Annotated in this window: 91 protein-coding genes and 1 pseudogene (1 of these 92 running past the window's edge); 40 read left to right on the forward strand and 52 right to left on the reverse strand. The window is 58.4% G+C overall.

Features of this window, described 5'->3' with window-relative positions; translation table 11 throughout:
- Positions 1-82 precede the first annotated feature (82 nt).
- Positions 83-1,261, reverse strand: a complete 1,179-nt coding sequence (locus AC30D7_RS19765) for a vWA domain-containing protein (protein ID WP_007934103.1) — start codon at positions 1,259-1,261, stop codon at positions 83-85.
- Positions 1,262-1,272: 11 nt separating this feature from the next.
- A complete protein-coding gene (locus AC30D7_RS19770) occupies positions 1,273-2,118 on the reverse strand; it encodes an AAA family ATPase (protein WP_018926745.1) in 846 nt (281 codons plus the stop codon).
- A 203-nt stretch (positions 2,119-2,321) separates the two neighbouring features.
- Between AC30D7_RS19770 and AC30D7_RS19775 the strand changes: the two genes are divergently transcribed.
- Positions 2,322-2,552: a DUF4160 domain-containing protein gene (locus AC30D7_RS19775; RefSeq protein WP_490135171.1), complete on the forward strand. Its 231-nt coding sequence runs from the start codon at positions 2,322-2,324 to the stop codon at positions 2,550-2,552.
- Positions 2,540-3,043 carry a DUF2442 domain-containing protein gene (locus AC30D7_RS19780; protein ID WP_490135172.1) on the forward strand — a complete coding sequence of 168 codons (504 nt, stop codon included), beginning with the start codon at positions 2,540-2,542 and terminating at the stop codon, positions 3,041-3,043. The genes AC30D7_RS19775 and AC30D7_RS19780 overlap by 13 nt, the downstream gene beginning before the upstream one ends.
- Here AC30D7_RS19780 and AC30D7_RS19785 read toward each other — a convergent pair.
- Entirely contained in the window at positions 3,040-4,116 is a 1,077-nt protein-coding gene (locus AC30D7_RS19785; protein WP_490135173.1) for a DUF748 domain-containing protein, read from the reverse strand. The two genes, AC30D7_RS19780 and AC30D7_RS19785, sit on opposite strands and share 4 nt — an antisense overlap.
- 126 nt (positions 4,117-4,242) lie before the next feature.
- Here AC30D7_RS19785 and cysK point away from each other — a divergent pair, with 126 nt between their 5' ends.
- The 3 genes from cysK (at position 4,243) to AC30D7_RS19800 (ending at position 7,012) form a co-directional block, all read left to right on the forward strand.
- Complete coding sequence (cysK, locus tag AC30D7_RS19790) at positions 4,243-5,217, forward strand: cysteine synthase A (RefSeq protein WP_490135174.1); 975 nt, start codon at positions 4,243-4,245, stop codon at positions 5,215-5,217.
- 211 nt (positions 5,218-5,428) lie between these two features.
- Positions 5,429-6,367: an aspartyl/asparaginyl beta-hydroxylase domain-containing protein gene (locus tag AC30D7_RS19795; RefSeq protein WP_019648017.1), complete on the forward strand. Its 939-nt coding sequence runs from the start codon at positions 5,429-5,431 to the stop codon at positions 6,365-6,367.
- A gap of 264 nt (positions 6,368-6,631) precedes the next feature.
- The gene (locus tag AC30D7_RS19800; RefSeq protein WP_490135175.1) at positions 6,632-7,012 is read left to right on the forward strand and encodes a type 1 fimbrial protein; all 381 of its coding nucleotides are present in this window, start codon (positions 6,632-6,634) and stop codon (positions 7,010-7,012) included.
- 59 nt (positions 7,013-7,071) lie between these two features.
- On the opposite strand, the gene AC30D7_RS19805 is transcribed toward AC30D7_RS19800, so the two are convergent.
- The gene (locus AC30D7_RS19805; protein WP_490135176.1) at positions 7,072-7,980 is read right to left on the reverse strand and encodes a DMT family transporter; all 909 of its coding nucleotides are present in this window, start codon (positions 7,978-7,980) and stop codon (positions 7,072-7,074) included.
- 128 nt (positions 7,981-8,108) lie between these two features.
- On the opposite strand from AC30D7_RS19805, the gene aceK reads away from it, so the two are divergent.
- The 5 genes from aceK (at position 8,109) to AC30D7_RS19830 (ending at position 16,225) form a co-directional block, all read left to right on the forward strand.
- Complete coding sequence (gene aceK, locus AC30D7_RS19810) at positions 8,109-9,830, forward strand: bifunctional isocitrate dehydrogenase kinase/phosphatase (protein ID WP_490135177.1); 1,722 nt, start codon at positions 8,109-8,111, stop codon at positions 9,828-9,830.
- Positions 9,831-10,059: 229 nt separating this feature from the next.
- The gene (hrpA, locus tag AC30D7_RS19815) at positions 10,060-13,971 is read left to right on the forward strand and encodes an ATP-dependent RNA helicase HrpA (RefSeq protein WP_490135178.1); all 3,912 of its coding nucleotides are present in this window, start codon (positions 10,060-10,062) and stop codon (positions 13,969-13,971) included.
- 250 nt (positions 13,972-14,221) lie between these two features.
- Complete coding sequence (locus AC30D7_RS19820; RefSeq protein ID WP_490135179.1) at positions 14,222-15,343, forward strand: beta-ketoacyl-ACP synthase III; 1,122 nt, start codon at positions 14,222-14,224, stop codon at positions 15,341-15,343.
- A 37-nt stretch (positions 15,344-15,380) separates the two neighbouring features.
- Positions 15,381-15,995 (forward strand): RNA polymerase sigma factor, encoded by a 615-nt coding sequence (locus tag AC30D7_RS19825; protein ID WP_490135180.1) that lies wholly within the window; start codon positions 15,381-15,383, stop codon positions 15,993-15,995.
- Positions 15,989-16,225, forward strand: a complete 237-nt coding sequence (locus AC30D7_RS19830; RefSeq protein ID WP_476214788.1) for an anti-sigma factor family protein — start codon at positions 15,989-15,991, stop codon at positions 16,223-16,225. Before AC30D7_RS19825 ends, AC30D7_RS19830 begins: the two co-directional genes overlap by 7 nt.
- Before the next feature lie 131 nt (positions 16,226-16,356).
- Here the strand turns inward: AC30D7_RS19830 and AC30D7_RS19835 are convergent, their stop codons facing one another.
- Positions 16,357-17,679, reverse strand: a complete 1,323-nt coding sequence (locus tag AC30D7_RS19835; RefSeq protein ID WP_490135181.1) for a putative porin — start codon at positions 17,677-17,679, stop codon at positions 16,357-16,359.
- A 278-nt stretch (positions 17,680-17,957) separates the two neighbouring features.
- Between AC30D7_RS19835 and AC30D7_RS19840 the strand changes: the two genes are divergently transcribed.
- Entirely contained in the window at positions 17,958-19,082 is a 1,125-nt protein-coding gene (locus tag AC30D7_RS19840) for a GNAT family N-acetyltransferase (protein ID WP_490135182.1), read from the forward strand.
- 34 nt (positions 19,083-19,116) lie between these two features.
- Here the strand turns inward: AC30D7_RS19840 and aqpZ are convergent, their stop codons facing one another.
- The 5 genes from aqpZ to AC30D7_RS19865 all read right to left on the reverse strand — a co-directional run bounded on the left by aqpZ (position 19,117) and on the right by AC30D7_RS19865 (position 24,241).
- A complete protein-coding gene (aqpZ, locus tag AC30D7_RS19845; RefSeq protein WP_490135183.1) occupies positions 19,117-19,815 on the reverse strand; it encodes an aquaporin Z in 699 nt (232 codons plus the stop codon).
- A gap of 197 nt (positions 19,816-20,012) precedes the next feature.
- On the reverse strand, positions 20,013-21,845 hold the full coding sequence (locus tag AC30D7_RS19850; RefSeq protein WP_490135184.1) for an ABC transporter ATP-binding protein: 1,833 nt from the start codon (positions 21,843-21,845) through the stop codon (positions 20,013-20,015).
- A 93-nt stretch (positions 21,846-21,938) separates the two neighbouring features.
- Positions 21,939-22,496: a peptidylprolyl isomerase gene (locus tag AC30D7_RS19855; protein ID WP_105339935.1), complete on the reverse strand. Its 558-nt coding sequence runs from the start codon at positions 22,494-22,496 to the stop codon at positions 21,939-21,941.
- 3 nt (positions 22,497-22,499) lie between these two features.
- Positions 22,500-23,303: an alpha/beta fold hydrolase gene (locus AC30D7_RS19860; RefSeq protein WP_490135185.1), complete on the reverse strand. Its 804-nt coding sequence runs from the start codon at positions 23,301-23,303 to the stop codon at positions 22,500-22,502.
- Between the two features lie 14 nt (positions 23,304-23,317).
- Entirely contained in the window at positions 23,318-24,241 is a 924-nt protein-coding gene (locus tag AC30D7_RS19865; protein WP_490135186.1) for a PA3225 family LysR-type transcriptional regulator, read from the reverse strand.
- A 49-nt stretch (positions 24,242-24,290) separates the two neighbouring features.
- Between AC30D7_RS19865 and AC30D7_RS19870 the strand changes: the two genes are divergently transcribed.
- The 4 genes from AC30D7_RS19870 (at position 24,291) to AC30D7_RS19885 (ending at position 27,159) form a co-directional block, all read left to right on the forward strand.
- Complete coding sequence (locus AC30D7_RS19870) at positions 24,291-24,620, forward strand: 3-phosphoglycerate kinase (protein WP_490135187.1); 330 nt, start codon at positions 24,291-24,293, stop codon at positions 24,618-24,620.
- Between the two features lie 150 nt (positions 24,621-24,770).
- A complete protein-coding gene (locus AC30D7_RS19875; protein WP_490135188.1) occupies positions 24,771-25,370 on the forward strand; it encodes an FMN-dependent NADH-azoreductase in 600 nt (199 codons plus the stop codon).
- A 349-nt stretch (positions 25,371-25,719) separates the two neighbouring features.
- Complete coding sequence (locus tag AC30D7_RS19880; protein ID WP_490135189.1) at positions 25,720-26,580, forward strand: carboxylate/amino acid/amine transporter; 861 nt, start codon at positions 25,720-25,722, stop codon at positions 26,578-26,580.
- A gap of 159 nt (positions 26,581-26,739) precedes the next feature.
- The gene (locus tag AC30D7_RS19885) at positions 26,740-27,159 is read left to right on the forward strand and encodes an Lrp/AsnC family transcriptional regulator (protein ID WP_490135190.1); all 420 of its coding nucleotides are present in this window, start codon (positions 26,740-26,742) and stop codon (positions 27,157-27,159) included.
- A 116-nt stretch (positions 27,160-27,275) separates the two neighbouring features.
- On the opposite strand, the gene AC30D7_RS19890 is transcribed toward AC30D7_RS19885, so the two are convergent.
- The 6 genes from AC30D7_RS19890 to AC30D7_RS19915 form a co-directional block, all read right to left on the reverse strand.
- Entirely contained in the window at positions 27,276-27,959 is a 684-nt protein-coding gene (locus tag AC30D7_RS19890; RefSeq protein WP_490135191.1) for a phenylalanine--tRNA ligase beta subunit-related protein, read from the reverse strand.
- 7 nt (positions 27,960-27,966) lie between these two features.
- Positions 27,967-29,190, reverse strand: coding sequence for an ATP-grasp domain-containing protein (locus tag AC30D7_RS19895; RefSeq protein ID WP_490135192.1), 1,224 nt, complete (start codon positions 29,188-29,190; stop codon positions 27,967-27,969).
- Between the two features lie 13 nt (positions 29,191-29,203).
- A complete protein-coding gene (locus AC30D7_RS19900; protein ID WP_490135193.1) occupies positions 29,204-30,385 on the reverse strand; it encodes an MFS transporter in 1,182 nt (393 codons plus the stop codon).
- Positions 30,386-30,392: 7 nt separating this feature from the next.
- Entirely contained in the window at positions 30,393-30,707 is a 315-nt protein-coding gene (locus tag AC30D7_RS19905) for a Rieske 2Fe-2S domain-containing protein (protein ID WP_490135194.1), read from the reverse strand.
- 13 nt (positions 30,708-30,720) lie between these two features.
- Positions 30,721-32,100, reverse strand: coding sequence for an iron-containing redox enzyme family protein (locus AC30D7_RS19910; protein WP_490135195.1), 1,380 nt, complete (start codon positions 32,098-32,100; stop codon positions 30,721-30,723).
- Positions 32,101-32,473: 373 nt separating this feature from the next.
- Positions 32,474-33,766, reverse strand: coding sequence for a mechanosensitive ion channel family protein (locus AC30D7_RS19915; protein WP_490135196.1), 1,293 nt, complete (start codon positions 33,764-33,766; stop codon positions 32,474-32,476).
- Between the two features lie 193 nt (positions 33,767-33,959).
- Between AC30D7_RS19915 and AC30D7_RS19920 the strand changes: the two genes are divergently transcribed.
- The 8 genes from AC30D7_RS19920 to AC30D7_RS19955 all read left to right on the forward strand — a co-directional run bounded on the left by AC30D7_RS19920 (position 33,960) and on the right by AC30D7_RS19955 (position 52,382).
- Positions 33,960-35,306, forward strand: a complete 1,347-nt coding sequence (locus tag AC30D7_RS19920; RefSeq protein ID WP_019580783.1) for a DEAD/DEAH box helicase — start codon at positions 33,960-33,962, stop codon at positions 35,304-35,306.
- 411 nt (positions 35,307-35,717) lie between these two features.
- The gene (locus tag AC30D7_RS19925; RefSeq protein ID WP_490135197.1) at positions 35,718-48,890 is read left to right on the forward strand and encodes a hemagglutinin repeat-containing protein; all 13,173 of its coding nucleotides are present in this window, start codon (positions 35,718-35,720) and stop codon (positions 48,888-48,890) included.
- A complete protein-coding gene (locus AC30D7_RS19930; protein ID WP_490135198.1) occupies positions 48,890-49,177 on the forward strand; it encodes a hypothetical protein in 288 nt (95 codons plus the stop codon). The genes AC30D7_RS19925 and AC30D7_RS19930 overlap by 1 nt, the downstream gene beginning before the upstream one ends.
- Before the next feature lie 57 nt (positions 49,178-49,234).
- Entirely contained in the window at positions 49,235-49,540 is a 306-nt protein-coding gene (locus AC30D7_RS19935) for a cyclic-phosphate processing receiver domain-containing protein (protein WP_490135199.1), read from the forward strand.
- Positions 49,541-49,661: 121 nt separating this feature from the next.
- Positions 49,662-50,525: an EndoU domain-containing protein gene (locus AC30D7_RS19940; protein ID WP_490135200.1), complete on the forward strand. Its 864-nt coding sequence runs from the start codon at positions 49,662-49,664 to the stop codon at positions 50,523-50,525.
- Between the two features lie 14 nt (positions 50,526-50,539).
- Positions 50,540-50,950, forward strand: a complete 411-nt coding sequence (locus AC30D7_RS19945) for a hypothetical protein (RefSeq protein WP_019580780.1) — start codon at positions 50,540-50,542, stop codon at positions 50,948-50,950.
- A gap of 228 nt (positions 50,951-51,178) precedes the next feature.
- On the forward strand, positions 51,179-51,436 hold the full coding sequence (locus AC30D7_RS19950) for a hypothetical protein (protein ID WP_490135201.1): 258 nt from the start codon (positions 51,179-51,181) through the stop codon (positions 51,434-51,436).
- A 145-nt stretch (positions 51,437-51,581) separates the two neighbouring features.
- A complete protein-coding gene (locus AC30D7_RS19955; protein WP_490135202.1) occupies positions 51,582-52,382 on the forward strand; it encodes an Imm49 family immunity protein in 801 nt (266 codons plus the stop codon).
- A gap of 298 nt (positions 52,383-52,680) precedes the next feature.
- Here the strand turns inward: AC30D7_RS19955 and AC30D7_RS19960 are convergent.
- Together AC30D7_RS19960 and AC30D7_RS19965 are read right to left on the reverse strand one after the other, a co-directional pair.
- Positions 52,681-52,872, reverse strand: a pseudogene (locus AC30D7_RS19960) (hypothetical protein); the annotation flags it as partial.
- A gap of 504 nt (positions 52,873-53,376) precedes the next feature.
- Entirely contained in the window at positions 53,377-54,111 is a 735-nt protein-coding gene (locus tag AC30D7_RS19965) for a DUF899 domain-containing protein (protein WP_490135203.1), read from the reverse strand.
- 201 nt (positions 54,112-54,312) lie between these two features.
- On the opposite strand from AC30D7_RS19965, the gene AC30D7_RS19970 reads away from it, so the two are divergent.
- On the forward strand, positions 54,313-54,705 hold the full coding sequence (locus AC30D7_RS19970) for a hypothetical protein (protein WP_019580775.1): 393 nt from the start codon (positions 54,313-54,315) through the stop codon (positions 54,703-54,705).
- An 18-nt stretch (positions 54,706-54,723) separates the two neighbouring features.
- Here the strand turns inward: AC30D7_RS19970 and AC30D7_RS19975 are convergent, their stop codons facing one another.
- The 3 genes from AC30D7_RS19975 to AC30D7_RS19985 all read right to left on the reverse strand — a co-directional run bounded on the left by AC30D7_RS19975 (position 54,724) and on the right by AC30D7_RS19985 (position 56,785).
- Positions 54,724-55,593 (reverse strand): DUF6279 family lipoprotein, encoded by an 870-nt coding sequence (locus AC30D7_RS19975; RefSeq protein WP_433783749.1) that lies wholly within the window; start codon positions 55,591-55,593, stop codon positions 54,724-54,726.
- A gap of 78 nt (positions 55,594-55,671) precedes the next feature.
- Positions 55,672-56,388 carry a TorF family putative porin gene (locus AC30D7_RS19980; RefSeq protein WP_490135204.1) on the reverse strand — a complete coding sequence of 239 codons (717 nt, stop codon included), beginning with the start codon at positions 56,386-56,388 and terminating at the stop codon, positions 55,672-55,674.
- A gap of 208 nt (positions 56,389-56,596) precedes the next feature.
- The gene (locus AC30D7_RS19985) at positions 56,597-56,785 is read right to left on the reverse strand and encodes a PFL_1563 family small protein (protein ID WP_017337097.1); all 189 of its coding nucleotides are present in this window, start codon (positions 56,783-56,785) and stop codon (positions 56,597-56,599) included.
- 351 nt (positions 56,786-57,136) lie between these two features.
- Between AC30D7_RS19985 and AC30D7_RS19990 the strand changes: the two genes are divergently transcribed.
- The 3 genes from AC30D7_RS19990 (at position 57,137) to AC30D7_RS20000 (ending at position 60,851) form a co-directional block, all read left to right on the forward strand.
- Entirely contained in the window at positions 57,137-57,973 is an 837-nt protein-coding gene (locus AC30D7_RS19990) for a CvfB family protein (RefSeq protein ID WP_007942143.1), read from the forward strand.
- A 334-nt stretch (positions 57,974-58,307) separates the two neighbouring features.
- On the forward strand, positions 58,308-59,753 hold the full coding sequence (locus tag AC30D7_RS19995; RefSeq protein ID WP_490135205.1) for an NCS1 family nucleobase:cation symporter-1: 1,446 nt from the start codon (positions 58,308-58,310) through the stop codon (positions 59,751-59,753).
- A 165-nt stretch (positions 59,754-59,918) separates the two neighbouring features.
- On the forward strand, positions 59,919-60,851 hold the full coding sequence (locus tag AC30D7_RS20000) for a DMT family transporter (protein WP_490135206.1): 933 nt from the start codon (positions 59,919-59,921) through the stop codon (positions 60,849-60,851).
- Here the strand turns inward: AC30D7_RS20000 and AC30D7_RS20005 are convergent.
- Positions 60,787-61,977 carry an MFS transporter gene (locus AC30D7_RS20005; RefSeq protein ID WP_490135207.1) on the reverse strand — a complete coding sequence of 397 codons (1,191 nt, stop codon included), beginning with the start codon at positions 61,975-61,977 and terminating at the stop codon, positions 60,787-60,789. The genes AC30D7_RS20000 and AC30D7_RS20005 overlap by 65 nt on opposite strands.
- Positions 61,978-62,081: 104 nt before the next feature.
- On the opposite strand from AC30D7_RS20005, the gene ptrR reads away from it, so the two are divergent.
- Together ptrR and AC30D7_RS20015 are read left to right on the forward strand one after the other, a co-directional pair.
- Complete coding sequence (gene ptrR / locus AC30D7_RS20010; RefSeq protein WP_019648044.1) at positions 62,082-62,975, forward strand: putrescine utilization regulator PtrR; 894 nt, start codon at positions 62,082-62,084, stop codon at positions 62,973-62,975.
- Positions 62,976-63,115: 140 nt separating this feature from the next.
- Positions 63,116-63,244 (forward strand): PA1414 family protein, encoded by a 129-nt coding sequence (locus tag AC30D7_RS20015; RefSeq protein WP_007914492.1) that lies wholly within the window; start codon positions 63,116-63,118, stop codon positions 63,242-63,244.
- Between the two features lie 186 nt (positions 63,245-63,430).
- Here the strand turns inward: AC30D7_RS20015 and AC30D7_RS20020 are convergent, their stop codons facing one another.
- The 6 genes from AC30D7_RS20020 to speB all read right to left on the reverse strand — a co-directional run bounded on the left by AC30D7_RS20020 (position 63,431) and on the right by speB (position 69,065).
- The gene (locus tag AC30D7_RS20020) at positions 63,431-63,682 is read right to left on the reverse strand and encodes an acyl carrier protein (protein ID WP_490135208.1); all 252 of its coding nucleotides are present in this window, start codon (positions 63,680-63,682) and stop codon (positions 63,431-63,433) included.
- 53 nt (positions 63,683-63,735) lie between these two features.
- The gene (locus tag AC30D7_RS20025) at positions 63,736-64,461 is read right to left on the reverse strand and encodes an MBL fold metallo-hydrolase (protein ID WP_490135209.1); all 726 of its coding nucleotides are present in this window, start codon (positions 64,459-64,461) and stop codon (positions 63,736-63,738) included.
- Positions 64,462-64,546: 85 nt separating this feature from the next.
- Complete coding sequence (locus AC30D7_RS20030) at positions 64,547-65,926, reverse strand: sodium:solute symporter family protein (RefSeq protein WP_490135210.1); 1,380 nt, start codon at positions 65,924-65,926, stop codon at positions 64,547-64,549.
- A gap of 190 nt (positions 65,927-66,116) precedes the next feature.
- Positions 66,117-67,628 (reverse strand): purine-cytosine permease family protein, encoded by a 1,512-nt coding sequence (locus tag AC30D7_RS20035; RefSeq protein WP_490135211.1) that lies wholly within the window; start codon positions 67,626-67,628, stop codon positions 66,117-66,119.
- Between the two features lie 54 nt (positions 67,629-67,682).
- Positions 67,683-68,105, reverse strand: a complete 423-nt coding sequence (locus AC30D7_RS20040) for a YybH family protein (RefSeq protein WP_019580765.1) — start codon at positions 68,103-68,105, stop codon at positions 67,683-67,685.
- Positions 68,106-68,114: 9 nt separating this feature from the next.
- Positions 68,115-69,065 (reverse strand): agmatinase, encoded by a 951-nt coding sequence (gene speB, locus AC30D7_RS20045; protein WP_007942156.1) that lies wholly within the window; start codon positions 69,063-69,065, stop codon positions 68,115-68,117.
- Between the two features lie 363 nt (positions 69,066-69,428).
- Here speB and AC30D7_RS20050 point away from each other — a divergent pair, with 363 nt between their 5' ends.
- Complete coding sequence (locus AC30D7_RS20050) at positions 69,429-70,322, forward strand: LysR family transcriptional regulator (RefSeq protein WP_007938472.1); 894 nt, start codon at positions 69,429-69,431, stop codon at positions 70,320-70,322.
- Positions 70,323-70,326: 4 nt separating this feature from the next.
- On the forward strand, positions 70,327-70,920 hold the full coding sequence (locus AC30D7_RS20055) for a tRNA-uridine aminocarboxypropyltransferase (RefSeq protein WP_490135212.1): 594 nt from the start codon (positions 70,327-70,329) through the stop codon (positions 70,918-70,920).
- A gap of 152 nt (positions 70,921-71,072) precedes the next feature.
- Here the strand turns inward: AC30D7_RS20055 and AC30D7_RS20060 are convergent, their stop codons facing one another.
- From AC30D7_RS20060 to AC30D7_RS20070, 3 genes are read right to left on the reverse strand one after another with little or no spacing between them, the layout of a single operon-like run.
- Positions 71,073-72,428 (reverse strand): HlyD family type I secretion periplasmic adaptor subunit, encoded by a 1,356-nt coding sequence (locus tag AC30D7_RS20060; protein WP_490135213.1) that lies wholly within the window; start codon positions 72,426-72,428, stop codon positions 71,073-71,075.
- 9 nt (positions 72,429-72,437) lie between these two features.
- The gene (locus tag AC30D7_RS20065) at positions 72,438-74,597 is read right to left on the reverse strand and encodes a type I secretion system permease/ATPase (RefSeq protein ID WP_490135214.1); all 2,160 of its coding nucleotides are present in this window, start codon (positions 74,595-74,597) and stop codon (positions 72,438-72,440) included.
- A gap of 26 nt (positions 74,598-74,623) precedes the next feature.
- On the reverse strand, positions 74,624-75,982 hold the full coding sequence (locus tag AC30D7_RS20070) for a TolC family outer membrane protein (RefSeq protein WP_490135215.1): 1,359 nt from the start codon (positions 75,980-75,982) through the stop codon (positions 74,624-74,626).
- A gap of 587 nt (positions 75,983-76,569) precedes the next feature.
- Here AC30D7_RS20070 and AC30D7_RS20075 point away from each other — a divergent pair.
- Positions 76,570-83,706 carry a retention module-containing protein gene (locus AC30D7_RS20075; protein WP_490135216.1) on the forward strand — a complete coding sequence of 2,379 codons (7,137 nt, stop codon included), beginning with the start codon at positions 76,570-76,572 and terminating at the stop codon, positions 83,704-83,706.
- Positions 83,707-83,960: 254 nt separating this feature from the next.
- Here the strand turns inward: AC30D7_RS20075 and AC30D7_RS20080 are convergent, their stop codons facing one another.
- The 10 genes from AC30D7_RS20080 to AC30D7_RS20125 form a co-directional block, all read right to left on the reverse strand.
- Positions 83,961-84,329, reverse strand: coding sequence for a DUF6124 family protein (locus AC30D7_RS20080; protein WP_490135217.1), 369 nt, complete (start codon positions 84,327-84,329; stop codon positions 83,961-83,963).
- A gap of 509 nt (positions 84,330-84,838) precedes the next feature.
- Positions 84,839-87,919: a hypothetical protein gene (locus AC30D7_RS20085; protein ID WP_490135218.1), complete on the reverse strand. Its 3,081-nt coding sequence runs from the start codon at positions 87,917-87,919 to the stop codon at positions 84,839-84,841.
- A 480-nt stretch (positions 87,920-88,399) separates the two neighbouring features.
- The gene (locus AC30D7_RS20090; protein ID WP_490135219.1) at positions 88,400-88,753 is read right to left on the reverse strand and encodes a hypothetical protein; all 354 of its coding nucleotides are present in this window, start codon (positions 88,751-88,753) and stop codon (positions 88,400-88,402) included.
- A gap of 278 nt (positions 88,754-89,031) precedes the next feature.
- Positions 89,032-91,662 carry a hypothetical protein gene (locus AC30D7_RS20095; RefSeq protein ID WP_490135220.1) on the reverse strand — a complete coding sequence of 877 codons (2,631 nt, stop codon included), beginning with the start codon at positions 91,660-91,662 and terminating at the stop codon, positions 89,032-89,034.
- A 255-nt stretch (positions 91,663-91,917) separates the two neighbouring features.
- The gene (ptuB, locus tag AC30D7_RS20100; protein WP_490135221.1) at positions 91,918-92,568 is read right to left on the reverse strand and encodes a retron Ec78 anti-phage system effector HNH endonuclease PtuB; all 651 of its coding nucleotides are present in this window, start codon (positions 92,566-92,568) and stop codon (positions 91,918-91,920) included.
- 18 nt (positions 92,569-92,586) lie between these two features.
- Entirely contained in the window at positions 92,587-93,987 is a 1,401-nt protein-coding gene (locus AC30D7_RS20105) for an AAA family ATPase (protein ID WP_490135222.1), read from the reverse strand.
- Between the two features lie 125 nt (positions 93,988-94,112).
- Positions 94,113-96,053, reverse strand: a complete 1,941-nt coding sequence (lapD, locus tag AC30D7_RS20110) for a cyclic di-GMP receptor LapD (RefSeq protein ID WP_490135223.1) — start codon at positions 96,051-96,053, stop codon at positions 94,113-94,115.
- Positions 96,054-96,075: 22 nt separating this feature from the next.
- A complete protein-coding gene (lapG, locus tag AC30D7_RS20115) occupies positions 96,076-96,783 on the reverse strand; it encodes a cysteine protease LapG (protein ID WP_490135224.1) in 708 nt (235 codons plus the stop codon).
- Between the two features lie 150 nt (positions 96,784-96,933).
- Positions 96,934-97,329 carry a YbaN family protein gene (locus AC30D7_RS20120; RefSeq protein WP_490135225.1) on the reverse strand — a complete coding sequence of 132 codons (396 nt, stop codon included), beginning with the start codon at positions 97,327-97,329 and terminating at the stop codon, positions 96,934-96,936.
- A gap of 10 nt (positions 97,330-97,339) precedes the next feature.
- Positions 97,340-97,927: a UPF0149 family protein gene (locus AC30D7_RS20125; RefSeq protein ID WP_007938492.1), complete on the reverse strand. Its 588-nt coding sequence runs from the start codon at positions 97,925-97,927 to the stop codon at positions 97,340-97,342.
- A 284-nt stretch (positions 97,928-98,211) separates the two neighbouring features.
- On the opposite strand from AC30D7_RS20125, the gene recQ reads away from it, so the two are divergent.
- The 4 genes from recQ (at position 98,212) to AC30D7_RS20145 (ending at position 103,176) form a co-directional block, all read left to right on the forward strand.
- A complete protein-coding gene (gene recQ, locus AC30D7_RS20130) occupies positions 98,212-100,338 on the forward strand; it encodes a DNA helicase RecQ (protein WP_490135226.1) in 2,127 nt (708 codons plus the stop codon).
- 119 nt (positions 100,339-100,457) lie between these two features.
- The gene (locus AC30D7_RS20135) at positions 100,458-100,892 is read left to right on the forward strand and encodes a MarR family transcriptional regulator (protein WP_007895007.1); all 435 of its coding nucleotides are present in this window, start codon (positions 100,458-100,460) and stop codon (positions 100,890-100,892) included.
- A 127-nt stretch (positions 100,893-101,019) separates the two neighbouring features.
- Positions 101,020-102,825: a motility hub landmark protein FimV gene (locus tag AC30D7_RS20140; protein WP_490135227.1), complete on the forward strand. Its 1,806-nt coding sequence runs from the start codon at positions 101,020-101,022 to the stop codon at positions 102,823-102,825.
- Positions 102,826-102,888: 63 nt separating this feature from the next.
- Positions 102,889-103,176 carry an Rdx family protein gene (locus AC30D7_RS20145; protein WP_007895010.1) on the forward strand — a complete coding sequence of 96 codons (288 nt, stop codon included), beginning with the start codon at positions 102,889-102,891 and terminating at the stop codon, positions 103,174-103,176.
- Here the strand turns inward: AC30D7_RS20145 and AC30D7_RS20150 are convergent.
- Positions 103,170-104,063, reverse strand: coding sequence for a DMT family transporter (locus tag AC30D7_RS20150; protein ID WP_490135228.1), 894 nt, complete (start codon positions 104,061-104,063; stop codon positions 103,170-103,172). The genes AC30D7_RS20145 and AC30D7_RS20150 overlap by 7 nt on opposite strands.
- Positions 104,064-104,184: 121 nt before the next feature.
- The gene (locus tag AC30D7_RS20155) at positions 104,185-104,943 is read right to left on the reverse strand and encodes a helix-turn-helix transcriptional regulator (protein WP_490135229.1); all 759 of its coding nucleotides are present in this window, start codon (positions 104,941-104,943) and stop codon (positions 104,185-104,187) included.
- Between the two features lie 149 nt (positions 104,944-105,092).
- Between AC30D7_RS20155 and AC30D7_RS20160 the strand changes: the two genes are divergently transcribed.
- Entirely contained in the window at positions 105,093-105,908 is an 816-nt protein-coding gene (locus AC30D7_RS20160) for a UDP-2,3-diacylglucosamine diphosphatase (RefSeq protein WP_490135230.1), read from the forward strand.
- A gap of 153 nt (positions 105,909-106,061) precedes the next feature.
- Here the strand turns inward: AC30D7_RS20160 and AC30D7_RS20165 are convergent, their stop codons facing one another.
- Together AC30D7_RS20165 and AC30D7_RS20170 are read right to left on the reverse strand one after the other, a co-directional pair.
- The gene (locus AC30D7_RS20165; protein WP_490135231.1) at positions 106,062-106,652 is read right to left on the reverse strand and encodes an HD domain-containing protein; all 591 of its coding nucleotides are present in this window, start codon (positions 106,650-106,652) and stop codon (positions 106,062-106,064) included.
- 99 nt (positions 106,653-106,751) lie between these two features.
- On the reverse strand, positions 106,752-107,063 hold the full coding sequence (locus AC30D7_RS20170) for an Mpo1-like protein (protein ID WP_490135232.1): 312 nt from the start codon (positions 107,061-107,063) through the stop codon (positions 106,752-106,754).
- Between the two features lie 158 nt (positions 107,064-107,221).
- On the opposite strand from AC30D7_RS20170, the gene AC30D7_RS20175 reads away from it, so the two are divergent.
- Positions 107,222-108,283 (forward strand): AraC family transcriptional regulator, encoded by a 1,062-nt coding sequence (locus AC30D7_RS20175; RefSeq protein WP_490135233.1) that lies wholly within the window; start codon positions 107,222-107,224, stop codon positions 108,281-108,283.
- On the opposite strand, the gene AC30D7_RS20180 is transcribed toward AC30D7_RS20175, so the two are convergent.
- Positions 108,240-109,694 carry a TrkH family potassium uptake protein gene (locus AC30D7_RS20180; RefSeq protein ID WP_490135234.1) on the reverse strand — a complete coding sequence of 485 codons (1,455 nt, stop codon included), beginning with the start codon at positions 109,692-109,694 and terminating at the stop codon, positions 108,240-108,242. The two genes, AC30D7_RS20175 and AC30D7_RS20180, sit on opposite strands and share 44 nt — an antisense overlap.
- A gap of 122 nt (positions 109,695-109,816) precedes the next feature.
- Here AC30D7_RS20180 and AC30D7_RS20185 point away from each other — a divergent pair, with 122 nt between their 5' ends.
- Positions 109,817-110,383: an NAD(P)H nitroreductase gene (locus tag AC30D7_RS20185; RefSeq protein WP_086946375.1), complete on the forward strand. Its 567-nt coding sequence runs from the start codon at positions 109,817-109,819 to the stop codon at positions 110,381-110,383.
- Positions 110,384-110,465: 82 nt separating this feature from the next.
- Here AC30D7_RS20185 and AC30D7_RS20190 read toward each other — a convergent pair whose 3' ends face one another.
- The 6 genes from AC30D7_RS20190 to AC30D7_RS20215 form a co-directional block, all read right to left on the reverse strand.
- Positions 110,466-111,806 carry a sensor histidine kinase gene (locus AC30D7_RS20190; protein WP_490135235.1) on the reverse strand — a complete coding sequence of 447 codons (1,341 nt, stop codon included), beginning with the start codon at positions 111,804-111,806 and terminating at the stop codon, positions 110,466-110,468.
- A gap of 176 nt (positions 111,807-111,982) precedes the next feature.
- Entirely contained in the window at positions 111,983-112,432 is a 450-nt protein-coding gene (locus AC30D7_RS20195; protein WP_490135236.1) for a Spy/CpxP family protein refolding chaperone, read from the reverse strand.
- Positions 112,433-112,613: 181 nt separating this feature from the next.
- Positions 112,614-113,291 carry a response regulator transcription factor gene (locus tag AC30D7_RS20200; protein WP_447788871.1) on the reverse strand — a complete coding sequence of 226 codons (678 nt, stop codon included), beginning with the start codon at positions 113,289-113,291 and terminating at the stop codon, positions 112,614-112,616.
- Between the two features lie 7 nt (positions 113,292-113,298).
- Positions 113,299-113,712, reverse strand: coding sequence for a hypothetical protein (locus tag AC30D7_RS20205; protein WP_019648069.1), 414 nt, complete (start codon positions 113,710-113,712; stop codon positions 113,299-113,301).
- 110 nt (positions 113,713-113,822) lie between these two features.
- Positions 113,823-114,122, reverse strand: a complete 300-nt coding sequence (locus AC30D7_RS20210) for a YciI family protein (RefSeq protein ID WP_019579534.1) — start codon at positions 114,120-114,122, stop codon at positions 113,823-113,825.
- Position 114,123: 1 nt separating this feature from the next.
- On the reverse strand, positions 114,124-114,720 hold the full coding sequence (locus AC30D7_RS20215; RefSeq protein ID WP_019648070.1) for a septation protein A: 597 nt from the start codon (positions 114,718-114,720) through the stop codon (positions 114,124-114,126).
- 87 nt (positions 114,721-114,807) lie between these two features.
- Here AC30D7_RS20215 and AC30D7_RS20220 point away from each other — a divergent pair, with 87 nt between their 5' ends.
- Positions 114,808-115,343 carry the 5' portion of a PHP domain-containing protein gene (locus tag AC30D7_RS20220; protein WP_018929935.1) on the forward strand. It continues 328 nt past the right edge of the window, so 536 of the gene's 864 nt are visible here — the first part of the coding sequence; the start codon lies at positions 114,808-114,810; its stop codon lies beyond the right edge, outside the window.

The raw sequence follows: 115,343 nt of genomic DNA on the forward strand, positions 1-115,343 counted from the left end.
GTTCAATGCATGACGCATGAACACCGAAACCTGTAGGAGCGAGGCTTGCCCGCGAAGGCGGCATCACAGACAACAACAATCTTTATTTGGAAAGAAACCGCATCCCTTCCTCCAACCCCCGCAACGTCAGCGGATACATTTGATCATCGATCAAGTCCCGCACGATGTTGGTCGACGAGGTGTAGCCCCAGGTGTCTTTCGGGTAGGGGTTGATCCAGATGAGCTTCTTGTACTTTTCCTTGAAGCGCTGCATCCACACATAACCGGCTTCTTCGTTCCAGTGCTCGACGCTGCCGCCGGCCTGGGTGATTTCATAGGGCGCCATGGCGGCGTCGCCGATGAAGATCACTTTGTAGTCGGCGCCGTATTTGTGCAGCAAGTCCTGGGTGGCGGTGCGCTCGGAGGTGCGGCGCATGTTGTTCTTCCACACCGATTCATAAATGAAGTTGTGGAAGTAGAAGTACTCCAGATGCTTGAACTCGGTCTTGCAGGCCGAGAACAACTCTTCGCAGATCTTCACGTGGGCGTCCATCGAGCCACCGATGTCGAACAGCAGCAACAGCTTGACGGTGTTGCGCCGCTCCGGACGCATCTGGATGTTCAACAACCCGGCATCGCGCGCGGTGTGGTCGATGGTGCCGTCGATGTCCAGTTCTTCCGCCGCGCCCTGACGGGCGAATTTACGCAAGCGACGCAGGGCGACCTTGATGTTGCGCGTGCCCAGTTCCACCGAATCGTCGAGGTTCTTGTACTCGCGCTGATCCCAGACTTTCACCGCTTTGCCCTGGCGCTTACCGGCATCGCCGACCCGAATGCCTTCCGGGTTGAAACCGCCGGAACCGAACGGGCTGGTGCCGCCGGTGCCGATCCATTTGTTGCCGCCGGCATGGCGTTCTTTCTGTTCTTCCAGGCGTTTCTTGAACTCTTCGATCAGCTTGTCCAGGCCGCCGAGGGACTGGATCGCGGCCCGCTCTTCGTCAGTCAGGGAACGTTCGAATTCCTTGCGCAGCCAGTCTTCGGGGATCAACGCCTGAAGGTGATCGTCGAGCTTTTCCAGACCGTTGAAGTAGGCACCGAACGCCCGGTCGAACTTGTCGAAATGCCGTTCGTCCTTCACCAGAATCGCCCGCGACAAGTAATAGAACTCGTCCATGTCGGCGAAGGTCACGCGCTGTTTCAGCGCGTTGATCAGGTCCAGCAGCTCGCGCACCGAGACCGGCACTTTGGCTGCGCGCATTTCGTTGAACAGGTTGAGCAGCATGGCGTTAGCCCTTATCGAGTACCGCGACGACTCATGAACGCCAGGCGCTCAAGCAATTGCACGTCCTGTTCGTTCTTCACCAGGGCGCCTGCCAGCGGCGGAATGGCCTTGGTCGGATCGCGTTCGCGCAGCACCGCTTCGCCGATGTTGTCGGCCATCAGCAGTTTCAGCCAGTCCACCAGTTCGGAGGTCGAGGGCTTCTTCTTCAGGCCCGGCACCTTGCGCACGTCGAAGAACACATCCAGCGCTTCGCTGACCAGGTCTTTCTTGATGTCCGGGTAGTGCACGTCGACGATCTTTTGCAGCGTCACGCGATCGGGGAACGCGATGTAATGGAAGAAGCAGCGGCGCAGGAAGGCGTCCGGCAGCTCTTTCTCGTTGTTGGAGGTAATGATGATGATCGGGCGCTTCTTGGCCTTGATGGTCTCGTCGATCTCGTAAACGTAGAACTCCATCCTGTCGAGTTCTTGCAGCAAGTCGTTGGGGAACTCGATGTCGGCCTTGTCGATTTCGTCGATCAGCAGAATCACCCGTTCTTCGGACTCGAAAGCCTCCCAGAGCTTGCCCTTTTTCAGGTAGTTGCGAACGTCATGGACTTTGTCCACGCCCAGTTGCGAATCCCGCAGGCGGCTGACCGCGTCGTACTCGTACAGGCCTTGATGCGCCTTGGTGGTGGACTTGATGTGCCAGGTAATCAACTTGGCGCCGAAGGACTCGGCCAGTTGCTCGGCGAGCATGGTCTTGCCGGTGCCTGGCTCGCCCTTGACCAGCAGTGGCCGCTCCAGGGTGATTGCGGCGTTGACCGCCAGCTTCAGGTCATCGGTGGCGACGTAGGCCTGGGTGCCTTCGAACTTCATCTGCTAATCCTCGAACGGTAACGCCGACCTGAGCGAGGCAGGGCGGGGCGCAATAAATGGTCAGGCTCGACTATAACGCGCAGGTCGGTCGACTGTGAACGCAGACGGGTTATTCAGTCTCTGAATGGAGCGTCACATCTTGACTCAGTCTCGGCTGCTGGCCAGTATTGAGCTATCGCCATTTTGGCGATAGCTTGCGGGGCATGTCTACTAAATACCGATTTCGCGATACGTATCGAATTCAGTTGCGCGAGAAGGATCATCCGCCGCCTCATGTCCACCTGACCGGTGGCGGGCTGGACGTGATGCTCAGCCTGGAAACCGTCGAAGTGATGAGGGGCCAGGCGCCGCCGCTGATTATCAAGGAAGCGCTGGAGTGGGTCAGGACTCATCAGGTGCAATTGTTGGAGGATTGGAAACGATGTTACCCATGAAACGACCACGGTTGTCGGCCGTGCTGGTGTTGCCGGATTACCGTCTGGCGCTGACGTTTATCGATGGGCAGCAGTTAAACCTCGATTTAAGTCGCGACCTGCGTTTATACCCGGGACTGCAACCATTACTCGTGGGGCGTGTTTTTGAAGAAGCAGCCTTGGGTGACGATGGCTGGAGCGTGGAGTGGCCCGAGCTGGATATCCAGATCGGCGCGGACACGCTGTACCTGGATGCGCTCGCGCAGAATGCAACGGATGAAAACACCCGTATTTTCATCGATTGGCGTGCTCGCACCGGGTTGCCGCTGAATCAGGCGGCCGAGGCGTTGGGAGTCAGTGCCCGCAGTATCAGTCGCTACAGCAGCGGTCGTGAAGCTGTGCCACGGTCGCTGGCGTTAGCCTGTCTGGGCTGGGACTTCTTGCAGCAGCAAAGGAACCCGGCGCGGGCAGCGGAAGAAATCGGTCGTTACACCGTCACGCGCAAGTCCTAGCCCGAATCCGGTTTTGGCCGTTCGTACTGGGCATTGAACGCCTCAATGAAGCCATTACGCAAAATCTGCAAAAACGCTTCAAATGCGCTGATATCTCGCTGGTGCACACTGCCCCTGAGCTCGACGCGCGTGGCGAACTGGTTTTTCGCCTGGTTCTTCAGCACGTTTTCGGTGCCGCCGACGAGCGCTTCCCAGATGGAGCGGAAAATCCCTTTGTCCTTGTTTTCCACGTCCTGTTGCCAGTTGAACACATCGACGTCCCGCAACAATGGCTTGATGTAGCCGGTGAGTTGACCCTTGTTGGCCTCGGCCTCGATGACCAGGTCGCCATGGCCGGCATTGAAGTCGAACTTGCCATAGGCCGAGGCGAAGTCGTTCATGCGTTTGAGCTCCAGATCCTTGACGCGCAGGCGAAATTCGAAGTTCTGGAAGTCGCTCAACGGATCGAAGGTAGCCGTTGTTTCCAGCGGCGCATGACCCAGTAACAGTGCTTTGCCGTCGAATCGGGCGTCGCGTTTGCCTTTGGTATCGACCACGTTGGTCAGGTTGTAAATGCTGGCATCGACCTGGGTTGCATTCATGTTGACTGGCGGTTTCGAGTTGAAGTTTCGAAAGGTGATCCGGCCATCGTTGATCCGTACTTCGTTCAGGGTGATCGGCAGCAATTTCTCCAATTGAGCCCGCCAATTGGTGCCCTCACCGGTCTGGGAGTTTTTCTTGTTGGTACCACCGTCGACAAAGTTCACCTCGGGTTTGTCGAACCGAGCCTTGCCCACCACGGCATGGTCGTACCAGAGCGAGTGCCAACTGACGGAGAGGTCGATCAGCGGTGCGTTGACGAAGGGCACCGGGACCTTGCCTTCGACCTTGACGATTTTCAATCCGTTGATTTTGTAGGCGCCACGCCACAGGGCCAGGTCCACGTCGGTGATCTGCCCGCGATAATCACCCATATTCGCCAATCGTTCGTTCAGGTAATCACGCACGATGTAGGGCAGGGCGATGTGCAGGGCAACCAGCAATAAAAGGAGGCCGGCTAGGGTCCACAGGGGCCAACTGTATCGACGCTTCATGGCGGCAGATCTCTGGCAGTGTAAAGCGGTTGACTGCTGTTGCAGCCGGACGTTCGACTGACTGGACGACCACGAGCAACAGGCATACCTTGGTGGGCTAATTCAACGCTGTATAAGGACCCAGCCATGAGCCGTATCTATGCTGACAACGCCCACTCCATCGGCAATACGCCGCTGGTGCAGATCAACCGTATCGCCCCGCGCGGTGTCACCATCCTGGCCAAGATCGAAGGGCGTAACCCCGGCTATTCGGTCAAGTGCCGGATCGGCGCGAACATGATCTGGGACGCCGAAAGCAGCGGTAAACTCAAGCCCGGCATGACTATCATCGAACCGACCTCGGGCAATACCGGCATCGGCCTGGCATTTGTTGCCGCCGCCCGTGGTTACCGGCTGATGTTGACCATGCCCGCGTCCATGAGCATCGAACGACGCAAGGTACTCAAGGCCCTTGGCGCCGAACTGGTGTTGACGGATCCGGCCAAAGGCATGAAAGGCGCGATCGAGAAGGCCGCCGAAATCCTCGCCAGCGACCCGTCCACCTACTTCATGCCGGGGCAGTTCGAAAACCCGGCCAACCCGGCCATCCACGAAAAAACCACCGGTCCGGAAATCTGGAACGACACCGACGGTGCGGTCGACGTGCTGGTGGCGGGCGTCGGAACGGGTGGAACCATTACCGGGGTTTCGCGGTATATCAAGAATACCCAGGGCAAACCGATTCTCTCGGTGGCGGTGGAACCAATGGTGTCCCCGGTGATTACCCAGGCGATCGCCGGGGAAGAGATCAAACCGAGCCCGCACAAGATCCAGGGCATCGGCGCTGGTTTTGTGCCGAAGAACCTGGATTTGTCGATGGTTGATCGGGTGGAATTGGTCAGCGACGACGAATCCAAGGCGATGGCCCTTCGTCTGATGCAGGAAGAGGGCATTTTGAGCGGCATCTCTTGCGGCGCCGCCATGGCGGTAGCCGTACGCCTGGCCGAAACCCCGGAAATGCAGGGCAAAACCATCGTGGTAATTCTGCCCGACTCCGGCGAACGCTACCTGTCGAGCATGCTGTTCAGCGATCTGTTTACCGAACAGGAAAATCAGCAATAACGTTTTATGGCTGTTTTGAAGCCGAACGGGGGTTGATTCAGGTCAGCCCTCGTTCAGGAACCCTATGTTAAGAAGTGCTTTGTTGCACAATCCTCAAAACTGAATGTTTAGTTATGCGGGTTTTTCCCGAGGCCGGTAGTGTTTATCATGGCCGACTGCCACGTCGGGTAAATGGCGTTGTGCGGAGTTTCCTATTCTCAAGGAGTCGTAGATGAGCTTTTCCTTTGTCGCGAAGGCGTCGGTGTTGCTGCTGTTCCTCGGCAGCACGCTCTATGTGCATTTGCGTGGCAAGGCGCGTTTGCCGGTCCTGCGTCAGTTCGTCAATCACTCGGCCCTGTTCGCGCCCTATAACGCCTTGATGTACTTGTTCTCCGGTGTGCCGTCCAAGCCCTATCTGGACCGCAGCAAGTTCCCGGAGCTCGACGTGCTCAGGGACAACTGGGAAGTTATCCGCGACGAAGCCATGCACCTGTTCGACGAGGGCTATATTCGCGCCGCCGAAAAGAACAACGACGCCGGTTTCGGTTCGTTCTTCAAAAAGGGCTGGAAGCGTTTTTACCTCAAGTGGTACGACAAACCGCTGCCGTCGGCCGAAGCCTTGTGCCCGAAAACCGTGGCCTTGGTCAGCGGCATCCCGAATGTCAAAGGTGCCATGTTTGCGCTGCTGCCCGGTGGCAGTCACCTCAACCCGCATCGTGACCCGTTCGCCGGTTCCCTGCGCTATCACCTGGGGTTGTCGACGCCGAACTCCGACGATTGCCGCATCTTCGTCGACGGTCAGGTCTACGCCTGGCGGGATGGCGAAGACGTGATGTTCGATGAAACCTACGTGCACTGGGTCAAGAACGAAACCGAGCAAACCCGCGTCATCCTGTTCTGCGACATCGAACGCCCCTTGAGCAACCGCCTGATGACCCGCATCAACCGCTGGATCAGCGGCTGGCTGGGGCGTGCTACTGCGCCGCAGAACCTTGACGATGAGCGCGTTGGCGGGATCAACCAGGCTTATGCCTGGAGCAAGACTTTCAGCGACAAATTCAGCGGCGCGGTCAAGCAGTGGAAGCGCCGCAACCCCAAGGCCTATCGCGTGCTGCGACCGGTGCTGGCGGTGGTGGTATTGACGTTGTTGGGGTATTGGTTGTTCGGTTGAGGCCAATCATTGAATGAAAAAACCGCTCTTTGGGAGCGGTTTTTTTATGCGCGCTTGCTCATATCGCCTGATCGCCCGAGGCAATCTGGTGAATGTCAGCTACCACGTGCTGGCGGATGCGCTGGTCAGCGCCGGGTCCATTGGCAATCGATGCGCCTCAAGACGTTGGCAGCTTCAAGAAATAAACATCAGACATTCCTTAAAAAACTCAAGATCCCAGCCAGACTTGTCGATGCAGTCCTTACAACCCTAAGGAGCATCAACATGAACGGTAAGCGTTTGTCGATCGGTATCAGCCTGTTCTTCGCGCTGAGCGGTGCATGCCTGGCTGCCACCCCGGTGGCTCAGGGCGTCATCCAGTTCCACGGCAGTATTGTCGAGTCGGGTTGTAGCTCCCGCGTGGGGGCGAGTTCGACGTTTGAGTTCAACGGTTGTCCGACCAGGGTAAGCGGTGGCTCGGTCAATGTGCGCAGCGTCGAGCCGGTTCGCTCGGTCAGTGCGCTCGATCATTCCCGCGTGGGCGTGAAGCTGGTCACAGAGGGAAGCAAGGATGGCCGTTACTATGATCAGCAATACGCCTTGGTCGACGCGGCCGGCAAACCGGTGAACTCAGGCGCTTACTTGATTACGCTGACTTCGCCTTGAGGTGAGGTGCACGCAAGCCCTGGCGGCGCATTGTGTGTCGATGCGCCGCTGCCTATCGGTTATTGCTCCACCAGTTCGGGCACCTTCACCGCCACCGGCTTCAACACCAGCCACAATGCCCCCGCGATCAATAGCCCGCCATACAGATGCGCCATCGACAGCGGCTCATCCAGCAACAGCGCGCCCCACAACACCCCGAACGGTGGAATCATGAAGGTCACGGTCATCGACTTCACCGGGCCGATGGAGCTGAGCAAACGGAAATAAATGATGTAGGCAAACGCGGTGCAGCCCAAACCCAATCCCAGCAACGACAACCAGACACTCCAGCCGCCCCAGCTCGCCGGTGGTTGGCTGATCACGCTGTAGCCGAACAGCGGCAGCAAGAACAAAGTGGCGCCGAGCATGCTGCCCAGCGCCGACAGGCGACTGTCGAGGCCGCCGGCCTGGTCGAGCCAGCGGCGGGCGAGGAAGCCGGCAAAACCATAACAGGTGGTGGCCATCAGGCACGCCAGTGCGCCCATCAGCAGTTGCATATCGAACGCCACCGGACCTGCACGGGTGAGGATGCCGACGCCAAACAGTCCGAGAAACACCCCGCAGACCTTCGCCCCGGTGAGTTTTTCACTGAAGAACAACCCGCCGATCAACACCCCCATCAACGGCGTGGTGGCGTTGAAAATGGCCGAGTAACCGGCCGGCAGCACCTGGGCGGCTACGGAATAAAGGGTCGCCGGAATCCCAGAGTTGATCAGCCCGAGCAGCATCACCGTCTTGAGTTTGCCTTTGAAATCCCAGCTGATACGCAGCAGCCCGACGATCACCAGCAGCCCGACAGCGGCAATCGATACACGGAAAAAGGCAGTGGGGATTGTGCCAATCACTGGGGCGATAATGCGCATGAACAGAAAGCTCGCTCCCCAAATGGCGGCAAGTGACAACAAACGCAGGATATCGACGGGGTTCACAGCACTTTCCTTCCTTGATTGGCGCGCAAGTGTCGCGCCAGTCGTGGCGCAAGGCAATGGTTGCGTTGCGCAATACAGGGCCACTAAGCTCAGGCTCCAACGATAAGAACAGCCGCAGAGGTTCCACCATGCCGCAGCAATGGCCAGCCGCCGACATCGCCCGAATGATCCTCGATGGCTTTGACGATTACCGCGAGCATTTCCGTCAGATCACCGACGGTGCCCGAGCCCGCTTCGAGCAAGCCCAGTGGCAGGCGACGCAAGTCGCGTCGGCGGCGCGGATCAACCTCTACGAAGAGAAAGTCGGCGAAACGGTCGGGCGCCTGCATCAGTCGTTCGCCGCCGATGTGCTGATGGACGTCAGCAGCTGGCCGTTGGTCAAAAGCGCCTATATCAGCCTGATCGACCTGCGCTTCGACGATGAACTGTCCGAGACCTGGTACAACTCGATTTTCTGCGGGCTGTTCAGCCATGACCTGATCAGCGACGGCTGCATGTTCATCCACACCACGCGGCCAAGCTTGCGCCGTGCACGGGCCGCGCAAACCCGCACTTACAAACCCCATGGCCAGTTGTCCGGCATGCTCGCGAGTATCTTTACCGACTTCCGCTTCAGCGAGGACTACGCCGATTTACCCGGCGACCTGCGCCGCCTCGAAGCGCAACTGCGCGAGAACCTGCCGGACTGGGTCTGCAAGGATCCGGAACTGAGTGTCGAGCTGTTTTCCTCGGTGCTTTACCGCAACAAGGGCGCCTATCTGGTGGGGCGCATCTTCACCCAGGACGATCAATGGCCACTGGTGATTCCGCTGCTGCACCGCGAAGGCCGGGGCATCCAGATCGATGCGTTGATCACCGACGAGGCGGAGGTGTCGATCATCTTCTCCTTCACCCGTTCGTATTTCATGGTCGATGTGCCGGTACCGGCGGAGTTCATCGGCTTTCTCAAACGCATCCTGCCAGGTAAACACATCGCCGAGTTGTACACCTCGATCGGCTTCTACAAGCATGGCAAGTCCGAGTTCTACCGGGCGCTGATCAATCACCTGGCCAACACCGACGACCAGTTCATCATGGCCCCCGGCGTACGCGGGATGGTCATGAGCGTGTTTACGCTGCCGGGCTTCAACACAGTATTCAAAATCATCAAGGACCGCTTCTCACCGTCGAAAAACGTCGACCGCGCCACGGTGATCGAAAAGTATCGGCTGGTGAAAAGCGTCGACCGGGTTGGGCGCATGGCCGACACCCAGGAGTTCGCCGACTTCCGTTTCCCGTTGAGCAAATTCGAGCCGGCATGCCTGGAAGAACTGCTTGAAGTGGCGCCGTCCACGGTGTCGGTGGAAGGCGAAACGGTGCTGATCCGTCACTGCTGGACCGAACGCCGGATGACGCCGTTGAACCTTTATCTGGAACACGCCAACGAAGCGCAGGTGCGCGAGGCGTTGGAAGATTATGGCCTGGCGATCAAGCAACTGGCGGCGGCGAACATTTTCCCCGGCGACATGCTGCTGAAAAACTTTGGCGTCACCCGTCATGGTCGCGTGGTGTTTTATGACTACGACGAAATTTGCTTCCTGACCGAAGCCAACTTCCGCCACATCCCGCAACCGCGTACGCCGGAAGACGAAATGGCCTCCGAGCCGTGGTACTCGATCGGGCCACTGGACGTGTTCCCCGAGGAGTTTCCACCGTTCCTGTTTGCCGATTCCGGGCAGCGAAAGTTGTTCGATCAGTTGCACGGCGAGCTGTACAACGCCGATTACTGGAAGGGGCTGCAGGAAGCGATTCGGGCGGGGAAGGTGATTGATGTGTTTCCGTATCGGCGCAAGGGCCTGGATAACGAGTAGTCGGACTCTCACGACCCCGTAGCAGCTGTCGAGCCCCAGCGAGGCTGCGCTCGGCTGCGAAGCAGTCGCCAATCCGATCACCTCGGTTCACCTGAAACACCGCACTGGATGATTTTACGACTGCTTCGCAGCCTCGCTGGGGCTCGACAGCTGCTACGGGGGATCTCGCTTGTCCCTTAAATCTGCGACAATCCGCCTCCTGCGCCACTAGACGACTTTTGCGTACCTGATGACTGACGAATCGCCTTCCATCGACAAACTGCTGAAAAACCTCGATCACGCCATGCTCGCCGACCGCCACCGGCTGCGGCGGCAGTTGCTTGAGCTGCGCAAGAAACCTGACGAGGCCAAGCTGGCCCAGTGGGTGACGCGCACGCAGGCGTCCTGCGATCAGGTGCTGGCGCGCAAGGCCAGCCTGCCGGTGATTCGTTACGACGACAGCCTGCCGATCGCCGCCAAGCGCGACGAAATCAAAGCGGCGCTGCTCAAACATCAGGTGCTGATCATTGCCGGCGAAACCGGTTCGGGTAAAACCACCCAGTTACCGAAGATCTGCCTGGAAATCGGTCGCGGCCAGCACGGCCTGATCGGCCACACCCAGCCGCGCCGAATCGCTGCGCGCAGCGTGGCGAGCCGGGTCGCCGAAGAGCTGGCGACGCCGTTGGGCGCGCTGGTCGGCTATCAGGTGCGGTTCGAGGATCAGAGCGATGCCAATACCCTGATCAAACTGATGACCGACGGCATCCTGCTGGCGGAAACCCAGAACGACCGCTACCTCGAACGCTACGACACGATCATCGTCGATGAAGCCCACGAACGCAGCCTGAACATCGACTTCCTGCTCGGTTACCTGAAAACCCTGCTGCCCCGTCGTCCGGACCTGAAAGTCATCATCACCTCGGCGACCATCGACCTGGAGCGTTTTTCCAAGCACTTCGATGATGCGCCGATCGTTGAAGTCTCCGGCCGCACCTTCCCGGTGGAAACCTGGTATCGCCCGCTGACCCTGGAGCAGGACGAGGAAGGCAACCGTGTCGAGGATGACCTGACCGTGGATCAGGCGATCCTCGCCACCCTCGACGAAATTGCCGCGTTTGAACGCAGTGAGCGCAAGAGCCCCGGCGACGTGCTGGTGTTCCTGCCCGGTGAACGCGAGATTCGCGACGCTGCGGATATGCTGCGCAAGGCCCAGCTCAAACACACCGAGATTCTGCCGCTATATGCGCGGTTGTCGCCGGCCGAGCAACAACGGATTTTCCAGTCGCATCCGGGGCGTCGAGTGGTGCTGGCGACCAACGTTGCGGAAACCTCGTTGACGGTGCCGGGCATTCGTTACGTGATCGACAGCGGCACCGCGCGCATCAGTCGCTACAGCTACCGCGCCAAGGTCCAGCGCCTGCCCATCGAAGCGATTTCCCAGGCCAGTGCCAACCAGCGCAAAGGTCGCTGCGGGCGAGTCGAACCGGGTATTTGCGTGCGCTTGTACAGCGAAGAAGATTTCATCGGTCGGCCGGAATTCACCGACCCGGAAATCCTGCGGACCAACCTCGCGGCGGTGATTTTGCAGATGCTCCATCTGCGCCTCGGCGAGATCACTGATTTCCCGTTTATCGAACCGCCGGATGGCAAGGCCATCAGCGATGGTTTCAACCTGCTGCAAGAACTCTCGGCGGTGGATCGCAACAGCCAGCTGACTCCGCTCGGCCGGCAACTGGCGCGGCTGCCGGTGGACCCGCGCATGGGCCGCATGCTGCTGGAAGCGGCCAAACTCGGCAGCTTGCAGGAAGTGCTGATTGTCGCCAGCGCCATGTCGATCCAGGACCCGCGCGAGCGTCCGCCGGAGCGTCAGCAAGCCGCCGATCAGGCCCACGCCCAGTGGAAAGACGTAGACTCGGACTTCGCCGGGCTGGTCAATCTGTGGCGAGGTTTTGAAGAGCAACGCCAAGCCCTGACGGCCAGTCCGCTGCGTAACTGGTGCCGCAAGAATTTCCTCAATTACCTGCGTCTGCGTGAGTGGCGCGACTCCCATCGCCAGTTGAGCCTGATCTGCCGCGACATGCAGCTGAGCCTCAACAAAGAGCCGGCGGATTACCCGAAGCTGCACAAAGCCGTGCTGTCGGGTTTGCTCAGCCAGATCGGCCAGAAAACCGAAGACGGCGATTACCTCGGTGCCCGTCAGCGACGCTTCTGGATTCACCCGTCGTCGGGACTGGGCAAGAAACGCCCGCAATGGCTGATGACCGCCGAACTGGTGGAAACCACCAAGCTTTACGCGCGGATGGTCGCCAAGATCGACGCCGACTGGATCGAGCCGCTGGCCGGGCACCTGATCAAGAAAAACCACTTCGAACCCCATTGGGAGAAGAGGCGTGGGCAGGTCGTGGCCTTCGAGCAAATCACCCTGTTCGGGCTGATCGTAGTCGGACGCCGGCCGGTGCATTACGGCCCGGTCGACCCGGTGGTGTCCCGCGAGTTGTTTATTCGCGAAGCCTTGGTGCGTGGCGAGATTCAATCCAAAGCCAAGTGCCTGACGGCCAACAAGCAACTGCTGGAACAGCTCGACGAACTGGAAGCCAAGGCGCGTCGCCGGGACATTCTGGCCGACGAAGAAACCCTGTTCGCCTTCTACGATGCGCGCCTGCCGGCGGAGATCCACCAGACCGCGACCTTTGACAGTTGGTATCGGATCAACAGCCAGAAAGACCCGCAGTTGTTGATCATGCGCGAAGAAGATGTACTGGCTCGCGAAGCCAGTGAAGTCACCGCCGCGCATTACCCGGACACCCTGCACATCGGCGACCTGGAACTGGCGCTCAGTTATCACTTCGAACCCAATCACCCACGTGACGGCGTGACCTTGCGCGTACCGGCGCCGTTGTTGCCGATGCTGCCGCCGGAACGTCTGGAATGGCTGGTGCCGGGCGTGATCGAGGCCAAGTGCATTGCGTTGGTGCGCAACCTGCCCAAGGCCCTGCGCAAGAATTTCGTGCCGGTGCCGGACTTCGTCAAAGCCGCGATGCAGCGAATGACTTTTGGCGAGGGCTCATTGCCTCTGGCGCTGGGCCGCGAACTGCTGCGCATGACCGGCGCACGGGTCAGCGATGAGGCCTGGGCCGAAGCGTCGCAGCAGGTCGAAAGCCATTTGCGGATGAACCTGGAAATCGTCGACGGCCAGGGCAAGTTCCTTGGCGAAGGGCGTGATCTGGCGGAGTTGACCGCACGCTTTGCCGAGGCCAGTCAAGCCGCCTTGGCCGTGCCGCAAACCGCGAAGAGTCAGCAGCCGGTGGAGGCGAAAGTCTTTGCCGCCGTCGCCGAGAAAACCCAACAGAAGATTGCCGGGCTGTCGATGACGGTGTATCCGGCGCTGGTGGAAGAGGCCGGGACGGTTAAGGAAGGACGTTTCTCGACCCCGGCCGAGGCTGAGTTCCAGCATCGCCGGGCCTTGCAGCGTCTGCTGATGCAGCAATTGGCCGAACCGGCGAAATTCCTGCGCGGCAAGTTGCCGGGGCTGACCGAACTGGGCTTGATGTATCGCGAGCTGGGGCGCATCGACAGCCTGGTGGAAGACATTCTGCTGGCCAGTCTCGACAGTTGCATCCTCGACGGCGAAGACCCGTTGCCACGCGATGGCGCCGCACTGGCGTCCCTGGCCGAACGTAAACGCGGTGCCTGGACCGAGCACGCCGAGCGTCTGGCCAGGCTGACCCTGGAGATTCTCAAGCACTGGCACGGCCTGCAAAAACGCTTCAAGGGCAAGATCGACCTGGCGCAAGCCGTGGCCTTGAACGACATCAAGCAGCAGCTCAGCCATCTGGTGTACCCGGGGTTCGTGCGGGAAACGCCGATGCCGTGGCTCAAGGAACTGCCGCGTTACCTGAAAGCAGTCGAGCAGCGATTCGAGAAACTCGGCGCCCAGGTGCAGAAGGACCGGGTCTGGAGCGGAGAATTGTCTGGCCTCTGGACCCAATACCAGACCCGCGCCAACAAACACGCCCAGGAAGGCAAGCGCGATCCGCAGCTGGAGCTTTATCGCTGGTGGCTGGAGGAATACCGGGTTTCGCTGTTCGCGCAGCAATTGGGGACCAAGGTGCCGATCTCCGACAAGCGCTTGAGCAAGCAATGGAGTCAGGTCGAGGCATAACCCCTGTGGGAGCGGGCTTGTGTGGCTCCCACATTAAGTAGATCGTCGCTTGAGCAAAAGGGGCCAAAAGCCAGCGGTTATGGCAAACTTCGGGCCTATAAACGCCAGCCCCGCGTTTTTCAGCCTCCACGGGACCGGGCGGATCGGAATAAAGCGATGCCAGGTTTGCGTTCGGAACCTGGAATAGACCCTTTGTGTGTTGGTACGTCGGTGCCAGCGCTTTCTGCCTGAACAGATTAGAGAAACGACCATGCATAACGTCGTCATCAGCGGCACCGGCCTGTACACCCCGGCCAACAGCATCTCCAACGAAGAGCTGGTGCAGTCTTTCAACGCTTACGTCGCGCAGTTCAACGCCGACAATGCCGAAGCCATTGCGCGCGGCGAAATTCAGGCATTGACCGAGTCCAGCGCAGCGTTCATCGAAAAAGCCTCCGGCATCAAAAGCCGCTTTGTCATGGACAAGGAAGGCATCCTCGACCCGCAACGCATGGCACCACGCTTGCCCGAGCGCTCGAATGACGAGTGGTCGGTGCTGTGCCAGATGGCTATCGGGGCGGCCGAGCAAGCCTTGCAGCGTGCCGGCAAGACCGCCGCAGACATCGACGGTGTAATCGTCGCCTGTTCCAACCTGCAACGCGCCTACCCGGCCATCGCCATCGAAGTTCAGGAAGCGCTGGGTATCCAGGGTTTCGGTTTCGACATGAACGTGGCGTGTTCCTCGGCGACCTTCGGCATCCAGGCCGCAGCCAACAGCGTGCAGCTGGGCCAGGCCCGGGCGATCCTGATGGTCAACCCGGAAGTGTGCACCGGTCACCTGAATTTCCGCGACCGCGACAGCCACTTCATCTTCGGCGACGCCGCCACCGCGGTGATCATCGAGCGCGCCGATCTGGCGACCTCCAAGTACCAGTTCGACGTGGTCAGCACCAAACTGCTGACCAAGTTCTCCAACAACATCCGCAACAACTTCGGCTTCCTCAACCGCGCCGCGGAAGAGGGCATCGATGCCCCCGACAAGCTGTTCGTCCAGGAAGGCCGCAAGGTGTTCCGCGATGTCTGCCCGATGGTCGCCGAGCTGATCGCCAAACACCTGGAAGAAAACCAGCTCAACGTCAGCGACGTGAAGCGTTTCTGGCTGCACCAGGCCAACCTCAGCATGAACCACCTGATCGTCAAGAAACTGCTGGGTCGTGATGCCACCGAAGCAGAAGCCCCGGTGATTCTCGACACCTACGCCAACACCAGCTCCGCCGGTTCGGTGATTTCGTTCCACAAGAACCAGGACGATCTGGTCAGCGGTTCGCTGGCTGTGCTCAGCTCGTTTGGCGCCGGCTATTCGATTGGCAGCGTGATTCTGCGCAAGCGCTGAGTTGCCACAATATCGGTGGTTCTGAAACGAGGTTTGCATGGCTGCTGCTGACGACACCCTGTTGCTCGAACGCCTGCTGGCGGGCGAGCAGAAGGCTTTCAAGGAACTGGTCAGCACTTACCACAGCGCCATGCGTGCAGTGGCTTATGCGATTGTCGGCAACCGGCATGCCGACGAAGCGGTGCAGGACGCATGGCTGTCAGTGGTGCGCAATCTCGGCGGGTTCGAGGGGCGTTCGAGCCTCAAGACCTGGCTGCTGACCATCACCGCCAATTCGGCCAAGAGCCGCTACAAGCAAAACCGTCGGGAAGTGTTGCTCGATGACCTGCCGTCGCCCCATGGCACGATCGATGATGATCGTTTTTCATCGAGCGATGGTCATTGGCTGGTGGCGCCGTTCGCCTGGCATCAGGACACGCCAGAGGCCCTATTGACCGAAAACGAGCTGCGCGAATGCCTGGAACACACGTTGCTCAGCCTGTCAGAACTGCAAAGCAGTGTGTTGCTGTTGCGCGAGCGTCAGGGGCTGGAGTTGGAAGAGATCTGTAATCTTCTGGAAATCTCACTCTCCAATGTTCGTGTGCTGCTGCATCGGGCACGGTTGAAGGTCTTTGCGACCGTGGAGCATTTTGAGGAAACCGGCGAATGCTGACCTGTAAGGAACAAGTGGCGCGCTCCAGCGATTATCTCGATGGTCAGTTGAGTTTTCGCGAGCGACTGCTGATGCGGCATCACTTGATGTTTTGCCCCAATTGCCGGCGGTTCATTCGGCAGATGCGGTTGATGCAGGCGACCTTGCGGGTGATGCCGCAGAAGCCGGTCGAGGATGTGGAGGCGCTGGCCGAGCGGCTGGCGGCTCAGCGGCGTAAAGATCGTTCCTGAAGAAAAACACAGGCCGGCGCGGGTGAAACGAACGGATGATGGGGATCGTTGCCCCGCGCCAGACTGTTGAACCTCTTCAAACGATACGACCGGATGTAAACCGCATCGTTTGAAGTGTGCTGCCTGATTGCTTAGAACTTCGCTTCCGCGTCCAGTTGCAGCGTGTTGGTGTCGGCATCACGCTGGGTACGGCTGGAGAAGTCGGCTTTGGTCAGGAAGTAAGTGGCACCGAGGGCGAAGTTCTTGTCGATGTCGTAACCGACTTTGAACTTGTGACCGCGAGAACCGGTGGTGCCGTTGGCGAAGTCCGAGTCGGTGAAGGCGCCGACCACGGCGTTACGCTGCACGTCGCGGTAGTTGTAGTCGAGGTTGAAGCCGAAGACTTTCGACTTGGCACCCACCAGCCAGGCAGTGTCCTGATCGGTCACCGCATCGTTGTTCTTCACATATTGACCGTAGAACGACAGCGGCATCGGCAAGCCGCCGATATCGACCTGGCTGAAACCTTCGTACAGGCGGAACTCGTTGTTGGCCGAGTTGCCGTTGACGGCCAGGGCGCACGGCGTGGAGGTGCCGGTGCAACGGCTGTCTTCGTCGTTCTGGTAGGCATAGACGCTGCCGCCGACGGTCAGTTTCAGGTTGTCGGTGATGGCGAAACGGCTGCCCAACTGGCCGGCGGTCAGACGCAGGTCGTGACGAAATTGCACGCCTTCGCCGTCGACGTTGTCCTTGAGGTTGTAGTTGCCCAGGCTACCGAACAGTTCGGCACTGCTGCCCAGCGGGTATTTGTAGGTCACTGCCAGACCTTCCGGGTTGATGTCGCTGTCCCAGATCACATCACCCATGCTGACCCACGGTTGCAGCATCTTGCCGCCGATCACATGCAGGTTTTTGATGGCGTCCGGGTGGTAGTCGATGTAGCCAAGATCCAGCCAGATCTGCTTCTTGTCGAAGTAGTTGTCCATGTCCTGGTTGGTCGAGCGAGCATCGTCACCGCCGCCGGTGGCAATGCGGATGCCGGTGTCCACTTGCGGGTTGATTTCGCTGTAGGCACCCAGGCGAGCGCGGATGCGTTGACGATCCTTGTCGCGGCCACCGTTGTTGGGTTCGCCGTCGATCTTGACCGTTTCCTGGCGTACGCGAACGTCGCCCTTGAACTGGGTCTTGGCGGCCCAGGCCAGTTTCTGGTCGAAGGCGCTCAACTCGTTGGCTTTCTTCGCGGCGACCGCAACTTGTTCGTTGGTCTCTTGCTGCGCCTGCTGCGCGATTTGCTGAGCCTTCTGATCCTTGGCCAGTTCGGCTTGCAGTTCAACGTACTGCGCCTGGGAAATAGAACCGTTAGCCTTGAGCATGTCGAGCAGTTTGGCGTCGACTGCGGCGCTGGCCGGAACACTCATGGCCAGCAACAGGCCGCCGCACATGGCCGCCGCAGTTTTCGTGGAAGCAAGACGCATAGCAATCTCCGAAGATGAGAGGGATGGCTGAACCATCCTGGACACAACCGACGGTTGAAGGTCGGAAAGCAGTGGTCGGGTAGAACCCGACGCTCTAAAAACAGGCGCCAGTATCGCGATGGTTTATGACAGGTCAGTGGCGAAGTGATGGCAGGTCGATGACGATACAAAGGTTTCCGAAATGCCTGATTCAGAGCCTTGTATCGGATTGACGCGTGTGGATTGCCCTGCGATCGGCGATACTCGCGGGGCTGTCACGCCAAGATGTGGAGAGGAAAATGCCGCTGCAACGTCTGCACTCACTGTCGCAAATCGCATCCCGTACCTGGGATGCCCTCGTGCCGGAGAATCAGCCGTTTCTGCGCCATGCGTTCCTCGGCTCACTGGAAGACAGCGCCAGCCTCGGCCCGCACTCCGGCTGGCAGCCCGAGCATTTGCTGCATGTCGAAGGCGATCGCCTGATCGCCGCGCTGCCCAGTTACCGCAAATGGCATTCCTACGGCGAATACGTGTTCGACCATGCCTGGGCCGATGCCTGTGAGCGTGCGGGCATCGACTACTACCCCAAACTGTTGACGGCGGTGCCGTTCAGTCCGGTCAGCGGGCCGAGATTGCTGGCGGCGACGATCGAGGACGGTTTCGAACTCTTGCAGAGCCTGCCGGGTTATCTGGAGATCGAAAAACTTTCCAGCGCCCACATCAATTTCACCGATCCGTTCACCGACGCTGCATTGGCCGAACAGCCAGGCTGGTTGCAGCGCATTGGCTGTCAGTACCACTGGCAGAATCGTGGTTACCGGGATTTTCAGGACTTTCTCGACGCCCTCAGTTCGCGTAAGCGCAAGCAAATGCGCAAGGAGCGTGAGCAAGTGGCGGGGCAGGGCATCGACTTCGAATGGCTGGAAGGCCGGCAGCTGACCCAGGCGCAGTGGGACTTCGTGTACGCCTGCTACGCCAATACCTACGCGGTGCGTCGGCAGACGCCTTACCTGACGCGGGACTTTTTCAGTCTGTTGGCCGAGCGCATGCCGGAGGCGATTCGCGTAGTGCTGGCCAAACAAGGTTCACGGCCAGTGGCCATGGCCTTCAGCCTGGTCGGCGGTGACAGCTTTTATGGTCGTTACTGGGGTTGCCTGGCGGAGTTCGATCGCCTGCACTTCGAGACCTGTTTCTATCAGGGTATGGATTACGCCATTGCCAACGGCTTTCAGCGTTTCGACGCCGGCGCTCAGGGCGAGCACAAACTGATTCGTGGCTTTGAACCGGTGATCACCCATTCCTGGCATTACCTGCGCCATCCGGGCTTGAAGTCGGCGGTGAAAGATTTCCTGGAACGCGAACGTATTGGGGTGCTGGGGTATGCAGAAGAGGCGAAGACCGCCTTGCCTTACCGACAAGGCTGACCTTCGCCGTTGATTGCAGGCTCAGTCGCGCAGATTAGCTGTCTTCTTTGCCCAGCCAGCGATACATCACACCACCGATGACCGCCCCTAGAATCGGCGCCAGCCAGAACAGCCACAGTTGTTGAATCGCCCAACCCCCGACAATCAGCGCCGGGCCCGTACTGCGGGCCGGGTTGACCGAGGTGTTAGTGACCGGAATCGAGATCAGATGGATCAGGGTCAGCGCCAGGCCGATGGCGATGGGCGCCAGCCCGGCCGGGGCGCGTTTATCGGTGGCGCCGAGAATGATCAGGATGAACATGGCGGTCATCACCAGTTCACTGACAAACCCCGCCGCCATCGAGTAGCCGCCTGGCGAGTGTTCGCCGTAGCCATTGGACGCCAGGCCACTGGCCAGTTCGAAGCCGGGTTTGCCATTGGCGATGAAGTACAGCAGGGCCGCGGCGATGACCCCGCCAACCACCTGGGCGATGATGTAGGCGGGCAGTTCTTTGGCGGGGAAGCGTCCACCGACGACCAGCCCGACCGAAACCGCAGGGTTGAGATGACAACCCGAGATGTGGCCGATGGCAAAGGCCATCGTCAGTACCGTCAGGCCGAATGCCAGGGATACCCCCAGCAAACCGATCCCCACGTTTGGAAACGCTGCCGCCAGAACCGCACTGCCGCATCCCCCCAATACCAGCCAGAACGTACCTACCAATTCTGTAGCCGAACGTTTGAACAAAGACATAGCGAGTTTCCCTATCGAGATAACACTGTCGTTGTGCATCCAGCAGATGGACTTCGGAACCTCCAGTACCTTGGCTGAGTACAGCAGGATTTTTACGGAACTCCAGTGACCATAAAAAAACCGCCAGAGCCCGTGGTTAGCGGGCTCTGGCGGTTTCTGGTGTTCTTCTGTGTGGCTGATGGCGCCAAGATCGCGGCTCAATCGATCCCGACAAACCCGCCGGTCTGGTGTTGCCATAACCGTGCATACAAACCGCCATGGGCCAGCAGTTCGGCGTGGCTGCCGGTTTCGGCGATCTTGCCGTTTTCCAGCACCACCAACCGGTCCATCCGGGCAATGGTCGAGAGACGGTGAGCGATGGCGATCACGGTTTTGCCCTGCATCAGGGTTTCGAGGCTTTCCTGGATCGCTGCTTCGACTTCCGAGTCCAGCGCCGAGGTGGCTTCGTCCATGATCAGGATCGGCGCATCCTTGAGCAGTACCCGCGCAATCGCAATCCGCTGACGCTGGCCACCCGAGAGTTTCACCCCGCGCTCACCGACGTGTGCATCGAAACCGGTGCGGCCTTCGGAGTCCGACAGCAGCGGGATGAACTCGTCGGCACGGGCCTTGTGCGCCGCTTCCCAGAGTTCGGCGTCGGTGGCGTCGGGTTTGCCGTAGAGCAAATTGTCGCGGATCGAGCGGTGCAGCAGTGAGGTGTCCTGGGTGATCATGCCGATGCGTTCGCGCAGGCTTTCTTGCCCGACTTCGGCGATGTTCTGGCCGTCGATGAGGATCCGCCCGCCCTGCACGTCATACAGGCGCAGCAGCAGGTTGACCAACGTCGATTTGCCGGCGCCGGAGGGGCCGATCAGGCCGATTTTTTCGCCGGGCTTAATGGTCAGGTTGAGGCCGCCGATGATCCCGCTCTTCTTGCCGTAGTGGAAATCGACGTGTTCGAAACGCACCTCGCCACGGGCCACCGCCAAGGGTTTTGCCTGTTCGCGGTCGGTGACGCTGACCGGTTGGGCGATGGTCTGCAAACCGTCCTGGACCATGCCGATGTTTTCGAAAATGCCGTTGACCACCCACATGATCCAGCCGGACATGTTGACGATGCGGATCACCAGCCCGGTGGCCAAGGCAATCGCGCCCACGCTGATCAGCGACTGCGTCCACAGCCACAGGGCCAGCCCGGTGGTGCCGACGATCAAGAGGCCGTTCATGCTGGTGATGACCACGTCCATGCTGGTGACCACACGGCCGGCCAGTTGGGCTTTTTCGGTCTGTTCCGCGATGGCTTCGCGGGCGTACTGCTGTTCGAAGTTGGTGTGGGCGAACAGCTTGAGGGTAGTGATGTTGGTGTAGCCGTCGACGATCCGCCCCATGAGTTTGGAGCGTGCATCTGAGGACACCACCGAACGCTCTTTCACCCGCGGCACGAAGTAGTAGAGCGCGCCGATGTAGGCGGCGATCCAGATCAGCAGCGGGATCATCAAGCGCCAGTCGGCTTCGGCGAACAGCACCAGCGAGCTGATCGCGTAGATCAGCACGTGCCACAGCGCATCCACCGCTTGTACGGCAGAATCGCGCAGGGAGTTGCCGGTTTGCATGATGCGTTGGGCGATGCGCCCGGCGAAGTCGTTCTGGAAGAAATTCAGGCTCTGTTTGAGCACGTAACTGTGGTTCTGCCAGCGGATCAGGCTGGTCATGCCGGGACTCAAGGTCTGGTGCACCAGCATGTCATGCAGGGCGAGGAACAAGGGGCGCAGGATGAGCGCCACCGCCGCCATCCAGGCCAATTCCACGCCGTGGACCTTGAAGAAGTCGACGTTGGATGTGCTCTGGGTCAGGTCGATGATGCGACTCAGGTAGCTGAACAGCGCCACTTCGATCAGCGCGCCGAACAGGCCGACGACCAACAAAACGGCGAAGATTGGCCAGACCTGCTTGAGGTAGTAGGTATAGAAAGAGAGAACCCGGCTCGGTGGAGCCGCCGTCGGGGCGTCGCGGAAAATGTCGATCAGTTTTTCGAAACGGCGATAAAGCATCGGTTCTCCGCCCGCGTACGGGCTCTCCTTTAAACGATATGAGCGGCGCCGAAAGAACCGGCGGCCGCTCAAAACTCCCTGTCCAGCTTACTCTCAGTCGATGCGCTTGGCCGACTTGATGAACACAGGATCGGCCGGCACGTCTTTCATTCCGTTTTTGGTGGTGGTCTGCGAGTTGACGATGACATCGACGACGTCCATGCCTTTTACGACTTTACCGAACACGGCATAGCCGTCGCCCTGGTCCAGGAAATCGTTGTCCTTGACGTTGATGAAGAACTGGCTGGTGGCCGAATCCGGCACGGAAGTACGGGCCATGGACAGTGTGCCACGCACGTTATGCAAACCGTTTTTCGATTCGTTCTTGATCGGCGCCTTGGTTTCCTTCTGTTGCATTTGTTGAGTGAAACCACCGCCCTGGACCATGAACCCTGGAATCACACGGTGAAAGATCGTGTTGTTGTAGAAGCCACTGTCGACGTACTCAAGGAAGTTCTTGGTACTGATCGGCGCCTTGACCGGGTCCAGTTCGATTTCGATCTGGCCGTTGGTGGTCTCCAGCAGCACGTGCGGTGCCTTGGCCGGCGTGGCGGCCATCAGGTTGGCGGCAAACAGAACGGAGCCGGCGACGAGGGCGATTTTTTTCAGCATGGGTCAGTGATCCTGAGTGGTGGTGTCGACTGCGGTGAGAAACTCGAGCAGCGTTTGGTTGAAGCGTTCGGGTTGATCCAGCGGGGTGGCGTGGCGCGAATCGGCGATCACCACCAGCCGCGCATCGGGCAGCAGTTTTACATAGGTTTCTTTCAGCGCAACCGGGGTGTAGTCACGGTCGGCGCTGATAACGAGGGTTGGACAGGACACCTTGTAAAGTCGTTCCTGAACCCCCCAATCAACAATGGCATTGAAGCTGGCGAGATAAGCATGTTTGTCGTTTTTTGCCCAGCGCGCTGCTATTTTTTGTCGTAACGAAGCTTGTTCCGGCTTGGGAAACAGTTTGGCGCCCAGGGCCTTGCCGATGGTGCCCATGCTCAGCACGTGCATCAGGCTCCAACGCTTGAACCACTGCCAGTAATCGTTGCGGCTGCGCCGTTTGACCTCGGGCGCGCTGTTGACGATGCACAGGCTCTTGAGCAGTTGCGGCTGATCCACTGCCAGTTGAAAGGCGATCATGCCGCCCATCGAAAGCCCCGCAAGATGTACAGCGCCCAGGTTCAGATGTTCGATCAGCGCGATCAGGTCGGCACTGAACCCGGCGATGCTGTAGCGCTCGCGGGGTCTGTCGGAGCGTCCGTGGCCGCGCACATCCGGCACGATTACTCGATAGCGGGCCGAGAGCGCCGGGATCTGCATTTCCCAGTCCTGGGTGCTGGAGCCCAACCCGTGAACCAGCAGCAACGGCGTGCCGTGGCCATATTCCTCATAGTGCAGGTTGCAACCTTCATGTTCGAAATAGGCCATGGGTACACTCCGTGTCAGGCTTGTTCGGGCGCGGCGAAGGGCGCATCCAGCGGCGCGGTATCAAAGGTGCGCAGCAGTTCGATGAGAATCTGCGTGGCCGGGCCCAAGGGTTTGTCCTTGTTCGAATACAGATAGAAACTCGGGTTGCGGCTTCCGCCCTGATCCAACGGTAGCACCTTGAGCGTGCCTTCCTTCAATTCACGCTCGATCATGTGCCGGGGCAGCCAGGCGAAGCCCAGACCGCTGCTGACGAAGGTCGCGGCAGTGGCCAGGCTGCCGACGGTCCAGCGCTGTTCGGCACCGAGCCAGCCGACATCTCGCGGTTGCTGACGGCCGGAGTCGCGGATCACCACTTGCATCTGGCTTTCCAGGTCCTGGAAGCTCAGCTCGCGATTCAGACGATGCAGGGCATGTTCGGGGTGGGCGACCGCGATGAATTCGACATCGCTCAGCTCCGCGCCCAGGTACCCGGGAATACTGAAACTGGTGATGGCCAGATCGGCCACGCCTTCGAGCAATACTTCTTCCACCCCCGATAACACTTCTTCGCGCAGCCGCACCCGGCAGCCGCGGCTTTGCGGCATGAAGGCGGTCAAGGCGCGGACGAGGCGGGCACTCGGGTAGGCGGCGTCGACCACCAGCCGCACTTCCGCTTCCCAGCCTTGTTCCATGTGGTGGGCCAGGTCTTCCAGTTGACTGGCCTGTTTCACCAGTTGCCGCGAGCGGCGCAGCAGCACGCCGCCGGCCTCGGTGAGCACCGCTTTGCGGCCATCGATGCGCAACAACGGCACGCCGAGTTGGTCCTGCATGCGCGCTACGGTGTAGCTGACCGACGATTGCGAGCGGTGCAACGCTTCGGCGGCCTGGGCGAAACCGCCGTGATCGACCACGGCTTGCAACGTTCGCCATTGATCAAGGGTCACGCGGGGCGCTTTCATGTTGAGCTCCTCTTGTCCTAAGCTGGCAGTTCTTATTGGAGACTGCCGAATGAAAAAACTTTGTTGTGTGATGGCGGGTTGTGCAGTGTTAGCGATGTTGCCGCTGACTGCGTTTGCCTATCCGATCGATGTCAATAAACAGCTCAACGGTTTGAAGGTCGACTACAACGCCTATGACACGGACGCCGACATCGGTTCCATTCAGGTCAACAACTACGGCGACACAGACATCACTTGCAAGGTGGTTTTCAATAACGGCCCGGAAGCGCCACGCACCCGCAAGATCGACGTACCCGCCGGCAAACACAAAAACGCCACGGCCAAGTTCACCCGCACCATTATCAAGCTGCGTATCGACCTGACCTGCACACCTAAATGACTCCAAGTGGAGCAAGTCGGCTGGGCATGCTCCGCTTATAAACGAATTTATCGATGCTTTATAGCAGTTATTTGCGCTTTTTCATCGATATGACTCTGTTTAACCTTCACTCCATCGACCTACAGCATTCTCAGATGGAGGCTACATCCCATGTCCCGCGTTCTGATCATCGAAAGCAGCGCCCGTCAGCAAGACTCGGTTTCCCGCCAACTGACCCAGACCTTCATCAGCCAGTGGAAAGCCGCACACCCGGCCGACCAGATCACCGTCCGTGACCTGGCCGTCAGCCCGGTGCCGCACCTGGACATCAACCTGCTGGGCGGCTGGATGAAACCTGCTGAGCAACGCAACGAGATCGAACAGGCTTCCCTGGAACGCTCCAACCAATTGACCGACGAACTGCTGGCCGCCGACGTGCTGGTGATGGCGGCGCCCATGTACAACTTCGCGATTCCGAGCACCTTGAAAGCCTGGCTCGACCATGTGCTGCGTGCCGGCGTGACTTTCAAATACACCGAGACCGGTCCGCAAGGTTTGCTCAGCGGCAAGCGCGCCTACGTGCTGACCGCTCGCGGCGGGATCTACGCCGGCAGCACCGCGGATCATCAGGAACCTTACCTGCGTCAGGTCATGGGCTTTATCGGCATCCACGACGTCACGTTCATTCACGCCGAAGGCATGAACCTGGGCGGTGACTTCCAGGAGAAAGGCTTGAACCAGGCCAACGCCAAACTGGCCCAGGTCGCCTGAGCCGTTAATCGCCAGATAATCACTGGATGGTCTAGTGACCTGGCGCAACCCTTCAAGCCTGCACGCGCATCGAACCTCCCTTTGCACTTGTTGCTCCTGAGTGCTCTAGCCCGATTGAACGCTTTAGCGAGATCGGGCTTTTTTTTGCCTGGGATTTGCTAAGCGAACACATAACCCACCGTGGGAGCGAGCCTGCTCGCGATGACGGCGTTACATTCAACATTGATGTCGGCTGACACACCGCTATCGCGAGCAGGCTCGCTCCCCACAGTGGGGTTGTGTGTAGGCTGACCGTTCGCAGTGAAGGGCAAAACCCGCTATCGTCGCCGCCATTCGAAATGAGGCGAGCATGGGCTATCTACTTTTTGTCACGCTGATCCAGGCGTTTTCCTTCAGTTTGATCGGCGAATACCTGGCCGGTCATGTCGACAGTTACTTTGCAGTGCTGGTGCGGGTGCTGCTGGCGGGGCTGGTGTTCATTCCGCTGACGCGCTGGCGTCAGGTCGAGCCGGCATTCATGCGCGGCATGTTATTGATCGGCGCCTTGCAGTTCGGCGTGACCTACGTCTGTTTATATTTGAGCTTCCGGGTGCTGACGGTGCCGGAAGTGTTGCTATTCACCATCCTCACGCCGCTGCACGTGACCCTGATCGAAGACGCGCTGAACCGGCGCTTCAATCCGTGGGCCTTGATCGCGGCATTGGTGGCAGTGTCGGGCGCGGCCGTGATTCGCTACGACCGGATCAACCCGGACTTCTTCATGGGCTTTTTGTTGCTGCAACTGGCCAACTTCACCTACGCCGCCGGGCAGGTGCTCTACAAACATCTGGTGGCCCGCCATCCGAGCGATCTGCCGCATTACCGGCGTTTCGGCTACTTCTACCTCGGTGCGTTGGCGGTGGCATTGCCGGCGTTTCTGCTGTTCGGCAAACAGAACTTCCTGCCTGAAGCGCCGTTGCAATGGGGTGTTCTGCTGTTTCTTGGCCTAGTCTCGACCGCGTTGGGTTTGTACTGGTGGAACAAGGGCGCGTGCCTGGTGAATGGTGGGACGCTGGCGGTGATGAACAACTTGCATGTGCCGGTGGGTTTGCTTATCAACTTGTTGATCTGGAACCAGCATGAAGAACTGGGGCGTTTGCTCCTCGGCGGGTCGGTGATCCTCGCGGCGGTGTGGATCAGCCGTTCGGGGGCCAAGGCGGTAGCGAACTGAACCGTCGTTCTGGCTTGGGTACCACTGTTCGGGGAGGGGGCATCGATTATCATGGCAAAATCGGCAGGGTGATTTTGTCTGGGTGTGGTACAGGGTTATTCGCTAGAGCAGGCGGTAATGAAAATCTGTTATGGAAAAGATCAGTGCAGGGGCGGCAGAGTGGACAAGATTGATGAGCTTATTATCACTGCGTTGAAAGAAGATTCCAGGGTCAGCCTGGCAAAGCTATCAAGGCAAGTGCACAAGTCTCGAACAGCCGTAGAGTCACGCGTTCAAAAGCTGATTGATAAGGGCGTTATATTAGGTTTTACCATTAACATCGCTGAAGATGAGGCAAGCCAGCAGCAGGCGGCGTTCCTGATGCTGCGCCTTAATGGCAGCAGTTGCCATTTGGTTTTTCCTCAAGTGCACGGGTATGTCGAAGTTGTTCACGCCTATTCTCTTTTTGGTGATACCGACATGATGCTGGAAGTGAAATATAAAAGCTTCGAGGAGTTGATGGTTCTGAAGGAGAAAATTTTAAAAATAGAGCAAGTCAACGAGGTCATCGTCAACCCTGTTCTGAAAGCCTGGCGATAGACCGGCTCCTTTAAACAGAACCAGACATTCTGAGCGAGATTCCTGGGAAGCTGCAGTTAAAAAACGGCTTTTCCTTATTGTGCATTATGTGGAATCTGACGCTCAGGCTTCGATGCCTATGGGTTGTCTTGAACCAGGACCCGTTCTAAAAAGTAATGGTCCAGTGAGGGCATTTTCTCGCTGAGGGCGCCCACGAACTCTTCAAGGACCGCCTGATTGAAGTCCAGCGGTGTGTCGTGGTGGCCCAGTACCACGGCGACCAAGCTCGATGATTCATTGGTCAGCCGGAAGTCATGGGCATCGGCATCTGTTTTGCCAATGCATGCCAACAAAGCGTCTGCGCAGGTATAAACGAGATCGCCGATGGGAACGATGGCATCTTTTTTGGCAAAAAGAGGCCGGAAGGTCATGGTTTTTTCCGAGCGAAAGACTTGGATGTCATCGGGTCGATGATAGGTGTGAACACCGATGCTGACACCATGGCGGATGGCAATGGCATTGTAAGCATCCACGATGTTGTTGATGGGGCGAACCCCTTTGGAGATGAAGCTCTTGAGGATTTTCTCGTTGGCGCTGACTGTGTTGTGATAGCCCATTTTCTGCAGTTGTCGAGCAAAACCTTTATAGACACAGTTCGATTCCAGCTCGCCCAGGCGCGAGGCGACATGGTTCAAGTTGTCTGTCAGAACAGGAAGAAAACTCTGATCTTCAGACACCGTGATGCCTTGGATGACCGCGGCACAGGCATTACCAATACCTAGGTCGATGGCAGATTTTTTGATGATTAGACGGGGATTCATAGGTCTCTCATTGACGCCATAGAAGGGAACGAATGTTTTTTGCGCTGCGGTCGAGTTGTTCGAGATCGGGGTGATGCAGCCAGAACAAGCCAGGGCATGTCGCGAAGTCAATCGTTACCGGTGTTGTGGTGCCAGGGCTGATGAAGTACTTATGGCCGCCATACGAGAGATCCTGCTTCACACTGCTCAACTCGGCGTCGGAAGGCTCCTCAAAGGGGCGTTGTTCGTCAGCGCAGAAGAATCCGATTGTTCCGTGGCTGATTTGGAGAGCCGCCTGGGTACCCTCGGGGGCCGTGTGACCCAGGTAGCACTCTACGGCCAGCGAGAGCAGGTCAGGTTGGTAAACCTTTTGGAACAGCTGCGGAGCGATGCCGCCATGCAGACGGGCTCCGGCTTCAATCATGACCGGTCCGTCTTCAGACCAGATGATTTCCATATGGATCGGGCCTACCCGGATGCCCAATGCTGCCGCGGCCGTTCTGGCATAGTCGATCAATGGCTGGAGGGCACTGTCGCCAGGGTCGAGGGTATCCAGGCTTTCGTAGACGAACATGCTGCCGTTCCTGTGGATTTTTGTGTATTTGCACACAGAGGCAATAATGAATGTCCCGTTAAACGCCACCATATCAACCACGTATTCCGGGCCGGCTACAAATGGCTGAACGATGAAACCCAGGTTGAACTCGCCCAGATCGTTTTTTTGATTCCAGGCGGCATGGGTCAAGGCGGCATGGACTTCTTCTTTGCCTTGTGCAAAGACAACGCCTTCCGTGGCCGCCGAGTTAAGGGGCTTGATGACATATTTCCGTTTCGGATCAATTGACTCCAGAAGGTCTGGAATCCGTGAAGCCGAACTCAGAATGCACGAACTGATGTGGGCAATTTGTTTGTTCTTCAGCGCTTGCTGCATGGAGAACTTGTTACGCCGCAGATCGCTGGTAATACGGCTGTTGCCTTTGAGTTCAAGAAGTTCGGTCAGGTAGTCCGTGAGATGAATCGCTGTTTCGCAGCCGGCAATGACAGCCGTTATTCCTTTCTTGCTCAGGGACTCAATCAGCTCTTCTTTCCATGGCAGAATCTCCGCGAAGTTTTCCCGTACCAGATCATTGGTGAAGTGGGCGGGCAGGTCGGGACGGGAGATGATGGCGATGCAGCGCATGCCTAGAGCATTGAATTTCGGGGCATACAACTTGCCGGTCGAGAACGGGTCAACAATAACAATGGTGTTCACTCTCACTTGCTCCTCAATCAACGGTAGTGGTGGCTGAGACTTCAGGAGTCAGGCTCCAGGCCAGAACAGCACATCCTAGTAAAGCGGCGGAAACGATCATCAAGAGGCGTGCCCCTTCCAGTCCCAGGAAGGCGCCGGTGGTGAAAAAGGTGAGAATCATCGGGGCCGAACCGCTGACCAACAGGTAATAGAGCGAACTCTTGGAGGCGATTACGTCGGCAATCTGTTCATTAGGTGCAGATTCAATGAGGTTTTTACGCAACTGAATTCTCAGGCTGTTAATGCAAAAGCCGAGGATGAAGGCGGCGAACATCATTAAATAAAGGTTCTGCAAGTAGACGATCGCCACATCGGCGGCAATGACGATCAGGATTGCACTATGGCTTTTGAGTTTTAGCCGTGGCAACACCGCAGCGCTGAAGGCGCCCAGACCGGCAAGTCCACTGGCGATGCCAAAAAGCGTGGCGTTCCATTCGTTGAGTTTCTGAAAGACGATGGGCACGAGGCTGTTAAAGGCACCAATGTGGAAGCCGATCATGCTGAGCACAATGATCAATATATAAAAGTTTCTGGGAAGCTGCTGTGTGGCTGTGGCGGTTACCACCTGGGCTTGCACGTTGTCATCGGGAGTAGGTGTTGCAGAAAGGAAAAGGATGGCCGCCAGGGAAACGATCGCAGCGATACCGATGATCTGCAGTGTTTGGTTGACCGAGTAGATATCCACGATCATCCCGCCAAGCAGGGCCCCACCAAAGGCACCGATCTGAATGGAAGTCTGCATGAGTCGTGCCGAGGAGTCGCTGTCGGTCAGGCCCGCCAGAACCAGTTTGGTGTTTTTCGATTCCAGGGTGCTGATGGTGAAATAATCGGTGACCCCTACCAGAAAGGCGATGCCAAGGAAGCCGATCGGCAGCAGTGCCGCTTCTGTGAACGACAATCCTACGATCGCTGTAAACGCGATGAGTCGAATATAAAGCAGACGCTTCATGCTCAACTCAATGGTAAAGAACCGACCTATATATTGTTCACAGGCATAAGGCACGACAGTCGCCACACAGAGGGTGGCGCCGACCAGGAAGGTCGATCCTGTAGTTTCCAGGCCAAACCAGACCATGGCGATGACAATCGCCATGTCCAGACCGGTGAACAGAGTGACGATCGAGTAGAACGCGGGAAGTGTAAATTTATTGTTCATAGGCCTGTCAGTTATGGCGTGAAATTTTTATTAAAGGCACACACCGATTGGTAGCGCCCACGACAGTGCTGATCATGTTTTTTACACGAACCGTTGGCAGCGATTTCTTTTCCAGATTGCAAACTTTGTAAGCGTTGTCATGCCAGGGACAGATCACACTTTCTCCGTCCTGGGTGACTTCTCCCATGTGCAGAGGCCCACCCCGATGAGGGCATGAGGTGGGTAACAATTGAGTTGCATCGCGGCGACGGTTGAGGAAATAGGTTTTCTCGTCGACCGCAACATACTGGGTATCGTTCAGGCTCAAGGTGATGGATTTCATTGCTGATGGCCGTTTAGAGTGCAGTCACAGTGTAAGTGCAGGAGGGAGAAGTGATATAAGTCCCATGAATCATTCCTTTCGGTATGACGATGCCTTCTCCGGAGTTCAGTCGGACGGAAAGTTCCGGGCTCACGACGAAATCCAATTCACCTGACTCGACCCAGAACAACTCGTCATTCGAGTGGGTGTGCAATACGGACAACTCTCCCTTGGCCTCTGTAATGGTCATGTCCGGGCGTTTTTTGTTGTGCAGTGACCGGGCTTTGGCGCGATAGTCATCCAGTTCATCATGCCATGCGATGTGCGCGTAGAGTTCCTCGTCGGCGATATCTTGAAGCAGTTTGAACTCTTCAAAACCGCGGATGATGTCGGGGATTATTTTGACGCCGAATTGTTTGATCATCGGAATGATCAGTCGTTGCAAGGCCATTCTTCCGTGGTGGACATCAATATGAGAGTGTTCGTCAAAGTACTCTGTGGTGACGGCATCCTTGAAAATATGCTTGAGGGCGCGGGATTGATGCTTGGTGGTTAGGGCCAAGGACGCTTCGGTGTAATACATGGCACCGATGTAGCGGAAAAATTCACCATGATTGGCTGACACGTAATGGAAGTAGTTGGTCAGGGACAAAGAGCCAGCGGTATAGAACTGCCAGTAATGATGAACGTGATGAGACATGTCCAGGTTCTTGAGCATGTCCTCGAAAATCGTGCTGTGTTTCTTCTTGTCAACGCCATAACCATATTCGTCGATCAGTATTTTGAACAGCTCGCTGGTGTGTTCGCCACAGTTACCCAGTACGTTGCGTGCCATGGCGGATGCTTCACTGAGGAAGTCCCCGGCACATTGAGTGAGGAAGAATCTCGCGGCCCGTTGGGGCTGGCGACTGCTGGTCAGCACGTTATAAAGTCTGGATTCCGACTGCCCGATATCATTCAGTACCTTATCGGTGTGAGTTATAAAGGATTCTTCGCACCAGGGGCCGTTGACATGTATTTCTTCATTCAACCAACCATAGATATAGTTTTCCAATGCAGGACGGATTTGTTTGCCGCTCGCCATCAACTGCGGATTGTAAAAGTTTTTGAATGCTGACAGGTCAAAGTGGGCAGGTGCCTTCGGCAGGAACACCATGTCCTGTTCGTAGATATTGAATAAAAGGCGCTGGGCCAACAGGTGATTGCTACTGGAAAGTTCGTGACTTGTCAGGCGGGTCGTGATGATTTTTTCAGTAATGTCCTGGGGCCGGGATGGTCTTTGGTAAGGGCTGGTTGTATAAAAATTTTTAGGTTGAGAAAAAGCAGGAGCGTTGGCAAAAAAGTTGAGCGCTTGAAAGTCCATGCTGCGTTCAGTGTTAGCCGAGCGCTCTGAAAGTTTTGTTATCCCTAACATGTTTGACGCCTTTGTCCAGTTGTTCGCAAGTGGCCAAATGCTATAGGTTTGGTTTTGTGTAAAACAGATTAAAAGTGCTCGCTCGTATAGTGAAAATCACTAAACGCCAGGTGGATTTTTCTTTTTGATCTTGTCAGGTTGTACTCTTTAGATTTCGGGGCTACACCCGCTCGTCGGTTTTCTATCAGTGAACTGTTATCGGTTAATCTCCGTTCAGCTAATTCTGCGTTCGCCGCTTTCGAGACTACCTGCCGAAACCAGGCAGTCGCTGGTCTCGTTGCAGTTGGCGGCGTATGAATGCAGAACACATCAACGCCCAAAATGTATAGCGTCGTTGGCCCGACGGCATTGATCTGCTGTTGAAGCTGAAACCCTAGGAGGTCAGTTTCCTCGGCGCTCGGGGCAGGGTTGGCACGTCGGGAAACAACCCGTTCCGAAAATCGCTCCCACTTGGCTGTTGATAAAGGCTCAACTCGAACTCCGGTAGCACCGCCAGCAGGTAATCGAAAATATCCCCCTGGATCCGCTCGTAATCAGCCCACACCGTCGTGCGGGTGAAGCAGTAGATTTCCAGCGGAATACCCTGGGCGGTTGTCTGCATCTGGCGAACCATGCAGGTCATGTTCTGCTGAACCTCCGGGTGACTTTTCAGATACGCCAGTGCATAGGCGCGAAAGGTGCCGATGTTGGTCATTCGTCGGCGGTTGGCCGACATCGCCGCGACGTTGCCCTGGGCTTCGTTCCAGGCTTTGAGTTCGGCTGTCTTGCGGCTCATGTAGTCGGTCAGCAAATGCACCTGGGACAGCCTCAGCTCTTCGTCATCACGAATGAATCGCACGCCGCTGGCGTCGATGAACAGGCTGCGCTTGATCCGGCGTCCGCCGGACTGCTGCATGCCGCGCCAGTTCTTGAACGACTCGGACATCAGGCGCCAGGTCGGGATCGACACAATCGTCTTGTCGAAATTCTGCACCTTGACCGTGTGCAAAGTGATGTCCACCACGTCACCGTCGGCACCGACCTGGGGCATCTCGATCCAGTCGCCGACCCTCAGCATGTCATTGCTGGTCAGTTGCACACTGGCGACGAACGATAGGAGGGTGTCTTTGTAGACCAACAGAATCACCGCCGACATGGCGCCCAGGCCCGACAGCAGCAACAGCGGCGAACGGTCGATCAACGTGGCGACGATGATGATCGCGCCAAACACGAACAACACCATTTTTGCCAGTTGCACATAGCCCTTGATCGAGCGGGTGCGGGCGTGTTCGGTGCGGGCATAGATGTCCAGCAGGGCATTGAGCAACGCGCTGATGGCCAGCACCAGAAACAGAATGGTGAACGCCAGCGCCACATTGCCGAGGAAGTTCAGGCTGGTCTTGCCCAACTCCGGCACCAGGTGCAGGCCGAACTGGATCACCAGCGATGGCGTCATTTGCGCCAGGCGATGAAACACTTTGTTGTGGCGGAAATCGTTGACCCAATGCAACGCCGGTTGGCGGCCGAGCATTTTGGTCGCGTGAAGAATCAGGTAACGCGCCACTCGTCCGAGTACCAGCGCCACCACCAGCAGCAACATCAGCGCGAGTGTGGAATGCAGGAGCGGGTGCTGATCGAGGGCACCCCAGAGGTCTTGGGCGTTGAGCCAGAGCTGTTTGATATCCATGGGTGAAAACGCTTCTTCTGTAGGGCGCGACGGGGCGATTAGAGCATTTAAGAGGTTGTGGATGACGTTTTGAGACAAATCAGGCAACAAAAAAGCCACTGTTTGCAGCCGTTTGTATAAAGAAACTCGGCCTTAGCGCTCGAAACCGTTACCCTATGCAGCTGTTTTTTTGTATTTCTTCGAGGTAGCACCCGTGTTTTCCCAATTCGCCCTGCACGAACGTCTGCTCAAAGCCGTGGCCGAGCTTAAATTTGTCGAGCCAACGCCTGTGCAAGCAGCGGCTATTCCGCTGGCGCTCCAAGGGCGTGACCTGCGGGTGACAGCGCAAACCGGCAGCGGCAAAACCGCCGCCTTCGTTTTGCCGATCCTCAACCGCTTGATCGGCCCGGCCAAAGTCCGCGTCAGCATCAAGACCCTGATCCTGCTGCCGACCCGCGAGCTGGCCCAGCAGACCATCAAGGAAGTCGAGCGCTTCGCTCAGTTCACTTTCATCAAGTCTGGCCTGATCACCGGCGGTGAAGACTTCAAGGTCCAGGCCGCCATGCTGCGCAAGGTGCCAGACATCCTGATCGGTACGCCGGGCCGGATGATCGAGCAACTGAACGCCGGCAACCTCGACCTCAAGGAAGTCGAAGTGCTGGTGCTCGACGAAGCCGACCGCATGCTCGACATGGGTTTTGCCGAAGACGTGCAGCGTCTGGTGGACGAGTGCACCAACCGCCAGCAGACCATGCTGTTCTCCGCCACCACCGGCGGTTCGGGCCTGCGCGAGATGATCGCCAAGGTCCTGAACAACCCTGAGCACTTGCAGCTCAACGCAGTCAGCCAGTTGAACGAAACCACCCGTCAACAAATCATCACCGCTGACCACAACCAGCACAAAGAACAGATCGTCAACTGGCTGCTGGCCAACGAGACCTACCAGAAGGCCATCGTGTTCACCAACACCCGGGCCATGGCCGACCGTATCTACGGCCGCCTGGTGGCGCAGGAATACAAAGCGTTCGTGCTGCACGGCGAGAAGGACCAGAAAGACCGCAAACTGGCCATCGACCGCCTGAAGCAGGGCGGGGTGAAAATCCTCGTCGCCACCGACGTCGCTGCCCGTGGCCTGGACGTGGACGGCCTGGACCTGGTGATCAACTTCGACATGCCGCGCAGCGGCGACGAATACGTTCACCGCATCGGTCGCACCGGCCGCGCCGGCAACGATGGCCTGGCTATCTCGCTGATCTGCCACGGCGACTGGAACCTGATGTCGAGCATCGAGCGCTACCTCAAGCAGAGCTTCGAACGCCGCACCATCAAGGAAGTCAAAGGCACCTACGGCGGACCGAAAAAGGTCAAGGCCTCGGGCAAAGCCGTTGGCGTGAAGAAGAAAAAGGTCGACGCCAAGGGCGACAAGAAGAAAACCGGCGCCAAGGCTCCGACCAAGCGCAAGATCGCCAACCGCCCGAAGACTGACGCCCTGTCGCTGGTCAGCAAGGACGGCATGGCACCTTTGAAACGCCGTAAGCCGGAAGCGCCGGCGGCTGAATAAAGCGCCGTAGCGAACCAATGAAAACCCGGACAGTGTCCGGGTTTTTTTACGTCAAGAAATTGCAGCCCTCGGCTCTGCCTCGATCCAGAGCGTTCAGGTAATCGACCAAAAACCGCAAGCTAGAGCCTTCGCAAAAAACATCCCGAACGGCTTATTGACGTCAGAATGATGGCAACTTAACATCTCGCCATCATATTGATATCACTTTGCCGTTTCGAGGGACCGAACAGACCATCCGCACGCTGATGCAATGGTCGTTTACGCAACGCTCTGGACCTTCTGACCCAGGCGCGTACCTACCCCCTTATGACGTATTCGCTCTGCAAGCGCCCCCAGCGTCTGCCGAGTCGGGACGGCTTTGTCTGTGATTTGCTCATTCCATTCTTGCCGTTCGCACCGAGACTCTTTGACATGGACGTTCGCCACTACGCCTTCCTCGCTGGCCAGCCCTCGGCTGCGGTCAAAAATCGCGAGCACTTCTGGGGCATGCCCAAGCGCGGGTTGGCGTTCCTGTTGGCCAACGTCATGTTCTGGCAGCCGATGTGGGCCCAGGCCGACGGGATCGTGGTGGCTACGCCCGGCACCAGCCTCGGGCAGGCGGGCAACGGCGTGCCGATCGTCCAGATCGCCACGCCCAACGGCACGGGCCTGTCGCATAACCAGTTCCACGATTACAACGTCGGCAGCCAGGGGGTGATCCTCAACAACATCGCCGCGCAGACCGGCGCGACGCAACTGGGTGGGATCATCGTCGGCAACCCGAACCTGACCAACGGAGTCGCGGCGCAAACCATCCTCAACGAAGTGGTCGGCGGCAGCCCCAGCCAGTTGCGCGGCTACACCGAAGTGGCGGGGCAGTCGGCACGGGTCATCGTCGCCAACCCCTACGGCATCAGCTGCAACGGCTGCGGCTTCATCAATACCCCGCGCGTGACCCTGACCACCGGCAAGCCGGTGCTCGACGGTAGCGGTCGCCTCGATCGCTTCCAGGTCGATCAGGGCAGCGTCTCCATCGACGGCGCCGGGCTGAACGCCAACAACGTCGACCAGTTTGAAATCATCACCCGCAGCGCGAAGATCAACGCCGAGATCCAGGCGAAGAACCTGACCATCATCGCCGGTCGCAACGACGTCAACGCCGACAGCCTCAACGCCACCGCGCGCGCCGATGACGGCAGTGCCAAGCCGCAACTGGCGATCGACTCTTCCGCGTTGGGCGGCATGTACGCCGGGGCGATCAAACTGGTCGGCACCGAAGCCGGGGTCGGGGTGAAACTCGACGGCAACCTGGCCGCCAGCGGTGGCGATATCCAGCTCGACGCCAACGGCCATCTCAGCCTGGCGCAGACTTCTGCGGCGGGGGCCGTCAACGTCAAAGCCGCCAGCCTCGATGCGCGCGGCCCGGTCTACGCCGGCACCGCCGTCAACGTGCAAACCCAAGGCAATCTGACCAACCAGCAAACCCTCGCCGCCCGGGACAGCATCGCGCTGACGGCCGGTGGTGTATTGACCAACAACGGTATCATTGAGGCCGGGGTTAACGCCGATACCAGTCGTAATGCCACAGGTGATGTGAGCCTGAGCGCGCAGAACTTCAACAACACCGGCAAGAGCGTGGTGGCCAGCCGCAATCTGACGGTCAATACCGCGCAGACGTTGAATAACCAGGGCGGCACTTTAAGCGGGCAGAAAAAAACCAGCGTCACTGCTACCACGCTGGATAACCAGAACACCGGCCGGGTATTGGGCAGCGGCACTCTGGAGTTGGAAGCCTCGCAGGTGCTCAACACCCAGGGCGTCATTACCAGCAACGGCAACCTCACAGCCACTCTCGGCCACCTGAACAACCACGATGGCGAAGTTTCCAGCGCCGGCACCACCACTATCACCGCCACGACACTGGACAACAGTGACGGCCAGGTCACGGGCGACGTTGCCCTGAACATCGGCTTGATCGGCGCCCTGAATAACCAGAACGGCGTGCTGGGTTCCGGCCAAAGCGTGAGCATCAGCGCCGCCAGCCTGGATAACAGTCATGTCGGCAGCCTGGTCAGCGACGGCAGCTTCACCGCACGCATCAATGGCTTGTTCGATAACCAGAATGGCAACCTGAGTGCCAAAGGCGTGGTCGACCTGCAAACCGGCAGCCTCGACAACCGCAATGGCAGCCTGACCGGCAAGGATCGCCTGACCCTGCGCAGCGATTCACTGGATAACCGCACCGGCAAAGTACGCGCTGGCAAAGACCTGCAACTGACCGTCGGACAACTCGATAACCGCCAGCAAGGTCTGCTCAACAGCCAGGCCGCCATCAACTTCAATGGCACTCATCTGGATAACCGCGGCGGCTTGCTCAGCGCAGCGGGGGCGGTGCAACTGCAGGCGGCCAGCGTCGACAACAGCGGCGGTCGTATCTCCAGCACAACCGATCTGACGGCCAAGGTTGCGCAATTCACCAACCAGGGCGGCGAGCTAGTCGCTCAAGGAATGTTGGCCCTCAATGGCAAGGGGCTCGATAACCGCAGTGGCGGGCTGGTAGGCGCGACAAAAGCGCTGAAACTCAATGTCGATGAGGTGGACAACCGCGGAGGCGAAATCTCCAGCACCGTTGATGTGGCCATTGAAGGCCAAAGCCTGAACAACAGTGACAACGGCAAGATTCTGGCTGGCACCGAGCTGGGCCTGAAAGTGGCGCAGATCATCAACCAGACCAAGGGACTGTTGTTCGGCAAGGGCGCCACGACAGTGACGGGGCAGAATCTGGACAACAGCGGTGGCAGCCTGGTCACTCAGCTTGGGCTGGATATCCGCCTCGACAACGCGCTAAGCAACATCGAAGGCCTGATCAGCAGTGAAGGCACCCTGACAGTTAACGCGGTCAGCCTCGACAATACCCGCGGCAGCGTGTCGAGCGCCGGTGCGTTGGCGCTAACGACGACGGGAGTGTTGAACAATCAGGGCGGGTCGATCACCACCGACAGCGGCCTGACCCTCAACAGTCAAAGCCTGAACAACAGCCAGAACGGCCTGATCAGTGGCAAGAGCGCGACCGCCGTCACCACGGGTACGTTCGACAACACTCAGGGCGGCCAATTGATCAGTGGCGATACGCTCGACCTGACCGCGACTCAAGTCAGCAACGGTGTTGCCAGCCGAATCGCCAGCGATAAGGCCCTGACTGCCAGTGTCACCGGTTTCGACCAACAGGGCGGTCAGCTGTTCAGCAAAACCGTCCTGAGCCTGGACTTGAATCACGGCCAACTGAACAACCAGAACGGGCTGATCAATGCACCGTTGCTGATGTTGAAAAATCTCAAGGACGTCAACAACCGGAACGGTGAAATCTCCAGCGCCCAGGCCTTCACACTGGCCGCCCAGAACCTGGACAACAGTAACGGCAAGCTGATCAGTAATCAGGGGCTGACGCTGCACATCGATCAACTGCTCGCCAGCATCAAGGGCCTGATTTCCGCACAGACCCTGGAGGTGCACAGCGCGCGCCTGGACAACACCGGCGGCTTGATCAGCAGTCATGGCACCCTCGGGATGACGGTGGACGGTCAGATCGTCAATCAGGATGGCACGTTCATCGCTGACGGTGACGTGAACCTCAGCGCCGATAGCCTGGACAACACCCGTGGCCAGATCGCCGGTAAAACCGATGTCACGGCCAACGTTGCGACCCTGAACAATCAGGGCGGTCAGTTGATCGCAACCGGTGGGCTCACCCTGAGGGGCATCAACCTCGATAACCGGTTTGGCGGCCTTATCGGCGCAACCAAAGGGCTGCAACTGAACGTCGAATCGGTCGATAACCGCGGTGGTGAGTTGTCGAGCAAGTCAGATGTCACCCTGATCGGCAACCGTCTGGACAACAGCGATGGCGGCCAGGTATTCGCTGAAGGCGCACTGTCCCTGACAGTCGAAAACATCATCAACCGCGCCAAAGGTCTGCTCTCGGGCAAGGCCGACCTGACATTGACCGGCCGCAATCTCGACAACAGTGGCGGCTCGCTGTTGAGTCAGAAAAACCTGAAGCTCGATCTCAAGGGTGATCTCAATAACAGCCAAGGCTTGCTCAGTGCTGAAGGTGCACTTGGGGTCACAGCCGCGAGCTTGACCAACACCCTGGGCAGTGTTTCCGCGGCAGGGCCGCTGACGTTGACCACCACCGGCGTCGTGCTCAATCAGGGCGGCGAGATCGTGACTGATGCTGGCATCACACTCAACAGTGCCAGCCTCGACAACCGCAATAACGGCAGCATCAGTGGCAAGGGGGCGGTGATCGTCAACACCGGCGCACTGGATAACAGTCACACCGGTCGCTTGAACAGCGGTGCCAGCCTGGACCTGACCACCACCCAACTGACCAACCAGGATGGCGGTCGTATCGCCAGCGTTGGTGCCCTGACTGCCAGCGTCACCGGCCTGGATCAGCAAGGCGGGCAACTGTTCAGTAACACGTCTCTGACACTGGATCTGAACCAGGGTCAGCTGAACAACCAGAATGGTCTGATCAGCGCGCCGTTGTTGATGCTCAAAAACCTCACCGACGTTAATAACAACGGCGGCGAAATATCCAGCGCCGAGGCTTTCACCATCGCTGCTCGCAGCCTGGACAACAGCAACGGCAAACTGCTGAGCAATCAGCCCCTGACCCTGCGCATCGATCAGGCACTGACCAACCTCAAAGGCCTGATCGCCGCTGCAGCACTCGACGTCAAAGCCGCCAGCCTGGACAACAGTGGCGGCACGCTGACCAGCCGCGCCAACCTCGACCTGAACCTCGACGGGCTGCTGACAAACCAGAGCCAGGGACTGATCAACGCCACCACGGGGCTGACGGTCAATAGCAGTGGCCTGAATAACCAGAACGGTTCTTTGCTGGGCAGCGCCATCGCCATCGACTTCGGGGCGGCCACCGGCGACCTGAACAACGGCGTCGGGCTGATCACCACCACGGGTTTGCTGAGCCTCAAGCACCTGCGTGACCTGAATAACCGGAACGGCGAAATCTCCAGCAGCCAGAGCCTCGATCTGACGGCCCGTGCACTGGATAACAACAACGGCAAACTGATCAGCAATAACCTGCTGACGGTCAACGCCGATACGGTACTCAACCAGGGCGGTCTGATCTCCGGCTGGCAGGGCCTGAGCCTCACCAGCAACAGCCTGGACAACCGCAACAAAGGCACGTTGTCGAGTCATGACAGCGATGTGGCCGTCACCGTAAGTGGTGCCATTCTCAACAGCGGCGAAGGTGCACTGGTCAGCCGGAAAACCCTGAGCGTCAACGCGTCGAGCCTGGACAACAGCAACGGCGGCATTCTCTCCAGCGGCGGCAATCAGACCCTGACCCTCAGCGGTCTGCTGAACAATGCTCAGGGCGGCTTGATCGACAGCGGCGCAACCCTGGCCATGCAGGCGATGACCCTGGGCAATGCCGGCGGCACGGTCAACGCAAAACAGAACCTCAGTTTCACCGGTACCACACTGGATAACACCGGCGGCAACCTGGTCGGCAACGGTGCCGTGACCCTCGACCTGCTCGGAGCCCTGACCAACACCAACGGCACACTGGCCAGCGCCGGCCCACTGCTGGTGCAACGCGCCACGCAGATCAATAACCAGGGTGGCGAACTCGCCAGCCAAGGTTTGATGACGCTGCTCACCGGTGGCCTGGACAACCGCAATCTCGGCACCATCGCGGCCAATGATCAACTGACCATCACCACGGGCGGTACGCTGCAGAATAGCGCCGATGGCCAGATCTACAGCCAGAATGGCGACCTGAAAATCCAGGCCGCCAGCCTCGTCAACGCCAAGGGCACCCTGCAAAGCCAGGGGGCTTTGAACCTCACCATCGGCGGCGATATCGACAACCAGAGCGGCCGTATTGTCGCCAAGGACGGTGACCTGTCGATCAAGGCCGACAACCTCGATAACCGTGGCGGGGTGCTCGCCAGCCTGCAAGCTGCGTTCACGGCCAACCTGACTGGTGTGCTGAAAAACGGCTATGACTTGAACAACAACCGCCGCAGCGGCGTCACCCAGGCCCAGCGTCTGAACCTGACGGCCCTGGCCGGCATCGATAACTACGGCGGGCGTATCGCTGCGCAAGGCGGCGACGCGACTGTCGTCACCGGCAACTTCGACAACCGCAACGGCGGCCTCTACGCCAAAGGCAAGGTCAGCGTCACCGGCAACAACTTTGACAACAGCGGCGACAACGACGGCCAGATCGCCGGTCAACAGATCGACCTCACCCTCAGCGGTGCCCTGAACAACCGACTGGGCATCATCGAGAGCGACAGCACCCTGTCGATCAAGGCTGCCAGCCTCGACAACCAGACCGGCCAACTGCGCGCCCTTGGCGACAAAGGCAAAACCAGCTTCCAGATCGGTGGCCTGTTCGACAACCGCAACGGCACCCTGGAAAGCGCCAACACTGACCTGACCATGGCAGTGGGCAGTTTCCTCAACGGTGGCGGCAGTCTGCTGCACGTGGGCAACGGTACTTTCGACATTTCCACCGCCAACGTCACCGGCGCCGGCGGCACCATCGTCACTCGCGGCGGCCTGACCCTCAACGCCGACAGCTGGACCAACAGCAACGTCATCCAGGCTGGGCGCCTAACCGTTAACGTCAATAGTTTCACCCAGACGGCGAGTGGTCAGTTGCTGGCCTCGGAGAGTTTCGTCGGTACGGGTGGCAATTGGTACAACGATGGGCTGATCGCCAGTGACGGCAGCATGAGCCTCAACCTCGCGGGTACGTACTGGGGCAACGGGCGTGTCAGCAGCCTCGGCACGTTTGGCCTGAGCGCCGCACAACTGAGCCTCAATGCGGCCTCCACCATTGCTGGCGGCGGTGACACCACGGTGTCGGTGGGGGGCCTGCTGAGCAACGCCGGTCGTCTGACCTCGGCCACCAACCTGACGGTGAACGCCGGCGGGATCAACAACCAGGGAACGCTGGGCAGCGGTCAAGCGCTGACTGTCACTACCGGCTCGCTGGTCAATGATCACGGGCTGATCTTCAGCGGCGCAGACATGCAGCTCCTGAGCCCCAGCATCACCAACTACTACGGACAGGTCTATAGCCTGGGCAGCACGCTTATTGCTCGGGATAAAAACGGGACCAAGGCCGATTTGCTGGACAACAGGTCCGCAGGGATTGAGAGCACCGGCGACCTGACGATCGCAGCCACGACGGTTAATAACGTCATGGATGTGTTGCAGTACACCGAGCATGAGAAAAGTGTCGCGACCATCACCCAATTGTCGTGCTCATTGATCGCGTATGGCTGTGACAGCCGTGGCGGTGGTCGCATCAACGGTCTTTGGGAAATTGCAGAAACCGATCGTTTGAAGGTCACGCTTCATTCTGAAGCCGCCTCGATCAACAGTGGCGCGGACCTGACGATTAACGCAGGCGAAGTGAACAACACCAGCAGTAGCATGACAGCCGCTGGCGATTTGGCTATCCATGCTTCGACGATCAACAACAAAGGTCTGCAAGAGCAGGTAATCGAATCCACTCGAAGATTCGTGAGCTGGGTCAATGAAACAGCCTCGGCCATTAGAATGGCCGACCTCTTCACCCAACGAAACAACCCGACACCTTCGGCCACGGTCGAACAGGACATGAGCAACTTTCTGGCCTGGATGGGAGAGACACTGCCGACCAGCAGCCGCGTTATCAACGGCGAGTCTCTGGATGCAATCATCCAGGCTGGCGGAAACGTAACCCTTGATGCGGCTCAGAATATTAATAACAGCGTAGTCCGCCCTTACTACGCCTATGTTGCGGCAGGCCCTGTAAAAACTGACACGGGAGCAGGCAGCGCGTACTCGACGCCGATCTACATCAACGCGCAACTGCCACCTGATCTGGCCCAGCAACAAGTCAACCCGATAGCGCTGCCAGGTTTTAGCCTGCCTACCGGTCAGAACGGCCTGTTTCGCCTGAGCGGGCAAGACAGCAGCACTCCGGTTACCAGCGGTCCGCAAAGCTGGACCATGGGCGGTGGCAGCATTACCCCGACCCAGCGTGAGCAACCACTGCAAAGCGTCCAGCCACGGAACATTCTACCGGTCAGCAACACTCAGGCCTCCGCCAGCAGCGTTGACCTGAAGCCTGTTGATTATGTGGCGTCGAACGTGGGCGCCGGCGCCAGCGCGATCAACGTCAGCGCACCGGCTGCCAATTCAACTGGCTCGGCGCTGCCGGGTCGTTCCACGGCCTTTACCATCAATCGCGTCCAAGGGTTGCCGGCCAGCAGCGGCCAGTCCAAACCCCAGAAATACCTGATCGAAACCAACCCGGTACTCACCGACCTCAAGCAATTCATGAGCTCGGACTACCTGTTGTCGAACCTCGGCTACGACCCCGACCAAAGTGCCAAGCGCCTGGGCGATGGCCTTTATGAACAACGCCTGATCCAGCAAGCAGTAGTGGCGCGTACCGGTCAGCGATTTATCGATGGCCAGACCAGCGACGAAGGCTTGTTCAAATACTTGATGAACAACGCCGTCGCCAGCAAAACAGAACTCAACCTGTCGCTGGGCGTCAGCCTGACCTCCGAACAAGTCGCGGCCCTGACCCACGACATTGTGTGGATGGAAAATGCCGAGGTGAACGGCGAGCAAGTGCTGGTGCCGGTGTTGTACCTGGCCAACGCCAACAATCGCCTGGCCGCCAACGGTGCCCTGATCCAGGGCAGCGACGTGACCCTGATCGCCGGCAAAGACCTGAACAACGCCGGCACCTTGCGCGCCTCCAACAACCTGTCGGCCACCGCCACCAACGATCTGGTCAACAGCGGCCTGGTGGAAGCCGGCAATCGCCTCGACCTGAAAGCCGGCAACAACATAGTCAACAAGGCCGGCGGCATCATCGCCGGCCGTGACGTCACGTTGACCACCACCCGGGGCGACGTGATCAACGAACGCACCGTCACCACTCACGAAAGCGGCAGCGGCTATCGCGACGAGCGCACGGACTTCGTCGACAACGCCGCGCGCATCGAAGCCGGAAACTCGCTCACCCTCAACGCCGGACGCGATATCAACAACGTTGGCGGCGTGCTGAAAAGCGGTACCGATACCACGATCAAGGCCGGTCGCGACGTCAACCTCACATCAGCCGAACAGATCGTCAGTGGCGAGCGGGGGCTGCATCGGGACCAGACCATTACCCAATATGGCTCAGACGTAGATGTGGGGCAGAGCCTGAAGGTCAACGCCGGTCGAGACCTCTCCGTTATTGCCAGTCAGATCGACGCCAAGCGCGACGTGAGCATGAGCGCTGTCGGCGACTTGACCCTGGCCTCGGCGGCGGATGAGCAGCACTCGTATGGCAAGAGCAAGAAGGTTACCAGTCAGGAAGATCATGTCAGTCAGGTGTCTACCACTGTTAATGCGGGGGGCAGTGTTGCCCTTAATGCGGGCAAGGATCTGGACCTGATTGCTAGCCGGGTGAGTGCGAAGGATGAAGCTTACCTATACGCCGGCGGTGATGTGAATCTGGAAACAGCGGATAACGTCGACTACTCCTACTACTCGAAAACCAAGAAGGGCTCGTTCGGCAAGAAAAAGTCGACGATGACCGAGAGCGAAGCGGACGTATCCGTCAGCTCGAGTGTTTCGTCCGGGAAAAAACTGACGATCTCCGCCGGGGAGGATTTCAATGCCACCGGCGCCAAGCTGAACAGCGATGGAACGTTGCTCGTCACAGCGGGTGGTGACATCAATCTCGATGCCGCCGAAGACTACGCAAGCCAGGCTAATGCTTCGTCCAAGAAGGGATGGTCCTCCAGCAAGTCCAGCAGTTCGGAAGTCACGCAGACCCGCTTGAACAGTACTGAGCTGGTCGCAAAAAACATCGAACTGAAAGCCGATAATGACATCTCGCTGACAGCTGCTGCACTGCGTGCTGAAGAAGCGGTGAAACTCACCGCTGGCAACGACGTATTGATTGGTGCCGGCGAGGAAACTCAAACATCCTCTCAGTCGAAAAGCTCCAGCAAGACCAGTGCAACGTTCACGGGCTTGCTGTCTTCCACGCAAAAATCGCAACAAGGGCAAACGACCTCAACCCAAAGCATCGGCAGTGATATCAGTGGCGGCAGCATTCAAATCAAGAGTGGCCGCGACACTGTTGTTGAGGGCAGTACGCTGGTAGCCGACAAGAACATCGGCATCGATGCCGGTCGCAATCTGGAGATCACCAGCGCAGAAAGTACCGAGACTTCGAGCTCTAAATCCGGCAGTAAAAAAGCCGGTGAAATAGGCTCCTGGTGGCAGGGTGCGACAGGGATCGTCAAACAGAAAGAAGCCGATCAATACACCTCTACCCGCCAGTCGGGCAGCCAGATCGCATCGCTGGGCGGCAACATCAGCCTCACAGCCGGTGACCATTACACCCAAACCGCCAGTCAGTTGGTCACGCCTCAGGGTGATATCGGCATTACTGCCAAGCATGTCGATATCGAGGCCGGTTTCGACACCATGGAATCCACCAAAACGGCCAGTACCAGCCGTACGGCCGTCGGTGGGACGGTGAGCATTCCGCTGCTTGATGCTTTGCGAGGCATTCAGCAGATGGGCGAAGCAGCGCAGAAAACCAGTGATGATCGTATGGTCGCGTTGGCTGCCGTGAACGCGGCCATGAGTGCCGATCAGGCCATGGACGCGGGCAAGGCCATAATGCAGGACCCTAAAGCCGGGGTTAAGGTCAGCGTCAATCTGAGCAACAGCCAGAGCAACATGACCAGCACTCAGAGTGGTCGTAACGTCGTGGGCAGCGGCGTGGTAGCTGGCGGCAACATCAACATCGTCTCCACCGGGGGCGGTGCTGACAGCGACATCAATGTGGTTGGAAGCCGGATCGAAGGTGGCGGGGACGTCTCCCTTAAAGCCGACGGCACGATCAATTTGCTGTCTGCACAAAACACCGCACATCAGGAAAGTAGCAACAGCAACAGTGGCTGGAGCGCCGGAATTGGTTTCGGCTTTGGTGAAAGCAACGGCATCACCTTTGAACTGGCCGCCAACAAGGGACGCGGCAGCGCCGATGGCGATGATGTCACCCAAACCAACACGTCGATCAAGTCCGGTCATACGCTGAATCTGCAAAGCGGTGGCGATACCAACATTAAGGGCGCAGTCGCCAGCGGTGAAACGGTCAAGGTCAAAGTCGGCGGCGACCTCAACATCGAGAGTTTGCAGGACACCAGCACTTACAAATCGCAGCAGTCGAGTGCCAACGTAGGTGTGAGCCTTTGCATTCCTCCATTCTGTTACGGCACCAGCAGCGTCAGCGGCGGCATCGCCCAGCAACACATGCAAAGCGAGTACGCCAGCGTTAGCGAACAATCAGGCATCAAGGCCGGCGATGGCGGCTTCCAGGTTGAAGTCACCGGCAATACCGATCTTGTTGGAGCAGTCATCGCCAGCAGCGACAAAGCGGTCGCCGACGGCAAAAACACCCTGAGTACCGGCACGCTGACCAGCTCAGACATCAAGAACAAGGCTGAGTATGACGCCAGCAGTATCAACCTCAGTGGTGGGTACGGCGGCGATATCGGTCGTGATGCAAACGGCAACGCCAGCGCTACGGCCAACAGGGGCGGGCCTGTCGTTGCCAGCAAGGATGGCGTGAGCGTTACAACACCGATTGCCTTGTTTGCCGGTGACAGTTCCAGCAGCACCACCCACAGCGGGATCAGCGGCGCGGCGGTCACCATCACTAATACCGTCAAGCAGCAGGAGTTGACCGGTCAGACGGCAGAGCAGGCAATTGCCGCAATCAATACCGATGTTTCCAGCGATCGTGACGGCAGTAACAAACTCAAGCCGATCTTCGATGCGCAAGAAATCGGCGTGGATTTCGAGATCGTCGGCAAGTTTGTGCAGAACGTTTCTCAGTACATTGAGAGTCGTGCGAGGGAAATTGATCAGAAGAAGGGCTTGGCCGAGAAGGAAAAAGCGGCATCGAATGATAAGACCTTGTCTGACGACGATCGGATAAAGCACCACGAGAACTACCTGGTGCTCAATCAGCAGATCAAGGAGATCGGCGATAACTGGGGAGCGGGTGGCACTTACCGGCAAATCGCAACAGCCTTGGTCGCCGGTATCAGCGGAAATGTGGCCGGCAGCGGTGCCCAGTTTGCACAAAACATGGTGGTCAACTACGTCCAGCAGCAAGGCTCGGCGTATATCGGCGAACTGGTGAAAAAGGGGCTGAAGGAAGGCAGCCCTGAGCACGCAGCCTTGCATGCCATTCTCGGTTGTGCCGGCGCGGCTGCCAGCAATCAGAGCTGCTCGGCTGGTGCCTTGGGTGGTTCTGCTGCCAGCGTACTGGCGGGACTGTTCGCGGATACCGATCCGAACGAAACCGCAGTAGAGCGAGAAGCCAAACGCAACATCATCACCAGCCTGGTGACCGGTATTGCGGCCATGAGCAATCCGAATGGTGCGGCGACCGCGAATAACGCGGCTACGGCGAACGTCGATAACAACTGGTTGGCGACCCAACAGTACGTTCAGGCAAAGAAAGAAATTGATGCTGAACCTAATCTGCTCAAGAAACTGGCGATCGCTACAAAGTGGCAGATCACCTCTCTACGGCAGGATGTACTGACCGGTTCGGGTGTCCTCAAAGGCTTCACGGACGGGATGGCCGGAGCGGGCTTAGGAACCTTGGATAGCGCCGTCACGTTCTTGACCGACCCAACGCAGAGTTGGGAAGCCGTCAAGGAGTTTGCATCTTCCGATGAGGCCAAGGCGCTGTTGGGGGACGCAATTGCCGCTGCGTTCAAGTCCCAAATTGACCAGATTGGAAAGGCGGTCGTCGAAGGCGGCGATGCCAACGCAGAAAATCTTGGTAATCAAATGGGGCAGGCGGTCGCGCTTGTCGTACAGCTCATGATTGGCGGGGGGAGCAGTTCTGCCAACAGTGCGCTGACCCTTTCGAGAATGGGGATCGACGTATCGGTCAATACCGTCAAGAGAATCGAGGCGTCGGTTGATATCAACGTCGTCAAGACTAAGATTAGTAATTTGCAAGGTGTTGCGCGGGATTCGGATGTGCCGGTGCTTGATCCGCCGAAGCCGTTTACCCCTGTTGAGCCCACAAAGCCCGTAATTCCTATCGATCCTCCAAAACCGGTTAAGCCGATTGATCCGCCGGAAGTGGATGTTGTCCCACCAAAAAATACCGATACAGCTGGAATTGGTGGCTTCAAGATAGGTATTACGGCTGATGAAATTTCTGCTATTAATAAGACGTTCGGGGGAGATGTTCCTTTCAGGGCCGTCGAAACAGTAATAGCCAATGCGTCTAATTATGAAGGCTTTTATAATAAGATGGGGTCTGTAATTAGGGATATTGCAGGGGCGCATTTGTTCGATAATGGAAACAAAAGGACGGCAGTTGAAGTTATTGAGCAGTTGATTATTAGAAATAGTGTGGATGGGCCGCCGAAGGCCGTTATATGGAATGTAGTAGATAGGGTGGCGACTGGAGAGTTACAAAATGTCTCCGATATTGCGAAAGCGTTAAGAGGTCTCAAGTGATGGAAGTATCTGAATTGGCAGAGAGCTATGCTTCGCGTTTTAGTTTGTCACTGAAGCAAGGGTGTAGGGTAGAAGACTTTTTATACGTGGCTGAATTGATTGTGCTGGAAAATAAAGGTTATTTCATATTCAAGGTCGATGGGGAGAGAGGTCGTAATATATATACCTTTGCTCTAAATATGTCAGAAGGGAATGGCGTGGTTCTCAGAAGAGATACTGATAGCATATATGATGGAATGGAATATATTTTTTCACAGTTGGAGATCCATGAGATATATCCGAAATAAAGGCAGGATTTGTTCTCTTGGATGGTAAAATTTGATGCTATAGACGTGAGTGGACAAATGAAAATCTACCTGGATGATGAGCGCCCAACACCTGCTGGTTGGACTCGGGCCTATTGGCCGGAGGAAGTGATTGAGTTTTTGAAAACTGGTGGCGTTGATGAAGTTAGCCTCGACCATGATTTAGGTGACGATGTGCGTGGCACGGGATACGACGTAATCCTCTGGATTGAAGAAGCCGTTGCACTGCATGGATTTTGCCCCCCAGTAATTCGAGTTCACTCAGCAAACTCTTCAGCAGTACAAAAAATGGTAGAGGGAGTTAAGTCAATTGAGCGGCTCGCTAAAAAAAATCAACTAAAATAAGCAAGTAAGGAAAGCCGATTGGAGCATGCCTTCTGCGCAAAGGGGTAAAAGGGGACGAACTTATTTGTTTTAATGCTGGGGCCAGAAAATAAATCCGTCCCCTTTCAGTCGTGTTGCCGTTTTGCTCGGAAATTTGGGGGGCTCTGACTCTGAAACCGGCCAATACAAGTATGTTCATGTTTCTGCTGCAGTTGTTGTTGCAGTCGCTGGCGTCGTCGCAGCGCTGGGGGCGGCGCTGGTAGCCTCTCAAAATTCTTCACAAAACCAAGAGAATCTCCGCGTTGCAGCTAACGCGGTTGTGGAGGAAATGCAGAAGGCTGGGTATACAGTACAGCAGCAGATGAAGCTGTCGATCGAGCTGTGGGAGAGCGTTACCGGTACTGCATTTCCAATACATTTGCTTGATAAAAAATATCAGGTGTTGATAACACTCGCCGTGGATAATAACGTCGGTCATCCCGTGAGTGTTGGTGGGCAGGAGGTGCAGCCATCTCTGCCGACGAGTACTGATGGAAGCCAGATTGACAATTCTGGTGGTTGGAGTACTACATCCCCCGCGGTGGATCCGAATCTATCGCCAGGTATTATGTTCAGTAACCCGGTTGACATCCTGCATATAATCGGTGCGGATTATGATAGGGATGGCAATCCGACGGGGGCGCATACATTATTGAATGGCGATGTAAGAATTGTTCCCGGATCACAGTCGGCTCCTGACGCATCTGGTGTCTATCGGGCCACTGTTCAGGTGCCGGACCCAAAAAACCCAGGTCAGTGGCTGACCAAAACGACTAACAATTCGATAAATACGATGTTCCCTGCCTCTTGGACTAAAGCACAATTGATAGATGAAATTGATGGCGCTTGGAATAGTCCTAGGAAAGTAGTAAATGGGAGCCGCTGGACTTCCTGGACGCCTTCCGGTGTTAAAGTAACCGGGTACACGTCCCCAAGAGCAACCGTTTACCCACTCTACAAACCTTAAAGCAGGAGAGAGAAATGGAACTGAAATTTTGCCATATTTACGCGGGGTATGACGCTGTTTTAGGGCATTTGTTTTGCCGGGGTGCGACGGTTTCTTCGGGAGAAAATGCCCCGCGCTATGAGCTCTATATATGCTCTGTGCTAGACGCTATTGCCCAGATTCCACAAGATTGCGATCGATTACTTGGTTATATTGCATCTATCGAAAACGGTTCGGAACAGTCTGTCGAAACTGGCGGGAACGATGTTGCACTGACAATGGACGCTTCAGGTGTGCAAGTCGACATCCGCGTCAACGACGATTGGAATGGACAGCCCGAGGGCAAATTTACCCTAGAGGAGTGGCGAATTGTTCTAGAGCAGTGGAGGTATTTTCTGGGATTGCCCGAGTCGGAAGAGTCAGTAGTTACATTTAAACTGCCATAAGAAAAACGAGCAACGCAAACAGGTAGGAAAGGGGACGGATTTATTTGTTTGGCTCGTGCGGTGGCTAGGAAATAAATCCGTCCCCTTTTCCTGCTTTTCCTGCGACCCCTTTTCCTGTTCAATGGAAAAACATATTTTATGACATGCGATCAGTGTGGAGGAGAGTTAGCTAGTTTCAGGCAGGGCAGCGCTCAGGGGGGGAAGTGCAATCGGTGCGGTTGGTCTGTAGTGACAACGAATATTCCGGGCATTAAAGTTGATGAGACGAAGTATGAAGTGCGTTGTCGCGGTGACTATCAAGATAAAGCTCATATAAAAGCTATTTCTGAAGTGACAGGTTGCAATTATTTAACATCAAGAAATATGCTCCAGAAAGGCCTTGTTCTAGTATTTGTCGGTCAGGCGGAGGAGGTTTTGCGAGTTCGAAATGTTCTTGTGTCTGCTGGGGTTGTTTGTGAAATTACGCCTGATTTTAACTGGGTGTAAATGGGGCGTGCTCTGAGAAAAGAGGACGGATTTATTTGTTTGGTTCGTGCGGTGGCTAGAAAATAAATCCGTCCCCTTTTCCTTATGGGTGTGGATCGTAGTTCAGGTCAATTAATAATGGCGAAGTTGAAGTGAGGTTGTTGGGGTGAATTCATTTGAGAGTTATGGTCCGGGGAAGGCGAGGGCTAAAGACAGGCTGGAGCACACCAAATCCCATCTAGATGGTGGGTTTGATGTGGATGGCTATATAGTCAATATTGAAAGCAATCAAGGTAATCCTGTTGCATGTGCAGGAAGGCTTTCGTCGTATGCTTTCGCGAAAGGCATATATGCGTGGTTTGAAGGCGCCGATCTTGAGGTTATGAAAAACTGGTTTTACGTCTCTGGATGTCTGCATAAATACCAGTTTATGCTTCAAAGCGATAAAATGAATTTGCTTCCAAAAACAATGGACTTTATGAGGGCGCTTGTCTCGGATAATGCTTCACTTATTGACTGGTTTTGTCACTGTAGTGAAATTATTGACGAAAAAAGAGTTCAGTCGACGACAACCGCAGATTTTTTAGCCTACCAGATAATCTTGGCAGTTAAAGGGGACTTTTCTCAATTAGTCGAGCGTTGCTTGCGGATGAGTGCCAATCCACCAAAAGGGCCGAAAAAAATGTTTTTGCTGGATAATGATTTCTTTATGGCGCTTGCGAACGGTGATGTAGCAGGAATGGAGGCTGCTTTGATAGAGTTAACCTCGCCGGCTTCAATAAAGAAAAGACTCAGTATTGAAAGTGGCTTTTCCGAAGGTCTGATTTCTACTTTTGGCGTGATTTATGCCAAAATTGCCTGGCGTCATGGTTATGAAGTCCGGGTTGACACACCTTACATACCTGTTGAGTGGCTTCCGGTTAAACCCCTGGCTAATTACAATCCCATTTACAGTTTTCTGAAGTGAGCTTCTAATTGGCTTGGGAGCGTTATTATGAATAATTAGTCGGAGCAAGCGATACTTCGAAGTCGGCTATTTGAGTCCTTAGTGTAAAGATATGGCGCTGTATTTATTCCGGGTCGATATGGTAGAGACTTCAATAACGATCAGTTGGGATTCTCTGAGGTCGATGGGGAAGTGACTTTGCTTCTTGGATTGAATATTCTTGATGATGACGGTGGGTTGAAGTTAGATAGTTCATCTTTAGGCCCACATGTGCAATATTCGACATCCTGGTTAAAAGCCCTGGTTCAATGTCTGAAGCTTGAGAAAAGTCGGACAGCACCACCGTGTCGCAACCGATCTCGGCGCGAAAGGCGATGTTTTCCAGCACCTGGGTGACGGTGCGAATGCGGTAGTCGGCCATGGCGTGCAGGACGTCGAGTGGGGCTTGGGTGTCGATGAGCAGGGAGGCCGGGATCAGGTCGATTCCGGTGAGGGGCATGTATCGATTCATTTGAAGATCTCTGTTTGATGGGCTAATGCCGTCACTCAGTCGTCGCCAAACGAGAGGGTGGCAGCTGTACGCAGGTTGGCGAACCGGTACAGAGAAACCGGCAGATCCGAAGATCTCCCGCGCACAGCCGCCATAAATAGCGGCTTTGCGGGTGCGTTGGCGCCTGCAATTAAGCTGATAGCCTTCGCATTCTCTATAATCAGGTCGCCAAACCTGAATCGCCATTTGGGCGACGGGCGGACTATAAGCTTCATCGTTCCAGCGGTGCAAGGTGCCTGATTCCGAGGTTGTTGTAGGGCGTTTGCCTGGTGGCAGTCAGTCAACCGGACGCAACCTACAGAACACCACGCAACCTTGTGGGAGCGAGCCTGCTCGCGAAAGCGGTGTATCAGTCGTCATCAATGTTGAATGTTAGTCAGTCATCGCGAGCAGGCTCCCACAGGGGATTTGTTGTGTTCACGGATGTTGTGTTCAACCCGAGCCAATGCCCGCGATGGCTGCGGTCTACCCCCCATGGCAGCAACTGGCCGCTGCCTTGTCCTCATACCGATCGTGATGTCTCACCCAATCCATGATTTCCTCTTCATTACGCCCCTTAGGCGTGAGGTCCAGATAGTTGTAGGCACCGACCAGCAAATCCAGACCGCGGGCATACGTTGAATAGGTATGGAAAATCTCCCCCGCTTCATTGCGATAAAACACGCTAAGCCCTGGGAGTTCTTCCTCAACACCGTCAGTTTTTTCGTAGTTGTAAGTCGCTTTCCCGGCGGCGACGTCTTCGGCCCGGGCGCAGACACCAAAGTCATAGTTGAAGTCGCAGCCTTCCGACGACACCCAATCGAATTTCCAGCCCATGCGCTGTTTGAACGCTTGGAATTCGGCGAACGGTGCGTGGGAGACCGCGACCACGGCGACGTCGTGGTGGGCCAGGTGTTGGTTGGCGCCGTCAATGTGGTCGGAGAGGAACGAGCAGCCTGGGCAGCCTTCGTCCCAGCCGGCGGCGAACATGAAGTGGTAGACGATCAACTGGCTGCGGCCGCCGAACAGGTCGGCCAGGCTCAGTTCGCCGTTGGGGCCCTGGAAGCGGTAGGGTTTGTCGATTTTCACCCAGGGCAGGGCGCGGCGTTCGGCGCTGAGTTTGTCTCGCTCCCGGGTGAAGGCTTTTTCGTGGGCCAGGTGTTGTTTGCGGGCGGCCAGCCATTCTTCTCGGGACACGACCGGATGAGTCTGAATGTTCATGGTGATTTCTCCTGCTTGCTGTGGCGAAAGTCGATCCGCGCAGAGGGGTAAACCGTCTTACACAGCCTAGTCGTTTGGCCTGGGTTCAAATCGACAGGCCGCCGGTCGGTTGGGGGAAAGACCTCGGCTGAACGGCTGCACTCCCTGTCGGTCACAACCTATGAAGGCCATTTCACTCGTGGGCACTGGAGGTTGATCAGGATGACGACTTATAACTGGGATTTGATCGAGCATTTACTGCACGAAGTGCAGAACAGTGCTGGCCGCAGTTTCACTCCACGGCCTTATGCCGAGCAGTATGCGGCGGCGAAAGCCTCCGCGGGCGAGCCGTTCGAGAATCTGGATCGCCTGAAAACGGTGGCCGGTGAGTACGAAAAAATACTGCTGTTGCGGGGGTATATCGAGCCTCGGCCGGAGGATCAGGGTGGCAATGGCGAGAATTACATTTTGACACCCCGAGGCTCGAGTTTGTTGAGCCTGATCGACAGCAGCATCCCGGGAAATGAGCATCCGCGCCAGGTGCTGGATGAGCAGGACGATGCGCTGGATGAATTGACGTTTGATGAGGTGGCGTCGAAGGCGCAGATTGCGTGAAGCTTGCAGCTTTAGAACTTATCCTCGTTGCGCCGCTTTCAGGCATTTCAAATCAGTGAAATCCTTGCGCATGTCTTCAATCTTTTGCAGCAACCGTTGACGCTGAAACGGCGTGCTCTCGGCCATCAAGTCCACCAGCAACGCCCGAGCCTGTGCTTCGGTGTTGGCGTAGGCTTCACGGTAAGCGGGGGTCCATAAACTCTCGCGATCAACCAGAAGTGTCTCGATTTGCTGTGGGAATTGCGGACTCTGACGTTGCGCGACCGCCGCGCTGAATTGCTGTTGCCAATGGACGCGGTTGGCAATCCATTCTTTGTTCTGATCCCCCAGGGCGCTCGACCAGGCCATCACCCGTTGCTGTTGGGTTGGGCTGAGTGGTCCGAGCCAGGCATTCAGGCGTTTTTCCATGCGTTTGCTTCGCTCTTTGATCTGTTGCTCGAGAGGTGGCTTGAGGTATTCCTCCTGGCGTTTGCGCAGGTCCTTGGCGAAAGCGTCGTTCATTTCCGCGACTTGCTTGTCATCCAGCCCTTGCAACAGTTCGATGGCCGATGGGGTGATTTCCCGGGCGGTTTCGGCGATGGCTTGTTTGGCTTCCTGGGTACGGGCTTGCAGCTCAGAGTCGGTGATCTGGTTGGTCTCGATCATGGTCTGTAAACGATTCAGCCAGTCGAGGTAGCCGGGTAGTTGCGTGGTGCAGTGCCAGCGCAGGTGTTCCTTGAGCCGCTCGTTCAACCAGTCTTTTTGCTGGCGGTTCATGTCCAGATAGTCGCTGAGCGTCCAGGGAATGATCACGTCGAGGTTGCGGTAAGCCAGGCCCACGCGGGTGCAGGCGGCGATGGTGAGGCTGAGCGTGAGGATGACGGTGATCTGTTTCAACCAATGCGACATGGCAAGCCCTTGCGAAGACCTGGTTTTTTTATTGGGTTCTTTTATGTGAACGCAGGACGAGCCTGGCAGTTCAGCCGATTAATAGAAGGCGCGTACAGCCTTGAGAGTGACCAGACCGTCGCACTCGCTATTGTGGCCGGAATAGGCGGAGCAATCGCTGCCGCTCAGGCTTGAGTCACTGTAGATCAAGTCCAGGTCGATACCCATGAACGGCCGGGACAATTTCACCGACCAGTCGGTAAAACTGCCTACATATCCACCGTCAACGGACACCGGCGTATTGAGCTGGTGAGTGGTGTATTTCAGGCTGACCCCGATGCCGAACGGCTGATTGCCGCTGAGGTCGGCGAACAGGGTGCTGTTCTGTTTGTCCGGGTCGTTGCTGAAGGCAGCGCCGAAGCGGCTGCCCAGCAGGGTCAGGCCGCCGAACAACTCCTGGCTGTCGAGGGTATCCACTTTGGGATAGCTGTAATGGATCATGCCCACTTCGTAGCCGAGGGAGTGATCGAAGGGCTGTTTAAAGCCCATGTAGGAATCGACTTCAAGGTTGCTCGAAGGACTAAGCCCCATGCTGGGGGACCATTGGCCCACGTAGAAGCCGCTGTCGTGGCTCAGGTCGAGGCCACCGTGGAACGAGCCGGTCGTCGAGGGTTTGACCAGCCCTTGGGCCATGCTGCGGCTGGGGGTGGTGGCGAGTTTGAGATCGAAATCGCCAAATTCGCGCTGGAAGACTTGCGCATGGGCGAGCGAACACCACAACAGGCTGGCGAGCAGGAGAAAAGGGGGCTTGAGCATGCGTCACTCCATGAGCTGCGAGGAGCAGGTGGTGAAAACCTGCTGAAACGCTTGATCCAGACACGTGCAAGCATACCGGCGAATGTTCGGCATCGAGGGCCGTTCGTCGATTGTTGAAATATTGATTTGTTTTATGGGGTGTTGCTGGAGGGTTCCAGTCCAAGCGCTTCGAAGCTCAAAGCGCTTAGGGACCAGTTAACGCGGGGTATTACTTTTTGCCGAGCGTGATTTGCTTGGACGGGCCGAACGTCTGGCCGCTGACGCCTTTGGCAATTTGCTGGATCTCGCCGCCGGACTTGAGGAACGCAGCGATCTGATTGTTGATCGATTCGCTGGTTTCAACGGCTGGAGCTGGCTTTGCTTTGCTGTTGGATGCTTTTACACGCATGGCGGCCATTAACCTGTAGAAATTAACTTGGCTAGGCATCGTACAGGAAATACTTGACAATTGCTTGGTAAATATCCTCCCGAAATACACACGGCAGGTGCGCGAATAATCGCAAGTTATTATTTGGAATAGTCCCCTAAGCTGCTGTTTTAACTAAAAACCTCAGTGGGGAAATAGTGCTTTTCGGATCGGCTGGCCACGGTCCAGACCACCCGAACGGCCTGACGAGCGGCCAAACACGCCCGCCAAACCCAGGGAAATTAGGGCCTTGCGCGGATTTTCTCGCGCCACCGAGCCGGCCCGCCGAACGCCGCCCGCAAAACCGGGTAGAATGCCGCCCACGCAATGAGGGTATTGGACATGGCTTTAGTCGGGCGTTACAACAGTTTGCAAGTGGTTAAACACACTAACTTCGGTTTATATCTGGACGGTGGCGCGGATGGCGAAATCCTTCTGCCTAATCGTTATATTCCCAAAGATATTCCCAGCGAAGATGAAGATTGGCTCAACGTTTTTATTTATCTGGACAGCGATGACAAACTTATCGCCACCACCGAAAAGCCGAAAGTTCAGGTCGGTGAATTCGCCAGTTTGAAAGTCGTTGAAGTCAACAGCATCGGCGTGTTCCTGGATTGGGGGTTGCCGAAGGATCTGCTGCTGCCGTATTCCGAAGAAAAGCGCCAGATGACGGCCGGCGAGTATGTCGTGGTGCACGTCTACCTCGACAAACACACCCGGCGCATCACCGCGACGGCACGTCTGGACCGTTACCTGGACAAGACCCCGGCCAACTACACCCCGGGCCAGGAAGTTGATTTGCTGGTAGCCGAAGCGACCGATATGGGCTTCAAGGCAATCATCAACAACAAGCACTGGGGCTTGATCCACAAGAACGAAATCTTCAAGTTCATGCGCGCCGGTAAAGAAGAGAAGGGCTTTATCAAGGAAGTCCGTGCCGACGGCAAGATTAGCTTGAGCCTGCAGCCGGTGGGCGAAGCCGCTGCCACCAGTCTGAACTCGAAGATTCTCGCCAAGTTGCGCGACAACAACGGCACCCTGCCAGTCAGCGACAAGAGCGACCCGACGCTGATCAGCAGTATGTTCGGCGTCAGCAAGGGCAACTTCAAAAAGGCCATCGGTGCGTTGTACAAGAACGGCCAGATCGTCATTCACGCTGATCGTATCGAACTCAGCTGACCTGCACCGGCCCCGGTAGGCGCTACCGCAGGTTGTGATCAAAAAAGGATCCAGCCTACGGTAGCCTTCTGCGCAGCAGTCACCCATCTCTTTGTATACATAACACCCTGCACCGTTTGTAGGCGCGGACGCCCTGTTCGTGGGCGTTATAACCCCCTACACATCTTGGAAGCTTTGATCTGAACAGGGTTTAAAGCCAGGTTTGTCACACCTTTTGATCGTGTGGCACGCATTCTGCGTAGAAACTCGTATACAAACCATGCCGGCTCCCGTACGCAGTGTGGTTGCTGCATCAATCCCGGGGGCCGCGCCTGTACTTTCGAGGAGCCCCGCGATGACCGAACATTTGCCCAACGGCTACAGCCCACGTCTGTATAACCAGGACCTGGGGCCGCTGCCGCAGAAATGGAATTGGTACAACATCTTTGCCTTCTGGATGAGCGACGTGCACAGCGTCGGCGGCTATGTGTTCGCCGCCAGCCTGTTTGCGCTGGGGTTGGCGAGTTGGCAGGTGTTGATTGCCTTGCTCGGGGGGATTTGCATCGTGCAGTTGATCGCCAACCTGGTGGCCAAGCCGAGTCAGCAAGCCGCGGTGCCTTACCCGGTGATCTGCCGACTGGCGTTCGGGGTGTTCGGGGCGAATATTCCTGCGGTTATTCGCGGCCTGATCGCGGTGGCCTGGTACGGGATTCAAACGTACTTGGCGTCCAGTGCACTCATCATCGTCGTGCTACGGTTTTTTCCTGCGATGGCGACCTACGCCGAACCGCACTTTGCCGGTTTGTCCTACCTCGGCTGGTTCGGTTTCCTCAGCCTGTGGTTCGTCCAGGCGCTGGTGTTCTGGACTGGCATGGAGTCGATCCGTCGCTTCATCGACTGGGCCGGCCCCGTGGTGTACGGCGTGATGTTCCTGCTCGCCGGCTGGATCGTTTGGCAGGCCGGCTGGAGCAACATCAGCTTCACTCTCGCGGAAAAGTCACTGTCTGGCTGGGAAGCCTTCGGCCAGGTGATCGTGGCAACGGCGTTGGTGGTGTCGTACTTTTCCGGTCCGACCCTGAACTTCGGCGATTTCAGTCGCTACTGCCGCAGCATGAATGACGTGCGTCGCGGCAATTTCTGGGGGCTGCCGGTAAACTTTCTGGCGTTCTCGCTGGTGACCGTGGTGATCGTTTCCGGCACCTTGCCAGTGTTCGGTGAAATGCTTCACGACCCGATCGCCACCGTGGCGCGCATCGACAACAGCGTGGCGGTGCTGCTCGGCGCCTTTGCCTTCGTCACCGCGACCATCGGCATCAACATCGTCGCCAACTTTGTGTCCCCGGCGTTCGACTTCGCCAACGTCGCCCCGAGCAAAATCAGTTGGCGTGCGGGTGGCATGATCGCCGCCATGGCGTCGATCTTCATCACCCCGTGGAACCTCTTCAACAACCCCGAAGTGATTCACTACACCCTCGACGTGCTGGCGGCGTTCATTGGCCCGCTGTTCGGGATTCTGCTGGTGGATTACTACCTGATCAAAAAGCAGCAGATCGACGTCGATGCGCTGTTCAATGACGGCCCGAGCGGGCGTTATTACTACAGCGGCGGGATCAACTGGACGGCGGTCAAGGCGTTGATTCCTGCCACCCTGATGGGCGTTGCGATCACTTTCATCCCGGTGTTGCAGCCGATGGCCAACTTCGCCTGGTTCACCGGCTGTTTCCTCGGCGGCGTCCTGTACTTCGCGCTGGCCAGGCGTGAGCAGGCACAGCAATCGGCGGCGCTGGTCATCGCTGGATGACGTACGTGGCGATTTAAAGGTCTTTTGCAGACACCTTTTTCTGTCCATCTGGTTAATAATCGACAGCATAATTTTTCGCCTCGGCACCCTCTGTTCAGCAGGAACGCCGGGGCTTTGCTTTTACTGTCGAGTCACTGCCATGGATTGTGTTATCGAGGTGTTCCGGTGAGCGCTACACGGCGTAGCGCCGATGGGTTTGCCCTGCAAGTGATGGTCGGGCTGTGCCTGATCTGGGGTGTGCAACAGGTGATGATCAAATGGGCGGCGCCCGACATCGCGCCGGTCATGCAGGCGGCGGGGCGGTCGGGTATTTCCGCGTTGCTCGTAGGATTGTTGATCTGCTGGAAGGGCGGCTGGGATCAGGTCGGCGCTACCTGGCGCGGCGGCTTGCTTGCCGGCGCGTTGTTTGGCCTGGAGTTCTTCTTCATTGCCGAAGGTCTGCAACTGACCACGGCGGCGCACATGTCGGTGTTTCTCTACACCGCGCCGATCTTTACCGCGTTGGGCGTGCATTGGCTGCTGCCGAGTGAGCGTTTAAGACCGGTGCAGTGGCTGGGGATTTTTCTGGCGTTCATTGGCATTGCCATTGCGTTTGCCGGTGGTGTGTCCTGGGACAATCTTGACCACCGCATGTTGATGGGCGATGCCCTGGGTGTGCTGGCCGGCGCGTCGTGGGGCGCGACCACTGTAGTGGTGCGCGCCTCGCGTCTGTCGGAAGCGCCGGTGACCCTGACGCTGTTTTATCAACTGATCGTCGGCTTCGTCGGCCTGCTGCTGATCGCGATCCTCAGTGGTCAGGTCACCCATGTCAGCCTGACCACGGTGGCGGTGGCCAGCGTGCTGTTTCAGGGATTGGTGGTGTCGTTCTTCAGTTATCTGACGTGGTTCTGGCTACTGCGCCGTTACCTGGCGGCGAACCTCGCGGTGTTTTCGTTCATGACGCCGCTGTTCGGCGTCACGTTCGGCGTGGTGCTGCTGGGTGAAGAGCTGAGCCTGAACTTTGTGATCGGCGCGGTACTGGTTTTGCTCGGGATCACTTTTGTGAGCGCAGAGCAGTGGGTGCGCCGTCGTTTGCGCAAAGCACTTGGGCAACCCTGATCGGGCGCAGCAGCAAGCCTGCGGCAATGATAAAGCCGCTGCCGGCGATCACCAACGCGGGTTGCAAGCCACCGCTGAAATGGCTGCTCAGTGCCGCCAGCAACGGCCCACTGAGCTGACCCACGGCGAAGCACGCGGTCAGCAGCCCGGCGTTGCGCTGGGTGGCGTGGGGCGCCAGTTCCCGGGAGCGCTGCATCACCAGTTGCATGCAGGCCAGGAATGGCCCGCCACACAGGATCACCCCCAGCGCCAGTCCGGCGCCGCTGCCCAACAGGCAAGCAAACACACCGGCGGCCTGTAGCCACAGCGTTGCCATCAGCCAATTTCGAGTAGCGTTCGGGGAGTGCCGACGCAGGCTCACCAATACGACCCCGGTCGCCGCCGCCAGACCAAAGCACGGCCAGAACAGATCGGCTTGCCATTGCCCATGGAACTGCGCGCTGGCCATTTGTGAGAGGAAAGTGGCCGGGATGATGTAGCCCAAACCGTACAACCCATAGATCACCGGCAAACGTCCGACGCCTTGGTTGATCGACGTGGCGGCAAGCGGTGTCGCTGTAGAAGGGGCCGCCGGTTGCGGCAGGAACGGCAGAATCCCCAGTAGCATCACCAGCCCGACAGCGGCATACACCAACCATAAGGTCGCAGACGTCTGCCCCAGCAGGTTCGAGCCCAAGGCCAACAACCCTGTCAGAAAAATCCCCAACCCCGGACCGGCAAACACCAAGGCGCCGAGTCGCGGACGACCGGCCGCCGCTGCCAGCGGTTGGCTCAACGCGGTAATCATCACCAGCACCCAGGCACTGGCCACGCCCGTGCCGAAACGCAGCGCCAGATGCGCCCAGAACCCGTTGGCCCAGAACGAGGCCAGGGTCAGCAATACACACAACCACAAACCGCCGAGCAGGCGCCTGCGAACCTGATCGGGGCGACGGGCGAACATCGCGTCCACCGCGCCGACGAAGTAACCAAGGTAGTTGGCGGCGGCAATCAGACCAGCGGCAGTCAGGTCGATCTGACCTTCGCTGAGCAAGTGCGGCAGTTGTGGGGTGAGGGCGAAACGCCCGATGCCCATGGCCATCATCAGGGCGACAAAGCTGGCGGTTAAGCGAATCAGCGGGGACATGGTCTGAGTTCCGTTTCGAGGATCAATGACCGTCAGGCTAGGACTGATTGACTTTCTTTAAAAATGAATAATAGTGAGAAACTTATTCTTATTTGGAGAATGGCGTGGAGTTCAGCCAATTGCGGATCTTCCAGGCAGTGGCGGAGGAGGGTTCCATCACCCGAGCCGCTGAACGCCTGCATCGCGTGCCCTCCAACCTGTCGACCCGGCTTAAACAGCTCGAAGAGCAACTCGGTGTCGAATTGTTCGTACGCGAGCGTCAGCGTTTGCAGTTGTCACCTGCGGGAAAAGTCCTGCTGGACTACACCGCCAAGCTGTTCGCCTTGCACGACGAAGCCCACGCGGCGGTGCAGGGCGGGCAACCGGCCGGGGATTTCGTACTGGGCACCATGTACAGCACCGCCGCAATTCACTTGCCAGAGCTGTTGGCGCGTTATCACCGCCGCTACCCGGCGGTGAACCTGCAAGTGCAGTCGGGCCCCAGCGGTGAACTGCTCGAAGGGCTGCTCACCGGGCGCCTCGATGCGGCGCTGGTGGACGGCCCGCTGGAACTGGCCGGGCTCGACGGCGTGCCGTTGTGCGACGAACGGTTGGTGTTGATCAGCGAGGCCGATCATCCACCGGTGCGCAGTGCGCTGGATGTCGAAGGGCGTTCGGTGTTCACGTTTCGCCAGGGCTGTTCCTACCGGATGCGTCTGGAGGCTTGGTTCGCCCATGATCATGCGGCGATGGGCCGGGCCATGGAGATCGAGTCTTATCCGGGAATGCTGGCCTGCGTGATTGCCGGCTCCGGCGTGGCGCTGATGTCGGAGTCGATGCTCGCCAGTCTGCCGGGGCGTGAAAGCGTGGCGGTGCACCCGTTGGCCGAGCCGTTTGCCAGCGCGACCACCTGGCTGATGTGGCGCAAAGGCATGGTCGGGGCCAACCTGAATGCATGGATCGAGCAGCAACAGGCGGTGTATCCGTCGGCAACGGTCCAGGCCCAGGCAAATGTTTGAACGAACGTCCAAGGATTTGGATCAATTCAGTAACAGATCATTGCGATCTTGGGCGAGCATTGCGTAGGACTTCGGACTATTATCAGTGCGAAGGGGCTACAGAACTTCGGCCGCTCGGCACGACCCTGAAGGGGGGCATCATGAAAGAGAAAATCCAAAACTGGCTGCATGACCTGGGTGTCGCACTCGGTTTGATTGAACCGCCTCTGCAACCCGTGCCTATTCGCACTGATGACGAACAACGTCGACGCCAGCAGCGCCGTCGGTAAGTCTGGCAAATCACCTGTGGCGAGGGAGCTTGCTCTCGCTGGGGCGCGCAGCGGCCCCATTCATCGCCACTCAGGTGGGTCAGGTTGAGCGCGAGTGCAGCTTGCGATTGCTGCGCAATCGAGCGGGAGCAAGCTCCCTCGCCACAGAGGTTCGTTTGGCCCATCGGATGTATTTAGCAATCCGTTTCAATACCGCCCGATCTCAATCAGAAACCGGGTCAAGTCATTCGCCGTCCGGGCAGTCTTGAGCATCCGGTCTTCTTCGGCGGTAAACGCTGTCAATCCCAGTTGATCCTCCAGGCGGAAGACCAGCTCTTCGATATCCTCTTTATCCAATCCCAACTGCACCAGGCTTGTGTGATCGTCGAAGTCATCCTGATTTTCCAGCAGGCGACGGATGCGATGATGCACGGCGGCACGAACGGCGGCTCTTGTCATGAGATCCTTCTTCGAGAGCGTTATCAGGTTCCTGAAGCTGAGTACAGCAGGCTTCAGGCGTGTCGGCGCTGCCACTCGTCAATCATCGTGCGTAGATACTCCCCGGAAAAACTCCCGAAATGCCCGCCGTGCACGGTGCGGATCGGCATCGCGCGCAAGCGTTGCAGGCTGCAGGCGTAGTCATCGAGGTTGGAGTGGTAGGCGTTTTCGATCAGCGGCCCGTCGTAGATGATGTCGCCACTGAACAGGGTTTCAGTCGCCGCTTCATACAGGCTGATGCCACCCGGTGAGTGACCCGGCGTGTGCAGCACTTGCAGGACTCGATTACCGAGATCGAGCACGTCGCCGTCTTCGATAAAACCGGTGGCCGGCGCAGCTTTGACCCGGTATTCGGCGTAGCACAATGGGCAGTCGGGGTGAGCCTCGAACATATCGTCACCGACGAAAGCCTTGCTCAGGGTGTTGTCGCCGTCGGGTTCGGCGAGGATTTGTGCTTCGGCCGGATGCACCAGTCGTTCGTGGAATTCGTGATGGCCGGCGATGTGGTCGAAATGGCAATGGCTGGCCACAGCCACCAGCGGTCGTTCGGTGAGCCACGGCAATTGCTCGCGCAGGCTGACCAGCCCGGAACCGCTGTCCAGCAGCAAGTCCTTGTCGCGGCCCTGAATGTGCCAGAGGTTGCAGCGGTAAAAGGGCCGAATGTACGGCTCGTGGATCAGGCGGATGCCGTCGCTGAGTTGTTTGACCTCGAACCACTGATCACGGCTGACGATCTTCATGGGCAAATTCCTTCAGGCGAAAAAAAACGGGTGTGGCAACCGACGCCACACCCGCCGAAGAAAGCATCAGGTCGTTATAGAAATCTTAGGCAGCGCTCGCCACTATGGCCGGGCGACGGGACAGAAGGCTGACCACCACGAAACTCACCAGGCCCACGCCGAGGCTGTAGTAGATCGGGGTGTTGGCGTCCATGCCGTCCTTGACCATGAACAGCAGCGCAGTGGCAAAGCCCAGGCCCATGCTGGCGATGGCGCCGGCGGTGGTTGCGCGTTTCCAGAAGATCGCGCCGATCAGCGGGATCAGCATGCCGCCCACCAACAGGTTGTAAGCCAGGGTCAGCGCGCTGATCACGTCATGTACGACCAGAGCGATGCCGAGTACGACGATGCCGGTCAACAGGGTGAACAGGCGGTTCATGCCCAGGCTCGACTGTTTGCCTCCACGCAGTTTCGGCAGCAAGTCTTCGGTCAGTGTGGTGGCAGCGGCGAGCAGGCCGGCGCTGGCGGTGGACATCATGGCGGCCAGGGCCGCGGCGATCACCAGACCACGGATACCGTCCGGCAGGGACAGTTTGACGATGGCGGCGAAAGCGTTGTTGACGTTGTCCAGGTCCGGGATCAACACGTGAGCGGCCATGCCGATCAGGGCGCAAGCCAGGCCGTAAAGGATGCAGTAGAAGCCTGCGAAGGTACCGGCGACCTGAGCCACTTTGGCGCTCTTGACGGTGAACACACGCTGCCAGATGTCTTGGCCGATCAGGATCCCGAAGAAGTAGATCATGAAGTAGGTGATGATGGTGTCCCAGCCAATCGTGGTGAAGCTGAAGGCAGTGGCCGGCAGTTTCAACACCAATTCATCCCAGCCGCCAACGCGGTACAGGCAGATCGGCAACAGGATGAACATCAGGCCGACGGTCTTGATCACGAACTGGACGATGTCGGTCAAGGTCAGGGACCACATGCCGCCGATCGCAGAGTAGATCACAACCACGCCACCGCCGAGCAATACCGAGACCCAGAACGGCAGGCCGAACAGCACTTGCAGCACGGTGCCGATTGCCAAGATAGAAACTACGCCGATCATCAGCGCATACGCCAGCATGATCACCGCGCTCGCGGAGCGGGCCATCGGGTTGTAGCGTTTTTCCAGCACTTGGGTAACGGTGTAGATTTTCAGTTTCAGCAGCGGTTTGGCGAGGAACAGGTTCAGCGCCACGATCCCGCAGCCGAGTGCCGCGCACAGCCAGAAACCGGAGATGCCATGGACGTAGCCCAGGCGCACGGTGCCGACGGTGGACGCGCCGCCCAGAACGGTGGCGGCCATGGTGCCCATGTACATGCTCGGGCCGAGGTTGCGACCGGCGACCAAAAAGTCTTCGTTGGTCTTGGCCTTGCGCATGCCGTAATAGCCGAGCATCAGCATCGCGGCGGCGTAGATGAGTACGACGAATAAATCCAAAGCCATGATGGCGTGTCTCCGATTGTCTTTTTTATGGTGAGGCGAAAATCAATCCCTGTAGGAACATCATTTCCTGTGGGAGCGTGGCTTGCCCGCGATGGGTGCGCCGCGGACTGTCAGGCAGACCGCGTCATCGTTCTTCGCGGGCAAGCCTCGCTCCCACAGGTAGTGCGTTGATCACAGGTAATGCGTTGAATCAGGCGGCTTGTCGCATCGCCGGTTTACCGAGCGAATCCGTGCCCTTGCTGCGTGCATCGTTGGGGCCGAACACCGTGGCCGATTCCGGGAACAGGCTCAGCAGCGTCAGGTACACCAGCGAGGCCAGGCCGAGGGTTACCGGCAGGCTGATGTCGATCCCGCCAGCCAGATCTCCGAGTGGTCCGACAAACTGCCCCGGCAGGTTCACGAAGCACAAACCGACCGCGGCACTCGGGATCCAGGCGCCCAGGCCACGCCAGTTCCAGCCGTGGGTGAACCAGTAGCGGCCACCTTTTTCGCCACGGGTGAACACTTGCAGGTCATCCGGGCAGTAGAAGCCGCGACGCACCAGCAGGCCGATGATCATGATCACCATCCATGGAGTGGTGCAGGTGATGATCAGCACGGCGAAGGTCGACACGCTCTGCACCAGGTTCGCCGCAAAGCGCCCGATGAAGATGAAGGCAATCGACATCACGCCAATCAGCAGCGTGGCCTTGACCCGCGACAGAACTCGCGGGAACACGCTGGACATGTCCAGCCCGGTGCCATACAGCGACGTAGTGCCGGTGGACATGCCGCCGATCACCGCAATCAGGCACACCGGCAGGAAGAACCAGCTCGGCGATACCGCCAGCAGGCCGCCGACGTAGTTGTTGGCCGCGATGTAGTCCGGTGCCTTGATCGCCACGATGGTGGCGGTGGCGAGGCCGAACAGGAACGGGATGAAGGTCGCGATCTGCGAGATCACCACGGCGGCCATGATCCGGCGCTTGGAGGTATCACGCGGGATGTAGCGCGACCAGTCGCCGAGGAACGCCCCGAAGGAAATCGGGTTACTCATCGCCACCAGCGCAGCACCGATGAAAGCCGCCCAGAAACCCGGTTGCCCCATGCTGACGCTGCCGGCGTAGTTCACATCAAAAGGACCGGCGAAGGCGAAGACGCCCAGCAGGAACAACAGGCTGGCGCTCCACACGGCGATCTTGTTGACCCACAGCAGGAAGCGGAAGCCGTAGATGCACACTGTCAGCACCAGGATCGCGAACAGACCGTAGGCCAGGCCCAGGGTCAGGTCGGTTTCCGGCAGGCCGATCAGGCGTTTCGCACCACCGATCAACGCATCACCCGAACTCCATACCGAGAGCGAGAAGAAGGCGATAGCGGTCAGCAGCGACAGGAACGAACCGACGATCCGCCCGTGCACGCCGAAGTGCGCACCGGACGACACGGCGTTGTTGGTGCCATTGAGTGGACCGAACAGGCCCATCGGCGCGAGGATCAGCGAGCCCAGCAACACGCCCAGCACAATCGCCCAGACGCCCGCCTGAAAAGACAGGCCGAACAGTACCGGGAAACTGCCGAGCACGGCGGTGGCGAAGGTGTTGGAACCGCCGAAGATCATCCGGAACAAGTCCGTCGGGCCTGCGGTGCGTTCGTTGTCCGGGATCTGCTCGACCCCGTAGGTTTCAATGTGCGTAAGGCTTTGGTCTTTGTTGTTGTTATTCATGATCTGCTCCGATCATAAAGGCGCGCTCATCGTGCGTGAGCGTCACCTGTTTGGCTAAGGGGTTGGCAGCCCTTCCGGCATTGCGGACAAATGTTCGTGGCAGGCCAGCCATAGGCCTTGTTGTTCTTGGCCAGACGCCTGTTTCTTGAAAACAATCGTCTCGCGTTCCTGGCTGAAGTGTTGCTCCCCTTGCATGCGCAGCTCGGTGGCCACGTCATGGATGAAAATCGCCACGTCACCCTGCAGGCTGACGAAGGCGTTGCTCGAGGTGCACGACAGCACCTCGAAGCCGTCCTCGGCACGCCAGCTGTCCCACAACGCCTGGTAGGCATCGCGCGACAGCAGGGGCTGTTCGAGGGTGTAGAACACGAAGCTGGCATCGATGCTGAATGCGCCGAAGTAGGCTTCGCGATCGTTTCGGGCAAAGGCCGACACCAGTTCGGCGGCGGCATTGAGTACCTGATCACGTTCGTTCATGACCGATCCTCAGCGATGGACCACGCCTGGCAGTACGCAGAGCATTTCGTACAACAGGTTGGCGCCCAGCAGCGAGGTGTTGCCGGTGGTGTCGTACGCTGGCGAGACTTCTACCAAATCGCAGCCGACCAGGTCGAGGCCTTGGCAGCCGCGCACGATTTCAATCGCCTGAATGGTCGTCAGACCGCCGATTTCCGGGGTGCCGGTGCCAGGTGCCCAGGCCGGATCGATGCCGTCGATATCGAAACTCAGGTACACCGGACCGTCGCCGACTTTCTCGCGAACTTCGGCCATCAGCGGCGCCAGGGATTTGTGCCAGCATTCTTCAGCCTGAACCACGCGGAAGCCCTGATTGCGGCTCCAGTTGAAGTCATCAGCGGTGTAGCCCTGAGCCCGCAGGCCAATTTGCACTACGCGGTCGCAATCCAGAAGACCTTCTTCTACCGCGCGACGGAAGGTGGTGCCGTGGGCGATTTTCTCGCCGAACATGTGATCGTTCACATCGGCGTGAGCGTCGATGTGCACCAGGCCGACCTTGCCGTGCTTTTTATGGATGGCACGCAGGATCGGCAGGGTGATGGTGTGGTCGCCGCCCAGCGTCAGGGGGATCACATCGTGTTCGAGGATATTGTCGTAGGCCTCTTCGATGATCCGCACGGCGTCCAGCAGGTTGAAGGTGTTGATCGCCACGTCACCGATGTCGGCAACCGACAGCGAGTCGAACGGCGCAGCGCCGGTGGCCATGTTGTACGGACGGATCATCACCGATTCAGCGCGGATTTCACGCGGCCCGAAGCGGGTGCCGGGGCGCAGGGACGTGCCGATGTCCAGCGGGATGCCGATAAAGGCAGCGTCCAGGCCGGCAGCGGATGGCAAATGGGGGAGTCGCAGCATGGTGGCGATGCCGCCGAAACGCGGCATTTCATTGCCGCCCAGTGGTTGGTGAAGAATCTTGTCCACGGGTAAGGCCTCATCGTCGTTGTTTTATTTATGCAGGTAAGCCGCTCGGGGAGAGACGGGTTCCGCTGTGGGCCGATTCTGCGAAATGCAGTGGCCGGGAAGAATCGCTACGGGCAAATACTTAGTTCAGATTTTTCTAAACTAATGACGATGGCGGCGATAGACTGACGAGGATTTATGTAGCAGCTGCCGAGCCTGCGAGGCTGCGTTCGGCGGCGCAGCCGTCGTGAAATCAAGCTACGCGGTCTTACAGGTATACCGTGCAGTCAGGTTTTACGACGGCTGCGCCGCCGAACGCAGCCTCGCAAGCTCGGCAGCTGCTACGGGCGTCATCGTCTGCGTGTTTTCTGCTGGAGCTTCCCCATGGCCAACGCTTTACCCGACCTGAAACTATTGCGCATCTTCGTCAGCGTGGTCCGCCATCAGGGGTTCGCCAACGCCCAGCACGAGCTCAATCTCTCGACGTCGGCCATCAGCACTTATATGAGCCAGCTCGAAGCGGCCCTCGGCCTGGTGCTCTGCCATCGTGGTCGCGGCGGTTTCAGCCTGACCAGCAAGGGCGAGCTGTTCCATCAGGAAACCCTGCGTCTGTTGGCCGAACTCGAAGGTTTCGAACAATACGCCGCCGCCCTCAAAGGCGAATTGCGCGGCACGTTGAACCTGGGGGTGATCGACTCCACCGTCAGCGACAAGGCCTTGCCATTCGCCGAAGCCATCGGCGCCTACAGCCAGGAACACCCGGCGGTGCATTTGCACCTGTCGGTCATGAGTCCCTACGAACTGCAACTCGGCGTGCAGGACAACCGCCTCGACCTGGCCATCGGTGCCTTTTCCACGCGCATGAGCGGTCTGGTCTACATGCCGCTCTACCGCGAGCAACACTGGTTGTATTGCAGCAGTCGTCATCCGCTGTTCAACGAGCGGCGCATCCCCGAGCAGGTCATCACCCAGCAACGCATGGTCGGTCGCGGCTATTGGAGCCAGGCCGAACTGGCGCGTCATGGTTTCAAGCACAGCGCGGCGACCGTGGAAAGTATGGAGGCCCAATTGATTCTGGTGCTGTCCGGCGCCTACATCGGTTACCTGCCGGAGCACTACGCCCAGGCTTGGGCCGACAAGGGTGATTTGCGCGTGCTGCTGCCGGCGACGTTCGGTTATCAGGCGCCATTCTCGATGATCGTGCGCCGTGGCCGCAGCCGCGAGCCGCTGATCCAGACTTTCCGTGATTTGCTCAAAGCACAGCTCAATCAGGCTTAAGAAAATGTCCAGAATCCAGTGCCCGCGCTGCCTGCGTCCGCAAACTCACTGCCTGTGCCCGCTGATCCCAAGCCTGGATAGCCGCACGCGGGTGTTGCTGTTGCAGCATCCGAGTGAAGTGAACCATGCATTGAACACCGCACGATTGGCTGCGTTGGGACTCAAGAATGCCGAGCTGATCGTCGGCGAGGTGTTTGAGGATTTGCCGGCGTTGTTGCATCAGCAGGGCTATCAGGCGCGGCTGTTGTTTCCCGGTGAAGATGCTCAGCCGATGCAGACTTATACCGCCAATGATGAACCGTTGTTGCTGGTAGTCCCGGACGGCACGTGGCGCAAGGCGCGCAAGATGCTGCACCTCAATCCATTGCTGGCGGCGTTGCCCAGAGTGACCCTGGCCGAGGGCGGGGTGTCGCGTTATCGCTTGCGCAAGGCACCTGGGCCTGGGGCGTTGTCGACGGTGGAGGCAATTGTGCAGGCGTTGCAGACCCTTGAAGCGCCGAGCAGTTTCGAGCTGTTATTAAAACCGTTCGAGGCGTTGATCGAGGGGCAGATTGCGGCGATGGGGGAGGAGACCTATCAGAAGAATCACGGCCGGTGATGACTTGTGGCGAGGGAGCTTGCTCCCGCTGGGCTGCGCAGCAGACCCAAAGCCATTCAGCCTGTGTGTCAGGGAAATCATGCTGGCAGGTTTTGGGAGCGCTTCGCACTCCAGCGGGAGCAAGCTCCCTCGCCACAGGGACAGCGTGAGACTTAGCGTTCGCGCATCGCCTCGGTCCGTGCCTTCAACACCGGTTTAAGCAGGTAATCCAGCACGCTTTTCTCCCCGGTAATAATGTCCACCGTCGCCACCATCCCCGGAATGATCAGCAGCGGTTTCACATCCCCGCCCAAGTGATTTTTGTCGGTCCGTACCTGAATCAGATAAAAGCTGTTGCCCTTGTCATCGGTGATGGTATCTGCCCCGATCAACTCAAGCCTGGCACTCAACCCGCCATAAATCGTGTAGTCATAAGCGCTGAACTTGACCATGGCTTTCTGGCCCGGGTGCAGGAACGCCACGTCTTGAGGGCGGACCTTGGCTTCGATCAGCAGGTTGTCTTCCACGGGCACGATCTCCACCATGTCGCTGCCCGGCTGGACCACGCCGCCGATGGTATTGACCTTCAGCACTTTGATGATGCCGTGAACCGGTGACACCACTGTGGTGCGCGTTACACGGTCGTCGATGGCAATACTCGTGGCGGTGATTTTCGACAGATCGGTGCGTTTTTCATTCAGCTCCTTCGCCGCGTCCGAGCGGAAGGATTGTTCGGACTCGTCGATCTTGCTTTTGATCTCGTTGATCGCCGATTCCGCCCGGGGAATCGCCAGGGTCGTGGCGTTCAGTGAGCCGCGGATTTCCACCGCGCTGCGTTTGAGCCGCAGGATTTCCACCGGCGACACCGCCCCGGTGCCCACCAGCGGTGTCGACATGTTCATTTCTTGTTGCAGCAGCGCCAGGCTGGAACTGAACTGCCCCTGTTTGGAACGGAACTCCGCCAGCTCCTGGGTTTTTTGCCGAAGTTGTTCGGTCAAGGTGCGCTGTTCGCTGGCCAGTCGGCGCTGGCGTTGTTCGTACAGCGAGCGTTCGTCCTCGGCCACTTGCGGCGCCTTGGCGATGACTTCCGGGGACAGCTTGAACGGCCGGCCTTCCGCTTCGGCAGACAATCGTTCGACCTGCGCGATCAAGGCATAGCGGTCCGCTTCGCTTTCGCCCTTATTCGACAGGAATCGCGTGTCATCCAGGCGCAGCAAGGTGTCGCCCTTGTTCACCATTTGCCCTTCGCGAACGAAAATCTCGGTGACGATGCCGCCTTCCAGGTTCTGGATCACCTGAATCTTGCTCGACGGAATCGCCTTGCCTTCGCCCATGGTGACTTCCTGCAACACGGCGAATTTGGCCCAGACCAGCGCGCTGATCAGCAGCGCCGCCGCCAGCCACACGGTGATCCGCGACCAGCGCGGCGAATCCTGCAACGAGGCGCCGGCGGTTTCCGGCATGAACTCGACTTCGGCGCTTTTGCCGAAACTGTTGAAGTAGCCACGGGAACCTTGATCCACGGACATGGGCAACTCCTAAACCGTCGCAGAGCCGACGCGGCCCTTGCGCAATGCATCGATGACCGCTTCTTTCGGGCCGTCGGCGACGATCCGTCCGTTGTCCAGCACCACCAGCCGATCCACCAGGCTGAGCATCGAGGTGCGGTGGGTGACCAGCAGCACGGTTTTGCCCTGGACCCAGCCGTGGAGTTTCTGCCGCAGGATGTCTTCGCTGCTGTTGTCCATGGCGCTGGTGGGTTCATCGAGCAGCATGATCGGCGGATCGAGCAACAAGGCTCGCGCCAGCAACACCGATTGCCGTTGCCCGCCCGACAGCAGTTGACCACGCTCGCCCACCGGCCGATCAAAACCTTGTGGATGCTGACGCGCCAGTTCGGTCACGCCGGTCAGCTCCGCGACTTCAAGCATCCGGGCATCGCTGATGTAGCGTGCGCCGAGGGTCAGGTTGTCGCGCAGGCTGCCGGCCAACAAGGGCAGGTCGTGGGCGACATAGCCGATCTGTTGACGAAGGTCGGCGACGTCCAGTTGCCGCAGGTCCAGGCCATCGAGCAGCAACTGGCCTTCTTCCGGCGCGTAGAAACCCATCACCAGCCGCGCCAAGGTGCTTTTGCCCGAACCGCTGCGACCGATGATGCCGATCCGCTCGCCCGGTTTCATGCTGAAACTGACGTTGGCCAGGGCCGGCGCGTTCTGGCCGTTGTAGTGGAACGTTACGCCGCTGACGTCCAGGGCGCCTTGCAGTTGCGTGCGCTCCAGCGGCCGCTGCCTGGCATCGCGCTCTTGCGGCAGCGACATCAGCGAATCGGTGCTTTTCATGGTCAGTTGCGCTTGCTGGTAACGGGTGATCAGCCCGGCGATCTGCCCCAGCGGCGCGAGCACGCGACTGCCGAGCATGTAGCTTGCCACCAGCGCACCGACGCTGAGGTTGCCGGCGATGATGCTGTAGACCCCGGCGACGATGGTCGCCATGCCGGAGAACTGCTGAATGAACAGCGTGCCGTTGGTGGCCAGCGCCGACAGGTTGCGCGCATGGCTGTCGAGGCGGGTGAGGGCGCCGTGGGTGTTTTCCCATTTGTGCTGGCGCTCGCTTTCGGCGCTGCAGGCCTTGAGGGTTTCCAGGCCGCCGAGGGTTTCGATCAGCAGGGCCTGGCGCTCGGCACCGAGGCTCAAACTCTTCTGCACGGTGTCGCGCAGACGCGCCTGAATCACCATGGCGAAAAGGATCGTGATGGGGAAGGCCAGCAGCGGAATCACCACCAGCCAGCCGCCGAGCAGGCCGATCACCACCAGCATCAGCACGGCGAAGGGCATGTCGATCAGGCTGGTCAGCGTGACGGCGGTGAGAAACTCCCGCAGGCCCTGGAAGTCATGAATGCTCTGGGCGAAACCGCCGATGGTCGCCGGGCGCGCCTTCATCGCCATGCCAGTGATGCGTTCGAACAGGGTCGCCGAAAGAATCACGTCGGTTTTCTTCCCGGCGGTGTCCAGCAAATGCGCGCGAACCACCCGCAGCACCAGTTCGAAACCGGTGCCGATGAGCAAGCCGATCGACAGCACCCACAAGGTTGAAGTGGCCTGGTTCGGCACCACTCGGTCGTAGGTCTGCATCACGAACAGCGGCACCATCAGGCCCAGCAGGTTGATCAGGAAGCTCGCCAGAATCGCATCGCTGTACAGCCATTTCGACAGCTTCAGCGTGTCGCGAAACCACGCTTCGACCCGCGGCACCAGCGGTGCGCGCAAATCTTCGAGCTCATGCCGCGGCCGGGCGAACAAGGCCTGGCCGCTGTAGCTGGCGGCCAGCTCGTCCGTGCTGACCCATTGTTCTCCGCCGTCGGCTTCGCTGGGCAGAATCAGCGCCTGACCATCGTCGCCCCAACGGCGCAAGACCGCGCAGCGGCCATGGTTGAGGATCAGCATCACCGGCAGGTTGAGCGCGGAAATATCCGCCAGTTCACGGCGCAGCACCCGCGCCTGCAAACTGGCCCGGGCCGCTGCGCGGGGCAGCAGGTCCAGGCTCAAGCGTTGGTGTGCCATTGGCAGCCCGGCACTCAGGCTGGCGCGACTGACCGTCGCACCATGAAGTTTGCAAAGAATCAAAAGGCCGTCCAGAAGCGGATCATCGAAGCTCAGACGCGGATCGACACCCGTGTTGCCGGTTTCCATGCTGGTCACATTGATCGCTCCTACACGGCGTTACTTCATTTGAGTTCAGGCAAGCGCGCTTCGTTTTTCACTTCGGTGGCGGCGATCGCATCGGCGGGCAGCACCACCCGTTGCTTGCTCAGCAACTGACCCATGTTCGCCAGCACCCGGTACATCGAGAACTCCTCGGTGTAGCGCACTTCGGTGTAGCGGCGGTTGGCGTTGTAGAGCTCGTTTTCGCTGTCGAGCAAGTCGAGCAGGGTCCGTTGGCCGAGACCGAACTGATCCTGATACGCCGCCCGCACCCGAGTAGTGGTTTCGGCGTATTCACGGGCGGTCGGGGTTTGTTTCTTGGCGTTTTGCATGGCGTTCCAGGCCAGGTGGATGTTCTCGTTGAGCTGGCGCAATGCGTTGTTGCGGATGTCCAGCGCCTGGTTGATCTGGTGCGCATCGGAGGCCAGCCGGGCCTTGTCGCTGCCGCCGCGGAACAGGTTGTAGTTCATCACCACGCCCACTCGCCATTCGTTGTCATGGCCTTCATCGCCCTGCACGTTGTTATTGGCGCCCATCGCCGCTTCGGCGTCGAAGCGTGGGTAGAACGGCGACTTGGCGACTTCGTACTGGCTCTCGGCCGATTGCACGTCGGCCTGGGCGGATTTCAGGTACGGGTTGTTTTCCATCATGCTCTGCTGGGCTTCCGGCAGGGTGGTGGGCAATTCACCACGGGTCGACGGTGGCGTTTCGAGTTCATCGGGCATGCGCCCCACGACGCTGTAGAAATTCGCCTCGGCATCGGCCAGATCGACTTCGGCGGTATCGAGGTTGTTTTGCGCCAGCGCCCGGCGAGCGGTGGACTGGTCAGAGTCGGCGTTGCTGCCGACCCCACGCTGGGTACGCAGGCTGATCTGATCGTTGACCCGCATGTGCGCTTGCAGGTTGTTCTTGGCCAGGGTCACCAGTTCGCGGCGCTTGAGCACTTCGAGGTACACCTCGATGGTGCGCAGGGCCAGGTCCTGGGCGGTGCCTTGAGCGTAATAAGCCCGCGAGTTGGCCACACCTTTAGTGCGCGCGACCTCGTTGGCGGTGTTGAAACCGTCGAACAGCATCTGCCGCAGGCGCAGTTCCGACTGGGTGTAGGTGAGGATTTCGGTGTTGTGATTGCCCCGCGACCGGGTGGTGGTGTTATCGCTGTAGCCACGCCCGTAGGCGGCGTTCAAATCCACCGATGGATAAAAGCCCCCTTTGGCGACTTTAATCTGCTCATCGGCCGAGAGTCGTGCATCGACCCGCGACGCCAGTTCCGGATGGGTCGCAATGGTGCTCTGGATCGCCTCGGTCAATGACATCGCCTGAGCCTGAGAAGTGCAGGCCATGGCCAGCAGAATCGCACTGCAAAGGGGGGTTAAAACGCGCATGGGTGCATCTCCCTGATTCCTGATGGTGCTTAACGGTCGCCATTTTTTTGACGATATTTTTAGTTGAAACCGTTTCATGCCTGTAACAACAGAGCTAAGAACATCCTGAAGCGTAGCTAAGAAAAAATTTTCATAAGGGCTATGCCAAAAAAAACTTATGCGCCCTGAAAAATCCAGCACATTGTTCAATGCGAAACCCTTTGTTTTATTAGCTTTGCGGAGCGTAGGCAGGGTTTCTGAAAGTTCCATTCACTTTTCGACACAGGGCGAAGAAGTGCTGGAGGGGAGGAGAGCGAGACGGTTTAGAGGCGACATTTTTTTGTCACTCTGGTGATTCAAAACCGTTACGCATCGGTCGCAGGCCGGTCTTTTGAAAGTGGGATTCCGATGCCATTGATTGCAGAGGGTTTTATCCCGATTCAAACAAATGACTTGCGAACGACACGCTTGGCGAGGGGGCGGGGAGGCAGTGGTTAACTTTAGTTAAACGCCTCCTGGCTAATGTTCGCCAACCACCTGCTTGAACCATGAGCACGCTTTTTCGCGCAAACAGGATGCCGACAGCAGTTGGCAGCGGAGGAATGCACATGGCAACGCTCATCGGTATTGTCAGTAAGGTCATCGGTCAGGTTTACGCAGTGGCGGGTGATGGCACCCGACGCGCACTGATCGAGGGCGATCGGCTGTTTGCCGGCGAGCAACTGGTCACCGGGGCCGAAGGGGCGGTGGCGGTGCATTTGCAAAATGGCCAGGAGCTGACCCTGGGGCGTGACAGCAGCCTGCAAATGAATGCCCAGTTACTGGCGCATCAAGTGCCGCATGTGGAAACCACCGATGCGGTGACGCCGAGCCAGGCGCAACTGACCGATGTCGAGCAACTGCAAAAAGCCATTGCCGCCGGTGCCGACCCGACCCAGACCGCTGAGGCCACCGCCGCCGGACCGGGCACGGGCGCGCCCGGTGGTGCACTGGGTGGTGGTCACAGTTTTGTGCTGTTGGAGGAAGTGGGCGGGCGGGTCGATCCCACCATCGGTTTCCCCACCGCAGGTTTCAACGGTATTCCCGAATTCCCCCTGGAGCGCCGGGACGCTGCGCCGGACAATGGCAATAACAGCATCGCCGCGCCGGTTGTCGCGGACGTGCCGAATAACCCGGTCACCCTCACCGGCCTGTCGGTGGCGGGCGGCGAACTGACCCTCAATGAAGCCAATCTGGCGGACGGGTCGGCCAGCAACCCGGGGGCGCTGACTCAGAACAGCACGTTCACGGTGTCTGCGCCCGACGGGCTGACCAGCCTGAGCATCGGCGGGATCAGCGTGATCAGTGGCGGGGTGCCCATCGGTTTTCCTCAGTCGATCACCACTCAACTGGGCAACACCCTGACGATCACCGGCTACAACCCGGCCACCGGCGTGGTCAGTTACAGCTACACCCTGGTCGGCAACGAAACCCATTCCGCCGGTGACGGCACCAACAATCTCAGTGAACAATTCACTGTGGTTGCGAACGACAGCAACGGCGATACCGCGACTGGTTCGCTGGACGTCAATATCACCGACGATGTGCCCAAGGCCATCGACGACAGCAATGCCCATACCGCGTCGGAAACCCTGCTGACCCTGACCGGCAGCGTGCTGCCCAATGACGTCCAGGGCGCCGACCGCATTCCGACCGGCCCCGACAGCGGGCCGATCATCGGCGGTACTTTCACCGGGACGTTCGGTACCTTGGTACTCAATGCCAACGGCACCTACACCTACACTCTGAACACCAACGATGCCGATTTCAAAGCCTTGCACGGCGGTGGCAACGGCACCGAAAACTTCGTCTACACCCTTACCGATTCCGATGGCGATACCAGCACCGCGACGCTGGTGCTGAACATCCATAACAACGACGACCTGGTGACGCTCGATGGCCTGAACGTCAACGGCGGCGAACTGACCGTCTACGAAAAAAACCTCAGCGACGGCAGCAACCCTGATGCATCGGCGCTGACCCAGAGCGGCACATTCACCATTACTGCGCTGGACGGTGTGCAAACCCTGACGGTGGGCGGCATCGTGGTGGTTTCCGGTGACCTGATCACAGGCTTCCCGCATGCCATTGTCACGCCACTCGGCAACACGCTGACCATCACCGGTTACGACAATGCGACCGGCGTGGTCAGCTACAGCTACACCCTCGTCGACAACGAAATGCATCCGAATGCCAACGGCGCCAACAGTCTCTCCGAGCAGTTTGCGGTCACCGTGGTGGACGACAACGGCACCACCGCGACTGGCAGTCTTGATGTGAATATCGTCGATGACCTGCCTCATGCCGTAGATGACAGCAACGCCAATACGGCATCGGAAACCCTGCTGACCCTGACCGGCAGCGTGCTGCCCAACGACGTCCAGGGCGCCGACCGCATTGCCACCGGCCCCGATAGCGGGCCGATCATCGGCGGCACCTTCACCGGGACGTTCGGCACCCTGGTGTTGAACGCCAACGGCACCTACACCTACACCCTGAACACCAACGATGCCGATTTCAAAGCCTTGCACGGCGGCGGCAACGGCACCGAAAATTTCGTCTACACCCTTACCGATTCCGATGGCGATACCAGCACCGCGACGCTGGTGCTGAACATCCATAACAACGACGACCTGGTGACGCTCGATGGCCTGAACGTCAACGGCGGCGAACTGACCGTCTACGAAAAAAACCTCAGCGACGGCAGCAGCCCCAACACACCGGCGCTGACCCAGAGCGGCACCTTCACCGTCACCGCGCTCGACGGTTTGCAAACCCTGGCGGTGGGCGGCATCGCGGTGGTCACCGGTGGCGTGGCCGCAGGCGTCCCGCAGTCGATCGTCACTCCGCTTGGCAGCACGCTGACCGTCACCGGTTACGACAGCGCGACCGGCGTGGTCAGCTACAGCTATACCCTGGTGGATAACGAAACCCACCCGAACGCCAACGGCACCAACAGCATCACCGAGAACCTCAATGTCGTCGCCACTGACGTCGACGGCAGCACGGCGTTGGGCCAGATCAACGTCAACATCGTCGATGACTTGCCCACCGCCAACCCGGACCACGCCTCAGTGGCCGAGGGCGCGACGGTCTCGGGCAACGTGCTGGGCAACGACATCGGCGGCGCCGACGGGCCGGCACTCGGTGGCGCGGTGGTCGGCGTACGCGCCGGCAGCGACACCTCGACTTCAGCCATCGGTGGTTTGAACAGTCAAATCAACGGCACCTATGGCTACCTGACCCTGGATGCCAACGGCGATGCGGTCTATCACAGCAATCCAAATGCCGTGAACGGCCCTGGCGCGACCGATGTGTTCACTTACACCGTGCGCGATGCCGACGGCGATGAAAGCACCACCACCATTACCATCGACGTGGCCAACTGCACCCTCGTGGCTGCCACCGACACCGATGTGACGGTTAATGAAAAAGCGCTGGACCTGACCAAGGACGGGCAGGACCTGGCGGCGGGCACGGTCGTCGGCAGCGAGCCTGGCAACACCGGCGAAACCGCCTCGGGCACGCTGGTGGGTTCAGTCACCGGCACCAGCGACACCATTACGTACAGCCTGGTCGGCAGCGCCAACGGAACCTACGGGCAAATCCTGCTCAATCCGGACGGCAGCTACACCTACACCCTGACCTCGCCCCCCACGACCACCCCTCACGCCAACGACGGGCCGAACACCCTGAGCGAAAGCTTCACCTATCAGGCCACCGATTCTCTGGGCAACAGCGTCACCGGCAGCATCGTGATCAACATCGTCGATGACGTGCCAACCGCTCATGCCGATGTCGTCTCAGTGGCGGAAGGCGGCACGGTCAGCGGCAATGTGTTGGGCAATGATGTGCTCGGTGCTGACGGCCCGGCCTTGGGTGGCGCGGTGGTTGGCGTGCGCGCCGGCGGCGATACCTCGACTTCGGCCATCGGTGGCTTGAACACGCACATTACCGGCACTTACGGCTATCTCACCCTGGATGCCAACGGCAACGCCGTGTACCACAGCAATCCGAACTCGGTCGGTGAACCGGGCGCCACGGACGTGTTCACCTACACCGTGCGCGATGGCGACGGCGATGAAAGCACCACGACCATCACCATCGACATCTCCAACTGTTCCCTCGTGGTGGCCCCCGATAACGACGTGACCGTTTACGAAAAGGCGTTGGATCTGACCAAGGACGGCCAGGACCTGGCGGCGGGCACCGTCATCGGCAGCGAGCCTGACAACACCGGTGAAACCGCCTCCGGCACATTAGTCGGTTCAATCACTGGCGCCACGGGTGCAATCACTTACGCCCTGGTCGGCAGCGCCACCGGCACCTATGGGCAAATCCTGCTCAACCCGGACGGTTCCTACACCTACACCCTGACTTCGGCGCCCTCGACCACGCCTCACGCTAACGATGGGCCGAACACCCTGAGCGAAAGTTTCACCTATCAGGCCACTGACTCGTTGGGCAACAGCGTCACCAGCACCATCGTGATCAACATCGTCGATGACGTGCCGACGGCCCATTGCGATTCGGTTTCGGTGGTGGAGGGCGGCACGGTCAGCGGCAATGTGCTGGACAACGATGTGCTCGGTGCTGACGGCCCGGCCTTGGGTGGGGCAGTGGTCGGCGTGCGCGCCGGCAGCGACACCTCGACCTCGGCCATCGGTGGCTTGAACACGCAAATCACCGGCACCTACGGCTACCTGACCCTGGATGCCAGCGGCAACGCCGTGTACCACAGCAACCCGAATTCGGTCGGCGAAGCGGGCGCCACGGACACCTTCACCTACACCGTACGTGATGCCGACGGCGATGAAAGCACCGCCACGATCACCGTTGACGTGTCCAACAACTGCCTCGTAGCGACCACCGATACCGATGTGACTGTCTACGAAAAGGCGTTGGATCTGACCCAGGATGGGCAGGACCTGGCGGCGGGCAGCGTCACCGGCAGCGAGCCCGGCAACACCGGTGAAACCGGCTCCGGTACGTTGGCAGGCTCGGTCTCTGGCGCCACTGGCGCGATCACTTACACCCTGGTCGGCAGCGCCACCGGCACCTACGGCCAGATCCTGCTCAATCCCGACGGTTCCTACACCTATACGCTGACTTCGGCGCCGAAAACGTTGCCGAACGCCAACGATGGCGCGAACACCTTGAACGAAAGCTTCACCTACCTAGCCACCGATGCCATCGGCAACAGCACCACCGGCACCCTTGTGGTCAACATCGTCGATGACGTGCCTCACGCCGTCGCCTCGGACCGTTCGGTGCCGGCCGTGCAGATCGACTCCAACCTGATGCTGGTGATTGATGTGTCCGGCAGCATGGACGACCCTTCCGGCGTGTCGGGCCTGTCGCGGCTGGATCTGGCCAAGCAGGCGATCAGCGCATTGCTCGACAAGTACGACAACCTGGGCGACGTGAAGGTGCAGATCGTCACCTTCAGCAGCAGCGCCACCGACCAGGCCTCGGTGTGGGTCGATGTGGCGACGGCCAAGTCGATCATCGCTACGCTGACCGCGGGCGGCGGCACTAACTACGACGCAGCCGTGGCGACCATGGAAACCGCATTCGACACCTCGGGCAAACTCACCGGGGCGCAGAACGTCGGCTACTTCTTCTCCGATGGCAAACCCAACGAAGGCGACATCGGCACCGCGGACGAGATCGCGCTCAAAGCCTTCCTCGACGCCAATGGCATCAAGAACTACGCCATCGGCCTGGGCAGCGGCGTCAATAACGCCAGCCTCGATCCGGTGGCCTATGACGGCAGCACGCACACCGACACCAACGCTGTGGTGGTGACTGACCTCAACCAACTCAACTCGGTCCTCTCGGGCACGGTGCAAGGCGCGCCGGTCACCGGTTCGCTGCTGGGTGAGGGCGGTACGTTCGGCGCCGATGGCGGTTTCATCAAAACCCTCACGGTCGACGGCACCACCTATACCTACGACCCGAAAGCCAACAGCAATCAGGGTTCGCTGAACTTCAGCGGCGGCGCCAACCACGGCACCTTCAACACCGTCGACAACACCCTGAGCATCGCCACCAACAACAGCGGCACGCTGCTGGTGAACCTCGACACCGGCGAGTACATCTACACCTCGCAGAAAACCACGGCCGTGCAGATCACCGAAAACATCGGCTTCACCGCCAGCGATAACGATGGCGATCTCACCAGTTCGACCCTGACAGTCAACGTGATTCCGAATTCGCCACCGGTGGCGGTCGATGATCACATCATCACCAACGTGCTGTCGGGCAGTATCGGGGTGCCGGGCGAGCTGCTATTGGCCAACGACACCGACCCCAACGGTGATGCGCTCACGGCATCGCCGACTACCTTCAACACGGGTTGGACGGCCAAGGGGGCGGACTTTACCGGCACCAACTCGAGCTTCAGTTTCACCGGCAATAACGTCCAGGCCGTGACCATCGCCCGCAGCGCATTCGTCGCCAACGCTGCCGCCATGACCGCCATGCTGGTGGTCAGCGGGGCATTGGGGGCGGTCAGCGCCAACAATGCCAACGATGAGGACCGCATCACCGTCAACCTCAAACAGGGTGAAACCCTCAACCTGGACCACAACCTGGCGGCCGGCCACGTCACCATGGAGTACTCGGTCAACGGCGGCGCTTACATGGCTCTCGCCGACGGCCAGACCATCACTGCCACGGCGGACGGCACGTACCAGATCCACATCACCAATATCGACGACGGGGGGCCGGGCAACAGCGGGAAGGGGGCGGAAAACTATCAACTGACCATGACGGTCAACTACGCCGGAGCCCAGGACTCCGCGCCAGACTTCCACGGCACCTACACCGCCAGCGACAACCACGGTGGCAACGACAGCGCGGCAGTCGACATCACCTATCAGGCCGGCCATACACTGACCGGCACCTCGGGCGATGACGTGTTGATCGCAGGCACCGGCAACAACATTATCAATGCGGGTGACGGCAACGACGTGCTCACCGCAGGCTCAGGCAATAACGAGATGCACGGCGGCGCCGGTAACGATCTGCTGTTCAGCGGACCGGGCAACGATTTGCTCGACGGCGGCACCGGTAACGACACCGCGAGCTACGCCCATGCCACCGCCGGCGTCACTGTCGACCTCAGCCTGCTCACCGCGCAAAACACCGTTGGCGCAGGCACCGACACCCTGACCGGCATCGAAAACCTCACGGGCTCGAACTTCAACGACAGCCTCACGGGCGACAACAACGGCAACATCATCAACGGCGGTCTGGGTAACGATGTGCTCAACGGCGGGGGCGGCGACGACTTCCTGATCGGCGGCCTGGGCGACAACACCCTCACCGGCGGTAGCGGCGCCGACACCTTCCAGTGGCTTAAAGGCAACAGCGGCCACGATGTCATCACCGACTTCACGCCGGGCACCGACAAACTCGACCTGTCGCAACTACTGCAAGGCGAGAACGGCACCGCGGCATCGCTGGATGACTACCTGCACTTCAAAGTCACCGGCAGCGGCGCCTCACTGGTCACCAGCATCGACGTCAGCACCATGGCCGGCGCCACGCCGAGCCAGACCATTGACTTGGCGGGGGTGAATTTGGCCAGCCATTACGGCGTCACCCCCGGAGCGAATGGTGTGATTGCCGGCGGTCACGATACCGCGACCATTATCAACGGCATGTTGAATGACCATTCGTTGAAAGTGGATACCGTGTGATCTGAAACGACAAAACCCGCCATTCCCGGTGAAAGGGGATGGCGGGTTTTTTGTTGTTTGAGGATTTATCTACCGGCCCTGTGCCCGGATACACCTCATGTGGCGAGGGAGCTTGCTCCCGCTGGGCTGCGAAGCGGCCCCAAAACCATTCGACCCAATTGCATCAGGTAGACCGCATATACAGGGTTTACGACTGCTGCGCAGCCGAGCGGGAGCAAGCTCCCTCGCCACAGGGGTCAGCGTTTGACCTCAGGTCATAGGGCCGGGTCAGCCTTCAGCTCCAGACTGTCCAGCGCCCGACTCACCGCCAGCTCGCCGAACATGATGAGCTGCGCGACACCCAGTATCGTATTGCGCTGCGGCCCCTCCAGAAACCCGGCACAGTCACTGGCGATCACCTTGGCCGAGGCAAAGGACTCGCAGGCATTGGCCAGTAGCTCTTCGATGTCGATGTCCGGGGCAACGGTGTAAATCGTGCTCGGTTTTCGCGGGGGCTTGGGGGCGGACGGTTTGAGGTAGTAATCGAGGGCGCGCTCGGCGGCTTCGTTGAGTTTTTTGGAGTCCGGGGTTTCGTAGGGGGAAACGTCGTCGGTTTCGGGTGGGTTGGGTGTTGGTTTGAACATGGTGAATCTCCTTTGGAAATAGCACCATCAGAACCTGTCGCTAAACAGGTAAGGGTGGTGACTGTATGCAGGTTAGCGAACCGGTCAAAGGCACCCGGTAGACCCGAGGGTCTCCCGCATACAGCCACCATAACGTAATTGCAGACGTCAAAAGTCGGCAATAAAGTCTGGAGCGCTGATGCACTTTGAATAGTCCAAGTCGCTAAACCCGATCGCTGAATCTCAGCGACCCGGAAACGATAAAGACCAGACACAAAGCGCACAAGCCGGCGGATTCTGGCGCAGTCGTAGGTAACGACGCAAGGATGTGTAGCCTGAGTGAGTGTCTGGAGATGTCTTTTAAACATCGCTGTTTATTTCTCACTCAGGCTTAGGAGAGGCAGGGCTGATAAATAATGGCGTGCCCAGATACGCCCATTTTCGTCCGACAAACTGTTGGTTGGCGGTTGAGCGTTGCCCAAATCGGCCGGGAAAGACCGTTTTGTTGGAGTAATATTTCAGCCTATAAATTATCTGTAAGTCATCTTGAAACAATCAATAGAAATTAAATCAGTTGTCGAGGTTTGGACTTCTACACCCCAAATATCGGTACTGGGATGCGAGTAACTAACAAGTTGTGCATCGAAATTAAGTGGGAGTGTGTATTGATGGATTATGTTGTTATTTATGTCTAAAAATCTTATCCATAGATTATGGGTTTGCGCGAACCTGACAAAAAAACTGACGCTGGAATAGCCCCAGTTGAATCGAATACGCATATGTTGTGACGTGCCAAGGCCTTTCCAATGCATCTCCAGAGTCTGCCCACTACTTTTACCCGGTATCTGAGGATAGGGACCAGTGAATAAGTCAGCCAGTGGAGCTATCCCGATAAAGCCGGTGCCCCCTAAATGGTAAATAGTCATGCTGTTTAGTGGGATGTTTAGACCTGGCGATACGTGTCTCGTTGAGTATTGATCGAAATTTTCAGACGTGGATGGCACTACTCTGGTGAAACTCCGTGAGTTGGAATTCAACCCGGTCGCTACTGCTGTGGCGTATACCCTGTTTAGGCCAGTGACGATGGGCAGGGGGGTAGTCCAGAAGCCACTTGCGTTGCTCTGCACGATATTCTTGGCACTGTTGTTGTGATGGATCTGCACGCTATAAAAAGGTGTCACCGATCCTTCCAGTGTGACAGAGGCACTGGCGGTACTCTGTCCCTCGCCCAGCTCTCCTCGCGAATGCTTGACCGACGTCAGGGTCACTGCCAGATGGGCTTTGCGTGTAAAGATGCGCGCGGGGGATTCCAGCTGATTGCCATAAACGGCTCTGGCGGTGAGGGAAAAAACCTTCTGCTCCAGAGCCGATAACTTCGTAGTCCCACTCCCTTTGCTATCAAGTGGAATAGGCGCCCCAATGGCCTTGGCTCCATCGTAGAGTTGGATACTCTGGTTCGGATCGGCAGCGACGGTCACCGTGACCTCGGTGTCGTAAGTCGTTCCGTTATGGGCGACCGGACCTTTGGAATCCGTCAGTGCGGTGATGCTTGGTTTGGTGGCCACCACCGTCAGGTTGCGCACGTTGGAGTAAGTCGCGGTGGGGTGATACAGCGATTTGGCGTACAAGCGGTGGCCACCCTGCGCGACGGTGATCGTGTGCTCCCAGATTCCCGTGGTCGCGTGGGCGGTCGCCGTGCCCTTGGACACTGCACTCGAGCCACTGCCGTCGAAGATTTCAACCTGCTGGCCGTTGCTCGCCTTGCCCTTGAGTTTCAATGTGGTTTTGATGGTGCTGGTGCCCTCCGGCACTTCGACGTTGTTGGCGTCCAGCACATTGACCAGCGTCGGCACAATCACAGCCACCACCGTCAGGTTGCGCACGTTGGAGTAAACGGGGGTGGGGTGATACCGCGACTGGGCATACAAGCGGCGACCGCCCTCCGGCACGGTAATCGTGTGTTCCCAGATCCCCGTTGTCGCGTTGGCGGTCGCCGTGCCCTTGGACACCGCGCTCGGGCCACTGCCGTCGAAGATCTCGACGGGCTGCCCCTTGCTGGCTGTGCCCTTGAGCTTCAGGGTGATACTGGCGGTCAGCCCACCCTCCGGAACTTCCTTGTTGCCGGCATCCGTTACGTTGCTCAAGGTCGGAACAACCAGCTCCACCGACTTAATGGTGTAGGTACGGTCCGGAAACACCACCGCCGTTGCCTCGACATTGCTCTTATCCAGAGACGCCTTGAACTTGATTGTCAATGTAGAACCGTGCCCGAGCAGCTTGAGGTAGCTGTTGGCCAATGTATATGGCCAGAAGCCCTGGCTGACCCACGTGGCGTTGACCTTTGAGGTTCCGCCACTCCAGACTTGCAGGTTGTGCGCCGTGCCGTCCGCTTTTTTCCCCTCCAGCCTCATCCGCACTTGCTGACCCGCTTCGATCAGCGTCCAGAGCAATCCGTGGAGGGTCGCGTCTTTGGTGCCCAGTGCCATCAGGTCAAGCACATTGTTGGCATCGGCCTCGACAATCTTCGGCGGGATCAGCGCCGTCGTCGGCAACGGCAGAATGTTCAGCGACAAGGGTAATGAGGTGAAGGTCATGCCGTTGTGTTCGATGACGTAATTGACGGTCACGGTTTTGCCCAGGCTGTAGGCCAGCACCGAGCGCGGCACGACAAACTCCAGCCCCGAACTGACCAGCCGTGGTGCGCTAGTGTAGGAGCCCGCCGCCGACGTGCCGGTCGCGCCTCGCCAGATCATGGTCACCTTGTGGGTGGGCAGCAGCGAGCCGCGCGGCACTACCGTCACAACGTCCTGCAGGGTCGGATTGAAGTTGTTGCCTGTCTGCCCCTTGACGGTCGGGGCCAGCAGATCGAGACGGTTGGCGTGGATGTCCAGATAGGTTGTCGCCGACTGGTTACCGTTGCCCAACTGGTCGGTCACTGTGCACTTGACCGGCATCTTGGCGTTGTCGCCGATCTGCTGGAAATCAGCGGCGGTCAGGGTCAGTGTGATCGCCTTGGCAGGATCAGTGACTTTAATCGTGGTGCTCCAGGTGCCCACGTCCAGGCGAATCTCATCATATGGCCGCGCGAAGCTGATGATGAAGGTGGCCAATACCCCCGTCGCTGCATCTGCAGGACCGACGCCGTTCGCGACGATGTTGGGTGGAAAGACGATGGTGATACCGGCCGGCGCGGGGTTACCGGGTGCCGGGTCGTGATACAGCACATCCAGCACCGGGGTCGAGTCCTCAAAATTCCCGCTGGGCCGGGTGACCCGGTAAAACAGCTGATTGACGCCGTTCACCAGCCTCCCCAGCGGCAGGTACAGGAGAATGCGCAGTTGCTCTTCTCCCGGCAGGATGACCTTGCTCACGGCAGTGGCTTTGCCGTTGACCCACACCTCCACGGTGTCGAATGCATCCAGCGTAAAAGTTTTCAGCATCGTGAGGGGATCAATCACCAGTGCCAGGCCATTAGGCGCCTGATAAATGGACAAGGGTATGCCGCCGTGGGCGAGCCCCGCCGGTTGCACGGGTGTTCTCCACCCCGGGATGAACATGGGCACCAACAAAAGTCCGGCGCTGGCCTGTGCTGAATTGACGTTGATGCTCATCTTGTTCTCCTGGCGCGTTGTGCCCGAGCCATTTCGGGAGCGAGCCTCATCACACCGCGAAAGAAGAAAAACGGCTACTGTCAGATCTGACAGGTGACGGTGGGTTTGCGACGAGCGGTCATGTGCGATGGCTTTTCAGAATTTTCGCACCGCCAGCTCACCAATCCCCATCCGTCGTTCCAAACGGCTGGTTCTAGACTTGTCGTGGTCTGCCTCATTAATTCCCGACGACCCAAACATTGTTGTCCGTGTAATTGCAGATATAGATGCGAGTGCTGTCCGAGCTGAAGGCTACACCTGCAGAGTCGCGGCCGGCCGGGATGCGACGGACGCTAAAGGTCGTGGTATCGACTATCACGATGGCCTTGCCGTTATCCCACTCACTAGCACAGAGAGACTTGCCATCCGGACTGAGTGCCAATTGCCATGCGCCAAGTCCGATTGGGATGTTGTGAATGACTGCATGGGTACGGGCATCGATCACCACGAGCAGACTGACATCTGTCCTGACGGTATAAATGCGAGTGCCGTCCCGGCTGACCACGATGCCATGCGGATTGGACCCAACCCCAAGGCCCACAACGGCCCGCCGTTCAACTTGGCCAGATCGACAATGGCTGGGGCGTCATTGTTTTCGGTCGGGATTTCCCGAAGTATCGCCTTCTCGAGTTCGACGCGGTCAAGGTGGATGTCCAGGCGTTTTTCCGGGGATTTGACCCGGTTGTCCAACTGATCGATGACATAGAACTCGGCCACCGCTTTCGGGTTGTCGCCCGCCTCGCGGAACGTGTCGGTGAACAGTGTGTGGGCGATCGGCGCCGTGCCAGGTGACAAGCCCTGAGTTTTCTCGGGACGCGGGCTTATCACACACCAGACGGGAACGGCTGACTACTGTCAGATCTGACAGGTGTTTATAGGTTTAAGACGAGCGGTCGAACCCTCTTTCGGTCTCTATTGTCTCCGCAATCAAAGGCAAATCGATGCTGTTAGTGAGTGTCTGGAGATGTCTTTTAAATATCGCCGATTATGCTTACTCAGATGTCGGAAGATAGAAAGGAGAGGTCAATAAATACGTACCATTTTGGTATAAATAGTTCTATCAGCTTTGTACTCTAAGTGTATGTCCATTTTATATTGTCGATCCAAATGCCAGAGTCATTTTCTGTGACACCTTCCCATACAAATGATCCAATAAATTGTCCGGCTGGTGGTTTGTATGCTAGAAGTTTTGCGAAGTTGTCAGATAATGGAATAAGCATATAGTCAAGGTACTTATTGTTCAAATCATAGAATGTTATTTTATTTCCTGGTGTGGAGTTGTGTAGGTGTACAAATTCGACAGAGATGACTTTAATGTTGCTCCAGCTAAATCGAACGGACGAGTTGTAGTGAGCTAAAAATGATATTTTTCCCAGAAGTGGGTCTGGAGGAGTGAAGATTTGCAAGGCGGAATAGCTATTGTTGCTTGCAACTCTTAACGTAGTTACCGTCAAACCACTATTAAATGTTATAGGTTGATTTGGTGGGAACTGCTGTTGTTTTTCCCCTTCCCAGTCTTCAAAACCTTGCCTGATATTAACGACTTCATAAGTTTTTACTGGAAAAAGCGTCGCTGTCGCAAAATCCAACTTCCCATCCAGATTCACCCAAAAGCTGACTTTCAACGTACTCCCGTCTTTACGTGCTTTCAACCATTCCAATGGCACCAGGCGCTTCAGGCCAGGCCCTTGGTGTGGCTCACCGACACGGTCGTCATAATAGTCGGCGGTGCTCCCGTCGATAACTTCCTCATAACGCAACCATACCGGTAGTTTACTGACCTGACCCAGCCATTCAGCCACGATGAGAATAGTGGTGGGCAGCAGAGTTGTTACGTCCAGTTTTGTTTTTGTCCCTTCAATCTCCGGTGTTGGAAGCCGCGGATCTTCGGCGGCAATCGGCTTGACCGTCAAAGCCAATGATTCCGAGGACGCGACTCTTTCCCCATCACGGTTCAAGTTCCAGTGCAACTGAAACGACGTGCCCTGGCGGGCTACAAGAAACTCCCTGTTCAGCACAAAGTTGGCGCGCTTGTCCTGGTTCAGAAGGGTAAGCGGGAAGGGTGGTGAGCCGTCCGGCGCTCTTCTTTCCACCAGCCTCGCCTTGTCTTCAGCAATCGCCGCCAGGAACTCGACCCGTACCGTCGGGAGAGCACCCAGCGAGTCGATCGTGCGAGTGGCTGGCGGAACCGGAAACGGTGGCTCTAATACAATCTGTGCCGCATCGCCAAACATCAACTGCAGCAAATTGGAGAACACCTCCACCTCACCCTGGTTGGTCACCGAGCAGTACACGGCCAAAGGAGTACTGGCGTAAGGGGCGATGTATTTGGCAGGCACCTGGAAAATGATGGGTTGTGTCGGGTTGATAACGATCTGCCGGAAAATGAACAGTGCCGGAATTCCGCCTTGATCGGTGGTTTGCCAGTAAAGTTTGACAACCGCGCCTTGTTTCAAGGGCCAGTAATCGGCGACCCGCACCGTGGCCATGTCGGTGTCGACCGGTACTTTGTTGTCCACCAGCGGTTCGACAATTGGCAGGCCCAATGGCTGAGCCTCGCCGGAGACCGTGGCATTGGCGGGTTTCGAGAACTGTGACGTGCCAGCCTTGATCAATTCATAGTCGGCACAAAGACTGCCATCGATTACGTTTTGTACCCGCCAGTTTTCGACGTCGAACGTCTCGGATCTGCTGGCGAGCGACACCGTTCGGGTATAGGTGTGACTGACCGCCTCACCTGCCTTTGTAAAACCTGCGAGTTTCAGTTTGATAATGTCGTTAAGCGCAAATCTTCCAGTGATCAGTATCGGCAGGGGGGCGCCCACCAGTTTTTCGTGATGGACCACATCGTTCTCATCAGCCAGTTCGAAGATTGGCGCAATCAGCAGTGTAATCAAGGGTTTGAACACGATGCTGAGCGCGTCCGACCATCCGCTGGAGTTATGCACCCGGTCGATGACCATCCAACGCGTTAAAAGTGTGTTGGTGGCAGGCAAGGAGGCGAGTTCTTCCGGTGTCACATCAATGACTACATCACCGAGCGCGGTGATGGTGATTTCCCAGCGTAAGGGGCCGAGTACGATGACCACTTTGTCACCGACGGATTGATTGAAATACTCCCGCACGGTCAGAGACAAGCCTTCAGCAACCACCGTCTTGTCGATAATGGTTTCCGAGCATTCAACCCGATTGAGGCCCTGGTTGTAGGGCATGGCGGGGTCAGGATCCTGTTCACCCGGTTCCGGGTTAAGGAAACAGAGCGAGGTTCGCGGCGATTCTTCGGAGTTGCCACTCAATCTCTCAATCTTGAACCAGCATTTCCTGTTCTTGGGCTGCAAGGGGGGGAACGTGGATTTCATATCATCCATCGAAATATGGAAAGGGATGGGTTTCGCCTCCCCTTGATCATCGAAATGCTCGTCTTTGACTTTGATATTCGCGACTGGAACGATCTCGTCTCCGAGGTAAACGTCAACCTTGTCGCCACGGGTCATTTCCAAGTATGGAAAGAGATAAGCCAACAGGCCCTCAACATCGCTCTCCACCATATTTATGTTGATCCCTTGAGCCCCGTCATGCTGTGGTTTGTGACCTATGACAAGAGGGGGGCTGATTGCAAACAGACCTATGCCGCCGTTCTCGGGTGGGAATACAACTTCTTGTTGATTGGAGGCCGTGTCGGGAGTAGCGATTGGGCTGTTCATGAATGCGCACCTTCCATATGAAGTGCCTGAAACTCCGGGACGGACGGCACCGATACAGAGGGATTAAAACGATAGTGTCAGCGTCTGGCTACTGTCAGATCTGATAGGCCAACTCAAGTTTAAGACGAACGGTCGTCCGGCGTCACATAACTCCGGCGGCCCAATCAACCGCCCCGTTACCCCAAACAACTCCAACTCCCGAATCACCTCCAGTTCCCCTTTGGCCTCAGCACATGAGCTTGGAACGTCTGCGGGTTAAAGGGCTACTGATAATGTGTGGCGGATCGCTGTCGCAAACGGCAGGTAGGCGGTTTCCAGAATTTCAGCCTCAAGGAAAAGCTGAAGATCTTCATTTTCCGGATCTTCCAAAAACATTTCTTGAAGCGCCTCGGCAGTTTTTAGATAGCCTCGTACCGCTTCACGTCTTATTTCGCGCAGTGCACCGTTTTCAGCATTCAGATTGAAGATGCGCAAGGTTTCGACCGCTCTCTGGTGTAGCCGGACATCCAGATTTGCGCGCGGTGTAATGGTGCCGTCGTTGACGAAAATGAAATAATCGTCAGGGTTGTCCTCATCGGGCTTGAGTAAGACGCGGGGTTCATAAACGCCGCAGCGGTCCTTGAATTTTCCGCAAGACTCCTCCCGATTACATGAGCCAAACAGATTACTCCAGTCGAATGTGCCTTGAGGGTGTCTGTCTCGCTGAAGGAAATGTTCTAGATGTGAATGGCCAGGTTTACTGATATCGGCTTCGCAGTAAGCACAGCGGACATCCTGCATGACGTTGAGTTGTTGCCAGATCTGCGCACGTTCATCCGGTGTCGGCGACTCCTGCGACCACCGGTGCAATCCATGTCTGTAACGGGTGAGGCAATGCGGTCCTTCACCCCGAACAAGCTTACGCATGTAACCGACTCCTTCGTCTTACTGTCTTGTCAGCTGTTTACGTTTGAACGTTTCCAGCCTGATCAGCCGGTGGCAATCGAGCATGTTGGGATGTTGAGTGCCGAAATGCTCATCCAGGTACTTGCGCAAAACCTGACCCTCTGCTGATTCATGAAGGTCCTGCTGGATAAGCGCCATGTACGCACTCAGTTTTTGCGCGGGCTCATTGTCGGGTGTTGGATCTATATCCATGACATTAGCGAGCACTTGCGAGCTGGCAACGCCCTGAGTCTGTTGATCCACATTACTCACGATGACCCGCCGTCCCTTCTCATCGGTTGCGGTTTGCAGTACGCGGATACAGTGTGCCGGTACTGAAGTAATGACCTGCGGACTGTGGGTGCTCACTATGAATTGAATACACGGGAAAGCCCCGAGCAAGTCAGGTATGACGGTTTGCTGCCACGCGGGGTGAAGGTGCATGTCGACTTCGTCAATCAACACGACTCCAGTGCTTTCGCGAGGGGCGATGATGCCTAGGTGCGGATTGAGTTTGACGCAGCGGTACGCGATATCGGCAGCCAGAGCGACAATATTGCGAATACCGTCACTGAGCTGGCTGACCTTCAATATTCCGTGAACTGGGTGTTCGAGCACCAGATCGGCGAACTCACTGCTATAAGCCAGGTCCCTCCAGCCAGTTTGGGTGGCCAGGACAGCATTCACTGCGGTTTGTACCGCTAGCACTGGGTGCGCAAACTCGTCTTTTACATCGATACTTAGCTTTCCGCGCTCAATATTACGAATCTGTTCTTCACGATAACTGCGGAAAATTCGTGTGTACCATTTGGCAAAATGTTTATAACTGGAGGCCGGGTCCAGGCAGTCACGATAACCATAGGTTCTGGAAAACTCTGCGTTTTCGGCCTTTTCAAAAGCCGCGGTCAGTTTTTTCTGACTCCAGAGTCGGCCGGTGCCGTAGTAAGCAAGGACGGGTAAGGTTGGAGGTAATTGGTCTTTTACAGCACTGTTGAAAATCAGGGCTTCCAGTACATGAGCGGAGGCTTCCAGCCGGGAGGCCCCAGCGTCGCCACGAGTTTGCGTCCCTTTGCGGATGCTTTCCCGTCGGCGTGACCAGCGTAATTCCTCATTCTGGAATACAGCCTGGGCGGTCAGGCACGCGGGAAGTGAAGGTTCCATCTGATGCGCTGTAACAGGGCGCAGAAAAACATCGTCAGGATGTATTCCCGTAAGATCGTTGGTAGCGCTGCCAAGATCAAAACCACGAACATAGGGCCACAACGCAACCTTGATCGCATCCAACAGGCTGGTCTTGCCTTGACCATTTCGAGCAACCAGCAAGGTCAGCTGGGCATCCAGTTCGAGTGTTAATGTGGGGAAACAGCGATAGTTTTCCAGCTCCAGCCTGATCAGTTTCACAGACTTTCCTCCATGTGGACCGATGCCAGGCTGCGGCAGAGGTGATGTTTCCGGGGAACATATATGGCGCGGATTCTACTGTGAATGAAAACAGGTGAACACCATGGACATAGAGCGCTGTAAAACTACATCGGCTCCGGCGGCCCGATCAACCGCCCCATCACCCCAAACAACCCCAACTCCCGAATCACCTCCAGTTCCCCTTTGGTCTCGACCATTTCCGCAATCAACGGCAGATCGATGCTGTTGGTCGCCCGGTATATCGCATCGATAAACAACCGCTTATCACTCTGCTCATCGATACCCCGAATGTACGCCCCATCGATTTTCAAGTACGCCAACCCCAGTTGAGTCAGGTTGCCGATCTGGCTGAAGCTGCCGCCGAAATGCTGCAGACCGATGCGGTAACCGGTTTTGAGCAGGCTGTGGCTCAGGCGTTGCAGTTCTTCGGGGGGCGGCAGTTGGCGTTCGTCGATTTCCAGGGTCAGCAGAGGCGCCAGTTCCGGCAATGATTGGAGTATGTCGCAGATCAGTTTCAACTGGGTCTGGTCGCGCAGGGTGCTGCCGGACAGGCTCAGCGCGAGCGGCCAGCGGTTGGCGGCGAGGTATTCGAGGGTGGTTTCGAGCATCGCCAGATCGAACCGCGCCGACCAGCCGAGGCGTTCGATCCACGGCAGGAAATGCCCGGCGGCAACGGCCTCGCCTTGCGGGTCGAGCAAGCGCGCGAGGACTTTGTGGTGCAGCACCTGACTGGTGTCGGCGCATTGCACCACCGGTTGGAAATACAACTGCATCTTGCCCTCGGTCAGCGCGTCGTCGATCCAGTTGCGCCAATCATGCTGAGAGTGATTCGACGCAGTGTCGGCCTCGGCCTGGTATGTCCACGGCCGCTCGGGATGTTGCCGGGCCTGTGTCAACGCCTGATCGAGGCGCAGCAGCACATCGTTCGCCGGTTCGCCTGGGTGATAGGCGACCACGCCCAGGTGCGCCACGGGCATGCAGTCGCTGGCGCCGGTCAGGCGCAGGTTTTCCAGGGTGGCGCTGATTTCGGAGGCCAGGCGTGCGGCCTCCTTACTGTCCAGGCCTGGGGTCAGCAAGCTGAATTCGCCGCCGCGATTGCGCGCCGCGAGCCAGGTGCGACGTTCCGCAGGTTGCGTCAGGCGCTTGAGCAATTCGCCGACGGCGCTGATCAGGGCATCGGTGCGCTGGCCGCCCAAACGTTGATTGAGGCCGATCAGGTCGTTGATCCGCAGCATCAACAAATGACCGTCGCGGCTTTGTTCGGACTCCAGTAATTGGTCGGCCAGTTGTTCATCCAGCAAGCGCCGGTTGGCCAGGCCCGTGAGATTGTCCTGATAGGATTCGGACCGCAGTTTTTCGCTGCGCGCGGCCTCTTCGGCGAATAGCGCTTTGAGTTTTTCGACCATCTGGTTCATGGCCAGCACCACGCGTTTGAGCTCCGGCGTGCGCGGCAGTTTCGGCAGACTGCGGAACTCGCGTTTACTGATGGCTTCCGCCTGTTTGACCATGTTGTCGAGCGGCCGCAGTTGCCGGCGCAACAGCCAGCCACCAAACACGGCGCTGAGCAATCCACAAATCAACAGCCAGATCAGGCTGCCAAGGGTGCTGTCCCAGAGTTTGGCCAGGGCGAACTGCGGGTTGCTCAGCACTTCGACCCGGGCTGCCTGGTCCCAGCCACGCGAGACCAGCGCATCGCCACCTTGTGGGCGCAGGTTCACCAGATCGACAAACCAACCAGGAACACCCTCGATTTTGGCCGGTGCACTGCGCTCCACCAGCACTTGTTCATTCTCGATGTTGATGACTCGGATGCTGCTGAAATAGCCGCTGTCGAAAATCGAGCTGACCATCAATTCGATCATCGCCGGGTCGTCGATCTGCGCAGTCAACGACAAGCCCAGCGCCGTGGCGGCATCCTGGGCGTGGGAGCGCAACTGGCTGAGCATCTGTTCGCGAGAGCTTTCCAGGCTGACAAAAAAGCTGCCGCTGAAGGCCACCAGCAAGAACAGGCAAATGGCGAGGAACAACTGTTTGCGCAGTGACATGAAAACACTCCTTGCAAGGCGGCTAGCCTTCGCCCACGGCGAACCCTTCGGTTTGCATCTTTTTCAATACGTCTTGCCAGCGCGACAGCTTTTTCGAGTCGCTGCTGCGTTTGCCACCATTGGCCCCCGGCAAGTACAGGCCTTCGGCGTTGAAGGCGTACACCGGCAGCAAGTCTTTGCGTTGGGAGGCGGGGCGGATCTCGTCGATCAGGTTGTCCAGCACCAGTGGATCGGCCGTGGGGCTGCTGTAGAAGGTCAGCACCATGTGCGCCTGGTTCTGGCTCAGGGCCTTGACGTAGGTGATGCGCAGCTTTTCGCTGGGAATACCGAGGTGACGCAGACTGAAATATTTCGCCAGGGCGTAGTCTTCACAGTCGCCTGCGGCTTTGATCAAGGACTCCACGGGCGTGGCCCAGTAGTCGGTCTGATGCCAGATGCGCGTGTCATCCTGAAAACTCAATTGCTGATTGAAGAAGTGATTAACCGCGTTCAGCTGTTCGCGCTCAGGCTGGTTGCGTTCGCTTTGCAGCATTTGGCTCCAGGCCTCAATCCGTCCCCGGGCCTCGCCAAGGGGGCCGTAGCGTTTTTCGGCCGTTTGCAGAACCTGCGCAAAATCCCAGTCGGCCCAGACACTGCCCAACCCAGCCAGCAGAAAACTCGCCAGCAACAGCCATCCGCCGAACCGAAGTCGGAGCGTTGACCATCCTGGACTACGCAGACTGCGGGACATGTCTGGCTGCTCGGGTGCAGATGTCTGAAGTCTAGGTGGTGTTTACGGCGAGGGAGGGCAGGTCGTCGGACGAAAGGATGTCGGCGGGTTGTTTCTTGTGGCGAGGGAGCAAGCTCCCTCGCCACAAAAGCCTCGAGCCACAGAGGGGGATCAGGGCTTATGCAGGGTTTTCTGTTTGAGGATATAAACCGTCACCAGCACCGCGCTGGTCAGCATGAACCCGCGCGCCCACGGCAGGGGCACCAGGTAGCAGGAGAGCAGGATGCTCGTCCACATCAACCCGATGGTGTAGACCTTGCCCTTGAGCGGAATGCCGTTGCCGTCCAGATAGTCGCGAATCCAGGGGCCAAGCCGTGGATGTTCAACCAGCCAGTGATAGAAACGCGGCGAACTGCGGGCGAAGCAGGCTGCCGCCAACAGCAGGAACGGTGTGGTGGGCAGCACCGGCAGGAAAATCCCGATCACCCCCAGCACTACGCTTAGCCAGCCGATGGCCAGCAGCACGTAGCGCAACATCAGGGGGCGGTTGCCTATGGGTTTGTCCATAGGCAAAACCTTAGTGGTGACGTGGCTTGAGGATCGCCGGCTTTTCGTCTGGCGCGTTGCACAGCAAGTACAGCGCGGTCAGGGCTTCCGGGATTTGCACGATCATGTCGTCCATCAGGTTGGCGTCGGCCGCGATGTCGGAGAACTCAGGCTGTTCGTCGAACAGACCCGAACCCACCATGATCGGCAGCAGCATTTCACTGACTTCGTCTTCGGCGGTTTCGAACCAGGCGGCTTCGCGCAGGAACACGCCTTCCATGAAACCGATGCACCAGCCGCGCAGGTCGGAATCGTCCGGGTCGTCGCCCAGGTCGAGATCGCACGGCAGCTCGAACTCTTCGTCGGACGCCAGTTGGCGGGCGATGTGAGCCTTGAGCAGCACCAGGGTGGATTCGATCGCTTCACGCTCGGTGTCGTCGGCGTAATGCGGCTCTTCGGCGAACAGAGCGTCGATCCACTCTCGGTCGGGAACGCTTTCGGAACAGATCGACAGCGCAGTGAGGTAGCCGTGGGCGGCCACATAGTCCAGCGCCTCGTCATGCAGCTCGTCGGCGTCGAGGAAGACTTGCAGGCGGGTTAGTTGCTCAGCGAAGGACATTAAAGGGCTACCTTGGGGAATATACGATGCGGGAATTCTAGGCCTTCTTGAGCGCTCAGGCCAGCCGCGCGGCATATTTGCTCCCGCGGTTGGCTTGCGTGCGTCTTATCAGCGGCGCCCTTTGCAGGGGAGGGCTCGGGTATACTCGCGCGTTTTGTGATGCCCTGCTGGCGTCACGGCTGAAATATGCAGCGTCATGCAATGCGTACTTACGATTTGTTTGTGCAGCTTTCGTGGTTCTGAACCAGCCTTGCAGGGATGTTTCGGTGATTTTTGGAGTTTTTATGCTCGAACAGGCTCAACGCGTCCTCAAGGACATCTTCGGCTACGACAGTTTCCGTGGCCGTCAGGGTGCAATCATTGAGCGCGTGGCCAGTGGCGGCGACGCCCTGGTGCTGATGCCTACCGGGGGCGGCAAGTCCTTGTGCTTCCAGGTGCCGGCGCTGCTGCGCGAAGGCTTGGCGGTGGTGGTGTCGCCGCTGATCGCGCTGATGGACGATCAGGTCGCCACCCTCGAAGAGCTGGGCGTCGCCGCGGCGTCGTTGAACTCCACCCTCAGCGCCGAGCAGCAGCGTGATCTTGCTGCACGGATCAAGCGCGGCGAGGTGAAAATGCTCTACCTGGCGCCCGAGCGCCTGGTGCAGCCACGGATGCTGGCCTTCCTGCAAAGCCTCGAAATCGCCCTGTTCGCCATCGACGAAGCGCACTGCGTGTCCCAATGGGGGCACGATTTCCGCCGCGAATACCTGCAACTGGGTCAATTGGCTGAACTGTTCCCCAGCGTTCCGCGCATCGCCCTGACCGCCACCGCTGACAAGCGCACCCGGGAAGAAATCGTCGATCGCCTGCATTTGCAGGATGCCGAGCGTTTTCTGTCGAGTTTCGACCGCCCCAACATTTTTTATCGCATCGTGCCCAAGGAGCAACCGCGCAAGCAGTTGCTGGCGTTCCTCGCCGAGCGGCGCAGCGATGCCGGCATCGTTTATTGCCTGTCGCGCAAAAAGGTCGACGAAGTGGCGGTGTTCCTCAGTGAGCAAGGCTTCCCGGCGCTGCCGTACCACGCCGGTCTGGCCAACGAAACCCGGGCGCATCACCAAAAACGCTTCCTCAACGAGGAAGGCCTGATCATGGTCGCCACCGTGGCGTTCGGCATGGGCATCGACAAGCCCAACGTGCGTTTTGTGGCTCACCTCGACTTGCCGAAATCCCTTGAAGCGTATTACCAGGAAACCGGTCGCGGCGGGCGTGACGGCCTGCCAGCGGATGCCTGGATGGCGTATGGCTTGCAAGACGTGGTGATGCTCAAGCAGATGCTGCAAAACTCCGAAGGCGACGAACGCCACAAGCGTCTGGAGCAGCACAAGCTCGACGCCATGCTCTCACTTTGCGAAGAAACCCGTTGCCGCCGCCAGACCCTGCTCGCGTACTTCGACGAAGACATGCCCGAGCCCTGCGGCCACTGCGACAACTGCGTCGACGGCGTGCAGACCTGGGACGCCACCGAGCCGGCCCGCCAGGCGCTGTCGGCGATCTACCGTACTGGCCAGCGCTATGGCGTCGGCCATCTGGTGGACGTGTTGCTGGGCAAGGACAACGAAAAGATCCGCAGCTTCGGTCATCAGCATTTGTCGGTATACGGCGTAGGCAAAGCGCTGGGCGAAAGTGAATGGCGCTCCTTGTTCCGACAACTGGTGGCTCGCGGGCTGGCGGACATTGACCTTGAAGGTTACGGCGGGCTGCGCCTGAGTGATACCTGCCGACCGTTGCTCAAGGGCGAAGTGACCCTGGAGCTGCGCCGCGACCTCAAGCCGCAAACAACCGCCAAAAGCAGCAAGAGCCAGGCGAGCCAACTGGTTCGTTTCGAGGAGCGCGAACAGTGGGAAGCCCTGCGCGCCTTGCGCCGCAAACTGGCCGAAGAACATGGCGTGCCGCCGTACGTCATCTTCCCCGACTCGACGCTGCTGGAAATGCTCCGCAGCCAGCCGACCTCGCTGGCGGAAATGGCCACGGTGAGCGGTGTCGGCGCACGCAAGCTGGAACGTTACGGCGAGGCCTTCCTCGAAGTGCTCGGTGGCCAGGTCGAGGCGCCGAAGGTGGTGGCCGACGTGCGCCACGAGCTGATCACCCTGGCCCGGGCCGGTATGACACCGCTGCAGATCGCCGGTCAGCTGCAATGCTCGGAAAAGAACGTCTACACGATGCTCGCCGAGGCCATCGGCAAGCAGCAGCTGTCACTGGAACAGGCGCTGGACCTGCCCGAAGAGTTGATGGGCGAAGTTCAGGACGCCTTCCTCGACGGTGAAGGCGAGTTGCCGCCGGTGGCGGAGATCGCCGCGTTGTTCGCAGGGCGGGTGCCGGAAGGCGTTTTGTATTGCGTACGTGCCGCGCTGCAGTCGGAATTCGAAATTTGAATGATCTGTCGCGCAGATGTAACGATTCAGTACAGAGCAAACCTTGCCTATAGCCAAAGGTCATGCTTAGCTGACTAATAATTAGTTTTTCTCTATTTCAGTCTAACCATGAGTGTTTTATGCCGTTAACCGATCAACACCGCTTTGGCATGCAACTGGCCCAGATGTCTCGGGGCTGGCGTGCCGAACTGGACCGCCGGCTGGCTGGCCTGGGTCTGTCCCAGGCGCGCTGGCTGGTGCTGCTGCACCTGGCGCGTTTCGATGATGCTCCCACCCAGCGTGAACTGGCGCAAAGCGTCGGCGTCGAAGGGCCTACCCTGGCTCGACTGCTCGACAGCCTGGAAAGTCAGGGCCTGGTGCAACGCCAATCGGTGCTGGAAGACCGTCGGGCGAAAAAAATCGTCCTCTGTGCCCCGGCCCGCCCCTTGATCGAACAAATTGAAACCATTGCCACGCAACTGCGCCACGAATTGTTCGAAGGCGTTGATGAGGCGGATTTGAAGGTCTGCATGCGGGTCCACGGGCACATCCTGGCCAACCTGGAAAAATCTTGAGGCACAACCACGCGTCGGACTTTTGAGATACCCCGTTGGGCAGACTATAAAGAACTACTAGGCAATATCGTGTTCGTACCGGATGTGCGAACACGTACAGGTTGGTTCTGGTTATTAAGGGATGCTCATGCTCGAGAGTTGGCAAATCGTATTGCGGTGTTGCGCCAGGCTGTTGCTGGTTGGTGGTGCTGTCACATACTCGGCATTGGCTCCTGCGCTAGGGTTGGGCGACATCACCCAGCATTCGGCGCTCAACCAGCCGTTCAGCGCTGATATCGCCCTGCTGGATGTCGGGGGGCTGGAGGAGGGCGAGCTGTCGGTCAGCCTGGCGACGGCGGAAGAATTCAGCCGCGCCGGTGTCGAGCGGGTGTTCTTTCTCAATAACCTGAAGTTCACGCCGATCCTGCGGGGCAACCGCAACCTGATCCGGGTGACGTCCAGTAAACCGGTCAAGGAACCCTTTCTGAATTTTCTGGTGCAGCTCAATCAGCCCAACGGGCGTTTGCTGCGCGAGTACACCGTGCTGATCGATCCGCCAGGTTCACCTGGGATCGTTCCTGTCAACGACGACCCCGCGCCGAGCCCTCAGGATTCCGCGTTCCCGTCCGTTGAACCGGCTGTTGCACCGCCACCTGCGGTGAATAGTTCGGCACCCAAGCCTGATGTCGATAAACCAGCCGCCACGCCGGCGAATGATCCTGTTGCCGAACAACTGGCCACCAGCGTGCTGCAAAACCAGCAGTTGCAAAAGACCATTGATGAACTCAATGCGAAGCTGCAGGCGCAGGACGAGCAGATCGCCGTTCAGAAAAAACAGGTGGCTGAGTTGCAAACCCAACTGACGGAAGTCAAACAGGCGTCGGCGGCGCCCGCCGCACCCGAGGTGCCGGCGCCGGTTCCGGTGGTTGTCGAGACGTCCGAAGCATCCCATTGGCCGCTGATCATCGGGTTGCTGTCGTTAGTGGCCCTGGGGTTGCTGGTAGTGTTCATTCGCCGTCAACGACAGCAGGTTCAGGCCTTGCCCGAGCCGTTGCCCGTGCAACCGTCACGTCATGAATCGGTGCTCAACCGCACAGCAGATCCGGCCAGGTCAGCCACCCAGGCGCAATCGCTAGGCGGCTCGGCTGATGAGACTGCCGCAGGCGACGTGCTGGAAGGGGTGAGTATCTACCTCGCCTATGGCCGTTTAGCCGAAGCTGCCGGTTTGTTGCGAGAGGCGTTGGTCAAGGAACCCCAGCGCACCGATCTGGCCGTACAGCTGCTGGAGGTTCTTGGTAAGCAGGGTGACGTGCAAGCGTATGACGCGCAGGAAAGTAACCTGCGTGAGGCCGGGTTTGACACACAGCAACTTCAGGACATTCGCGCTCGCCATCCGAAACTGATCGACGCCGTCGCACCGGCGGTCGCTGCCGTAGCGGTGGCTCCACCGACGGTAGCCGCTCCCGAAGCGGCACCTGGCGATGAGTTCCAGTTGAACCTCGACGACCTGTCGATGGATGCAAACTGGGACCTGATCAGCCCCTTCGACAACTCACCGCCCAGCACCAAACCGTCGAATGAGCCGGCGGCGGACGAGCCCGGGTTCACTTCGAATTTGCATGTGTTGCCGGACGTCTTCGAAATACCCGACGAGCCGACACTGGACGAGCCCGAGCTTGAATGGGTCGCCGAACCTGACTCGCAATCTCTGGACGAGACCTTTCTCAACGAGTTCAGCGAATCCGGGCAGTCGCTGGAGCTTGAACCACTGAATGCTGAATTGATCGATCTTGAACCGGCCGGGCCAAGCAGCGCGGGCAAACTCGAACAGGCCCAGACCTGCATCGACGACGGCGATCTGGACAGTGCTATCGAGCTGCTGAACGAGTTGCTCAAGGAAGGCGACGAACCGCTGAAGGAAACGGCCCGAACGCTGTTGGCGGGTATTCGCTGAAGATCATTTCAGTTATGCGGTTTATCATGGCGACGCCCCATAGGCACAGGAGTTTTGCCAGTCATGACCGCACGTAAACCGGAAATCGTCATCACCTACTGCACGCAATGCCAATGGCTGTTGCGCGCCGCCTGGCTGGCCCAGGAACTGCTCAGCACCTTCGGCGACGACCTGGGCAAAGTATCCCTGGTGCCCGGCACTGGTGGGGTATTCCACATTTTTTGCGACGATGTGCAGCTCTGGGAGCGCAAGGCCGACGGCGGTTTCCCCGAGGCCAAGGTGCTTAAGCAGCGGGTCCGCGATCAGATCGATCCGGACCGTGACCTGGGCCACAACGACCGCACTCAGTGAGACGGCGCTTGCGTGGCAACGGTCTTTTTGTTTGAACTGCCGGACAACCGGCTGGAGACCACGATGGCCACGATGATCAACGCGCCGCCGATCAGCATGCGCAGCGTCGGGTTTTCATCGAACAACAGCCAAGCCATGGTGATGCCATAAACTGGCTCCATTGCGAACACCACTGACGCGGTCCGGGCCTTGATCACCGCCAGGCTGGCGACGAACAGACTGTGAGCGACACCGGTGCAGAACACCCCGAGCAGGCCGATCCACAGCCAGTCGACGGCACGTACTTCGCTCAACTGCGGCATCGCCACCGGCAGCAGGCAGATCGCAACCACTACGTTCTGACACAGCGCCGCCTGCACCGGCGGGATTCGCCCGGAGCTGGCGCGGTTGGTCAGGGACAGCAGGGAGAACAGTAGGCCGGAGGCCACTGCCCACAACAGGCCGGTGGTGGCGCCGCTGGCCAGATCGAAGTCCGGCGTGACCAATATCAAACCGATGCTGACCAACACCACCAGCAGAATTTCATTGGCGCGGATGCGCTCGCGGAAAATCAGCCCTTCGAGGATCACGGTAAACGCCGGGAAACTGGCAAAGCCCAGGGTCGCGATCGCCACCCCGGCCACCTTCACTGCAATGAAGAAACTCACCCAGTGCCCGGTCAGCAGCAAGCCGCTGAGCAACAGGCGGCGCCAGTCCACGGCGTCGAGTGTCTGCCAACGGGTATTACTGGCGAACCGGGCGAAAAATGCCAGGGCGAGGACGGCAAATGCGGCACGACCGAACACGATGATCGCCGGCGAGGCGGCGGCGAGTTTGCCGAACACACCGGTCAGGCCGAACATCAGTGCACCGATATGCAGAGCGCCAAGGGCGGTACGGGGAGTCATTGCAGTCCTTGAAAAAGGTATCGAGTCTGGCCGACAACACTGTCGACCTGTGTAGGAGCGGCCTTGGGCAGCTCCTACACAATGAACGATGTGCTTGCGGGTGTCTGTCGCCAGACTCGCGTCATTTGTCGCCAGCCTCGCGACGCAATTTACCGGGGGAGACGCCGAATTCACGCAGCACCGCCGCAGCGAATGCGCTCTGGGAGCTGTAGCCGACCCGACATGCGATCTCGCCAATGGGCAGCGCCGAATCGCGCAACAAGCGCACGGCAATGTGCAGCCGCCGACTGCGGATGTAGTCCATCGGTGTCTGCCCGCATTCCGCCACGAACCGCGCATGCAAGCGAGCGCTGGACAGGCCGGCGATGCGCGCCAGATCGGCAACTTGCAGTGGATAGGCCGCGTATTGATCGATGTGCGCATTGAGCGCCGCATACGGCAGGCGTCGACCGCCAACACTGTCGGGTTTGGCGTTGTTGAGGCTGGCCAGCAGCAACACCGCGCCTTGCTGGGCGATCAGCGGATCGCCGATCGGGCTGCCCGCCAGCCAGCTCACCAATTGGCTCTGCCCGGCGTCCAGCGACAGGCGCCCGGCATTGTCGAGCAAGCGACGGCTGGCCTCGGTGTGGTCCCCCATTGACTGAGACACCCACTGATCGCTTGGCACATCCAGCACCAGGCATCGACTGCCATGGGCACTGTCGCAGGCATGATGCGCCCCGGACGGCACCACCACGAAACTCTGCTGAACCACCTGACTGCCAAGCCCCTCGACCTCGAAATCCAGTGCGCCCGACAGCCCGAACACCAGTTGAGCGTGGTCGTGGCTGTGGACGATCAGGTCGTGGGTGTATTGGCGCAGTGTGAGGATCGGTCTCATCGCAGGTCTCGTGGCGATGTTGATGAGTGAAGCCGCCAGTCTACACCGGGGGCTTGCTTTCGCGTGATGTCACAGGACTGACTTGCGATTGTCATGGGCAATTAATCCGACCGGCGCAAGCTTGCCAAAACTTGTCCAGAGGGTTGCCCATGACCAGCGCCGAGCTCGCCAAACCCAGCCGTAAGCAACGTGTGCGGACCTTATGGATTTCCGACGTGCATTTGGGCACACGGGACTGTCAGGCCGAACACCTGTCGCAGTTTCTCAAGGGCTACCATGCCGACAGGATTTACCTGGTCGGTGACATCATCGACGGCTGGAAGCTGCGCAGCGGCATGTATTGGCCCCAGGCGCACACCAACGTGATTCGTCGCCTGCTGACCATGAGCAAGCGCGGCACAGAAGTGATCTACGTCACCGGCAACCATGACGAATTCCTGCGCCGTTATTCGAAACTGATGCTGGGCAATATCCAGCTGGTGGACGAAGCCGTGCACGTGACCGCCGATGGTCGTCATCTGCTGGTGATTCATGGCGATCAGTTCGACGTGATTACTCGCTATCACCGCTGGCTGGCGTTCCTCGGCGACTCGGCCTACGAATTTACCCTGACCCTCAACCGCTGGCTCAACCATTGGCGGGCCCGTTATGGCTACGGTTATTGGTCGTTGTCGGCGTACCTCAAGCACAAGGTCAAGACCGCCGTCAGTTTCATCAGTGATTTTGAGGAAGCCATCGCTCACGAATGCGTCAAACGCGAGTTGCATGGCGTGGTCTGCGGGCACATTCACCATGCCGAGATTCGCAAGGTTGGCGAGGTGGATTACCTCAATTGTGGGGATTGGGTGGAGTCGTGCACGGCGCTGATCGAGCATTGGGATGGCTCGATCGAGTTGTATCGGTTGGCCGATGCCCAGGCGCGGGAGGCGGAGTTGAAGACGGTGAAGGTTGCGGAGCCGGCGTAACCTGCCAGAAATGGAGTGCCTGGGAAGGCCTCTTCGCGAGCAAGCCCGCTCCCACATTGGATCTTCTGTGAACACAATATTTGTGACCACCGCAGATCCAATGTGGGAGCGGGCTTGCTCGCGAATGGACCGCGCAGCGGTCCCCGACATTCTTCAGGCCGGCGCCTGTTCTTCCATCGCCGCCTTGTAGATCGAATGCTTCGGCTGTGCAAACAACCGCTCCATCATCGGTTCGAAAAAGCTCAGCGGCAGTGTGTCGTATGCCGGATCGAACGCCGCCGCATCGTACCGGGCGCAAAATTCGATGGTCGCCCGATACTGAGGATGAGCGCTGAATTGCTCGCGCAAATGCCGGTCCATCCCCAGGTGATGGAAGAAGTAATAGCCCTGGAAAATCCCGTGTTTCTCCACCATCCACAGGTTCTCGGCACTGACGAACGGCTTGAGGATCGCCGCAGCGATGTCCGGGTGGTTGTAGGAGCCCAGTGTGTCGCCGATGTCATGGAGCAGGGCGCAGACGACGTATTCCTCGTCGCGACCATCGCGCCAGGCACGGCTGGCGGTTTGCAGGGAGTGGGTCAGGCGATCCACCGGGAATCCGCCGAAATCACCCTCCAGTAACTTCAAATGCGCCACGATCCTTGTAGGCAATTGCCGGGCATAGGCGCCGAAATCTGCGGCGATGATCGCCCAGTCTTCCTGCGTGCCGTCCTGCATGTGGGTAAAACGGGCGCGAGCATTCATCGGCTATTCTCTTGTTCTTGTCGAAAGGGATGTTTCGAGTGTAAGCCTTGGATCCAGCGCTGCACTGGCTGAACAGGACGCGTTTGTGGCTAATGGAGCCTAGAACGGCACGCGACCTGCAATCATGTCGCGGTACATGACGAAATCGCCGAGCAAGCTGTAAAGAGGATGCTGAAAGGTTGCAGGACGATTCTTTTCGAAGAAGAAATGTCCGGTCCAGGCAAAGCTGTAACCGGCCAGCGGCAGGGCCAATAACAGCCACCATGCGCTTTTGGCGAGGGCCAGCGCCAATATGAAAATGACCAATGTGGTGCCGACAAAGTGCAATCGTCGGCAAGTGCTGTTGCTGTGTTCGCTGAGGTAATACGGGTAAAACTCAGCGAAGCTGTTGAAGCGTTTGATGTTTTCCACGACTGCGACCTCTGTGGTGGGTGTGCAGGCGACAAGTTGTGCTGCGGGTAGCTTATTTAAGTCTAGAGTGATCATTGGCATCAGCCACTGACAATTGGCGCCACTTTAGTATCCTTCTGCATTAGGTCGTGGCATGCGGCCATCACGTAGTGAACGCCATGAGCGAACGAACGACTTCTGCAAGCTGGGCGATGGGGATTGTCAAAGCACTGGAAATGGACGGCCTGGATTGCCGGGTTTTGTTCAAGCAGCTAGGGCTCGACTATGCGGCACTGGATGATCCGGATGCGCGGTTCCCGCAAGATTCCATGACGCGGCTCTGGCAGCGCGCGGTCGAGCTGTCCGGTAACCCGGCGATTGGTCTGAACATGGGCAAGGTGGTGCGACCGGCGTCCCTGCACGTCGCCGGTTATGCCTTGATGTCCAGCCGGACCCTGGCCGAAGGCTTTCAGCGTCTGGTGCGTTATCAGCGAATCATTGCCGAAAGTGCCGACCTGAGTTTGCGAGTGCTGGATGAGGGGTATGCGCTGATTTTGACGGTGCATGGCGACCATCTGCCACCGACCCGACAAAGCGCCGAAGCATCGTTGGCCTGTGCCCTGGCGTTTTGCAGCTGGTTGACCGGGCATACGCTACATCCGCGCAAAGTGCTGTTGCAGGGCGATCAGCCCGTCGATCTCGAACCGTACAAGCAAGCCTTCCACGCGCCGATGATGTTCAATGCGCCCTATGACGCCTTGATCTTCGAACGCGCCGACCTGGAGGCGCCGTTGCCCACTGCCAACGAGGCCATGGCGCTGCTGCACGACCGCTTTGCCGGGGAATATCTGGCGCGGTTTTCCGAGAGCCGCGTGACCCACAATGCGCGGCAGGTGCTGTGTCGTTTGCTGCCTCAGGGCGAACCCAAGCGCGATGCGGTGGCGCAGGCGCTGCACCTGTCGCAACGCACCTTGCAGCGACGATTGCAGGAAGAGGGCACGAGTTTTCAGACGTTGCTGGATGACACGCGGCGTGAACTGGCCGAGCAATACCTGGCGCGACCGAGCATGACGCTGCTGGAAATTGCCTACCTGTTGGGGTTTGCCGATCCGAGCAACTTTTTCCGCGCCTTCCGACGCTGGTTCGACACCACCCCCGGCGAATACCGGGCGCGGCTGACGGAAGCGCTCACGCCGGTCAGTGACGCCAGAACGCAGGGATACACAGAACAAACACCGTAATGATCTCCAGCCGGCCCAGCAGCATGCCGAACGAGAGAATCCACTTCGCGGCATCCGGCAGGCTGGCGAAGTTACCCGCCGGGCCAATGGTTTCGCCCAACCCCGGGCCGACGCCGGATACTGTGCTGGCCGCGCCGGTCAGGGCGGTCATCCAGTCCACGCCGAGCAGCGACAACAGTAGCGCGATCACGCAAATGGTGATGGCGAAAAAGAACGAAAAGGTCAGGATCGAACGCACGATTTCTTCGTCGAGACGGTGGCCGTTGTACTTTTGCTTGATCACCGCGCGTGGGTGAATCAACTGGTTAAGGTTGGCCTTGAGCAGAATGTAGGCCACCTGGAAGCGGAAAATCTTGATCCCACCTGCAGTCGAGCCCGAGCAGCCGCCGACAAACCCCAGGTAGAAGAACAGCATCAGCGAGAAGTTGCCCCAGAGGCTGTAGTCCCCGAGTGCAAAACCTGTCGTCGTCACCACCGACGTGACGTTCAGCGCCACATGCCGCAACGCCTCCAGCCAATGCAGTTGAGTGGTCCACCAGTACCAGGTGCCGAGCACCAGCCAGGTCACCAGCAACATGCCGAGCAGCCCCTGAACCTGCTCATCCTTGATCAGTGCCCGCCGATTACCACGCAGCATCGCCACGTACAGGGTGAACGGCAGGGCGCCGAGAATCATGATGACGATCGCAACCCAATGCACCGCAGGCTCCGGCCACTTGGCCAGGGACTGGTCGGAGGTGGAAAAGCCGCCGGTGGAAATCGCCGACATCGCGTGGTTGATCGCATCGAACGGGCTCATCCCGGCCCACCAGAACGCCAGGCTGCCGAAAATGGTGATGCCGACGTAGGTCGCAACGATCAAGCGCGCCACCATGTGCGAACGGGGCATGACTTTTTCGGAACGGTCCGACGACTCGGTCTGAAACAGCCGCATGCCACCGATGCGCAGCAATGGCAGAATCGCTACCGCCATGCCGATAAAGCCGATCCCGCCGATCCAGTGCAGCAAGGAACGCCATATCAGAATGCCGGGGGACATGGTGTCCAGGCCCGTGAGTACCGTCGAGCCGGTGGCGGTGATGCCGGACATGCTTTCGAAGAATGAGTCGGTGTAGCTGATGTTCTGGGTCAGCAGGAACGGCAGGGCGGCGAAGATGCACACCACCAGCCAGCTACTGACGGTCAGCAGGTACATGTCTCGCGGGCGCAGATGGATGTGTTCGGGACGCCCTGGAATGACCAGGGCCAGGCCGGCGACAAAGGTAATCATGCTGGCCCAGAGGAATGACGGCAGGTCGCTGGTGCGCTCGAAGATCACCAGGGTAGCCATGGGCACGGCCATGGAAATGGCCAGCGTGATCAGGAAGATGCCGATGATGAAACCAATGATCCGTAAGGTCGGCAACGCCATGAAGTCCGCTCGGGCTGAAGTAGGGAAGGGCGCCATTCTACCTGCGGGGCAGGGCATGTAAACCGACAGCCCTGTGCCGGATACCGCTAGAATAGGCAGACATTTTTTTCAGGAGGTGGCCGATGCAGGCTCTCGACGCTTTGCTCAACCGTGTTTCCGTTCCACGACTGCTCGATCCGGCGCCCACTGCCGAGCAACGCGAAGTGCTGTTTGCCGCCGCGATGCGCGCGCCAGACCACGGCCATTTGCAGCCTTGGCGCTTCCTGACCGTCGAAGGCGCAGCGCGCGAGCAAATGGGCGAGTTGCTGGCTGAAGCGGCGAAGTTGCAAGACAGCGAGGTGTCGGAAGCGGCGCTGGACAAGGCCCGTAACGGCCCGTTGCGTGCACCGCTGGTGGTTGTGGTGATTGCGCGTTTGCAGGATCACGTCAAATACCCCAAGTCCGAACAATTGTTGGCGGCAGGCTGCGCGGCTCATGGGATTTTGCTGGCCGCTTACGCGCAAGGCATTGGCGCGGTGTGGCGCACCGGTGAGCTGGCCTATTCGCCCCATGTAGCCAAAGGGTTGGGTTTGGCCGAAGGAGAAGAGGTGATTGCGTTCCTTTATCTCGGTACGCCGCAGAAAGAACCGCGTGTGGCGGAGAAGGTTGATCTGGCCGAGTTTGTCAGCGCCTGGTCCGGTAAGGCCTGAAGATCAAAAGATCGCAGTCTCGTTGCACTTGTAGGAGCTGTCGAGTGAAACGAGGCTGCGATCTTTTTGCATCACCCCCGATTTACGGCTGCACCACCGCCCCCGGCACCAACGGCAATTCCAGACTGGCAATAAACCCGCCCCCAGGGTGATTGGCCAGCACCAGACTGCCGCCATGCCGCTCCGCTGCACGGCGTGCGATGGCCAGCCCCAAGCCATGCCCAGCCGTTGTCTGCCCCGGTGCCCGATAGAACGGTTCACCCAGCTGATTCAAATGTTCGGTCTCTACGCCAGGGCCATGATCGCGCACGCTGACTACAATCCTGTCGCCCTGACGCGACGCCTGCATTTCGATCGGTTGCCCGACCGGGTTAAAGCGTTGGGCATTGCGCAGCAGGTTGTCCACGGCCCGCTCGATCATGGTCGGCCAACCTCTGAGGTTCAGTTGCGGCTCGGCCTCAAGGCGCACGTTCTGCTCCGGCGAACTTAGCTGAGCATCCTTTTGCAGGGTATTGAGCAGTGCATTGAGATCCACTTCTTCGGCACTGGCGTTGTCGGCATCGACCCGCGCCAACACCAGGATTTCGCTGATCAGTGCTTCCAGTCGATCACATTCACGGGTCAGGCGCGGCCAGAGCTTTTCCCGCTCCTGGGGATTGGCCCGCTCGGCCAGTGCAAGCGCAATGCGCAGTCGGGCCAAGGGCGAACGCAACTCGTGGGACACATCACGCAGCAATTGCCGCTGACTGCCGATCAGGCTTTGCAGGCGCGCGCCCATGCGATTGAAGTCGTTGGCCAGCACACCGAATTCATCGCGGCGGTTAGCCAGTTGCGCCAGGCTGTTTTGCTGATACGTCGTCTGCCCCAACTCATGCACTGCGCCACGTAAACGGCTCAGCGGTCGGGTGATGGAGAAGGTCACCAGCAGGCTGAACAGGGTCAGTACCACCAGGGCGATACCCAGCGCGCTCAACGGCCAGAGCAGGCTTTCACGGTGCCAGGCGTCCAGTTCCGGGTGGGGAATGCGATAGATCAGCAGGTAGGTGTCGCCCGTCTTGGTGCTGGTGTATTCATCGGTCAGGCGTCGCCACGGCAGGCGCCGATCATCGTTTTGCTGCCGTGCTTCGAAGGCGGCTGCACGCCGAGGGAAGGTGCCGCGTACCACCGGGTCTCCTGCCTCGTTGAGCACCTGAACGTCGATGTGATATTGGCGCTTGCGCTGCTCCAGGATGTCCTGGGCGGCTTCTTCGCCCTGGCTTTCGTAAGTTTGCGTCCACTGTTCGGCCAGGGTATTGAGGCCCGGGTGGCGACTGAGAATCCACGCGTCCTGGTTGAGCATGTGTCCCAGCAAAATGGAAAGCCCTGCAACCAGAGCGATGGCCAGCCAGAAGCTGGCCAGGATACGCCAGAACAATGAGCGCACAGAAAATCCTCGAACAAGCCCAAATCCATGTGGGAGCGGGCTTGCTCGCGAAGAGGGTGTGTCAGGCGACATTAGTGCTGTCTGACACTCCGCTTTCGCGAGCAAGCCCGCTCCCACATTAAATTGAGTGGCATCAGACCCAACGGTGATTAGCCGTTGGGTCCAGGGTTAACGCATTATTGCGCTTTTTGCGCGTGCTGCGCTTTCCAGGCCTTGAACTCGGCCCATTCGGCGCGACGCTCAGCTTGTTTCTTCTGGATCTCGTCGAATTGCTTCTGTTGATCCGGTTTCAGCAGGGCGCGAACGTCGGCTTCGGCTTTCTTGTGCTTGGCCTCCATCTCGTCTTTCAGGGCTTTCTGGTCGGCTGGCGAAAGTTTTTCCAGGTACTTGTCGACCAGTTGCTGACGCTCGTGCATCTGCTCGCCCATGATTTTGCGGATCTGCTCGCGCTGTTCGCGGCTCAAGTCCAGTTGGCTGTAAGGGCCTTTACCGTGCATGCCGTGCATCTGACCGCCATAGCGTGAGCCGTCCATGTGATCACCCATCGGGCCTGGGCCTTCAGGCATGGCCATGGCAACGGTCGGCAGGGCGGCAGCAAACATCAGAGCGATAAGAGTCTTGCGCATGGTGTATCTCCTTGTCTCGTTCCCGGTACGTTCCGGATGTGTGCAGATTACGCAGATCAAGGTCAACGGCGGTCAGCGGAGCGTAAAGCTTGGGTAAAGACGGTTTTCTGCCTTCCTGACAATTTCGCGATGGGCCGCGGTCCCGCCACGTAGTAGGGATTACAGGGCACACGCAATGGGCTCAGAGGCTGTAGTAGTAACCGCGACTGCGCAGGGCCACGATGCGCGGGCGGCCGTCGGGGTGTGGGCCGATTTTCTTGCGCAGGTTGCTGACGTGCATGTCCAGGCTGCGGTCGTACAGGGTCAGTTTGCGACCGAGGGCGATTTGCGCCAGTTCCTGTTTATCCAGCGGTTCGCCGGGCTGCTTGAGCAGGGCTTCGAGCAGGCGGCTTTCGGAAACGGTGAGGGTGAATTCCTGTTCATCGATGCTGACCACACCACGTACCGGGCTGAAGCACAGGTCGCCCAGCTCGAGCTGGCTGGAGACCGCCGTCGGATGACTGCGGCGCAACACCGCGCGCAAGCGGGCGGTCAGTTCCCGTGGGTCGCACGGCTTGGCCAGGTAATCGTCGGCGCCCAGTTCCAGGCCGAGGATGCGGTCCAGCGGTTCGCCACGGGCCGACAGCATCAGCACCGGCAAATCCGGATGGTCGCTGCGCAGTTGCTTGAGCAGTTCCAGGCCGCTGCCGTCCGGCAGCATCACGTCCAGCACCACGGCCGCCGGAGACGTTTCGGTCAGCGCGCGACGGGCGCTCTGGCCATCGTGGCAGGCGCGAACCTGAAAGCCTTCCTGGCTCAGCCAACTGCTCAGGAGCTCACACAGCTCCTGGTCATCATCAATTAGTAACAGCTCGCTCATGACTCACTCAATTTAGCCATTGCCTACGTTTTCTGGTGGCACCACTGGCGAAGATACCGCAGAGCAGGGCCAATAGCGCTACTGCCGCCCCGATAACGAACCACTGCTGCTGATCGGTCAGCAGGCGTGGCAGCGGGCTGCTGGCCAGGGCTTCCTTGAGTTGCAGTTTCAGGCGCTGATTCTCCTGGCGCAACCGGCTTAGCTGGGCGCTTTCGCGTTCGCCATCGGTGGTTTGCAATTGTTTGCTCAGTGTTTCTCGTTGCTGCTCGCTTTCTTTCAAGCGCTGCTGCAACTCGGTGATCTGGCTGCCGGCGCTCAAGGACAGCGGCGTCGAATTACCGCCATTGGCGCTTTCTTCACCATGGGCGGGCGCCATGATCGACAACGTCACCAACATCAGACACAACGGACCTTTGCGCATCGCAACTCCTGATTCCAATACGAGTATTGGGCAGGTTGTCGGCCGGTAAACGAGAATAATGAGCGATTGAACGTGCGATGAATCGATGAGATTCACCGCACGCGAGAACTTTACGGCAGGACTTGCTTGAACGGCTTGACCAGAACGTTGGCGTAGACGCCTGCGGCAACGTACGGATCGGCATCGGCCCAGGCCTTGGCGGCGCTCAGGGACTCGAATTCGGCGACGATCAGGCTGCCGGTGAAACCGGCCGCGCCCGGATCATTGCTGTCGACCGCCGGGTGTGGACCGGCCAATACGATACGACCTTCGCCCTTGAGCACTTGCAGACGCTCAAGGTGCGCAGGCCGTGCGGCCAGTCGGGCTTCCAGGGAGTTGGCGACGTCTGTGGCAATGATTGCGTAAAGCATGTCAGTCCTCGGTTTTTGGCGTTGTGGTGTCGGCGTCGTGCAAGTGGCGGGACAAGTAGATGCCCTGGCCGACCAGGAACAGCAAAGTCATGCCCAGGCTGCCGAAGACCTTGAAGTCTACCCAGTAGCTCTGGAAGGTGAACGCGACGAACAGGTTGGCGGCACCGCAAAACAGGAAAAAAACGATCCAGGCGATGTTCAGGCGGGTCCAGACCGGCTCCGGCAGAGTCAGCGCGTGGCCCATGATGCGTTTGATCAGCAGTTGGTCACCGACGAAATGGCTGCCGATGAACGCGAGGGCGAACAGCCAGTTGACCACCGGGGCTTTCCATTTCAGGAAGGTCTCGCTGTGGAACGCCAAGGTCAGGCTGCCGAAGACCAGGCAGGCAATGAGGGTCAGCCACTGGCTCTTCTCCAGCTTGCGCTGCTTGATGTACAGCGTGCCGTAGACCACCAGGGAGCTGATGATCAGCATCGCCGTGGCGCTGTAAATACCACCGACAGACAGTTGGTGACCGCCAATATCGACGACCCGCGGGTCGATTTTGAAGACGATGAAAAACAGCAGAAGCGGGATGAAGTCGATGAATTGTTTCACAGTGGCAGCCAGAAGCAGGATGTGGCGGCATAATAACAAACATATTGACGCGCGATAGCGTCAGCTGATTTGAGGTTACATAGTCCTGTGAATGTTGATTTGCACTGCCATAGCACGGCCTCCGATGGCGCCCTGGCGCCTGCGGCACTGGTTGCGCGTGCGTTCGAGAAAGGCGTGCGAGTCCTGGCCTTGACTGATCACGACACCCTTGAAGGCCTCGACGAGGCCCGTAGCGCCGCGACGGCGCTGGGGATGCAACTGGTCAACGGCGTCGAATTGTCCTGCACCTGGGGCGGGGCGACCATTCATGTGCTGGGCTATGGTTTCGACGTCAATGCCGCGCCATTGGTCGAGGCCATCGCCAAATTGCACGATGGCCGCTGGCTACGGTCCGAAGAAATAAGCCGCAAGTTGGCGTTGAAAGGCATGCCGGGGGCGCTTGACGGCGCCCGCGCCATTCAGCAGGAACTGGGCGACAGCGGCAACGCGCCGGCCCGTCCGCACTTCGCCGACTGGATGGTGCGCGAAGGTTTCGTCAAGGATCGCGCCGAAGCGTTCCGCAAATGGCTGGGCGCCGGCAAGCTGGGAGACGTCAAGCTGCACTGGCCGACCCTCGAAGACAC

It is taken from the genome of Pseudomonas sp. DF5 (genome assembly GCF_058148225.1).

Bases quoted from the DNA above. Each gene is read 5' to 3' on its own strand.
- AC30D7_RS19765 (WP_007934103.1), bottom strand. From the start codon at position 1,261: ATGCTGCTCAACCTGTTCAACGAAATGCGCGCAGCCAAAGTGCCGGTC.
- AC30D7_RS19770 (WP_018926745.1), bottom strand. From the start codon at position 2,118: ATGAAGTTCGAAGGCACCCAGGCCTACGTCGCCACCGATGACCTGAAG.
- AC30D7_RS19775 (WP_490135171.1), top strand. From the start codon at position 2,322: ATGTCTACTAAATACCGATTTCGCGATACGTATCGAATTCAGTTGCGC.
- AC30D7_RS19780 (WP_490135172.1), top strand. From the start codon at position 2,540: ATGTTACCCATGAAACGACCACGGTTGTCGGCCGTGCTGGTGTTGCCG.
- AC30D7_RS19785 (WP_490135173.1), bottom strand. From the start codon at position 4,116: ATGAAGCGTCGATACAGTTGGCCCCTGTGGACCCTAGCCGGCCTCCTT.
- cysK (WP_490135174.1), top strand. From the start codon at position 4,243: ATGAGCCGTATCTATGCTGACAACGCCCACTCCATCGGCAATACGCCG.
- AC30D7_RS19795 (WP_019648017.1), top strand. From the start codon at position 5,429: ATGAGCTTTTCCTTTGTCGCGAAGGCGTCGGTGTTGCTGCTGTTCCTC.
- AC30D7_RS19800 (WP_490135175.1), top strand. From the start codon at position 6,632: ATGAACGGTAAGCGTTTGTCGATCGGTATCAGCCTGTTCTTCGCGCTG.
- aceK (WP_490135177.1), top strand. From the start codon at position 8,109: ATGCCGCAGCAATGGCCAGCCGCCGACATCGCCCGAATGATCCTCGAT.
- hrpA (WP_490135178.1), top strand. From the start codon at position 10,060: ATGACTGACGAATCGCCTTCCATCGACAAACTGCTGAAAAACCTCGAT.
- AC30D7_RS19820 (WP_490135179.1), top strand. From the start codon at position 14,222: ATGCATAACGTCGTCATCAGCGGCACCGGCCTGTACACCCCGGCCAAC.
- AC30D7_RS19825 (WP_490135180.1), top strand. From the start codon at position 15,381: ATGGCTGCTGCTGACGACACCCTGTTGCTCGAACGCCTGCTGGCGGGC.
- AC30D7_RS19830 (WP_476214788.1), top strand. From the start codon at position 15,989: ATGCTGACCTGTAAGGAACAAGTGGCGCGCTCCAGCGATTATCTCGAT.
- AC30D7_RS19835 (WP_490135181.1), bottom strand. From the start codon at position 17,679: ATGCGTCTTGCTTCCACGAAAACTGCGGCGGCCATGTGCGGCGGCCTG.
- AC30D7_RS19840 (WP_490135182.1), top strand. From the start codon at position 17,958: ATGCCGCTGCAACGTCTGCACTCACTGTCGCAAATCGCATCCCGTACC.
- aqpZ (WP_490135183.1), bottom strand. From the start codon at position 19,815: ATGTCTTTGTTCAAACGTTCGGCTACAGAATTGGTAGGTACGTTCTGG.
- AC30D7_RS19850 (WP_490135184.1), bottom strand. From the start codon at position 21,845: ATGCTTTATCGCCGTTTCGAAAAACTGATCGACATTTTCCGCGACGCC.
- AC30D7_RS19855 (WP_105339935.1), bottom strand. From the start codon at position 22,496: ATGCTGAAAAAAATCGCCCTCGTCGCCGGCTCCGTTCTGTTTGCCGCC.
- AC30D7_RS19860 (WP_490135185.1), bottom strand. From the start codon at position 23,303: ATGGCCTATTTCGAACATGAAGGTTGCAACCTGCACTATGAGGAATAT.
- AC30D7_RS19865 (WP_490135186.1), bottom strand. From the start codon at position 24,241: ATGAAAGCGCCCCGCGTGACCCTTGATCAATGGCGAACGTTGCAAGCC.
- AC30D7_RS19870 (WP_490135187.1), top strand. From the start codon at position 24,291: ATGAAAAAACTTTGTTGTGTGATGGCGGGTTGTGCAGTGTTAGCGATG.
- AC30D7_RS19875 (WP_490135188.1), top strand. From the start codon at position 24,771: ATGTCCCGCGTTCTGATCATCGAAAGCAGCGCCCGTCAGCAAGACTCG.
- AC30D7_RS19880 (WP_490135189.1), top strand. From the start codon at position 25,720: ATGGGCTATCTACTTTTTGTCACGCTGATCCAGGCGTTTTCCTTCAGT.
- AC30D7_RS19890 (WP_490135191.1), bottom strand. From the start codon at position 27,959: ATGAATCCCCGTCTAATCATCAAAAAATCTGCCATCGACCTAGGTATT.
- AC30D7_RS19900 (WP_490135193.1), bottom strand. From the start codon at position 30,385: ATGAACAATAAATTTACACTTCCCGCGTTCTACTCGATCGTCACTCTG.
- AC30D7_RS19905 (WP_490135194.1), bottom strand. From the start codon at position 30,707: ATGAAATCCATCACCTTGAGCCTGAACGATACCCAGTATGTTGCGGTC.
- AC30D7_RS19910 (WP_490135195.1), bottom strand. From the start codon at position 32,100: ATGTTAGGGATAACAAAACTTTCAGAGCGCTCGGCTAACACTGAACGC.
- AC30D7_RS19915 (WP_490135196.1), bottom strand. From the start codon at position 33,766: ATGGATATCAAACAGCTCTGGCTCAACGCCCAAGACCTCTGGGGTGCC.
- AC30D7_RS19925 (WP_490135197.1), top strand. From the start codon at position 35,718: ATGGACGTTCGCCACTACGCCTTCCTCGCTGGCCAGCCCTCGGCTGCG.
- AC30D7_RS19930 (WP_490135198.1), top strand. From the start codon at position 48,890: ATGGAAGTATCTGAATTGGCAGAGAGCTATGCTTCGCGTTTTAGTTTG.
- AC30D7_RS19935 (WP_490135199.1), top strand. From the start codon at position 49,235: ATGAAAATCTACCTGGATGATGAGCGCCCAACACCTGCTGGTTGGACT.
- AC30D7_RS19945 (WP_019580780.1), top strand. From the start codon at position 50,540: ATGGAACTGAAATTTTGCCATATTTACGCGGGGTATGACGCTGTTTTA.
- AC30D7_RS19965 (WP_490135203.1), bottom strand. From the start codon at position 54,111: ATGAACATTCAGACTCATCCGGTCGTGTCCCGAGAAGAATGGCTGGCC.
- AC30D7_RS19970 (WP_019580775.1), top strand. From the start codon at position 54,313: ATGACGACTTATAACTGGGATTTGATCGAGCATTTACTGCACGAAGTG.
- AC30D7_RS19975 (WP_433783749.1), bottom strand. From the start codon at position 55,593: ATGTCGCATTGGTTGAAACAGATCACCGTCATCCTCACGCTCAGCCTC.
- AC30D7_RS19980 (WP_490135204.1), bottom strand. From the start codon at position 56,388: ATGCTCAAGCCCCCTTTTCTCCTGCTCGCCAGCCTGTTGTGGTGTTCG.
- AC30D7_RS19985 (WP_017337097.1), bottom strand. From the start codon at position 56,785: ATGGCCGCCATGCGTGTAAAAGCATCCAACAGCAAAGCAAAGCCAGCT.
- AC30D7_RS19990 (WP_007942143.1), top strand. From the start codon at position 57,137: ATGGCTTTAGTCGGGCGTTACAACAGTTTGCAAGTGGTTAAACACACT.
- AC30D7_RS19995 (WP_490135205.1), top strand. From the start codon at position 58,308: ATGACCGAACATTTGCCCAACGGCTACAGCCCACGTCTGTATAACCAG.
- AC30D7_RS20005 (WP_490135207.1), bottom strand. From the start codon at position 61,977: ATGTCCCCGCTGATTCGCTTAACCGCCAGCTTTGTCGCCCTGATGATG.
- AC30D7_RS20015 (WP_007914492.1), top strand. From the start codon at position 63,116: ATGAAAGAGAAAATCCAAAACTGGCTGCATGACCTGGGTGTCGCACTC.
- AC30D7_RS20020 (WP_490135208.1), bottom strand. From the start codon at position 63,682: ATGACAAGAGCCGCCGTTCGTGCCGCCGTGCATCATCGCATCCGTCGC.
- AC30D7_RS20025 (WP_490135209.1), bottom strand. From the start codon at position 64,461: ATGAAGATCGTCAGCCGTGATCAGTGGTTCGAGGTCAAACAACTCAGC.
- AC30D7_RS20030 (WP_490135210.1), bottom strand. From the start codon at position 65,926: ATGGCTTTGGATTTATTCGTCGTACTCATCTACGCCGCCGCGATGCTG.
- AC30D7_RS20035 (WP_490135211.1), bottom strand. From the start codon at position 67,628: ATGAATAACAACAACAAAGACCAAAGCCTTACGCACATTGAAACCTAC.
- AC30D7_RS20040 (WP_019580765.1), bottom strand. From the start codon at position 68,105: ATGAACGAACGTGATCAGGTACTCAATGCCGCCGCCGAACTGGTGTCG.
- AC30D7_RS20050 (WP_007938472.1), top strand. From the start codon at position 69,429: ATGGCCAACGCTTTACCCGACCTGAAACTATTGCGCATCTTCGTCAGC.
- AC30D7_RS20055 (WP_490135212.1), top strand. From the start codon at position 70,327: ATGTCCAGAATCCAGTGCCCGCGCTGCCTGCGTCCGCAAACTCACTGC.
- AC30D7_RS20060 (WP_490135213.1), bottom strand. From the start codon at position 72,428: ATGTCCGTGGATCAAGGTTCCCGTGGCTACTTCAACAGTTTCGGCAAA.
- AC30D7_RS20070 (WP_490135215.1), bottom strand. From the start codon at position 75,982: ATGCGCGTTTTAACCCCCCTTTGCAGTGCGATTCTGCTGGCCATGGCC.
- AC30D7_RS20075 (WP_490135216.1), top strand. From the start codon at position 76,570: ATGGCAACGCTCATCGGTATTGTCAGTAAGGTCATCGGTCAGGTTTAC.
- AC30D7_RS20080 (WP_490135217.1), bottom strand. From the start codon at position 84,329: ATGTTCAAACCAACACCCAACCCACCCGAAACCGACGACGTTTCCCCC.
- AC30D7_RS20085 (WP_490135218.1), bottom strand. From the start codon at position 87,919: ATGAGCATCAACGTCAATTCAGCACAGGCCAGCGCCGGACTTTTGTTG.
- AC30D7_RS20095 (WP_490135220.1), bottom strand. From the start codon at position 91,662: ATGAACAGCCCAATCGCTACTCCCGACACGGCCTCCAATCAACAAGAA.
- ptuB (WP_490135221.1), bottom strand. From the start codon at position 92,568: ATGCGTAAGCTTGTTCGGGGTGAAGGACCGCATTGCCTCACCCGTTAC.
- lapD (WP_490135223.1), bottom strand. From the start codon at position 96,053: ATGTCACTGCGCAAACAGTTGTTCCTCGCCATTTGCCTGTTCTTGCTG.
- lapG (WP_490135224.1), bottom strand. From the start codon at position 96,783: ATGTCCCGCAGTCTGCGTAGTCCAGGATGGTCAACGCTCCGACTTCGG.
- AC30D7_RS20120 (WP_490135225.1), bottom strand. From the start codon at position 97,329: ATGGACAAACCCATAGGCAACCGCCCCCTGATGTTGCGCTACGTGCTG.
- AC30D7_RS20125 (WP_007938492.1), bottom strand. From the start codon at position 97,927: ATGTCCTTCGCTGAGCAACTAACCCGCCTGCAAGTCTTCCTCGACGCC.
- recQ (WP_490135226.1), top strand. From the start codon at position 98,212: ATGCTCGAACAGGCTCAACGCGTCCTCAAGGACATCTTCGGCTACGAC.
- AC30D7_RS20135 (WP_007895007.1), top strand. From the start codon at position 100,458: ATGCCGTTAACCGATCAACACCGCTTTGGCATGCAACTGGCCCAGATG.
- AC30D7_RS20140 (WP_490135227.1), top strand. From the start codon at position 101,020: ATGCTCGAGAGTTGGCAAATCGTATTGCGGTGTTGCGCCAGGCTGTTG.
- AC30D7_RS20145 (WP_007895010.1), top strand. From the start codon at position 102,889: ATGACCGCACGTAAACCGGAAATCGTCATCACCTACTGCACGCAATGC.
- AC30D7_RS20150 (WP_490135228.1), bottom strand. From the start codon at position 104,063: ATGACTCCCCGTACCGCCCTTGGCGCTCTGCATATCGGTGCACTGATG.
- AC30D7_RS20155 (WP_490135229.1), bottom strand. From the start codon at position 104,943: ATGAGACCGATCCTCACACTGCGCCAATACACCCACGACCTGATCGTC.
- AC30D7_RS20160 (WP_490135230.1), top strand. From the start codon at position 105,093: ATGACCAGCGCCGAGCTCGCCAAACCCAGCCGTAAGCAACGTGTGCGG.
- AC30D7_RS20165 (WP_490135231.1), bottom strand. From the start codon at position 106,652: ATGAATGCTCGCGCCCGTTTTACCCACATGCAGGACGGCACGCAGGAA.
- AC30D7_RS20175 (WP_490135233.1), top strand. From the start codon at position 107,222: ATGAGCGAACGAACGACTTCTGCAAGCTGGGCGATGGGGATTGTCAAA.
- AC30D7_RS20180 (WP_490135234.1), bottom strand. From the start codon at position 109,694: ATGGCGTTGCCGACCTTACGGATCATTGGTTTCATCATCGGCATCTTC.
- AC30D7_RS20185 (WP_086946375.1), top strand. From the start codon at position 109,817: ATGCAGGCTCTCGACGCTTTGCTCAACCGTGTTTCCGTTCCACGACTG.
- AC30D7_RS20195 (WP_490135236.1), bottom strand. From the start codon at position 112,432: ATGCGCAAGACTCTTATCGCTCTGATGTTTGCTGCCGCCCTGCCGACC.
- AC30D7_RS20200 (WP_447788871.1), bottom strand. From the start codon at position 113,291: ATGAGCGAGCTGTTACTAATTGATGATGACCAGGAGCTGTGTGAGCTC.
- AC30D7_RS20205 (WP_019648069.1), bottom strand. From the start codon at position 113,712: ATGCGCAAAGGTCCGTTGTGTCTGATGTTGGTGACGTTGTCGATCATG.
- AC30D7_RS20210 (WP_019579534.1), bottom strand. From the start codon at position 114,122: ATGCTTTACGCAATCATTGCCACAGACGTCGCCAACTCCCTGGAAGCC.